The sequence below is a fragment of the Gordonia phthalatica genome, assembly GCF_001305675.1.
Taxonomy (GTDB): Bacteria; Actinomycetota; Actinomycetes; order Mycobacteriales; family Mycobacteriaceae; genus Gordonia; species Gordonia phthalatica.
Map to the genome: position 1 here is coordinate 1,087,971 of NZ_CP011853.1, position 113,269 is coordinate 1,201,239.

Genomic DNA, 113,269 nt, shown 5'->3' on the forward strand with positions numbered 1-113,269 from the left:
AAAGCGTAGGCGCGGAGCTGCTGGGCGGGATCGTCGGAACTGGCGGCGCCCTCGCGGACCACGGCCAGGATCGCCTCGTGGCCGAACTTGGAGATCCGGTAGAGGAGCTCCTCCTTCGACTTGTAGTGCACGTAGACCGCGGCCGAGCTCATGCCCGCGGCGGTCGCGATGTGGCGGGTGCTGGTGCCGTGGAAGCCGAGCTCGGAGAAGGACGCCATGGCGCCTTCGCGGAGACGCTTCTTGGTCTGCTCGGACTTGCTCGTCGGATCGACCTGCGCACTGTCGTGGGACATCGTCGACCTCCGATCCATCGTCCACCACGGTTATAAGCGATCGCTTATTTTGGAACGATAGCACGCAGATCCCGTCCCGGCTCAAATCGCGGGCGCGCTAACCTCGACGGCATGTACGTGAAGGTGTGCGGCCTGAAGACCGTCGACGCGGTGCATGCCGCCGTCGATGCGGGTGCCGATGCGATCGGCGTCGTGATGAACGAGAACAGCCCGCGCGCGGCGTCCGCGGACGTCGCGAAGACGGTGGTCGACGCGGCGCGCCAGGCCGGCGGCGACCGGCTCGACATCGTGCTCGTCGTCAACGACAAGCCCGCTGCCGAGGCGGCGTCCCTGGCCGCGGACCTGGGCTTCACGGTGCTGCAGCTGCACGGCCGCCGATATGCGGCGGAGGATTTCGCGGCGGCGTCGAAGGTGTTCGGGACGCTGTGGCGCGCAACGTCGTTGGCGCACGACCCGCCGCTCGACGTGGGCGCCTACGGGGAACGGCGACTGCTGCTAGACGCCCCCAAACCGGGCTCGGGGGAGCGGTGGGATCTGTCGGGCCTGGCAGACCTCGGCCTGTCGGGCGAATGGCTCCTCGCGGGCGGCCTCAATCCAGACAACGTCGCCGACGCCATCGCGCAGGCGCGACCCTGGGGCGTCGACGTCTCCAGTGGCGTCGAGTCGGCGCCGGGCGTGAAGGATCTGGACGCGATCGCCCGGTTCATAGCGGCGGCCAAGGAGGCCTGACAGACGGCGACCGCCCCGGACCGTGGGGTCCGGGGCGGTCGCGTCAGTAGGAGGCTACGAGGAGAACTCCACCGAGGCCGTCTTGTCGTTCATCACGACGACCGGGGTGACGGTCGGGTAGCCGGCGGCCTCGACCTTCGCGAGGTCGACGTTGATGAGCGGCTGACCGGCGGTGACCTCATCCTTCGCCTTGACGAGGGGCTCGAAGCCGTCGCCCTTCATCTTCACGGTGTCCAGTCCGACGTGGATCAGCACCTGGGTGCCGTCCGCCAACTGCAGGCCCACGGCGTGCCCGGTCGGGAACACGGTGACGACGGTGGCGTCGGCGGGCGCGACCACCTGGCCGTCGGTCGGGACGATCGCCATGCCCGGACCCATCATGCCGCTGGCGAAGGTCTTGTCCGGAACCTCGGAGAGCGCGATCGCGTAGCCCTGCAGCGGGCGCTGTAGCGTGACGACCTTGCCTGCGGGCTTGGTCAGGACGGCGGTGCCGCCGCCCTGCGCGTCGGACTGCTCCTCGGCGGCGTGGACCGCGGCGTCGGCCTCGTCGACCGCTTCCACGGCGGCCTCGACCGTGCTCGGATCCACCTCGCCGGACATGATCTTCTCCATCGCGTCCTTGATGAACTGGACGTTGAGTCCGTAGATCACCTGGACCGAGTGCCCGCCGGGCTTCATGGTGCCGGCGGCGCCCGCGCGCTTGAGGGCCTGCTCGTCGACCTTGGTGGTGTCGCCGATCTCCATGCGGAGGCGGGTGGCGCAGTTGTCGAGTTCGAGGATGTTCTGCTTGCCGCCCAGCGCGTCGATGAACTTCGACGCGGTGCCGATGAAGCCTGCGGACGCGCCGCCCTCGCTACCGTCACCGGTGTCGTCGAAGTCGTCGTCCTCGCGGCCGGGAGTCTTGAGCTGGAACTTCAGGATGACCCAGCGGAACACGAAGAAGTAGACGAAGAACCAGCCGATGCCTATCACGATGATGATCCACGGGTTCTCGGCCATCGGGTTCTGCCAGTTGAGCACGAGGTCGACGAAGCCGCCGGAGAAGCCGAAGCCCATGCGGACCGGCAGCAACTGGGCGATAGCCATCGAGATGCCCATGAACACCGCGTGGATCACGAACAGGAACGGGGCCAGGAACATGAACGCGAACTCGAGCGGTTCGGTGACGCCGACGAAGAACGACGAGACCGCGCCCGAGAGCAGGATGCCGTAGGCGATCTTCTTGCGGGTGGTCTTGGCGGTCACGTACATCGCGAGCGCCGCGCCCGGGAGGCCGAACATCATGATCGGGAAGAAGCCGGTCATGTACTGGCCGGTGACGCCGAACTCGCCCGTGCCGGACAGGAAGTTGTTGAGGTCGTTGATGCCTGCGACGTCGAACCAGAACACCGAGTTCAGGGCGTGGTGCAGACCGAACGGGATCAGCAGTCGGTTGAAGAAGCCGTAGAGGCCGGTGCCGACGGCGCCGAGGTCGACGATGTGCTCGCCGAACCAGACCAGGCCGCTGTAGACCAGGGGCCAGATGAACAGCAGAATCAGCGCGACGATCAGCGAGACGCCTGCGGTGACGATGGCGACCGAACGGCGGCCCGAGAAGAACGACAGCGCGTCCGGCAGCTTCACGTCCTTGAAGCGGTTGTAGCAGGCGGCGCCGATGATGCCGCACAGGATGCCGATGAAGGCGTTCTGGAAGTTGCCGGGCGTGAACGCGGCGTTGACGTCGGGCGTCTGGATCAGGAAGGTGCCGCCGTGCTCCACGACGGTCGCGCCGTTGGTGGCGACGTCGCCGTCTTTGATCGGTGCGGAGGTGAAACCGCGGCTCAGGAGGGTCATCACCGATGCGGGCGCCAGCAGGCTGGTGATGACCAGCCAGGACACGAGGCCGGCGAGGGCCGACGTGCCGTCGGACTTGCGCGCCATGCCGATCGAGACGCCGACGGCGAACAGGAGGGCGAGGTTGGCCAGGATCGCCAGGCCGGCGGTTTGGAGGAAGGAGGTAACGACGTTGGCTTGGCCGTCGTTGATGCCGATGATCCAGTTGGCGATACCAACGAGGATTGCGGCGACAGGCAGAACTGCCACCGGCAACATGATCGATTTGCCGAGGTTCTGCAGGAATTTCATCATCTGGGTGGTTCCCAATCGGTCGTGCAACTGTGCGAACTTCAGGGTGGTGTTCGGATGGCACTTTATACCGGGTGACTCCGGTCACGAGGGTGATCGCGAGCAATGGCGGGGCTGCTACGTTAGGTTCGACTCAGTTTAGCTAGGGTTACCTAACTCAACCGAATGGAGAGTGATGCTCATGTCGACCGCCGCCGTCGAGATCGTGGACCAGCAACCGTATTCCGTCCATCGTGCTCGGGTGGGGGCCGTGCAGCGGCTGTCGCCGAGTTTCGCGCGGATCACGTTCGTCGGTGACGCTCTCGCCGGCTTCGGGAATCCGGGCGCCACCTTCGATCAGCGGGTGAAGATCATCTTCCCGCCCGTGTCCGGGGTGCTGCCGCCGGTTGTCGGCGGCGCCGACTGGTACCGGTCGTGGCTGGCGGTGCCGGAGGAGGAGCGAGGGGCGATGCGCACCTACTCGATCCGCGATATCCGGATCGACGACGACGGTGCCACCGCGGTCGATGTCGACTTCGTCCTCCACCTGGTGCCCGGCCAGACCGGGCCCGCATCCACCTGGGCGTCCGAGACCACCCCGGGGGATGAGGTGCTGATCGTCGGGCCGCGGAGGGGACGGCTCGACGGCGGCGGCATCGAGTACCTGCCCGGCGGTGCGGGTCAGGTCCTCTTGGCGGGCGACGAGACGGCGGCCCCGGCGATCGCCCGCATCCTCGCCGACGCCCCGGACGACCTGTGTGGCGCCGCGTACATCGAGGTCCCCGAAGCGGCCGACGCGCAACCGATCGACGCGCCGGACGGGGTCGCGGTGCACTGGCTGCCGCGCGACGGCGTCGCGCCGGGCGAGAAGCTGCATCCGGCTGTTCTCGGGCACCTGGGCGAGGCCCCCGGTGACGTCGAGCCCGTGGCCGAACCCCGGACGGGCGAGGAGCTCCTCTGGGAGACACCGCGCTTCTCGCGGCTCGGCGAGCAGCTCGACTCGGCGGGAGCTCCCGTCGACGAGCGCTACTTTTGGATCGCCGGCGAGAGCCGTGTGGTCACCGGACTCCGTCGACGGCTGGTGAAGGACCTCGGCATCCCGCGCGCGCAGGTCGCGTTCATGGGGTACTGGCGCGAGGGCGTCGCGATGAAGGGCTGACGGTCAGACGAGGGCGTCGAGGTCCAGGGCTGCGGTGAACGGCGTCGTCACCTCGACGGTCCCGGTGTGCCAGTCGCCCACGTACCGGCCGTCCGAGAGGGTGAGGAGTTCGATCCTCGGGTGGTCGTCGAGGTCGACGATCCAGTAGTGCGGGATGCCTGCGTCGGCGTACTCGCCGCGCTTGCGGACCAGGACGACGTGGCGGGTGCCGGGGGAGACGATCTCGATCACGAGGACGACGTCGTCGGCGGTGAGCGCGACGAGGTCCTCGCGATCCCGAGCCACCACGATGGCGGGGTTGCGGACCGTCGGGCGATCGGTCGCGGTCAACACCACTTCCGGTTCAGCCGCAACGACGAACTCGGTCGGAGCCTGCGCGATCAACTCCGCCGCGAGTCTCGTGAGAAGCCTCTGGTGCAGAAAACGCGGTCTCGGCGACACGATCAGGACCCCCTCCTGAAGCTCTGACCGCTGTGACGTGTCCTCCCCCAAGGCACGCCACTGCTCCAACGACATCGGTTGAGGATGTGTCGGAGCCCAGGTCATGGACCCGACTGTAATCGCCGTGTCCGGTTCTGCCCAGCGCGTTGTCCACAGGTCTGCGGGAGCGACTGGAACATTCACGGCTTCGGATCGGTTGGAACGAACATGGCTGACGACACTGGTGAATTCCGAATCGAACACGACACGATGGGTGAGGTGCGGGTCCCCGCGGCCGCACTCTGGCGAGCGCAGACGCAACGCGCCGTCGAGAACTTCCCGATCAGTTTCCGGCCCCTCGAACGCACCCAGATCCGCGCGCTCGGCCTCCTGAAGGCCGCGACCGCCCAGGTGAATCGCGATCTCGGTCTGCTCGACGCGACCAAGGCCGACGCCATCATCGCGGCCGCGCAGGAGATCGCTGACGGTCTGCACGACGACCAGTTCCCGATCGACGTCTTCCAGACGGGGTCGGGCACGTCGTCGAACATGAACGCCAACGAGGTCATCGCCTCCATCGCCGCGCGGAACGGCGTGGACGTGCACCCGAACGACGACGTCAACATGTCGCAGAGCTCCAACGACACCTTCCCGACGGCCACCCACGTCGCCGCGGCAGAAGCCGTTGAGCGACAGCTGATTCCGGCGCTCGAGCACTTGCAGGAGACCCTGGCCGAGAAGTCGACGCAGTGGCGCACCGTCGTGAAGTCGGGCCGTACCCACCTGATGGACGCGGTGCCGATCACCCTGGGCCAGGAGTTCAGCGGCTACGCCCGCCAGGTGGAGGCCGGCGTCGAGCGACTCCGGTCCTCCCTTCCCCGCGTCGGCGAGGTCCCGATCGGCGGCACTGCGGTCGGCACCGGGCTCAACGCTCCCGAACGTTTCGGCACCCTGGTCGTCGCCGAGCTGATCAAGCTCACGGGTGTCGACGACCTCTCGCTGGCTCGTGACAACTTCGAGGCGCAGGCTGCGCGCGACGGCCTCGTCGAACTGTCCGGCCAGTTGAAGACGATCGCGGTCTCGCTGACGAAGATCGCCAACGACGTCCGCTGGATGGGCTCGGGTCCGCTCACCGGCCTCGGCGAGATCTCCCTTCCCGACCTGCAGCCCGGCAGTTCGATCATGCCCGGCAAGGTGAATCCCGTTCTGCCGGAGGCTGTCGCGCAGGTCGCGGCCCAGGTGATCGGCAACGACGCGGCCGTCACGTGGGGCGGCGGTGGCGGCGCCTTCGAGATCAACGTCAACATCCCGATGATGGCGCGCAACGTGCTGGAGTCGGTGACCCTGCTCGCGAATGTCTCGCGACTCTTCGCCGACCGCTGCATCAGCGGCCTGGTGGCGCACGAAGAGCGCCTGCGCACCCTGGCGGAGTCGTCGCCGTCGATCGTCACCCCGCTGAACTCGGCCATCGGCTACGAGGAGGCGGCCGCCGTCGCGAAGGAGGCGCTGAAGGAGGGCAAGACCATCCGTCAGACCGTCATCGACCGCGGTCTCATCGGCGACAAGCTCTCAATGGAGGAACTGGACCGTCGCCTCGACGTCCTCAAGATGGCGAACATCGACCGAGAGCGCTGAGTCCGCGATCGGACGAAAAATCTCGGCCCCCGAATCCATCTGTGAGGTGGATTCGGGGGCCGAGATCTTTTGTTCAGGCGAGGCCGTGCCGGTCTAGCGCTCCTTGGAGCGGACGCGGATGCCGCTCAGGGGGATGCTGACGCTGCCGCTGGGGTCGGTGAAGAAGTCGTTGCCCTTGTCGTCGACGACGATGAAGGCGGGGAAGTTCTCGACCTCGATCTTCCACACGGCTTCCATGCCGAGCTCCGGGTACTCCAGGACCTCCTGGCTCTTGATGCAGTCGAGGGCCAGACGGGCGGCGGGGCCGCCGATGGAACCGAGGTAGAAGCCGCCGTGCGCGTTGCACGCCTCCGCGACGACCTTGGAGCGGTTGCCCTTGGCGAGCATCACCATGGAGCCGCCCGCGGCCTGGAACTGCTCGACGTACGAGTCCATGCGACCGGCCGTGGTGGGGCCGAAGGAACCCGACGCCATGCCCTCGGGGGTCTTGGCGGGTCCGGCGTAGTACACCGGGTGGTTCTTCAGGTACTCGGGCATCGGCTCGCCGGCGTCGAGGCGCTCCTTGATCTTGGCGTGCGCGATGTCGCGGGCGACGACCAGCGGGCCGGTCAGCGACAGGCGGGTCTTCACCGGGTGCTTCGACAACTCGGCGAGGATCTCCTCCATCGGCTGGTTGAGGTCGATCTCCACGACCTCGCCGCCCGCGATGTCCTGGGCGGTGCCGGTGTCGGGCATGTACTGCGCCGGATCGGTCTCGAGCTGCTCCAGGAAGACGCCGTCGGCGGTGATCTTGCCGAGCGCCTGGCGGTCGGCCGAGCACGACACGGCGATCGCGACGGGCAGCGACGCGCCGTGGCGGGGGAGTCGGACCGCGCGCACGTCGTGGCAGAAGTACTTGCCGCCGAACTGGGCGCCGATGCCGAACGACTGCGTCAGCTTGAAGATCTCCTCTTCGAGCTCCGGGTCGCGGAAGGCGTGGCCGGTCATGTCGCCCTCGGTGGGCAGCGAGTCCAGGTAGTGGGCCGACGCGTACTTCGCGGTCTTGAGCGCGAACTCGGCCGACGTGCCGCCGATGACCACGGCCAGGTGGTACGGCGGGCAGGCCGCGGTGCCGAGCGACCGGATCTTCTCGTCCAGGTAGGTCAGCAGGCGCTTGGGGTTCAGGATGGCCTTCGTCTCCTGGAACAGGAACGACTTGTTGGCGCTGCCGCCGCCCTTGGCCATGAACAGGAACTTGTACTCGGGACCCTTGGGGCCCTGCTCGGTCGCGTAGATCTCGACCTGGGCGGGCAGGTTGGTTCCGGTGTTGCGCTCCTCGTACATGGTGATCGGCGCGTTCTGCGAGTACCGCAGGTTGAGATTGGTGTAGGCGTCGTACACGCCCTTCGAGATCCACTCGCCGTCCTCGACGCCGGTCAGCACGCCCTCGGACTTCTTGCCCATGACGATGGCGGTGCCGGTGTCCTGGCACATCGGCAGGACACCACCGGCGGAGATGTTGACGTTCTTGAGGAGGTCCAGGGCGACGAAGCGGTCGTTGCCGGAGGCCTCGGGATCGTCGATGATCTTGCGCAGCTGCTTCAAGTGCGCGGGCCGCAGGTAGTGGCTGATGTCGTGCATCGCCTCCGCGGTCAACTTCTGGATCACCTCGGGATCGACCTTCAGGAAGGTCTGTCCGTCGACCTCGAAAGTCGAGACGCCCTCCTTGGTGATCAGTCGGTACGGGGTCTCGTCTTCACCGATCGGCAGGAGGTCGGAGTAGAGGAATTCGGGGGCTGAAGCTGATTCACTCACGGCTCTGATGGTAACTCTCCTGCTGAGCGCGCTTGCCCACCGCCGGGATTACCGGTCGGTAGGCAAGCGCAGGTCGGCGTGCGATCGGGTCAGCTGCCGATGCCGATGGCGGTCAGCAGGACGGTCACCAGAGTGGCGACGGCGAAGAGGCCGTGCGCGCCGACGACGGCGATCGGGAACGACTTCTCCGGCGGGTCGACGGCGTCGTTCGAGAGGCTCGGCAGCCAGCGGGCCACCATGCCGAAGCCGGTCAGCGCCAGCAGCACCAGCAGGACCAGCGAGACCCAGGCGAGGGCGTCGACGTCGGAGACCAGGTAGACGATCCAGAGGACCAGGCCGACGGCGGCGACGAGGAAGTGTGCGAAGACGACGGGTGCGGGGAGCCGGGAGGTGGTGCCTGCTTTCGCGCCGCCGCCCGCCAGCCACTTGGCGAGGAGGACGAAACCGCCTCCGGCGGTGATCACCCAGAGGATCAGGGCTGCGATGTTCATAGTGTTCTGCTCCAAACGTTGAGGTGTGGGCTGTGACTTGAAATCACCGGACGAAACCGGTTGCTTGTTCGGCCTCGGCGACGACGCGGACGCCGTAGCGGTAGGCGAGTTTGCCGCCGAGCGAACCGGCGATCGTCAGGACGACGAGGCAGACGACGCTGAGTGCGATTGGGCCGTAGGCGACGGCGTCGTCGAGCGATCCGACCGCGCGCCACCAGAAGGCGAACCCGAAGCCGATGGTCACGGCGAGCATCAAGCTCATGTGCCAGATCCCCGTGCGGAAGGCCTCGGTGCCGGTCGGGATGACGAGCAGGTCGAGGAAGCCGACGGTGGCGGCGGCGAGGGCGCCGAGGACTCCGATGCCGATGAGCCAGAGCGCGCCGCGGTTCAGGAAGGCCGGGTCGTCGACGACGTGCGAGGCGATGTCGAAGACCAGGCTCGTGACCCACGCGCCGATCGGAATCGTCACGAGAATCGGGTGGAACGGATGTCCATACGGACCTGCCATCGCTGCGCTGGCCGGGTGTTTTGCCTGCTCGTGGAGCTCATCCATCGTAGTCACCTCTAAAATTCATAGTCGTTGCTATTAGAACTGACATTACGCCCACAGATGTTGGTTTTACAATGGGGTCATGGCTCTCTTCTCGCGGTTCCGTCGGTCCCTGCCCGACCGGGACGACGTGGCGGCCGTGTCGGCACTCGACGAACCGACCCGGCGTCGGATCTACGACTTCGTCTGCCCCAAGCGCGACGCGCTCAGTCGCGACGAGGTGAGCGCCGCGCTCGGGATCCCGAGGCAGACAGCGGCCTTCCATCTGGAGAAGCTGGCGGATGCCGGCCTGCTCGACGTCGAGTACGCACGACGCAGCGGACGGACCGGTCCAGGTGCCGGGCGGCCGTCGAAGCTGTATCGGCGCAGTCGGCGAGAGGTGAGCGTGCAACTCCCGGGACGGTCGTACGACGTCGCGGGCGCGCTTCTGGCTCAAGCGGTGGAGGACGCGGATCGGACGGGGGAGTCGCCGCGTGCGTGTCTGGCGCGCAGTGCCGCCGACCTCGGTCGCGATCTCGGGCTGCCCGAGGGGGCGACCGACGAGGAACTCATGACGCTGCTCGCCGAAGCCGGCTACGAACCGCGCATCGAGGGCGACGACATCGTCCTGGTGAACTGCCCGTTCCATGCGCTCGCCAAGGAACACACCGGACTGGTGTGCGGAATGAACCTGGATCTGGTGTCGGGCGCACTCGGCAGTGCGGCTGGGCGGGCTCGGCTCGAACCGCACGACGGGTACTGCTGCGTGCGGATCAAGCGTGCGGTGACGCCGGCCTGAGTGGGCCTGCGCGACCCAGCCCGCGGCGATCTCGATGCGCGGGCTCGCTGCGCTCGCGCGCTTACTCGATCAGCAAGGGGCGGCTCGCTCGATCGGCAAGGGGTGGTGCGGGCTACGTCGCGGCGGGGATTCGCGAATGGACAGCCTCGGCGAGGAAGGCGAGCTCGGGTTGCTCCTCGGCCTCGGTGAGCGCCTCCTCGAGGATGCGGTCGTGCGTGGGGCGCGCCTCGTCGAGCAGCTTGATGCCTGCCGGGGTGAGTTCGGTGTAGATCCCGCGTCGATCGTCGGCGCAGAGGATGCGCGTCAGCAGGACGCGATCCTCCAAGCGGGTCACCAAGCGTGTGGTGGCGCTGCTGGAGAGGGCGGCCGCGCGGGCCAACTGCTGCATCCGCATGTGCCAGCCGTCCTGTCTGCTGAGGGCGTCCAGCACTGTGAACTCGACGACCGACAGTCCGTGTTCGGACTGCAGTGCCTTCTCGAGCTTGGTCTCGATCAGCGAGTGGAGTGCGACGAGTGTGCGCCACCCGCGTGCCCGGATCTCGACGGCGTCGTCGGCAATTCCCATGTCAAAGCCCTTTCTGATGCTGATTCACTGTAGCACCTTGCGAAGGTAACCGGCGTGTGCAACTATTTAAACCGTTGCGTACGCAATTACTGCACACGCTGGTGATTGCAAACGCGGTTTCACATCACGAACACACAGTCTTGAGGAGTAGTCATGCCAGTCGCGCTCTACGCGCTCGCCCTCGGCGGCTTCGGCATCGGTCTCACCGAGTTCGGCATCATGGGCCTCCTGCCCGAGGTGGCCGCCGACTTCGGTGTCACCGAATCGGTCGCCGGGTACCTGATCTCGGGGTACGCGCTCTCGGTGGCGATCGGCGCCATCATCTTCACTGCGGTCCTCGGCCGCGTCGACCGGAAGAAGGCCCTGCTCGGCCTCCTGGTCCTGTTCATCATCGGCAACATGGTGTCGGCGATCGCAGGCACCTACGAGTTGATGCTCGCCGGTCGCATCGTCGCGGCCCTGTGCCACGGCGCCTTCTTCGGCATCGGATCAGTGGTCGCCGCCGACCTCGTCAGCGAGAACCGTCGCGCCGCCGCCATCTCGATCATGTTCGCCGGCCTCACCGTCTCCAACGTGCTCGGTGTCCCGCTCGGCACCTTCCTGGGGCAGGCCGCGGGCTGGCGCGCCACCTTCTGGGCCATCACCGTCATCGGCGTCGCCGCACTGATCGGCATCGGTGTTCTCGTCAAGCCCACCGCGGCACCGGAACGCACAGGCAGTGCCCTCGACGAGTTCATCATCTTCCGCAGCCGCCAGGTGTGGCTGTCCATGATCGTCACCGTCCTCGGCTACGGCGGCATGTTCGGCGCGTTCAGCTACATCGCCTTCACCCTCACCGGTGTCAGCGGCTTCAGCTCGTCGGCCGTCCCGTGGCTGCTGGTCCTGTTCGGCGTCGGACTCTTCGCGGGCAACCTGCTCGACGGTCGCGCCGCGGACAAGAACCCTCCGCGCACCCTGATCGTCCTGTTCATCGCCCTCACCGTGGTCCTCGGGATCTTCGCGGCGACCGCGACCTCGCAGATCGCCACCGTCATCGCGCTGGTGCTCATGGGCGCCCTCGGTTTCGCGACCGTCCCCGGACTGCAGATGCGCATCATGAACTTTGCGACCGACGCGCCCCCCTCGCCTCCGGCACCAACATCGCCGCGTTCAACGTCGGCAACGCCTTCGGCGCGTGGGTCGCAGGCCTCACCATCGCGGCGGGTCTCGGCTACACCTCGCCGCTGTGGGTCGGCGCCCTCATCACCGCGGGCGGCCTGCTGGTCTTCCTCGCCGCGACCAGGATGTCCGACGGAGAGTACGCCGCATCTGGTACGCCGGAAGCGGAGTCCGCTCAGCGTGCGCCCGCAGGCGTCGCCTGACACCGTAGAACCGGAACCGCACGCTCAGAACAACACGACTTCAGCACAACAAGACTCTTAGGAGAAGTATGTCCGCCATTCCGAACATCACCCTCAACAACGGCGTCGTGATGCCGCAGGTCGGGTTCGGTGTCTTCCAGGTACCGGACGACGGCGCGCAGGCCGCCGTCGAGACCGCACTGGAGAAGGGCTACCGCAGCATCGACACCGCGATGATCTACGGCAACGAGGCCGGCGTCGGCCGCGCCATCGCAGCATCCGGCATCGCCCGCGACGAGCTGTTCATCACCACCAAGCTGTGGCTGGCCGACCTCGGTGCGGGCAAGGCGGAGGCCGCCCTCGACGCGAGCCTCGAACGCCTCGGCCTCGATCAGGTGGACCTGTACCTGATCCACTGGCCGGCACCCGCCACCGACGACTACCTCGACAGCTGGCAGCAGCTCTCGGCGCTCGGCGATGCGAAGACCCGGGCGATCGGCGTCTCGAACTTCCTGCCCGAGCACCTCGACCGCGTCGCGGCACTGGGCGGCGCCATCCCGGCCGTCAACCAGATCGAGCTGCACCCGACGCTGCAGAACAGGGAGACCGTGGAGGCCAACCGCCGTCTCGGCATCGCGACCGAGGCGTGGAGCCCCCTCGCGCAGGGTGCGGCGCTGACAGCTCCGGCAGTCGTCGAGGCCGCCGAGCGCCACGAGGTGAGCCCGGCACAGGTGGTCCTGCGGTGGCACGTGCAGAACGGCACCATCGTGATCCCGAAGTCGGTGACGCCGTCGCGCATCGCGTCGAACCTCGACCTGTTCGGCTTCGACCTCACCGAGTCCGAGATGGACGCGATCAACGCGCTCGAGGCCGACGGTCGTACCGGCCCGCACCCGGCACAGTTCAACGGCTGATCAATTCAACGGTTGAGGAATCGGCTCCTTGTCGGGGGCGTGAACGTGAACGGCGATGTGGTCGGCGGGGAACTCCCGCCGACCACCGTCGACGTCCAGGAACTTCGCGGCGGCTTCGTAACCGCGTTCGATGAGCTCGTCGGCGTGAGAGAAGTCCATCGGGCCGATGGTCAGCGGGCACGGCGGAGGCAGCACGATCAGGTCGGCGGCGTCGGTGTACTCGCGGATGTCGCGCAGCAGTCGTTTGTGTATGAGCAGCGTCATCGTGTGCAACAGAATCGCCGGCACGTCTTTCGGCGGATCGGCGAGTGCGCACGGATAGCCGCACGGCAGCACGTAGATGGTGTCCGCGCCGCCCTCCACGGCATTCGAGATGGCGGTGTTGTCGGCGATCCCGCCGTCGATCAGGAGTCGCCCGTTCCAGTCGATCGGCGGAATCAAGCCCGGGATCGCGGCGCTGGCGACGATCGCGTCGGACGCCGGTCCCTCGTGGATGTCGACCTCGTTGCCGGTCACCAGATCGGTCGCGACCACCGTCAGCGGGATCCGGGTGTCCTCGATGCGATCCGGGTGTCCTCGATGCGATCGAAGCTCAGGTACTTCTCGGTGAGATGACGGATGCCCTGGTCGCTGAACAGTGCGGACTTGCGGCCGAGGAGCGCCAGCGCGATCTGCTTGGGACTCGGTCGGAACAGCTGCCAGGTGTGCAGGCCGCGCCAGATGGTGTCCAGATCGTCGACGACGTCGAGCCGGAGACCGCGGTCGGCGATGAACGCGGCGTTCAACGCGCCGACCGATGTGCCGACCAGGAAGTCCGGCTCCACCTCGATCTCGGCGAGCGCCCGTAGCATCCCGACCTGCATGGCACCCAGGTTCGCGCCACCGGAGAGAACGAGTGCTGTGGTCATGGCGAACACCTCCCTCGACTCCACGATAGGACGATCCGCGGACGTCGGGGCGCGTTAGCGGTCAGGCGCGAGCGGGCAGCCCCACGTCGACGCGGTGGTGCTCGAGGTCGTGGACGGCGTAGATGCCGAGCGTCTCGACGGTGAACGGAGATCCGTTGCTGCGCATGCCCTGCCGCGCCCAGTCGTCGTCGCCAACCACCCGATACAGCTCGGCGAAGCCCTTCGCGGCGGCCTCCAACTGGTCGGCCACGGTCTCCGGGTCCTGCGCGTTGTATCCGGCCTCGGCCTCGGCCGAGTTCTGATCCCAGTCGGCGAAGTTCACCGGCTGCGTCTGCAGCATCATCTCCAGCCGCTCGGTCATCACCGCGTTCACATCGCGCACATGGCACGCATACTCCAACGGCGACCACGTGTCGGCATTCGGGCGGTGGGTCACGTCCGGGCGCGCGAGGACCTCGCGCCAGCCGTCGACCGTCGCGAGGATCCGCTCGCAGATCTCGGCACGTCGGAACTCGGCGGGGTCGAAACCGCATTCGCTGCAGCGCAGCGCGATCACCCAGGTCCAGTCCTTGGTGTCCGGCTTGATGGTCATGTCATCAGCGTAAGTCGAGTTCGGCGGACGGGTGGCGACGGCGCGCGAAAGTACGGTCGAACGGCTGAGTACACGCGATATGCGGTCGGGGAGGTGCGATTTCGTGTCGATGCCGACACCCGGATCGGCAGTGTGACGCACGGATCCGCGCGTCGCCCGCGGATTGCCGTCGCGTTCGGCCGATGGTCACTCGATGCTCGCCTCGATGTCATATGACGCCGGTAGAACCGGGGCGTGACAACCACGATCGAGCGCGTCGAGGCACCCGACGACGATCCGCTTCCCGCTCCTGCGGTGCCGACTGCTCCGGCCCGCGACTCGAAGTGGAGGCGGGTGCCGCGGCCGGCGCGCTACGTGGTGGTGATCGCGGCAGCGTGGGTGCTGGCCGAGCTCGCCGCCCGCGTCGGGGTCCCGGCGCCGTCGTTGCTGGCGGCCCTGGTTCTCGGCGTCACGGTGCGGATGATCGGTGTGCGCGGCGTCGCGGTGCCGGGCGACATGAGCCGCTGGACGCAGGCGTTCATCGGCGTCATGCTCGGCGGCTACCTGAACGTGGAGGCGATCCGAGCCGTCGGACCTGCGCTGCTGCCGTTCGTCGCGGTGTCGGTCCTGACCATCGCGCTGTCGCTGGTCCTCGCGTGGGCGCTGAGCCGGTGGTCGCCGGGCATCGACAGGTCGACGGCCGTCCTCGGGCTGATGGCCGGCGGCTCGTCCGCGGTGGTCACCATGTGCGACGACTTCGGCGCCCGCAAAGACGTCGTCGGGTTCATGCAGTACTCGCGCGTCCTGATTGTCAGCGCCAGTGCGCCGTTCGTGATGATTGCGCTCGCCGGCGACACCGGCTCGGCGGGCACGGTGCCGGAGAGTCTGCTGCAACTGGTGGGGCGCGGCGACCAGGTGGCCGGTCTGTCGACGGCCATCGTCCTCGCTGCGGCAGGCATGTGGCTCGGCAAGCGGTTGGGGATGCCCGGCGGTGGATTGATCGGGCCGATGGTGGTGGCGGCGATCATCGGCGGCACCCAGCTCAGCCGGGGTTTCGCACCGCAGGGGGTGTTCAAGGAACTCCTGCTGGTGGTCGTGGGGTTGGAGGTGGGGCTGATGTTCAACCGGCAGATCTGGCGGCGACTGGCCCGCGCGCTCCCGGCCATCACCGCGTCGATCGTCGGCATGTGCGTCGCCGTCGCACTGCTGGCTCTCGGCGTGGCGCAGATGACCGGGGTGGCACTGTCCGACGCGTACCTCGCGACCACGCCGGGCGGCATCAACGCGGTGGTGGCGAGCGCGTCGAGTTCCGCCGACTCCGACATGGCGTTGATCGCGACGGTGCAGAGTCTGCGGCTGATCATCATGGTCCTGGCCCTGCCGCTGGTGGTGGCGGGCATCGAGCGTCTGGCGCGACGGCGTGCGCGGTGCGGTCGACACCGCCGTCGCGCCCCGATCAGATCGAGTTCAGGATCCGGGCGCGCAGCGAGTCGTACTCGCCGCGGGTGATCTGCCCGTAGCCGAGCAGGTCGTCGAGGTCCGACAGGCGCCGCGACACGGTCTCCCGCTTGGTCTCGGAGGCGTCGTGATCGGCCGCGAACGCGTCGACGATCGCCTGGATCTCGGTGCGCGCCTCGGGGTCGTCGCGGACGTCGAGGGCGCCGCCCAGCGCGATGCCGTGCCTGCGGAGGACGTCGACGATGCGCAGGAGCTCGTCGGCGCGGCCGGTCAAGTCGTAGGTCTTGTTCCGCGACTCGGACACGAATCGAGCAGGCCTCCGGCCGGTGTACAGCGCGGTGGCCTTCCAATCGGTCGCGACGACGCGGTCGTCGCCGACGAACACGCCCAGCAGCCCCTTGTCGAGCGCGGCGGCCGCGGAGACGGGCACGGTTGTCGTGAACCGGGTGGTGAAACGGTCCACGCGCGGGCCCTCGACATCGAGGTCCAGGACCATCACGCGGCGGCCGTCGACCTCGGTGCCCGTCTCCCGCGCGTCGACGATGCGGCCGATTGCGGGAACGCCGTGCGCGTCGAGGGCGGCGCGGAGTCGGCCGTTCCTGGTCACCGACAACACCATCGCCGCGACGACGGCCACCAGGATCGCGACGATCACCGCACCGGACCAGAGCAGCCACGCGGGCGCCTCGTCGACGACGACGTAGAGGATCAGGAAGACCGGCCCGACGATGCCGGTGAGCAGGAGGACCGGGAGGGTCTTCGCGAAGGTCTTCCAGAAGGTCGTGCCGCGCATGGGACCACGGTACGGAGCGCGCCGCAGCGGCGCGGCGGCCGGGTGGGACGGCGTGACGGACCGCGTGGTCGAGTTCCGCGACGTAACCTCGAAGCGTGAGCACACGCGCGGGAATCGTCGTCACCGGAACCGAAGTCCTCAGCGGTCGGATCTCCGATCAGAACGGTCCGTGGGTGTCGGCCCGACTGCTGGAACTCGGCGTCGACGTCGCCCACATCACCGTCTGCGGCGACCGTCCCGACGACCTGACAGCGCAGCTGCAGTTCCTGACCGACCAGCGCGTGGACTTGATCGTCACCACCGGCGGTCTCGGTCCCACCGCCGACGACCTCACCGTCGAGGCGGTCGCCGAGTTCACGGGCCGCGAGCTGCGCACCGACCCGGACATGCGGCAGACCATCGAGTCGGTGATCCGGAACTGGCGCAAGTACAGCGATCCGCTGCCCGCGTCCATCGTCGCCGCGATCGACAAGCAGGCGCTGATCCCCGTCGGTGCCGAGGCGATCCCGCCGACCGGTACGGCACCCGGAGTCGCCGTCGACGCCACCGACGGCATTCCGGCGATCCTCGTCCTCCCCGGCCCGCCGCACGAGGTGCAGGCGATGTGGCCCAGCGCGGTGGCCACGCCCGCGGTCGCAGCGGCCATCGCCGGCCGAGGCGCCTACGACCAGCACACGGTCCGCGCCTACGGGCTGTCGGAGCCCGACCTCGCGGTGACCCTCCGCGACCTGGAACAGACGGTCGACGGCTTCGACGCGCTCGAGATCACGACCTGCATGAGCGGCGGCGAACTCGAGATCGTCTCCCGGTTCGAGGTGGGTGCCGCCGCGACCTACCGAGAGGTGGAGGCCCAGCTGCTGTCGCGGCACGGCGACCGCGTCTACTCCACCGACGGCTCGACGATCGACGCCGTCCTCGCCGGACTCTTCGACGGCCGCACCATCGGGACCGCCGAGTCGTGCACCGGCGGGATGGTGGCCGCTGCGCTCACCGACCGGCCGGGGTCGTCGGCGTACATGCTCGGCGGCGTGGTGTCGTACGCGAACGAGGTGAAGTCGGGAGTTCTCGGCGTTCCCGCGGAACTGATCGACGAGCTCGGCGCCGTCAGCGAGCCGGTCGCGGCGAAGATGGCCGAGGGCGCGCGCCGCGTCCTCGGGTCCGACATCGCGGTCTCGACCACCGGCATCGCCGGCCCCGGCGGCGAACGCCCCGGCAAGCCGGTCGGCACCGTCTGCTTCGGCCTGGCGATCGACGGCCGCGACACCGTCACCGTGACCCGGGTCTTCCCCGGGAACCGTGCGACGGTCCGCACCCTGGCGACCTCCGCCGCGCTGCACCTGGTGGAGCGGGCGCTGCGGGACTGATCGGCTTTTCGCCGGTCAGTGCGCGATGTCGAGCACCAGTCGCGTGGGAGAGGTCAACGTACTGACACGGACCGCGGGCTTGTCGGCGTCGACCCCGATGAACAGTCGTTGCTGCCCTTCGAAGACGCCGAACCAGTTCACCTGCGTCACCTGCCCGGCGCCCGGGACCGGCTTCGGTCCCGTGAACTCGGGGATGCCGGTGTCACCGGGATACCGGACGCCGTTGATGACCAGCTGGATCACGCTGCGGCCGGGCACCGACACCGGATCGCCGCTGCCGTCCTGTCGGGGGTCGTCGGTGAAGCGGAGGTCGTAGCCGGGCGTGCCCGTCCCGCCGAACTCGACGACCACGCGGTCGTAGCCGGAGTGGGCGCCGACTCGGATGTCGGTCACGGTCAGCGCGGCACCGACGGCCGGCGCGCTGAGCGGTAGTCGTGCGGTGGGGACGGCCTCGGCGGTCGGTGTCGGCGACGTGTTCTGCGTGGTCGGTGTCGGCGAGCCCTGCTCGTCGGTGACCGTGACGGTGGTGACGGGCGTGGTGCGTGTCGGCGGCGACGAGGGCTCGGCGTCGCCGCAGGCGGTGAGTGCCAGCGTCGCGACCGCAGCGCAGCCGGCAAGGGCGAGACGGTGTCGGACGTCGGTGTTCATGGCTTAGTAGTACGCGACGTTCGCCCGATTCGGCCAGGGTGCCCGCTGTATTGTGACTGTTCTGTGGCTCCGTCGGTGAGGCGCCGCGGATGAGGGAGGGACGATCCGATGGTGCCCCCAGTCGGATTCGAACCGACACTTTGCGAATTTTAAGTTCGCTGCCTCTGCCATTTGGGCTATGGGGGCGCGTGACAAGCATGCCAGGTGCGGCGGCGTCAACGATCTCGCGGTGTCACCAAGGGGAGGAAGACGTCGTCGACGATCGCTTCGAGCGTCTCGTCGGGCACGGCATGGAGGGACATCATCACCTCGTGGCGATACAGGTTGTACGGGACCGCGCGCACGAGGGGAGTGAGGCGCTCGGGGTCGGCCTCGCCGCGCTCGACGGCGCGTTCCAGGATGTCCTCGATCGCCAGGCGGTGCCTCCCGAGAAGGAATTCGCGGACGTCACGCGGGCTGAGGCCGGTCTCCTCGTAGTACCCGCCGAGGCTGGCGCTCATCAGGACCAGGAAGTCCGAGCGCTGTGCGTTGGACCGACGCAGCGCGGTCAGCAGGTCGTCGCGGAGGTTTCCGGTGTCCGGGGCGGTGGTGTCCTGTCCGGCACCGTGGTGTTCGACCGCCGCCTTCAGAAGGTCGGCGCGCGTCGGCCAGCGTCGGTACAGCACGGGTCGGCTGGTCTCGGCGCGGTCGGCGACGGCCTCGAACGTGAAGCCCGAGTATCCGCGCTGTGACAGTTGTTCCCACGCTGCGTCGAGGATGGCGGCCTCGAGTTCCGCGCCGCGTCGCCTGGTCGCCCGTTCACCTTTAGAGTCCACTTGCGTATCTTATCGCACGGCTCTATCTTGGACTTCGTAATTAGATACATCAACGCATCTAAGGGGTTGTGATGGCGAAGGACCCGAGCGTGGCGATCCCACCCGAGGCGAAGCGGGTGGCGGTTGCGGTCATCGTCGGCTTGATCGCCCCGATCCTCGACACGACGATCGTCACGATCGCGTTCGACAGGCTGACGACCGCGCTCGATGCGACCGTCGACCAAGTGCAGTGGGTGGCGACGGGATACCTGCTCGCCCTGGCGGTCGGCGTCCCGCTGGCGGGGTGGGCGGCCACCCGGTTCGGCTCGCGGCGCGCGTGGCGGACGGGACTGTCACTGTTCCTGATCGGATCGGTGCTGTGCGCCCTCTCGTGGAACGTGGGAGCGCTCATCGCATTCCGCGTCGTCCAGGGCTTCGGCGCTGGACTGCTGTTCCCACTGATGACGTCGGTCCTCGTGCAGGCCAGCGGCGGTCGTGCGCTGGGGCAACTGGTCGCGATGGTGAGCCTGCCGACGGCGCTCGGCCCGATCCTGGGGCCGGTGATCGGCGGCGTGATCCTGCACTGGCTGGACTGGCAGTGGATGTTCGTCGTCAACGTGCCGGTGTGCATCATCGCGCTGGTGCTGGCCGGTCGGGTCCCGGACGACCGCGCCGAAGTCGGCGGCGCTCGGACCCGACTGGACCTCGTCGGACTCGCGCTCCTGGCGCCGGGACTGGTCGGCATCCTGCTCGGTCTGTCGAACTCGCACAACGGGATCGTCCGCACCGACGTGCTGGTGCCGCTGCTCGCGGGCCTGGCGTTGCTCGCGGTGTTCAGCGTGCGGTCGATCGGTCGGCCGCGGACCACGCTCGTCGATGTCCGCGTCCTCGCGCAGCGACCGGTCGCGGCGTCGTCGGTCACGCTGTTCTTCTACAGCATCGCCTCGTTCGGAGCGATGCTCGTGCTGCCGCTGTACCTCCAGCAGGAACGCGGGGAGACCGTTCTCGCGGCGGCGCTCGTCCTGATCCCGCAGGGTGTCGGCGCGTTGCTCTCTCGGTCGATCGCGGGAGTGCTCACCGACCGCTTCGGCGCTCGGTGGGTGGGCGTCGTGGGCTTCGGCATCGTGGCCGTCGCGACCGTGCCCTTCGCGGTCTCCGACCCACAGACGAACCTGGTCTGGCTGATGGTGGTGCTGTTCGTCCGCGGGCTCGGACTCGGCACCCTGATCAGCCCGCTGATGGCGTCGGGGTTCTACGGAACCTCGGCCGACGACCGCAACGACATCAGCGTCGTCACCAGGACGTTCCAGCAGGTCGGCGGCTCGTTCGGCACGGCCGTCATCGCCGTCGTCCTGACGGCTGCGACGACGGTCACCATCGGCTTCCGCGATGCCTTCTGGTGGTCGACGGGACTCGCCTTCGCAGGCGCCGCGGTTGCGCTGCTCCTGCCGACGCGGCCGTCGGCCCCCGTCGTTCGGCTGAACGACGCGACCGTAACCGGGAGCATTCCGCCTGACGAATCACCAGTGTCACAGCAGCACTGAGGAGGAGCAATGCGCAGTCGGATCGCCATCGGAACTCTCGTCACGGCCGGAGCCCTGGTCGGGCTCGTGACCGGATGCTCGCCGAACGACGCCGGTCCGGCGACGTCGAGCGCCGTCGAATCCGTGGTTCACCCACCGGCGACGGCCACGCCCAGCACCGTGACGCAGCCCGCCCCGACCGAGCAGACGACCGCCGCGACTCCGGCCCCGCAGGCGGAGACCACCGACCAGCAAGTGCCGACGGTGGAGCCGACGACGCCCGCCGCGACGACACCCGCTGCGGTCCCGTGCGACTCCGCGTCGGCCGGTGCCTTCGCGACCATCGCCGCCGAGTCGTCGGTCGGCTCCCGGCTGGTGAAGCCCGTCGTCTTCGACCGACTGCAGTGTGCGGGCACGTCGGCGGTCGGCCACACCGCACCGGACGGAGTGCACCAGCCGACCGGTGTGCTGTTCCGGTATTCGCCGGGATCTGCCGGTGGCCAGTGGATCGCCGTCGAGGTCGGTAGCGCCATAGACTGCGGACGGTTCGGCGCCGCACCCGAGGACGCGGCGAAGCTCGAGGGCTGCCTCTGATCGCAGACTTCGGGAACAGTCCCGACAGCGGAGACGTTGCACCTCTCAGCACAACTATCACTGGAGGCTTTCCCATGCAGGTCGAGATCTGGACCGACGTCAACTGCCCGTTCTGTTACCTGGGCAAGAAGCGGTTCACCGATGCCCTGGAGCAGTTCGACCACGCCGACCAGGTGGACGTCGTCCACCGTTCCTTCGAGCTCGACCCCACCGTTCCCGCGGGTACCTCGGGCAATGTGATCGACCACCTCGCGCGCAAGTACGGCCGCAGCCCGGAGGAGGCCGAAGCCGGTGAACGTCAGCTCGGCGCAGCAGCCAACGAGGCAGGCCTGGAGTACGTGGTGACCGGCCGCGACGTCGGCAACTCCTTCGACATGCACCGCCTCCTGCACTGGGCCCTCGAACTCGGCAAGCAGGAGCAGTTGCTCGACGCGCTGTACCTGGCCAACTTCGCCGACGCGACGCCGCTGTTCGGCAGCACCGACCGACTGGTGGAGGTGGCGGTCGGCGCGGGCTTCGACGAGGCCGAGGTCCGCGAGGTCCTCGACGACCCGATCCGCTACGCCGAGGCCGTCCGCCAGGACGAGCGTCAGGCGCAGGAGTTCGGCGTCAACGGCGTCCCGTTCTACGTCTTCGACCGCAAGTACGCGGTGTCCGGAGCGCAGCCGACCGAGCTGTTCGCGCAGGTCCTGGACAAGGCGTGGGGCGAGGCTCAGCCGCAGCCGATCGTCGTCGCCGACGGTGAGGCGTGCGGACCCGATGGATGCGCCGTCCCGCAGCAGTGACCTCGCGGCTGTGACCGCATGAGAAAGTGATGGATCTGAGCCCTCCGGGGGCTCAGATCCATCAGTTTTTTGAAGGATTCAGTTCCGCAGGGTCGACCGCGCCAGCAGAACGGCCGGGACGGCGCCGATCAGCAGCAGCGCCAGGCCGTAGGGGCTCGCGGTGGTGAAGTCCAGGACCTCGCCCTCGGTGGTCGCCCACAGTGCGGTGGCGAGCGTGTGCTCGCCGGTCGGCCGCATCAGCAGGGTGGTGGTCAGTTCCTTGCCCGCATCGAGCCCGACGAGGAGTGCGCCGGTGCCGATCGCAGGCAGCGACAGCGGCAGCGTGATCCGGGAGAAGGTCTGCACCGGGCCTTTGCCGAGCGCCCGCGACATCTCGTCGAGCTGCACCGACGCCTGCGCGATCCCGACCTGCTGCGAACCCACCGCGAGCGGCAGGAACATCACCACGTAGCCGATCACCAGCAGCGACGGCGTCTGGTACAGCGGGTACAGCCAGTGCACCGAGATGTACACCAGCGACAGCGCCATGATGACGCCCGGCAGCGCGTGCGCGACCCAGGTGGACCGTTCGACGAGCGACGACACGGTGCCGGGATGCCGGACCGCGAGGAGGGCGACCGGCAGTGCGCACACGGTCGCGATGACGGCGGCCGCCGCCGACCACTGAGCGGTGTTGGCGAGCGACTGCCACAGCTCGGGCCAGTCGATGTCATCGCCGCCGCCGGTGAGGTGATCGAGGATGCCGGACGCGGTGATCCACAGCGGGACGGCGAGCGCGGCGACGACGATCGCGGCGCAGAGTGCCAGCCACAGAGGCGTGGAGGCGCCGAGCCGCCACTTCATCGGCGGCCGCGGTGTACCGACGCCGGTGCGGACCGGCGTGCGACGGCCGCGGAGCAGGCGGTCGACGCCCAACAGCAGCAGAGCGCCGAGCGCGAGGACGACGGCGAGGGCGCGCGCCGACTCCGGCATGCCCAAGACGGTGGTGCGCTGCACGATCGCGGTCGTCAGGGTCTCGTAGTTCAGCATCTGCACGGCGCCGAACTCGGCCAGCAGGTGCAGGCTGATGATGAGCAGACCGGTCGCGATCGCGGGCCGCAGCTGGGGGAGGGTGACGCGGGCGAACGCGCGCAGCGGACCGTGGCCGAGCGCTCGGGCGGCCTCCTCCTGCGCCGGGTCCAGGCGGCGCAGCGCGGTCAGGGTCGGCAGGAAGATGTACGGGAACAGCGTCAAGGTCAGGATCGCGGTGGAACCGCCCAACCCGAAGATCAGATCCGATTCGGGGAAGTAGCGATAGCTGAACGCCACCCACGCGTACGACCCGACGAAGGTCGGGACGCCCAGCGGGAGCGTAAGCAGCACGGTCCACAGGCGTGGCAGCGGAAGGGTGGTCCGGGCGATCAGCACGGCCGCGCCGAGACCCAGGATCACCGAACCGATGCCGACGGCGACGACCAGCTTCACCGTGTTGACGATCAGCGGCATCGTGCTCGGAACGGCCAGCTCGTCGCGCAGCAGCGAGAAGCTGAAACCGGCGCGCAGCAGCAGGTAGGCCGCGGGAGCCAGTGAGGCGAGCGCGATGAGAACGCCGGGGATGACGAGCGTCAACGGCAGTCGTCGCTGCGGCTTGGCGCGACGCGACGGGGCGGGCAGGGCCGCGTCGAGCGCCGACGGCTCCGGCTCGAGCGCCGCGAGGACGCTCGAGCCGGAGTCGGTGGTGGTGTCGGTCATCGATCTAGACGATGCCCGCCTGCTTCAGCAGATCGTTGGCGGCGTCGACGTTGTCGAGCGATGCCTGATCGAACTTCGGGAAGGTCAGCGAGTCGAGAGCCGGGAGACCGTACGCGCTGGTGACGCCGGCGACCATCGGGATCTGCGGGGTCTCCGAGGCGACGACCTTCTGACCGCCGTCAGCGGCAGCCATCCACTTGACGAACTCGGCGGCCTTCTCCTGGTTCTTGCTGGACTTCAGCGTGGCCACACCGGACGCCAGCATCAGAGCGCCGGCGTCGTCGTTGTTCAGGTAGTGCACGCGCGAGGTCAGCTTGTCCTCGCCGCCCTTCTCCTTGGCCAGGATGTACCAGTAGTAGTGGTTCGACAGGCCGAACTCGTGCTGGCCGGCCTCGACGCTGTCACGGACCTTGCCGTTCTTCTGCTCGTTGACACCGTTGGCCTTGATGCCCTTGAGCCACTCGAGGGTCTTGTCCTTGCCGATCGTGTTGATCAGGTAGGCGGTGGTGGATTTGAACGCACCCGACGGCGCGTAGGCGAAGCGGCCCTTCCACTCGGGCTTGGTGAGGTCCAGGATCGACGACGGCAGCTTGTCCTCGGCGATCTTCGTCGGGTTGAAGAACATCACACGGGCACGCGCCGCGACGGGCAGCCAGTTGCCGGTCGACGGCACGAAGCGCTGGTCGGGGAGGGCGAGAACATCCTTGGCGACCGGCGACAGCAGACCCTGCTTGTCGAGCGAGGCCATGGGACCGGGCTCCTCGGTGAGGATCAGGTCGGCCTTGGAGCGGTCGCCCTCTTCGACGATCTGCCCGACCATCTCCGAGTCCTTGCCTGCGCGGACCTCGACCTTGGTGCCGGTGGCCGATTCGAAGCTGGACGCGAGGGCCTTCGCGAAGTCCTCGTGCTGGCCGGAGTACAGCGTCAGGGTGTCACCGGACGACGCGTCATCGGACGAACCGCAGCCTGCGGCCAGGCTGACCACGGCGACGGCCGCGGTCGCGGCGGTGAGAAGTCGAACGGTGCGACTCCGCTTCCACTGGAACGACATGTGTTCTCGATTCTGTGGGGAGAGGGGACAGCCGCGGTTCCGTGTGGCTGTCCTCACATCATCGCGACGATGTAAGGATAGCGTTGCCTCGCCACAGGGGCGACGAAGGGTGCATTTCCGTTGAAATCACAGGCGTCACGCCAGGGCGACGGCCCGCACGCAGACCGACGCGTCGACCTCGGGGAGGTCGCGGCCGGCGATCCGCAGGCGCAACGGCGTGCCATCGTCCAGGCGTAGTTGAACCAGCCCGTCGTGCCCGAAGAAGCGGGTGACGGCCACGGTGGCGTGGGTGCCGGAATCGGAGAGTTCGATCTGTTCCGGCCGGAGGACCAGGGTGGACCCGTGGACCGACTCGGACGGGACGCGCAGGGTGCCGAGCGGGCAGTCGACGGTGCTCGTCCCGTCGACGTCGGAGATCACGGTGCACGGGACCTCGACCGATTCGCCGAGGAAGGCTGCGGCCGCCGGATCGGCCGGGTGGGCGTACACCTCCTGCGGGGTCCCGGCCTGGACCACGCGGCCGTCGCGCATCAGGGCGACGTGGTCGGCCAGCGACAGGGCCTCGTTCTGGTCATGCGTCACCAGGACCGCGGTGGTGGCGATGCCGCGCAACAGGTCGCGGACCTCCTCGCGCAGGTCCACGCGCAGTGCGGCGTCGAGGGCGGAGAAGGGCTCGTCGAGCAGGATCACTGCGGGCGCGGGCGCGAGGGCGCGAGCCAGGGCGATGCGCTGCTGCTGGCCGCCGGACAGCTGAGCCGGGCGACGGTCGCCGTAGCCGGGCAGGCCCACCAACTCCAACATCTCGTCGACGCGCTCGGCGCGAGCACGGCGCTCGGCCGGGCGCATCGCAGTCAACGGTGTGCTCGGCAGACCGTAGGCGATGTTCGCAGCGACGCTCAGGTGCGGGAACAGGGCTCCCTCCTGCGCGACGATCCCGACGCTGCGCTTCTCCGGCTTCACGAAGACGCCGGGGCCGGCCACCGTGCGGCCGTCGAGGATCACCCGACCGGAGTCGGGGCGGTCGAAGCCCGCCAGGATCCGCAGGAGGGTGGTCTTGCCGCAACCGGACGCGCCGAGAATCGCGGTGAGGCCGCCGTCGACGACGTCGAGGTCGACGCCGCGCAGGGCGTGCACCGGCTCCGGACGGGACGGGAACGTCCGGGTGACGCCGTGGATCTGGAACATGAGGTCAGGCTACTCACGCGTGGAATGTCGGGGACGGGCGATGTCCCGATCGCCGGGCCGCATCACTCCGCTGCGGGTGCGACGTCCGTGTACTCGGCGAAGCCGTACTGGTCGTGCGGGCCGATGACGGAGAACTCGAACAGCCCGCGTCCGGTGACGACGGACCCGTCGACGTCGGTCAGTTCAAAGGCCGCCAGGTAGTCGGCGGGGCAGAACAGCTTCATCGTCGCGTCGAGTTCGGAGACCTTGTGGCGCAGGGCCTCCACCTTCTCGTCGCCCTGCCACATGCCGTGCCGCCAGTCCTGCTCCAGGCCGTAGCCGGTGCCGAAGCCGATGAAGTTCGCGAGCTGCGGATCGCACTCGACGGAGACCGTGTCGCCGTTCGGCTTCACGAACCGCAGCGTCGCCGACGCGGGCTCGCGTCCGCCGGGGACGAACCGGACGTCGTGCTCCACGCGCCCCAGCCATTCGGGCTCCCGGTCGGGGTCGTTCCAGATGCGGCGGGCGTCGCCCATGATCCGTTCGCCGGTCCGCAGCTCCTGCACCAGCACGCTGACGGCGTAGTCGTCGAACCGCATCACCGAGTAGATCCAGAAGAAGCTGGTCGCGTCGGTGTTCGCGGCGCGACGGCCGGGCGGCTCCGCCTCGCCGACGGGACGCACACCCCACGACCGGTCGCGGTTGCCGCGCCACGTCTCCGGGTCCACGTCGAAGTCCTGGCCGTCGACGGTCAGCGAGCCGGTCCAGCGGCCGGTCTGGACGAAGCGCATGGTGTCGAACGTGACGCGCTCGAGTTGCCGCTGGAAGTGTCGCGGTTCCAGGGCGGCGGGGCCGTCGGCGTCGAAGACGAGGTCGAACGAGAGGTCGCCGTGACCGGGCTCCAGCTGGACGTGGAGCCGCTGCAGACCCTCGACGACCTCGACGAGGAACGGGCCCACCCGGAGCTCGTTGCGGTTGGCGCCGAGCGCCTTGGAGCCGCGGACGACGATGTGCTCGTCGCCGTGCCGCACCACGGCGAAGCAGTCGGTGACCCCGAGGTTGGGGTAGACGCCGAGGCCGATGATCAGCCATGGATCGTCGGGGTTCCCGTGGTGGCAGTTGAAGTAGTAGCGGTCGTAGAAGTTGCGGTCCGACGTCCCGACGTGCCGGATCACCTCGGCGACCTGGTGGATCGGGTAGTCGTCCATCTCCGAGAGCGTCATTTGATCTGTCCCCAGTAGGTGCCGGCGAGCATGGCCTCGAGCGTGGCGCGGTGCAGGATCATCTCGTCGGGATCGGCGGGCTCCTGCGCGTGCCCGAAGTGGATGGCGCGGCACTGGATGCGGAACATGATCACCGCGTGGATCAGGGCCGCGTAGGTGGTGTAGAAGTCGAGGTCGGTGGGCCGGTGGCCGGTCTGCTTCAGGTACTCGGCGGCCACGTCCTCGCGCCGCAGGAAGTCGGGCAGGCCCTCCATGCCCGCGAGCTCGGCGAGGTCCTGGAAGAAGCGGTGCAGGAAGATGGTCCACGCCAGGTCGAGTTCGCGTGGACCGACGGCGGCCATCTCCCAGTCCAGCACGGCGACCGGCGTGAAGTCGCGGTACATGATGTTGCCGATCCGGGCGTCGCCCCAGGTGAAGACGTTCTCCGGCGTCTCGGGGAGGTGCTCCTCGATCCAGGCGAAGCCGCGCTCGATCAGGCCGGAACCCGCGCGATCGCGGGAGGCCCAGTCGTAGAACTCGCGCAGGCGGCGCACGTGAGCGCGCAGGGGTGTGTCGTCGCCGGTGGGCTGCGCGACGAAGACGTCAGGCACGGGCACCGCGTGGACGCGGGCCAGGACGCTGATCGTCTCGCGCATCAGGCGGGTCCGATCCTCGCGGGAGGCGTCGGCGACCCAGGAACCGAAGGTGTACGGCATCACGTCGGGCGGGACCTCGCCGTCGATCCGGTCCATCACGAAGAACGGGGCGCCGAGGGCGTCGTCGCCGGGCTCCGACCACCACAGTCGGGGGAGCGGGATGTCGGAGTGCGCGCGGACGTGCTCGATGACGCGGAACTGGCCGTCGAGGTCGTAGTGGGGGAACACCGGATCGCTGTCGGCCTGCGGCGCCACGCGGACCACCAGCCTGCGGTCCTCGCCGTCCCACGACGCCTCGGCGAGCAGGGTCTCGCTCGACATGCCGTTGGACTCGGGGATCGTGACCGCGGTGACGCGCGCGTCGTCGCCCGCCTTCGTCTTGAGCCACGCATCGAGTCGAGCGCGGAGCTGCTCGGGGTCGCGTCGGGATTCGCTGGGCCGGGCCACCTGGGCGTTGGTCTCGTCGTCGATTGCCGCCATGTGTGTATTGAAACACGTTCCATTTCGGGCGAGGTGTGAATCACGATCCGCGTCTCAGGACTGTCGTTCCGTGGGATATCGCTGATAACTTAACGGCGGTAAGTAAGGCTCTGACGGAGGAGACCGACTGATGATCACTCGATTGACCGAGCGCGTCGTCGCCGCGCCCAAACTGGTGCTGACGCTGGTCGTCGTACTGCTGGCGCTGTGCGGGGCGTTCGGCCTCGGCGCCGCCGACAAGATGCTCGCCGGCGGGTTCGACGACCCGCACGCGGAATCGTCGCAGGCCCGCGACACCCTCGACCAGCAGTTCCACCGCGGAGGCGCCAACATCGTCATCAAGATCGACGGCGCACCCGGCACCGACATGTCCACCGACCCGAAGGCCGCCGCCCTCGGCAAGAAACTGGTCGGCGAACTCGAGGACACCGGTTACATCGAGAAGCCGATCCTCAACCTGTGGGCCGATCCCGGTCTCGCCGGGGAGCTGCTCAGCAAGGACAAGACGTCGACGCTGATCGTCGCCGGAGTCGCGGGCGGTGACGAACTGGCTCCCGGTCGCGCCCAGGACCTCTCCGAGCGGCTCTCGGGCACCACGGACGGGTTCGACGTGTCCGTCGGCGGCCAGGCGCTGATGTTCAGCCAGGTCAACGAGCAGACCTCGAAGGACCTCATGGTTGCCGAGGCCATCGCCATTCCGATCAGCTTCCTGCTGCTGATCGTCGTGTTCGGCGGTGTGGTGGCCGCGGCCCTGCCGATCATCGTCGGCGTCGCCGCCATCCTCGGCACGCTCGCATTCCTTCGACTGGTCGCCGGGGTCGCCGACGTCTCGATCTTCGCGCTCAACTTGACCACCGCCATGGGGTTGGCCCTCGCGATCGACTACACGCTGCTCATCGTCACCCGCTACCGAGAAGAAGTGGACCGCGGACTCGACCGCCGCGCGGCCATCATCCGCACCATGGACACGGCCGGCCGCACCGTCCTGTTCTCCGGAGTCACCGTCGGCCTCTCGCTCGCGGCCCTCGCGATCTTCCCGATGTACTTCCTGCGGTCGTTCGCCTACGCGGGTGTCGGCGTCGTGGTGGTCGCCGTCGCCGCGGCCCTGATCATCACCCCGGCACTGCTGATGCTGCTCGGCGACCGCGTCGACGCCCTCAACGTCCGCGCCTGGATCCGACATCGCCTCGGCCGACCGGAGCCGGAGGTCAAGCCCGTCGAGCAGACCGGCTGGTATCGCGTCTCAATGGCGGTCCTGAAGCGGGCGGTCCCGGTCGCGATCATCGTCCCCGCCATCCTGCTGATCCTCGGCGTCCCGTTCCTCGGCATCAAGTTCGGCTTCCCCGACACCCGCGTGCTGCCCGCCACCGCCACGTCGCATTCCGTGCAGGCCGAGATCGACGCCGAGTTCGCGCAGAACTCCGGCGGCACCGCCACCGCGATCGTCGAAGGCCAGGTGTCCGACGACGCGCTCGCCGCGTACGCCGCGTCACTGTCGAAGGTCGACGGCGTCGGTGCCGTCACCACCCCGGTCGGCATCTTCGTCAAGGGGCAGCCCGTCGCCCCGGGTGATCCCGCCGACCGCTCCGGCGACCTCGCGGTGGTGACCGTTTCGAGCACGCAGGACCCGGTCAGTGACGCGGGCCAGGACCAAATCGTCGCCCTGCGCGACGTCCCGACGCCCGCAGGCACCCAGGTCCGCTTCACCGGCATGGCCGCGATGAACAAGGATGTCGTCAGCTCGCTGTTCACCTACCTGCCGTGGGTGCTGGTGGTGATCGCGGTCCTCACCTACATCCTGCTGTTCCTGTTCAGCGGCAGCGTGCTGCTCCCGCTCAAGGCACTGGTCCTCAACGTCCTGTCGCTCTCGGCCACGTTCGGCGCCATGGTGTGGATCTTCCAGGACGGGCACCTCGACGCCCTCGGCACCACACCCACCGGCTACCTGGTGGCGACCATGCCGGTCCTGATGTTCTGCATCGCGTTCGGCCTGTCGATGGACTACGAGGTCTTCCTCCTCGGCCGCATCCGCGAGGAGTGGCTGAAGTCCGACCGCACCCGCGCCGCCAACGACCACGCCGTCGCCGTCGGCCTCGCCCGCACCGGCCGTGTCGTCACTGCGGCCGCCCTGCTGATGAGCATCGTCTTCGCGGGCATCGCCGCGTCGGAGGTGTCGTTCATGCGCATGTTCGGCGTCGGACTCGCCATCGCTGTCCTCATGGACGCGTCATTCATCCGAATGCTTCTGGTCCCCGCCTTCATGCGACTGCTGGGAGTGGGAAACTGGTGGGCGCCGGGCCCGCTGCGGAGACTGCACGACCGGTTCGGATTCAAAGAGGAGTGATCAGCGGTCATGAGTGAGGACGTCGCTGTGCGGGGGACCGCACGACCGCGCTCCCCGCGGGGATCGGGGGAGCAGCTAGCCGAGGAGATCATCTCCGCGACCACCGATCTGCTGATCGAGGCCGGCACCGAGGAGAAGGTCTCGATCCGGGCCGTCGCCCGCCGGGTCGGTGTCACATCGCCGTCGATCTACCTGCACTTCGAGGACAAGGAAGCCCTGCTCGACGCCGTCTGCGCCCGCTTCTTCGAGCAGTTCGACGAGGTGATGATGCACGCCGCCGACGGGATCGACGACCTCTTCGAGCGCGCCCTGGCACAGGGGATGGCGTACGTGCGCTTCGCGATCGACAGTGCGGTGATGTACCGGATCACCTTCGCCCGCATCACCCCGCCCGGCAAGCCGACGCTGACCGACGAGGTGCTGCTGTCGTCGGCGTTCGTCCACTTCTCCGACACCGTCGAAGCGCTGATGGCAGAGGGATCGATCCCGCGGGGCGACGTCGTGCAGACGGTCCTGCAGCTCTGGTCGACCGCCCACGGGCTCGCATCGCTGATGATCGCGAAGCCGGGACTGCCGTGGGGAGACGACCTCGAACTCGCCGAGTCGACGATGCGCGCGGTCTGTCGTGGACTCGGGAACCAATAGTTTCGCGCCAATTGGGTACTGTGGGAACCGAATGGCGTGCACCAGCGTTATCTACGTGAGTAAGCCAAGTCGACTTATCCACATCTTTGCTTAAGGAGCAGTGGTGCGAGAGAGTACCAACCCGATCATGCGTGGCGTGGTCCGTGACAACAAGAAGGCCAACGGCGGTTACGCCTCCTTCAGTCAGGGCTTCGCGGGCGCCGGACAGGCGTCGATGGCTGCCGGACAGCAGCAGTACACCGACCAGTACACCCAGGGATACACACCGCAGGTCGGTACCCGCCCCCTGACGATCGACGACGTCGTCACCAAGACGGCGATGACGCTCGGCGTCCTGATCGTCGTCGCGGCCGGCGCGTACTTCGCGATCAGCCAGAACGAGGCGCTGGCGATGCCGCTGTGGCTCGTCGGCATGATCGGCGGTCTGGTGCTGGTCCTGGTCGCGACCTTCGGACGCAAGCAGGACAACCCCGCGATCGTCCTGGCCTACGCCGCCTTCGAAGGCCTCTTCGTCGGTGCGATCTCGTATGTCTTCGGCAACTGGGTCATCACCGGTGACACCTCCGCCGGATCGCTGATCGGCCAGGCCGTGCTCGGCACGTTCGGCGTGTTCATCGGCATGCTCGTGGTCTACAAGGTCGGCGCCATCCGCGTCACCCCGCGCTTCACGCGCATGCTGATGGCAGGCCTCGTCGGCGTGCTGGTCCTGATGATGGGCAACTTGGTCCTCGGCCTGTTCGGCATCGAGACCGGGCTTCGCAGCGGCGGCCCCATCGCGATCATCTTCTCGCTGGTCTGCATCGGTCTCGCGGCGTTCTCGTTCCTGCTCGACTTCGACCAGGCCGACCAGCTCATCCGCGCCGGCGCTCCGTCGAAGGCAGCATGGGGCGTCGCCCTGGGGCTGACGGTCACCCTGGTGTGGCTGTACATCGAGATCCTGCGTCTGCTGAGCTACTTCAACAGCGACTAGATCTCGACGATCTGAACCGACGAAGCCCGGTGGCGCCTCTTGCGCCGCCGGGCTTCGTGCTGTGTGCTGGAGAGGTACTGCCTGTACGGGTCGGGTCGAAGGGAGTCGTCCGATGAGTACTCGTCCGATGAGTACAAGGTGGAGGCGGATCGGGGCGAGCCTGGCCGCAGTCGGAGCCGGGTTGCTGACGGCGGCTCCCGGTGTGGCCGCAGCAGCGCCCGTCCAGCCGTTTCAGATCCAGCCCGCGCCATTCGGCAATCCCAACGGGAGCTTCGACGTGCCGCCGATCCGCTGCGGCTTCGACACCGGAGGGAAGACCGGGCAGGTGACGGTCACCGGCTCGCGGCGAGACCGGTGGGGCTGCCCGCCGTTCGCGACGGTGCAGTGGGTCAATCTGCAGACCGGTGCCACCGGCGCAGCACGCCTCGGTCCGGGGCTCAACGGTGTTCCGCCGGCCGCGACCCTGCGGACCGGGCGCGGTCAGGTGGCCCTCGTCCTGACCACGAGCGGCATCGTGACGCCCGGGTTCGCGACGGTCGTGGTTCGCTGACCGAAGCGTTTCGGTCGTCGCCGATCAGTTTCGGCGTCGGCGACGGTCTACCTCTCTGACGGCACCCGACTGCGGGCGCCGCAGACGAGAGGAGAACGCCCGTGTCCATGACACTGTTCGTCGGTGTGCCGACGACCGGGAAAACGGGTTGCACGACGGGCGGCGGGTGCTGTTCTGTGGAACGGTTCGACTTCCAACCGAGTGACGGGCTCCGATGACCACCGCAACCACCGCGCCGCACGACGACCGCCTGTCGAAGCAGGACCTGGCGATCATCGCGACGCTCATCGTCGCGACCTTCGTCGTCATCCTGAACGAGACGGTGATGAGCGTCGCCCTCCCGGTGCTGCAGCGCGACCTCGGCGCCGACCCCACCCAGGGGCAGTGGCTGACCACCATCTTCATGCTGACGATGGCGGTCGTGATCCCGGTGACCGGCTTCCTGATCCAGCGCTTCGGGACCCGCACCATGTACCTGGCGGCGATGTCGCTGTTCGTGCTCGGCACACTGACGGCGTTGTTGGCACCGGGTTTCGCGGTGCTGCTCGTCGCCCGAGTGGTGCAGGCGCTCGGCACCGCGATCATGCTGCCGCTGCTGATGACCACCGTGATGACCCTGGTTCCGGAGAACCGTCGCGGCGCGATGATGGGCAACATCTCCGTCGTCATCGCCGTCGCTCCGGCGCTCGGTCCGACGCTGTCGGGCCTCATCCTGGACCACTGGCACTGGCGGGCGATCTTCGGCGTCGTCCTCCCGATCGCCGTCGCCGCGCTCGTGATCGGCGCGCTCTTCGTGCAGCCGGTCGGCGATCGCACGTCCGAGCAGATCGACTACGTGTCGCTGCCGATGGCGGTCCTCGGTTTCGGCGGGTTCGTCTACGGGCTGGTCGCGATCGGTGAGGCCGCGAGCGGGTCCGCGGGGATGCCCGTCTGGATACCGTTCGTGATCGGCGGTATCGGCCTGGCGGGCTTCGTGCTGCGTCAGCTCCGACTGCAACGCGTCGATCGTGCGCTGCTGGATCTGCGGGTGTTCGCGTCGTCGACGTTCACGCTCGCCATCGTGCTGATGGTCGCGGCGATGGCGACGATGATGGGTACCTTCATCGTCGTCCCGTACTTCGCTCAAGAGGTGTTGGCGCTCAGTCCGTCGGCCACCGGCCTGCTGATGCTGCCGGGCGGTCTGCTGATGGGCCTCGCGTCGCCGCTGATCGGCCGGATCTACGACGCCCGCGGTGCCCGGATCCTGGTGATCCCCGGAACGATTCTGATCGCGAGTGGCGTCTGGATACTGACCCTGGTGAATTCCGGGACCTCGGCGTGGCTGCTGGCCGCGGCCCAGACCGTGCTGTGCATCGGCCTCGCCGCCACGTTCACCCCGCTGATGACCGTCAGCCTCAGCTCGCTGACGCCGCGGCTGTACGCGCACGGCTCGGCGGTGCTCGGCACGCTGCAGCAGGTGGCGGGTGCGGCGGGCACCGCACTGTTCATCACGATCATGACGGTGGTCGCGACGTCCGACCAGGAGGCGGGCGTCGTTGCCCACGAGGCCGTGACCAACGGGGTGCGGACGGTGTTCCTGTGCGCCGGAGTCCTCGGCCTGGTGCTGATCGGTCTCGGTCTGCTGGTGCGGACACCGGAGACGGTCGACGAGCCGGAGGAAGCCGACGGGGCCGAGCCCGAGCCGGTCGGGGCCGTCGACTAGCGGCTTCCCCGCACCACTTCCGGTTCCCGCACTCGGTCGCGACCGAGTGCGGGAACCACAACCGGTGCGGCCGGACGGGAATTGGTGCGACGACCAAGGCGGGCCCGGATCGCAGATCCGGGCCCGCCTCGCGGTCGTGCTGGTGTGAGCTAGAGGCGCTCGAGCACCATCGCCATGCCCTGGCCGCCACCGACACACATGGTCTCGATGCCGAACTGGCCGTCGTAGGTGTTCAGGTTGTTCAGCAGGGTGGTGGTGATGCGGGCACCGGTCATGCCGAACGGGTGGCCCAGCGCGATGGCGCCGCCCGAGACGTTCAGCTTGTCGTGGTCGATGCCGAGCTCGGCAGCCGAACCCAGAACCTGAACGGCGAAGGCCTCGTTGATCTCGAACAGGTCGATGTCGGAGATCGACATGCCCGCGACGCGCAGCACCTTGCGGACCGCCTCGATCGGGCCGAGGCCCATGATCTCGGGGGACAGGCCGGTGGCCGCGGTCGCGACGATGCGGGCGAGCGGCTTGAGGCCGAGGGCCTTGGCCTTGGTGTCGCTCATGATGACGAGGGCGGCGGCGCCGTCGTTCAGCGGGCAGGCGTTACCAGCGGTGATGGTGCCGTCGGGACGGAAGACCGGCTTCAGCTGCGAGATCTTCTCGTAGGTGGTGCCTGCGCGGGGGCCGTCGTCGGTGGACACCTGGGTGCCGTCGGCGAGGGTGATCGGGTCGATCTCGCGGGCGAAGAAGCCCTCGTTGATGGCCTTCTCGGCGCGGTTCTGGCTCAGGACGCCCCAGCGGTCCTGGTCCTCACGGGAGATGCCGGTCAGCGAAACGACGTTCTCAGCGGTCTGACCCATCGGGATGTAGACGTCGGGGATCAGGCCGTCCTCGCGGGGATCGTGCCACGCGACGCCGCCCTCAGCGGTCTTCGCGGTGCGCGCCTGTGCGTCGTCGAACAGCGGGTTCTTGGAGTTGGGGAGGCCGTCGGCGGCACCGGCGTAGCCGAAGCTCGAGACGCTCTCGACGCCGCCGGAGATGAAGACGTCGCCCTCACCGGACTTGATGGCGTGCATCGCCATGCGGGTGGTCTGCAGCGACGACGAGCAGTAGCGGTTCACAGAGACGCCGGGGACGTGATCGAGGCCCAGCTGCACGGCGACCGAGCGGGCGATGTTGTAGCCGCCCGCGCCGCCCGGCTGGCCGATGCCGAGGTGGATGTCCTCGATGTCGGCGGCGTCGAGCTCGGGGACCTTCGCGAGGGCGGTGGCGATCATCTGACGCGCGAGCTCGTCGGGACGGACGTCCTTGAGCGAGCCCTTTCCGGCGCGGCCGATCGGGGAACGGGCAGTGGAGACAATGACAGCTTCTGGCATGTGTGCCAGATTACGCTACGGGCGATTTAAACTGCCTCTTCGTCCCACTCATCGGCCCGATCCGGCATGAAGTCGACGGGGATGGGAACATGGACGGCATGCGTATCGCCAATCATGTCGTGGACCTGGTCGGAAACACTCCACTGGTCAAGCTGAACAAGGTCGTGAAGCCGGGATCGGGCTTGGTTGCGGCCAAGGTCGAGTACATGAACCCGGGCGGCAGCTCCAAGGACCGCATCGCCACCCGCATGATCGATGCGGCCGAGGCGTCCGGTGAGCTCAAGCCCGGCGGAACCATCGTCGAGCCGACCTCCGGAAACACCGGTGTCGGTCTGGCGCTGGTGGCCCAGCAGCGCGGCTACAAGTGCATCTTCGTGTGCCCGGACAAGGTGGCCGAGGACAAGCGGAACGTGCTGCGCGCCTACGGCGCCGAGGTCGTGGTGTGCCCGACCGCCGTCCCGCCGGAGCACCCCGACAGCTACTACAACGTCTCCGACCGCCTGACCCGCGACATCGAGGGCGCGTGGAAGCCGAACCAGTACGAGAACCCGAACGGCCCGCTCAGCCACTACGAGACCACCGGTCCGGAGATCTGGCGCGACACCGACGGCAAGGTGACGCACTTCGTCGCCGGCGTCGGCACCGGCGGCACCATCACCGGCACCGGCCGGTACCTGAAGGAGATCTCCGAGGGCAAGGTCAAGGTGGTCGGCGTCGACCCCGAGGGCTCGGTGTACTCCGGTGGCTCCGGTCGCCCGTACCTCGTCGAGGGCGTCGGCGAGGACTTCTGGCCGGGCGCCTACGACCCGACCGTCCCGGACGAGATCATCGCCGTCTCCGACGCCGACTCCTTCGAGATGACGCGTCGTCTGGCCCGCGAGGAAGGGCTGCTGGTCGGCGGCTCGTGCGGCATGGCTGTGGTCGCCGGGCTGAAGGTCGCCGAGCGTGAGGGCCCCGACGCGGTGGTCGTCGTGCTGCTGCCCGACGGCGGTCGCGGCTACCTGTCGAAGATCTTCAACGACGACTGGATGAGCAGTTACGGCTTCCTGCGCACCCCGCTCGACGGTGTCGAGCGCAGCGAGAGCCGCGTCGGCGACGTCCTCCGCGGCAAGGACGGCGCGCTGCCCGACCTGGTCCACACGCACCCGCAGGAGACCCTGCGCGACGCGATCGAGATCCTCCGCGAGTTCGGCGTCTCGCAGATGCCGGTGGTCGGCGCCGAGCCGCCCATCACCGCGGGCGAGGTCGCGGGTGCCGTCTCCGAGCGCGACTTGCTCAGCGCCGTCTTCGAGGGACGCGCCAACCTGGCCGACCCGGTGTCGGCGCACATGGGGGAGGCCTTCCCTCTCATCGGTGCCGGCGAGCCGGTCTCCTCGGCGATGGAAGCTTTGAGCACCTCGGATGCATTGATGGTGGTGGAGGACGGCAAGCCGGTCGGCGTCATCACCCGCCACGACCTGCTCGCCTTCGCAAGCACGCACCCCATCGTTCACCAGCAGCAGGAGGAGAAGTAGTGTCCGACCAGGGCTTTTCGACCAAGGCGATTCACGCGGGCTGGGATCCCGACGGTCGCACCGGCGCGGTCAACGTGCCGATCTACGCCAGCTCGACGTTCGCTCAGGACGGCGTCGGCGGCATGCGCGACGGCTTCGAGTACTCTCGCACCGGCAACCCGACCCGTCGTGTCCTGGAGGCCAACCTGGCGTCCATCGAGGAGGGCACGTACGGTCGTGCATTCGCCTCCGGCATGGCGGCGACCGATGCGCTGCTGCGCGCCACCATGCGCCCCGGCGACCACATCGTCTTCCCGAACGACGCCTACGGCGGCACCTTCCGCCTCATCGACAAGGTCTTCACCCAGTGGGGTCTGACCTACTCGGCGGCGCCCGTCGTCGACGTCGACGCGATCCGCGAGGCCATCACGCCGCAGACCAAGCTGGTGTGGATCGAGTCGCCGACCAACCCGCTGCTGAACGTCGGCGACATCGCCGCCATCGCCGAGGTGGCGCACGCCGCCGGTGCCAAGCTGGTCGTCGACAACACCTTCGCCAGCCCCTACCTGCAGCAGCCGCTGACTCACGGGGCCGACGTCGTCGTGCATTCGACCACCAAGTACCTGGGCGGCCACTCCGACGTCGTAGGCGGTGCCGTCATCACCAACGATGAGCAGCTCGACGCCGACATCGCGTTCCTGCAGAACGGTGCGGGCGCTGTCCCGGGCCCGTTCGACGCCTACCTCACCCTGCGCGGCATCAAGACCCTCGCCGTCCGCATGGAGCGTCACTGCGACAACGCCGAGGCCCTCGTCGAGTTCTTCAGCTCGCACCCGAAGGTCGAGAAGGTCCTGTACCCGGGCCTGGAGGATCATCCCGGTCACGCCGCCGCTGCCAAGCAGATGCGTCGTTTCGGCGGCATGATCTCCGTGCAGCTCGCCGGTGGCCGTGAGGCCGCGCTCGACTTCTGCGCGCGCACCAAGATCTTCACCCTCGCCGAGTCGCTCGGCGGCATCGAGTCGCTGATCGAGCACCCGGGCGCCATGACCCACGCCTCGACCGCAGGCTCCCTGCTGGAGGTCCCAGACAACCTGGTCCGCCTGTCGGTCGGCATCGAGGACGCCGCCGACCTCCTGGAGGACGTGCGCCAGGCGCTCGCGTAGGCGATTCCGCTTCAGCAGTGTTCCCCGTGACGGTGTGTCCGTCGCGGGGAACGCTGGTGTTTGGGGGTCTGTCCGGCGACCTCGTCGAACTTGCTCAGCGTTGGCGCTTTTCGTCGGACTGGGTGCGACGAAAAGCGCCGAAGTTCGTCACATGGTGCCCTGCCTGAGCTCAAGCGTCCGGCTGAGCTCGCGGAGGACGTTGTCGGGCTCGAATTCCAGGCGCTTCCACGTGAAGATCAGTGGCAGCCAGCCCATTCCGGTCAGCATGTTGGTGGTCTCCTGGTCGCGTTCCCAGCGGTCGTGGTCGTGGTGGAACGCCCAGCCGTGGAGCGAGACGGCGATGCGTTCCTCGGGCCAGACGAAGTCGAGTCGGCGGTTTTCGAGCCACACCTGCTGCTGCCAGCCGCGGATCCGGTGCTTGCGGAGGAAGCGGACGAACTTGCGTTCCAGCTCGGACTCCGACAGTCCCTCTGCTGCGGTGAGGAGTCGGCGCGCGTTCCGCATGCCGTGCGACCCGGAGTTGCGATCCAGCGCAGCGCGCAGCTCCCTCAGCGATACTCGCTTCGTCTGCAGTGCGCGGTCCATGATGGCGATGCCGTCGTCGAGGTCTGCGGCGGCAGCGAGCACTGTGAGGGGCAGGGCGGTGGTTCGGATCCCGCGGACGGTCGTCAGGTCTTCGCTGGGGAACGAGCGCCGTCGTATCTCCGTCAGGATCGAGCACGCACAGGTACCGTGCACCGACCGAGGGACCGACATCGTGACGGTCGACGGCGCCTCGTCAATCAAGCCGTGCAGCCACGCGGCGGAGGACCGGTCGACTGTCGCTCCTTGATGGGCGAGAGAGGCGATCCGGACGGCGGCCATGTCGGTGAGATGGTGCTCGGCGCTGAGGAAGACGGACCGGGCGTGCGACCTCCACAACCCGACATCGGTCTTGTGATGCACCTGATCGCGCGTCATGCCGAGGTTGAGAGCCTGCGTCGTCTCGATGACGCCGTCGTGGTCAGCCAGGAATTCCGCCGTGCGGATTGCGATGTGTTGTTCTTCTCCCACAAGGATTGGACGCGCGCGGAGCGTCGCCGGTTCCATTCCACGCATTCCGGGCGTGTCGTGGCCGCGGAAGGTCGACGCTCCCAGCGGCTGTGTGCAGAGCATTGGACGCTCGGTTCCACCGTTCAGATGCTTCAAGAAGCGAGGTTGAGACTGGGTCGCCGATCGCACCTACAGTCGTTTGACGGTGACGCTGTACCGAGGCGCCACTCCGACGAGTGAGGTCGTCCGACGATGAGCACTGCTCCGCAGTCCGCACACTCCGACTATCCGCAGTTTGAGGAAATGGGTCCTGATCCTCGCGTTCCAGTCTCGTCGAGCCGTCGGATCATCGGGTACGTATTGGTCGCCTGTGCAGTGCTGATTCCGGCGATTGCCGTGGTGTCTGAGGGCTCGGATTTGTACGGTACGACGTTCTGGATCAGTGCGGCCACGCTGCCGCCTGCCCTCGTGCTCATCGCGTGCCTCACTGTCGCTCACCGGTGGACGCGCGGAATCGCTGGGGTGGCGCTCTGTGTCGTCGCCAGTGTTCTCGCGTACACGCCGGTACCCGAACAGATCGCCCCATGGAACGGGGTAGTGGGATGGCTAGTGGTGGTTGTCGGCATTGCGCCGCTGGTCGGTGTCGGATGGGCGATCGCCCGCGGTCGATCAGTTCTGCCGGCGGTGGGGAGCGGAGTCGGCGTTGCCGTCGGAACCCTCGCGATCGTTGCAGCGACCGCTTCCGGTGCGGTTCCGGCGGCACCGGTGTGGCTTCTCGGGCTGGTGCTCGGTGGACCGGTCGCCACCGCATGGCTCGCGGCATTGGCATCGCCTCGACCGTCAGCGGAGTGAAGCCCCGGACGAGCCGATCATCGCTGAGTGAAATACCTGACGGTGTCGTTCTTGACGGTCCCGAACGCACCACTGGAGATCGGGCCCGACAGGAACGACGGCAGTCCGACACCCCCGAGCTCCATCGCGAACTTCCAGACCAGGCGGGAGCCGCTGTCGGTCGGAGAGACCTCGGTGTACTCACCGAACTTCTTCAGCCCCGGAATGCTGGCGCGAACACCGTGGAAGGCGTGCTTGTAGGTGGAGGTCGAGGAGTCCTCGTCCCACAGGAAGAAGCGTTCGTCCATCGTGATGAAGCCGGGCGCCAGGGCCACCGACCGCGTCGTCCCGACCGCGTACGGCTCCGGTGACGTGTACCGCACCGACTTCAATGCGCGGCACCAGTCGAGGGTGTTCTGCCGGGTGAACTCCGCCCACGCCTTCTCCGGTGTGACCGGGATGTTCACGTCGATCACGTAGGTCATCGGTGCGCTGTCGAAGTAGGACTCGTCGAACGGTTCGAGATCGAATGCCATGGGTCCGGAGTGTAGCGGCGTACCGGGTCAGGTCTCGGCGACGTACGTCAATTCCGTGTCGGTCACGATCAGCATGCCGTCGCCGACGCGATATAGCGTCGCAGTGTTGTTGTCGGCACCGTAGGTCAGCGACCAGGCCTGCTCGCCGGTGTGGAGATCGAGGGCCGCGAGTGTTCCAGAGCTGCCGCTGAACAGTCTGGTGCCATCGGTGAGCCAGGTGTTCTGACCGATGATCTGCACGCTGTCACCGCCCCACAGCTTGGTGCCGTCGGAGAGTGAGAAGCCTGCGGTCGAATACCCCTCGGTCGGAGTTGATCCGGATACGACGACGGTGTCGCCGATGAGTTGAGCGGAGGCGGACAGTCCGTAGTCATCGAGGGGGTTGACGGCGCCCCACACCGGAGTTCCATCGGGAAAGGATCGCAGGGTTCCCTCGCCGAAGTACGGGGCGGGCGAGACCGCGGTGTCTGCGATACCGAGCTTCGGGGAACTCGATGCTGTCGGAGCGTGCCGGCGGAGCAGCTTGCCGGACACGTCGTACACGAAGACCTCGGATGAGTTGGTCGAAGAGCAACGCGTTCCGACGATTCCGACGCCCGGCTGATAGGTGGTGTACGAGAGGCCGCCGTCGACGAGCGGCTCGCCGTCGATTGTGCGGACGTAGAAGTCGAGCATGCCGTTGCCGGTGGCGATCACACTGCGGTCGGCGGTGAAGTAGGTGCTGTCGCCCGATCCCGGGCAGCCTGTCTCGACCCTCTGATAAGACCGTGTCCAGTTCGCAGTCAGACTCTCGGCAGTGCCGCTGGAGATGATGAGCGATGTGGAGCGATCGATCCCGGACGAACCGACCGTCACGATGTTGCCGTCGACGACGCCGATGGCGCTCACGAACAGGGACGGAGTGATCCGGGATTCGACCGTACCTGTCGTCATGTCGTGAAAAACGATGTCGGTTCGCGCACCCTAGTCGGTGCTGCTGCCGGTTCGATCGAGGCACGCCAGCCGCCCGTCGACGAGCTGATCCGCACACGCCTTCGCGTCGCCGATCGTGGACCATTCCCTTTCGCCCGTCGACGCGTTCAGCGCGATCAGTTCGGGAGCCGAGCCTGACAAGTCGCGGACTGTGAGAACGATCCGGTCGCCGAACTGCAGCACAGCGGGCCGTCGGGAGTAGAGCTCTCCGGAGCCGAAGGTGCCGTTGCTGAGGGTGGTCGCCTTCTCGACGGGGAGTTGCCACTGGATCGTGGGCGCCTCGGAGAATTCGACGGCCGTCTGCGCGTCCGCCAACGGCGTCGCCGAACCGCTGTCCTCGTCACGGTTCAGAAGAGCCACTACACCGACGACGAGGACGACGACCAAGACTGCGGACACGGCGGCGAGCCCGATCAGCAGAGGCTTGCGTGCCACCGTCTTCGTCGGTGGCGGGGTCGGGTTCTGGCGCAGTGGCGGGTAGGTCGACGGGGGCTGGAGCGATGGATAGGCCGGGTACGACGGCGCCGACGAGCCGTCAGATTGTCGGGGCACTCCGTAGCCTGGCGGTGTCGTGAAGTGGGGGACCGGTCCGGCGTTCCGATCGTCGTTCCCTGAAGTCATCGCGCTCTGCCTCCCCTGCAGCTTGCACCCGTCGATGGCGGCGATGGATCGACCGCGCAAGCGCACCGTACGACGTCGAGTGCCCGCCGTCGATCGCCCATACGGCTGATTTGTTCCCTCGCGATGACCCGTCTGGAAAAGAATTTTCAGATTAGATGGAACCGATCGGCGCTCTGCTGCGTCTAATTACTGAGAGCTCTGTCGGAGACTGTGCGGCCGCCCCGCTTCTGCGCCCGCCGAGACACCCAGGAGGATGTCTGTGGAAGACCTCGTCTACCAGCGAGAACTGTGGTCGAGACGCGCGGCGGTCGCGCGGGAGTGTGGGGAGGAGTTGGGGGAGTTGGCGCGGAGCCTCGCTCGCGTCGTCGAATGGAACTACTTCGGGCGCGATTGCGTCGAGGGCCAATCCGTCTACGACGGACTAGCTGCGCTGATCGATTCTGGAGTCGGCACGTTAGAGCGGGTCGCGTCCGATGCGGTCGCGCTCGCAGCGGCGGCTACAGGGGCTATCAGAGAATTGGAATCGGCGGACGGCGTTGGCGGGACGCTAATCGGTGGACAATAATGCAGCGTTCTCGGCGTGGCCTTGGATTCGCAGCACTGGTGCTGTGTGCAATTACTGGTTGCTCGAATCCGACTGAAACTCGTAATTCGGTGCCGAGCTCATCGGCGAAGCCGACACTAAGGCAGGTCGACGACGCAGGCGTCCGCCTTCCGTTCGATACAAAGTTTCCGGACCGTTGGAATCAGGCAAATAACGGGACCAGATATGAGCCATGCACTGCCTTGCTTCCGACGGAATTGGCCCGGCTGGGCGTCGACGCTACATCCGTTCGTGATGCCGCCGGAACGAATGCCCAGACGCTACGGGGGTGCGAGTGGGCATATCGTGGCACAGAGGTGCCCGCCCGCTGGTTCGTCAGTCAGTTCGTCGGTAATTCTGTCGGCCTCGAAGAAGACAAGCGCAAAAAATCTTCGGAAACGTATGTCTGGCTTCCTGATGTCCGGATATCTGGGCGCACCGCTGGCGTTCACTACACCGCAAGCGGGCGGTACTGCGTCACCTATGTGCAGTCGGGCCGAGCCGCTGTGAACACGATGGTCAGCGTCTCGGGCCGAACCCCACCCCCACCCTCCAAAATCTGCGACCGAGCCCTGGCGTTCACCCGCGCGACCATCGGGAAGATGCCTCTCTGACAAGAGATTTGGCTGTGTCGCCGCAGGTCAATCGCTACGCACACAGCTGTGTGCGGACATTCTGGTGTGCGGTCGACACATTAGTTGTGTGCCGACGTCTGACCATGGATCCCTCGAGTGGGATACCTACGCGTTCGCGTTCGGTCATCGGCTGGTGACGCTGCGGAAAGCACGCGGATTGTCGCAAGAACAGGTCGCGGAACGGTCGGGACTGCATCGGAATGCGGTGTCGAATCTGGAGCGCGCGGTCAGCAACAGCAAGTCGGGGTTGGCGAATCCGGAACTGTCGACCGTCTATCGGTTGGCGCGGGCGTTGGACGTGCCGCCGGTCTATCTGATTCCTGGAGCGAACACTCGGATTCTCGATCGGGCGGCCGAGCAGGAGAGCAACCAGTCGCTGTCGGATCTGGAGCGGCAGCTCCGCGGCCTCATCAGCGGGGAGCTTCCGGATTCTGTGTCTGGTGCCGGTCTGCGCGAGCCCGACTGGATCATCGAACGGGGCTGAGTCCCCGATTCCGGGCGTCTGCTGCAGATGCGTCTCCCCGCGACATAGTCCGCGTCTCCCAGCGACAGCTGCGTCGTCCGGGACGACGCAGCTGTCGGTGGGAGACGCAGATGGTCGAAATCCCTGCAACTGCGTCTGTCGGCGACATCCGCGTAATTCGCCGGTATCCGCGTAACTCGGCGGGAGACGCAACTGTCGGCGGGCGACGCGGACGTCGATCGGGGGAGCGAACGGGCTCCTCTGGGCATGCGAAAGGGCCGGTCCGCGTTGCGGACCGGCCCTTTCAGCAGCTTTACGGCTGGTACGGCTCGGCGCTGACCAGCGTCACGCTGGCCTGGGCGCCGCTCGGCACCGTGTAGGTGCGCGTCTCGCCGACCTTCGCATCGATGAGTGCGGCACCGAGCGGGGAGCTCGGCGAATAGATCTCGATGTCGCCGGAACCCTCTTCACGCGTCGCGATCAGGAAGGTCTCCTTGTCGGACTCGTCGCCGTCGTAGTACACGGTGACGACCGAACCGGGGAGGGCGACGCCGGACTGCGTCGGAGCCTCTCCGACGTGCGCCTTGTTCAGCAGATCCTGCAGCTGGCGAATACGCGCTTCCTGCTGGCCCTGCTCCTCACGCGCTGCGTGGTAGCCGCCGTTCTCCTTGAGGTCGCCTTCTTCGCGACGCTCATTGATCTCGGCGGCAATGACCGGACGATTCGCGATGAGCGCATCGAGCTCACTCTTCAAGCGATCGTGCGACTCCTGCGTCAACCAAGTCACGCCTGCATCGGTCATTGTGGTCTCCTTTGCTGTCCGCTAGTGGACTGCTCTAAATGCAGCAACACGGCCCCTTGCGGAGCCGTGCACCGTCTAGCGTACCAGCGCCTGTGGCCTACCGCACATTTGAGGTGACCTGCGTAACATTATCCAGCGCTTCGCGATACGACGGCTCGGCGCGTTTCAGGTAGCGGACCACGGCGTAGGTGACCGGCATGATGAGCACTTCCACCAGCGTCTTCCAGGCGAAACCGATGACGACGTAGTTGATGAAGTCCGACCACGTGCTGATGCCGATGGCCGTGGCGGCGATGGAGCAGAACACCAGCGTGTCGAAGAACTCGCCGACCACCGTCGAACCGATGAGACGCGCCCACAGATGCTGCTCGCCGGCGCGTTCCTTCATCTTCACCAGGACGAACGAGTTCAGCAACTCGCCGACCACATACCCGGCCAGACCCGCGGCCACGATCCGGGGAACGGTGCCCAGGACCGCTTCGAACCCGGCCTGGCCGTCGTAGAAGTCGGCGGCCGGAAGCTCGATCGCCACCCAGAAGCACAGGGACGCAAGCACAATGACGCCGAAGCCGGACGCGATGGTGCGACGCATCGCGCGGAAGCCGTAGACCTCGCTGATCACGTCGCCGATCACATAGCTGAGCGGAAAAAGGAAGAAGGCGCCGTCGGTGACGAGGCCGTTCACGTGCAGGGGGCCGAGGTCGAGCTGCAACCAGTCGAACAGCACGACGGCCTTGGTCGCGGCGATGTTGCTGATCAACATCACGCCGACGAACACAGCCGTCAGCACCGGGTAGTACGGGCTCGAGAGGCGTGCGAAGACCGCCTTGCCGGACCGGGTCACGCGTTCGGCTTGAGGTAGGAGGGAACGTCGGTGCCGCAGCCGAACAGCTCACCGATCACGGCCGGCTTCGACGTCGACACCTCGGTGCGCGCGCCGACCTGAGTCTGGGAACCCGGCGGGATCAAGATCTCCCGGCGCCCGACCTCCGAGCCGTCCTTGGCGCGGGCGCGGACGATGCACACGACGGCGTCGTCCGGGTTGGTGCGGTTGACGGTGTACTGCACGGCGACGCGATCGGGGGAGAGGAGCTCGTAAGCGGTGGCCTGCCCTGAGATGTCGGGGTCGCCGAACCGCTGGTAGCCGATGTACGCGATTCCGACGCCCGCGGCGATCACCGCGACCGCCAGCACGTAGAACCAGCGACGCTTGGCACTCGGCGACCTGTCTGTGGGGTACGTCGCTCGGGGGCCGCTGCGCGGAGTCTGCTGGTCATGGCCCCCGTCTGATGTGCTCACGTGTCAATACCTACCATGTTCAGTAGGACCGAGCGAAGGTGAGGAAGCGTGACCGAACGCGCGAACGGGCTGCGACTCATGGCAGTCCATGCCCATCCCGACGACGAGTCGAGCAAAGCGGCGGCCACCCTGGCGAAATACGCCGCCGAAGGCGCGGACGTGATGGTTGTCACGCTGACCGGCGGAGAGCGCGGCGACATCCTGAATCCGGCCATGGATCGGCCCGGCATTCTCGAGAATCTGCCCGAGGTGCGACGCGACGAGATGGCTGCAGCAGCCAAGGCGCTGGGCGTCGATCAGCACTGGCTCGGCTTCGTCGACTCGGGACTGCCCGAAGGGGACCCGCTGCCGCCGCTGCCCGAGGGGTGCTTCGCCCTCGTCCCGCTCGAGGAGGCCGACGAGCGTTTGACGAAGGTGATCCGCGACTTCCGGCCGCACGTGATCATCACGTACGACGAGAACGGCGGCTACCCGCATCCCGACCACATCAAATGCCACGAGGTCTCGATGGCGGCGTGGGAGTCGGCGGGCGACGCCTCGAAGTACCCGGACGCCGGTGAACCGTGGACTCCGCTGAAGCTGTACTACACCCACGGTTTCATCCGCGACCGCATCCTGGCGTTCGCCGAGGAGTTCGACAAGAACGGGCAGGAGAACCCGTTCACCGAATGGCTGAACAAGTGGAAGCGCAACCAGGGCGACATGATGGCCCGCGTCACCACCCAGGTGGAATGCGCCGAGTACTTCCCGAAGCGAGACGAAGCTCTCCGCGCCCACGCCACCCAGATCGACCCCAACGGCTTCTTCTTCGCCGTCCCCATGGAGTGGCAGCAGCGACTGTGGCCGACGGAAGAATTCGAATTGGCGCACACTCGGGTGCAGACCGATCTCCCCGAGAACGACCTCTTCACCGGAATTGAGCAAGCATGAACGCCCTGTCCCTCTCGACCGAAGCCGTGATGTTCCTGGCCGAAGAACCCGCGAAAGGCCCCGAGTTCGGTAAGGCCTCACCGGTCGGTCTGCTGATCATCCTGCTGCTGCTGGTCGCGGTGTTTCTGCTGATCCGCTCGATGAACAAGCAGCTCAAGAAGCTCCCGGAGAGCTTCGACACGGAGAACCCCGGCCCCGACCAGGCATTCGACGAGGGTACGGACCGGGTCGACGGCGGCCCGTCGTCGACGGAAGCGAACGCCGACCACGGCGCAGGCGACGGAGGACGACACCATGGGGATCCCACCGAACGCGGATAGCCGCAACCGGCTCGACGAATCGTCGAGCCCCTACCTCCGTCAGCACGCGGCCAACCCCGTTCACTGGCACGAGTGGAACGACGACGCCTTCGACGAGGCCCGTCGCCGCGACGTCCCCGTCCTGCTCTCCGTCGGGTACGCGGCGTGCCACTGGTGCCACGTCATGGCGCACGAGACCTTCGAGAACGACGAGCTCGCGGCGCAGATGAACCGCGACTTCGTGTGCATCAAGGTGGACCGCGAAGAACGCCCCGACATCGACGCCATCTACATGGCGGCGACCGTCGCGATGACCGGTCAGGGCGGCTGGCCCATGACCTGCTCCCTCACCCCCGACGGTGACCCGTTCTACTGCGGGACGTACTACCCGCCCCATCCCCGGAACGGCATGCCCGGCTTCACCGACGTCATGGACGCGATCACCCGCACCTGGGACGAGCGCCGCGACGAGGTCCTCGTCGCGGGCACCAAGATCGCCGAGCACCTGCGCGCCAACTCCGCATCGCTCCCGGCCGGGCCCGTCCCGGACCAGCAGTTGCTGGCCGATGCGGTGAAGTCGATCCTGGGCGACGAGGACCGACGGTCGTCGGGCTTCGGCGGCGCCCCCAAATTCCCGCCGACCGCGCTGCTCGAATCACTGCTCCGCGCCGACGAACTGGCAGGCCATACGGCGGCCGCCGAGGCCGCGACCCGTACCGCGCACGCCATGGCGCGCGGCGGCATCTACGACCAACTCGCCGGCGGCTTCGCGCGGTACTCGGTCGATGCCGACTGGGTGGTCCCGCACTTCGAGAAGATGCTCTACGACAACGCGCTGCTCCTGCGCGGCTACGCGCACTTGGCCCGCCGCGGCGATCGGCTGTCGTTGCGGATCGCCGACGAGATCGTCGCCTTCCTCAACGAACAGCTGTGGACGGGAACGGGATTCGCGTCGTCGCTCGATGCTGACACCGAGGGCGTCGAAGGACTCACCTACGTGTGGCGGCCAACTGAACTCGCCGACGCCCTCGGCGACGACGACGGCGCGTGGGCCGCCGAGCTGTTCACCGTCACCGATGCCGGCACCTTCGAGCAGGGCGCCTCGACGCTGCAGCTGCTGCGCGATCCCGCCGACGCGGAACGCTTCGCGTCGGTCCGCGCACGACTGCGCGCCGCCCGCGACACCCGGCCCCAGCCCGAGCGCGACGACAAGGTCGTCACCGCCTGGAACGCCATGGCGATCACCGCGCTCGCCGAGGGCGGTGCGGCGCTCGGCCGCGCAGAGTGGGTGGAGCGGGCCGCCGAGTGCGCCCGCGGCCTGCTGTCGCTGCACCTCGTCGACGGCGACCTGCATCGCTCGTCGCTCGATGGTCGCGTCGCAGTCCCGCTCGGCGGACTCGACGACTACGCGGCCCTCGCCACCGCGCTCCTGACCCTGCACCAGGTGACCGGTGAGATCGGCTGGCGCACCGCGGCACTGACGATCGTCGACCGGATGATCGACGTCTTCGCCGACCCCGAAGCGGAGGGCGCCTGGTACGACGCCCACGACGAGGACCTGCTCCTCCGCCCGCGCGACCCCGTCGACGGCGCCACGCCGTCCGGGGCGTCACTCGCGGCGGAAGCACTGCTGCTGGCGTCGACCCTGACCCCGGATCTGGAGGCCGCGGCGCGGTACGAGGAACTGCTCGACGCATCCCTCGGACGATCCGGCCTGATCCTCGCGAAGGCGCCGCGCTCGGCCGGGCACTGGCTGTCGACGGCGTTCGCCCGCACCGCCGGACCGATCCAGGTCGCCGTCGCGCAGACTGCGGACAGCGACGGTGAGATGGCCGCCGCCATCCGCCGCGGCGCACCGGGCGGAGTGGTTGTCGTTGCGGGGGAGAAGGACTCGCTTCCACTCCTCGAGGACCGCGGTCCCGTCGGCGACTCCGATGCCGCCTACGTCTGCCACGGAAAGGTCTGCGACCTGCCGGTGGTGGAGGCGGCCGTCGCGCTCCTGCGGATCAGCTGAGCGTTCGACGGTTGGTGAGCGGTCTGGAACCTGTGCTAGCCTCGGTCCCGTGATGCAGGCAGCACGCTATTGGCGTTTCTTTATCAAGGCTCCGGGTGGGGCCGAGATGAAGCGATAACGCGCGCACACATCAACCTTCCCGGAGCCGAGCAGTGGTCGTACGACCGCTGCTCGAGTCGTTTCCGGGAATGTTTCTCACGCCGCAGGCGTCCTTCCGGAAGCGGACAAGCTCCGAGCTCGCGGAAAACACCTGAAAGGCATTCCCTTGACTACCACCACCGGCCCCGTCACGACCGACACGGCGCAGGACGCGTCGACTTCTGACCGTCGGGTCACCGCGTTCTCGCCGATCCCGTCGCCGGAGGCGCTCCGCAGCGAACTGCCGCTGACAGCCCGCCGCGCCGCCATGGTGCAGCGCGACCGCGAAGAGATCGCCGCCATCCTCGCAGGCCAGGACGATCGGATGATCGTGGTCGTGGGGCCCTGCTCGGTCCACGACCCCGTCGCCGCCCTCGACTACGCGCGTCGCCTGGCGCCGCTCGCCAAGGAGTACGCGGATTCGCTGAAGATCGTGATGCGCGTGTACTTCGAGAAGCCGCGCACCACCATCGGGTGGAAGGGCCTCATCAACGACCCCGACATGGACGGCACCTTCGACGTGGAGCGCGGTCTGCGCACCGCCCGCGCGTTGCTGCTGGACGTGATCGACCTCGGCCTGCCGGTCGGCTGCGAGTTCCTGGAGCCGACGAGCCCGCAGTACATCGCGGACACCGTCGCCTGGGGTGCCATCGGCGCCCGGACCACGGAGTCGCAGGTCCACCGCCAGTTGGTGTCCGGCCTGTCGATGCCGGTCGGCTTCAAGAACGGCACCGACGGCAACGTCCAGGTCGCGATCGACGGCGTCAAAGCCGCAGCGTCCGAGCACGTCTTCTTCGGGGTCGACGACTTCGGCCGCGGCTCGGTGGTCCACACCTCCGGCAACGACGACTGCCACATCATCCTGCGCGGCGGCACCGCCGGCCCCAACTACGACGCGCAGTCCGTGGCCGACGCCGCCGAAAAGCTCGCGAAGGCCGGGCTGTCGCCGAAGGTGATGGTGGACTGCTCGCATGCCAACTCTGGCAAGGACCACGAGCGTCAGGCCGAGGTGGCCGTCGAGGTCGCCGAGGCCTTCGCGGCCAAGCGACGCGACGGCGACGGCCCGGTGCTGTCCGGCGTGATGCTCGAGAGCTTCCTGGTCCCCGGTGCGCAGTCCCTCGGCGGCGACCTGGTCTACGGCCAGTCCGTCACCGACAAGTGCATGGGTTGGGAGGCGTCCGCCGCGGTGCTGGACGCCCTCGCGCGCGCCGCTCGCTGACCCTCACCGCCGGACCTCGTGGCCGGCGCAGACAAACTGTGACATTGAGCCGATCAGAGCGGCTCAATGTCACAGTTTGTCTTGGCGGCTCAGCTCGCCGGTCGAGACCTCACCGATCCGGCGACCGTGTCGACCACCAGGAACACCAGCAGCGGCCACCCGAGCAGCGGGATGAACCAGCCGACGGCCGCGGCACCGACGAGGATCGCGGCGGACAGCGGCACCGGAAGGTCGCGCAGGGCGCCCCTCGCCGGAGCCGACCCGACGCGGGCCGTCCGCGCCCGACGCTGCCACCACGACCGGTAACCGAGCACGATCGCGATCGAGAGCGCGACCATCACCGCCAGCAGGAGCAGCTGATTCAGCAGGCCGAACATCAGCCCCATGTGCAGCTCCACGCCCCAGGCCGACAGCTTCGCTGCGAGCGGCCAGTCGGCGAACCGGTTCAGATCCACTACCGCATCGCGTGACGGGTCGACGGCGATGGAGCTCGTCGACGCCCGCCACGGAACGCGACGCTGCGCCACGGTGAAGGCGGTGGCATCGTCGGACGGGGGAATCACCTCGACGGCGCCGTCGACCCCGTTGGCGCGGGCGATGCCGAGGGCTCCGTCGATACCAGCGACGGCGTCGACGGTCGGTCCGGATCCGGTTGCGGGCATCGTGTGCCCGGCATGATCGCCGCCCGCGGTTGCAGGTGCCCCGGTCAGCGACGCGTCGACCGTGGGTGTGGTCCAACTGAGCGCGGATCGCAGGTCGCCCACGTGCTCGCCGGCGTAGGTGGACCAGGTGAGGCCGGTCGCCGAGATGAACAGCAGGACCACCGCGATCCAGACGCCGATCACCCCGTGCCGGTTGACGGTCCGCGCACGACCACGAGTGCCGCCGACGCCGCGCAACAGCGACCCCGACCCGGTGGCGCGCCGACGCTTCCGGATCTGCATCACCCAGAGGGCCACACCGCCGAGGGCCACCAGCCACAGCCACGACGCGGCCAACTCGGAGTAGAGGCGACCGGGCTCGCCGAGATGGAGGTCGCGATGCAGGCGGTCGAGCCAGGTCCGCACCGGCAGGGCGCCTGCGGATCCGTAGCTCGGCAGCTCGCCGAGCGATCGCAGCGTCGACGGGTCGATGAAGACGGCGAGGCGCGTCGACTCGCCGAGGGACGGATCGTCGAACAGGACGCGGGTGGTGTCGCCCGGATCGGTGGCCGGCCAGACGGCATTCAGCGTCAGGTCGGGGCGGGCGGCCTGCGCGGCGCGGACCTGTTCGGCCACCGACTTCGCGGGGCCAGACGAGTCGGTGTGGAGTTGGGCTCGATAGATCACCTGCTCGGCGGACGGCGCGACGGCGTACAGCGCGCCGGTGACGGCGGCGACGAGGAGGAAGGGGGCGATCAGCACGCCGGCGTAGAAGTGCAGGCGTCGGACGAGGCGGTTCAGCGTCGCGCCGATCGGTGCGGATGCCGGTGGGGCGGGAGCATGCGGGGTCGTCGAAGAGACGGGTGTGGACACGGAGGTGCCTTTCGATCAGACAGCAGTGATCGCGCGCCGTCGCGGCGCGCGATGAGAAGAGCGGACTACTGGACCGACGGCGGACCGCGGCGCCCGACGGCACCGAGGAAGATCAGGGCGGCAGGGACTGCGGCAGGAGTGGCAGGCACCGGCACGACCGCCACGCGGGGCAGCGGCCGGAAACAGCTGGGGAGGGCGTGCTGCGCGAGGCCGGCGGCGGCATGCAGAAGGAGTTCGGCACCGACCAGCAGGAGCAGTGCGGCGACAGTGCCGACGGCGTGCATGGCTGCCATCGGCGCGGTCAGCATGTCGCCGTGATGCCCGGATGTGATCACCAGCAGCACGTGGACCAGCAGTTGTCCGCCGACCAGCGCGGGCAGCACGCGCAGGGCGGGCGCGGCGGCGACACCGAGACCGAGGGCGACGGCCGCGGCGATCACCAGCATCAGGCTCGACGTGTCGGGCAGCATGCCCGCCGCTGCCGCGTGGGCGCCGATACCGGTCAGGGCCGACACTGCGCCGACGGTCGCTCCGCGCAGGCGCGTGAGGGTCGTCGGCGCGGTCATCCGATGAGCGTAGCAGGGCGGGGTCAGCTGAGAACGACGAGCCACACGGCGATGTAGTGCAGCAGTGCGGCGATCGCCGTGCAGGCGTGGAACACCTCGTGGTGGCCGAAGACACCGGGCCAGGGGTCGGGCCAGCGCAGCGCGAACAGCACGCCGCCGAGGCTGTAGAACACGCCGCCGGTCGCGAGCAGGACGATCACCGCGACGCCCGTGTTGTGGATCAGCATCGGCGCGACGGCGATGATCACCCACCCCAGGACGATGTAGAGCACCACTCCCAGCCAGCGCGGTGATCCCGGCCAGATCACCTTGAGTGCGACACCCAGGACGGCTCCGACCCACACGATGCCGAGCACCCACCAGCGGGTCGGCGAGTCCAGACCCATCACGCAGAAGGGTGTGTAACTGCCGGCGATGAACAGGAAGATCATTGAGTGATCGGCCCGTTTCATCGCTATCCGAGCGCGCGGCGTCTTCCAGTTGATGCGGTGGTACACGGTGCTGACGCCGAACAGTGCACAGATGGTGACCACGTAGATCACCACGGCGACGACGGAGACGGCGCTTCGCTGCATCGCAGTGCCGACGATCAGCACGATGCCGACCGCGGCCGCGATGAAGGTCGTGTACTTGTGGATCACGCCGCGCAGCGTCGGCTTGGTCTCGGGACCGGTCACGTCATTGACGATAGTGGGCGCCGGGGCAGGGAGGGAGGTCTGCTGCATGAACCTACGGTACCGTAAGTTCCGCACCGGTAACTTGTCGGCGGAGTAAGATCACGGCTGTGAAATTGCTCCCGGACCGGCTGCGCGGCGGCATGCTGCGCGTGTACGAACACCGCCTGGTGCAGCTGATGGACGGCAGCCGCATTCCGCGGCACGTCGCCATCATCTGCGACGGCAACCGGAGATGGGCCCGCGAGGCGGGATTCGAAGACGTCAGCCACGGCCATCGCGTCGGCGCCAGGCGGATCGCCGACATGCTCGGCTGGTGCTCCGAACTGGGCATCGAGGCGGTGACCATCTACCTGCTCTCCACCGAGAACCTCTCGCGCGAATCCGAGGAACTCGACGCGCTGATGGAGATCGTGCCCGACATCGTCGACGAGATCTGCGACGTCGACGCCGACTGGCGGGTGCGGATCGTCGGCAACCTCGACCAATTGCCGTCCGCCGTCGCGAATCGCCTGCGCGAGGCGTCGAGCCGCACCGAGGGCGCCCACGACATGGCCGTCAACGTCGCCGTCGGATACGGCGGGCGGCAGGAGATCGTCGACGCCGTGCAGAAGCTGCTCGGCGAGGCCATCGACAGGGGCGCCACCCGCGAGGAGATGCTCGACGCGGTCTCGGTCGACGGCATCGACTCGCACCTCTACACCAGCGGCACCCCCGACCCGGACCTGGTGATCCGCACGTCGGGTGAGCAGCGGCTGAGCGGCTTCCTCCTGTGGCAGTCGGCGTACTCGGAGATCTGGTTCACTGATGCCTACTGGCCGGAGTTCCGCCGCGTCGACTTCCTCCGCGCACTGCGCGACTTCGCGGCGCGGAATCGCCGGTTCGGCAAGTGAGCTGACCGAGAACAACCACAGATCGCACGAACGGACAAGGAGTGCAGGACATGCGGGTCACGGTGGTCGGAGCCAGCGGCGAGTTCGGTGCCGTCCTCAGCGACATCCTCGAGCGACGCGGCGCGGAGGTGGTCCGGGCACACCGAGTGACCGGCGTCGACGCGGTCACCGGCAAGGGGCTGCAGGAGGCCTGCGCGGGCGCCGACGTGGTGGTCGACGCGACCGGGACCACGGTCCGCAGTCCGCGCGAGTCCGAGGAGTTCTTCTCCGCGGTCGCCCGCAACATCTCGATCGCGGCGGAGGAGGCGCAGGCCGCCGTCGTCTACCTGACGATCTACGGGGCGTCGAATCCCGTCGTCAACAAGAAGATGGGCCACTACAAGGGCAAGGCGGCGCAGGAGGCGACGTACACCGAGATGCTGGGCGACGGCGCGACCGCGTTCCGCTCCACCCAGTGGTACTCGCTGGCCGAGACCTTCCTGACGATGCTCAGCAAAGGACCGATCGGCGCCGCGCCGCGCATGCAGAGCAAACCCGCCGACGTCGTCGACGTCGCCGAGGCGATGGCCGACGTGGTCCTCGACCCGAGCCGGCCGTCGGACATCACCGTCGCCGGCCCGGAGGTGATGGATCTGGCCGACGCCGCGAAGGCCATCGCCGCCAAACGCGGTGCGCCGAAGAAGGTGATCGGCATCAACTACGGGGGCCCCGGTGTGCGCTCGGGTGGACTGGTTCCGCCGCAGCCGGATGTCACGACCTCGACGACCTTCGAGCAGTGGCTGGCCGCGCACTGATGGCGGCCGCGACTCCGGCCATCGCCGCGCTCGAAGCGGCGGGCCTCCCGTTCCAGATGCACAAGTACAAGCACGACCGCCGCCGCGACGACTACGGCGACGAGGCCGTCGCCATCACGATGAAGACGCTCGGCGTGGAGGCCGCGCAGATCTTCAAGACGCTCGTCGTCGACCTCGGCGGCACCCTCGGCGTCGCGGTGATCCCGGTGCCGAACAAGCTGTCGCTGAAGGCCGTCGCGAAAGCACTGGGCGCGTCGAAGGCGGAGATGGCGCAGGCCGCGAAGGTCACCCGCTCCACCGGTTACGTGCTGGGCGGGGTGTCCCCGCTCGGACAGAAGACGCCGCTTCCGACCGTGGTGGACTCGTCTGCGCTGCAGTGGGATTCGATCCTGTGCAGCGGTGGTCGCCGCGGGCTGGAGATCCAGCTGGCACCGGCCGACCTGGTGACGGCGACCGACGCGGTGGTCGCCGAGGTGACGGCCTAGAGCTTCCGCAGCCGCACGCGGTTGATCGCGTGATTGCCGTCCTTGCGGAGCACCAGTGTGGCGCGCGGGCGGGTCGGCAGGATGTTCTCGATCAGGTTGGGACGGTTGATCGACGTCCAGATGTCGCGGGCCGCGATCGTCGCCTGCGCGTCGGTCAGCGACGAGTAGTAGTGGAAGTGCGATTCCGGGTCGGCGAACGAGCCGGTGCGCATCTGCAGGAACCGCGAGATGTACCACTTCTCGATGTCGGAGGTCTTGGCGTCGACGTACACCGAGAAGTCGAACAGATCCGAGACCGTCAGCGTGGGACCGGTCTGCAGCACGTTGAGGCCCTCGACGATCAGGATGTCGGGCTGCTGCACGGTGTGGACCACGTCGGGGACGATGTCGTAGGTGACGTGGTCGTAGACCGGGGCGGTGACCAGGGGATTGCCGGACTTCACCTCGGTGACGAAGCGCAGGAGCGCGCGGCGGTCGTAGGACTCGGGAAAGCCCTTGCGGTGCATGATGCCTCGACGCTCCAGCTCCGCGGTCGGCAGCAGGAAACCGTCGGTGGTGATGAGGTCCACCTTCGGGTGCGTCTCCCAGCGGGACAGTAGCGTCGCGAGGACGCGCGCGGTGGTCGACTTGCCGACGGCCACCGACCCGGCGATGCCGATCACGAAGGGCACCTGGCGGTTTCGCTGGCGCTGGCCGAGGAACGTCGACGTGGCAGCGAAGAGTCGCTGCCTGGCCTCCACCTGCAGGTGGATGAGGCGAGACAGCGGCAGGTAGACCTCGGCGACCTCGTTGAGGTCGATCTGCTCACCCAGGCCGACGAGCTTCTCGAGCTCGGACTCGTTCAGCACCATCGGCATCGACTGTCGCAGTGCACGCCACTGCGTTCGGTCGAGTTCGAGGTACAGCCCGGGATCGCGGTCGTGCGAAAGACGCGCCATGGACCGATAGGTTACTAGCCCGCGTTACGCGAATCTGATCACCGGTAGCTTTGGTCACATGAATGCTGCCGCGGATCCCGTCGTCGAGTACCTGCGCCTGGGCTTGGCGTTCGATCGGATCGAGGAGGGGTTCGTCGACGCGTACACCGGTGATCCGGCGTTGCGGGTGGAGTCGGAGAACGCGCCGGCACCCGATCCCGCCGAGTTGGTACGCCGGGCCCGGGCCCTGCACGACGAGCTCCCCGCCGGGCTGCCCGCCGACCGTGCCGAGTTCGTCGGCTCGCACCTGCGGGCGCTGGAGTGCTCGGCCCGCAAGTTCGCGGGGGAGGAGGTCGGCTTCGTCGACGAGGTGCACGCCTACTTCGACGTGCGGATCGAGCCCGGCGACGAGGACGTCTACCGACAGGCGCACGCGCGGATGGCCGACGCGCTCGGCGTTCCCGGCGCCACCGGCGACCAGTTGCGCGACGCCTACACCGCGTACCGGCGGGCCGACGAGATCCCCGCGAACCTCGTCTCCCAGCTGATCCACGAGTTCTCCGGCAGCCTCCGCGAGACCGTCCGCCGCGAGTTCCCGCTGCCCGACGGCGAGGTCGTCGACTTCGAGGTCGTCAGCGACAAGCCGTGGTCGGGCTTCAACTACTACCTGGGTGACTACCGCTCCAAGGTCGCCGTCAACACAGATCTGCCGCAGTACATGTCGTCGCTGCCCGGGCTGATCGCCCACGAGGCCTACCCGGGTCACCACACCGAGCACTGCCGCAAAGAGCAGCGTCTGGTCGGGACCGGCCAGTCGGAGCACACCATCTTCCTCGTCAACACCCCGCAGTGCCTGATGGCCGAGGGCCTCGCCGATCATGCGCTCGCCGCCGCGATGGGCACGTCGTGGCAGGAGTGGGCGGCCGAGATCTACGCCGACTTCGGGCTCCGCTTCGACGCCGAGCGCGCGCGGGCGGTCTCTACCGCGGCGGCCGGACTGATCCGGGTCCGACAGGACGCCGCGCTGGCCCTGCACGACCGCCACGAGAGCGTCGACGACGTCGCGCTGTTCCTGCAGCGTTGGCTGCTGGTGGCGCCCGACCGTGCGCGGCAGATGCTCCGCTTCCTCACTTCGCCGCTGTGGCGCGCCTACATCTCCACCTACGTCGAGGGATACGCCCTGCTGGAACAGTGGCTCGACGAGGCGGGACCCGCCGGACCGGCGCGGCTGGCACGCTTCGGTCGGCTGCTCGACGAGCCCCTCACCCCGGGCGTGCTACGCAGGGAACTCTCCGCATAGAATCGGAGCCCATGAGCCTGTTTTCCCAGTCCCTTGCCGACCTGGATCCCGACGTCGCCGCCGCCATGAATGGAGAGCTGTCGCGTCAGCGCGACACGCTCGAGATGATCGCCTCGGAGAACTTCGTTCCCCGTGCCGTCCTGCAGGCGCAGGGCAGCGTGCTCACCAACAAGTACGCCGAGGGCTACCCCGGTCGCCGCTACTACGGCGGCTGCGAGCACGTCGACGTCATCGAGGACATCGCGCGGGCACGCGCCAAGGAACTGTTCGGCGCCGAGTTCGCCAACGTGCAGTCGCACGCCGGCGCACAGGCCAACGCCGCAGTCCTGCAGGCCCTCATGGAGCCCGGTGAGACCCTCCTCGGCCTCGACCTCGCCCACGGCGGTCACCTGACCCACGGCATGCGACTCAACTTCTCGGGCAAGCTCTACGAGAACGCCTTCTACGGCGTCAGCAAGGAAGACTTCCGGATCGACATGGACGAGGTGCGCAAGATCGCCCTCGACACCAAGCCGAAGGTGATCGTCGCCGGCTGGTCGGCCTACCCGCGCACCCTCGACTTCGCGGCGTTCCGCGAGATCGCCGACGAGGTCGGCGCGCACCTCTGGGTCGACATGGCGCACTTCGCCGGCCTCGTCGCCGCCGGTCTGCACCCCAGCCCCGTGCCGCACGCCGACGTCGTCTCGACCACCGTCCACAAGACCCTCGGCGGCCCGCGTTCCGGCATGATCCTCGCCAAGAAGGAGTGGGCCAAGAAGCTGAACTCGGCCGTCTTCCCGGGTCAGCAGGGCGGACCGCTCATGCACGTCGTCGCCGCCAAGGCCGTTGCGCTGAAGATCGCCGCGAGCGAGGAGTTCGCCGAGCGTCAGCGCCGCACCCTGTCGGGCGCCAAGATCCTCGCCGAGCGGCTGACCGGTGACGACGTCGCCAAGGCCGGCGTCTCGGTCCTCACCGGCGGCACCGACGTTCACCTGGTACTCGTCGACCTGCGGAACTCCGCGCTCGACGGCCAGCAGGCCGAGGACCTCCTCCACGAGGTCGGCATCACGGTGAACCGCAACGCCGTCCCGTTCGACCCGCGCCCGCCGATGGTCACCTCGGGCCTGCGCATCGGCACCCCGGCGCTCGCGACCCGCGGCTTCGGCGACGCCGAGTTCACCGAGGTCGCCGACATCATCGGCACCGCCCTCGCAGCAGGCAAGTCCGCCGACGTCTCCGCGCTGCGCGCCCGCGTCAGCAAGCTCGCGCTCGACATCCCGCTGTACGACGGCCTCGAAGGCTGGGGAATGATGGGCTCGTAATCCTCCGCTCGCTTCTCGAGCGAGCGAAGCGAGTCGAAACCTCGCATAGGCGGCCCTCATCGGTTAACGGTGCGGGCCGCCTGTCGTTTAGGGTGGGTTCCGTGGCCGTACTGAGCAATGAAGACCTGATCAATGCGCTGGAGAAGGCGCTTCCCGAAATCGCGGAAGAGCACGCCGAAGGCGCGATCGCGTGGACCCCGTCGGACCTGGTGCCGTGGGACCTCGGTCGCAACTTCGCCTTCCTCGGCGGCGAGGACTACGTCCCGGAGGATTCGACGCTGTCGGACACCGCGGCCGCCGGTCTCCTCGCGCTGCTGCTGACCAAGGACAACCTGCCGTCGTTCCACCGCGTGCTGGCCATGCACTTCCCGGCGTTCTCCGACTGGCGTCAGCTGGTCGGCGTGTGGACCGCCGAAGACAACCGCCACTCCATCGTGCTGCGCGACTACCTGGTCGTGACCCGCGCCGTCGACCCGGCCGACGCCGAGACCCGCCGCCGCATCCACATCGTCGCCGGCTGGCGGCAGAGCCCCGAGGCCGTCGAGGACCTCGGCCCGATGGACGTCCTCGCGCTCCTGGCCGTGCACGAGAACCAGAGCGTCGTCTTTGCCGACAAGCTGATCGCCCATGCCGAGGACGACGTCCTCAAGCAGATCGTCTCCAAGATCCGGACCGACGACGCCGTCCAGGCCGCCACCTTCCAAGCATTCCTCATGGCCGGCATGGTCGCCGACCAGGAGGCGACCATCGTCGCCGTCGACAAGGCGCTGGCCGGCATCGAGCACATCGGTTCCGACGTCGCGGACTTCGACTCGTACCGCGAGTTCATCTCCGACTTCGAGGACGCGTCCACCGACGCCGCGATCGCCGCGAAGCTGGCCGACGAGCTGAAGCTCGAGAGCGTTCAGGAACTCAGCGACGAGGCCGAGGCCGCGCGTCAGCGGATCCTGGCGCTCGCCGCCGGCAAGGCCTGATCAGTCCCAGTAGCACTCCGGCCGTGCGACGACCCGCACACGGGCGTCGAGCGGCCGGAGTTCTGTCGTCTGTGCTCGCTGGGGCCGACGGTGCTGGTGAGGTGTGAGGCCATGGGTGAGGCGGGGGAGCGGTCGGGGCGACCTCGTGGCCACCTGATGTTCGTCGGTATGTCGCATGTTGGTCCCCGTCGCTTGGTGTGATCCCGCGTACGTTGACGACAACGGGCCGCGGGGAAGCGGTTCGTTCGGGAGGTTCGATTCGTGAACGACGCAGGAGTCGCGAGAGAGCCGGCCCCGGCTCTCGCCGAGGTCCGCTGACCGCCTCACGGCGGGCAGGGGGAGGCACGAGCCGACCGGCTGCTCAAGACAACATGGTTCCGTGCGGGGCCCGCATGGACGCCTAGGAGTCCGACGTGACCGCACGCACCCCCGCTGTTCGCACCTATGTCCTCGACACCTCCGTTCTGCTGTCCGACCCGTGGGCGGTGACCCGCTTCGCCGAGCACCACGTGGTGCTCCCACTGGTCGTCATCTCGGAGCTCGAGGGCAAACGGCACCACAGCGAGCTCGGCTGGTTCGCCCGCCAAGCGCTACGCCTGCTCGACGATCTGCGCGTGAAGCACGAGCGCCTCGACATCGCCATCCCGATCGGCGACGACGGCGGCACCGTGCAGGTGGAGCTCAACCACACCGATCCCGCCGTGCTGCCCGCCGGCTTCCGCAACGAGACCAACGACTCCCGCATCCTCGCGTGCGCGCTGAACCTGCGTGCCGAGGGCAAGGACGTCACCCTGGTCTCGAAGGACACTCCGCTGCGCGTCAAGGCGGGCGCCGTCGGCCTGGCCGCCGACGAGTACCACGCGCAGGACGTCGTCGTCTCCGGCTGGACCGGCATGGACGAGGTGGACGTCGCCGACACCGCGATCGATGCGCTCTTCGCCGACGGCCTCATCGATCTCGACGAGGCCCGCGACCTGCCCTGCCACACCGGGCTCCGACTCCTCGGCAACGGGCAGAGTGCTCTCGGCCGGGTCACCGACACCAAGCAGGTGCAGCTGGTCCGCGGCGACCGCGAGGCGTTCGGCCTGCGTGGCCGGTCCGCCGAGCAGCGCGTCGCCCTCGACCTGCTGCTCGACGAGTCGGTCGGCATCGTCTCCCTCGGCGGCAAGGCGGGCACCGGCAAGTCGGCGCTCGCGCTGTGCGCCGGACTCGAAGCAGTTCTGGAGCGGCGCACGCACCGCAAGGTGGTCGTGTTCCGGCCGCTGTACGCGGTCGGCGGTCAGCAGCTCGGCTACCTGCCCGGCAGCGAGGCCGAGAAGATGGGGCCGTGGGCGCAGGCGGTCTTCGACACCCTGGAGGGCCTCGTCTCCACCGAGGTCATCGACGAGGTCCTCGACCGCGGCATGCTCGAGGTGCTTCCGCTGACGCACATCCGCGGGCGATCGTTGCACGACTCGTTCGTCATCGTCGACGAGGCACAGTCGCTGGAGCGGAACGTGCTGCTCACCGTGCTCTCCCGCCTCGGTGCGGGCTCCCGCGTGGTGTTGACGCACGACGTCGCGCAGCGTGACAACCTGCGCGTCGGCCGCCACGACGGCGTCGCCGCGGTGATCGAGAAGCTGAAGGGCCACCCGCTGTTCGCGCACATCACGCTGTCGCGCAGCGAGCGGTCGCCGATCGCCGCCCTCGTCACCGAGATGCTGGAGGAGTTCGCGCCCGGCGCGGGCGTGTAGTCCGAGCTACCGACATCTGCGTCCCCGTGGCGCCCTCTCAAGGGCGATTTGCCCTCGGCAAGGGCTCACGGGGACGCAGATGTTTCTAGCCCTCGGAGTCGACGGCGTGCCGGAGGATCGACACCGCGAAATCGGCGTCGTCGTGCCAGGGGCGCAGATCCCAGGTCGCCAAGCGCAGCTCCAGAACCAGATCAGTCTCGGCGAGCGCGGCATCGAAGTCGGCCAGGGCGAGCTTCGCGACGTGGAAGCCGACCACCACTCTGCCGTCGGGCTTCAGGTGCTCACCGAGTCGGCGCAGCACCTCCGATTCGGTGTCCGGTGCGACGAATGCGAGCACATTGCCCGCGCAGACGATCGCGTCGAAACGGGTGCGGGTGCCGTCGGTCTCGCGGATGTCGAGTTTGGCGAGGTCGCCGAGCAGCCACTCCGGGCCGGGATGGTCGGCCTCGGCGGCGGCGATCAGGACGGGATCGACGTCGACTCCCGTGACGTGGTGCCCGACCGAATGCAGGTATCCGCCCACGCGGCCGGGCCCGCACCCGGCGTCGAGCAGTCGCGAGCCGCGGCCGACCATCGCGTCGATCATCCGCGCCTCGCCGGCCAGATCGGCGCCGTCGGCCGCCATCTCGCGAAAGCGCTGGACATACCACTCGCTGTGGCCGGGTGCGGTGTCGGTGATCCACCGGGGAGCAGGCGTCATGGCCTCCACCGTAGCCCGACCGTGCATGCGTCGGGGACGTCGGAATCGACCTGTTCCGGCTGCTCACGGATCAGTTGCAGAAAGGTGACGATGGTCTCCGCGGGTGGCATCGGTCCGGTTCGAACTGGCACACTGAGGTGGTGCTGAAGTTACTGATGAGGCGAATGTTAGAACTGGGGTTTGCGTTTGCAGCGCTCCTCGGAGCACTTGTCGTGGGGGTTGGACAAGCGGCAGCGGTCCCGCAGACTGCACCGTCGACCGGGTCTGACAGCATCACCGCGCTACTCGACAACCTGCTCAAGGGGCTGACTCAGCCGGGTGCACCCGCCGTGCCCGGTGCCGCGGAGACCTCGCAGATGATCGTCGCGACCGCACCGGTCGCGACATCGCAGACCGCGATGCTGACCGCGTTCGAGAAGGACGCGACCGGAACGTGGAAGCCGGTCGAGGGCATCGGACCGACCAAGGCGATGCTCGGTGAGAAGGGCATGGGCAAGGCGCAGGACAACGTGTCCCGCACCCCGGAGGGCACCTTCCCGCTCAACATCGCGTTCGGGCGTCAGGACAAGCCTGAAGGCACCAAGATGGAGTACTTCAAGACCACTCCGCGTGACTGGTGGGACTCGAACGAGAAGTCGCCGACCTACAACACGCACGTCCAGTCCGACACCAGCCCGGGTGGCGACAGTGAGAATCTGTACAACATCGGTCCGGTGTACGACTACGCGGTCAACATCAACCACAACCCGACTCGCACGCCGGGCGACGCATCTGCGATCTTCCTGCACGTGACCGACGGCAAGCCCACCCAGGGCTGCGTGGCGATCGCGCGCGAGGAGATGGTGAAGATCCTGCAGTGGCTGGATCCCGCCAAGAACCCGAAGATGACCATCGGCGTCAACATCGATGCGCCGAAGGACGTTCCGAACGCTCAGGCGGACAAGCTTCCGGGCGCGGACGTGATCGGCGGCGTCGTGGGCAACCTCGCCAACCTGATCCCGACCCTGCTGGCGGGCTCAGCGTCCTGAGATAGTCACAAGCCACATCGGTGAACCCGGGGCCGTACGCGAAAAGCGTGCGGCCCCGGTGCTGTCGTTTGGGCGGGGGCTACGCCTTCGGTCGGATCTGTTCGAAGCCCGATGCGTGGGCGGCGGCGAAGCCGTCGATCGGTTCGGTGGACCACTCCACCTGCCGGCGTGCCTGCGTCTCGACGGGGGTCTCCGGATCCAGGACCTCCAGGTACACCTTGTGGCAGGTCAGCGATTCGACGGCCTTCTCGGTGTACCCGGTGACGTCCACGGCGTGCGTGGGGTTCGGTCCGTTCCAGTAGACGGTCGAGCGAGCGTTCGGCAGTTCGTCGTGCGCGTCGATGACGGCAGCCGCGAACTCGATGTGATCACGCTGGTTCGGCGGCTTGCCCTCGCCCCAGCCCGGTCCGCCGTACGTGCAGAGGATGACGTCGGGGTCGACCCGCTCGACCACCTCGGTGATCTTCGCGCGCAGTTCCGGCGAGTTGAAGACCTCGCTGTCGGGGAAGCCCCAGAACTCCACCTCGGTCACGCCGACGACGGCGGCCGACGCGATCTGCTCGCCCTCGCGCAGCGGGCCTGCCTCGGCGGCGTCCATGCCCTGGATGCCGACCTCGCCACTGGTCGCGAGGCCGTAGACCACGCGCTTGCCCTCGGCCGTCCACCGTGCCACCGCGGCGGCCATGCCGTACTCGGGATCATCGGGGTGGGCGACGAGGACGAGGGCCGTCGACCAGTCGGACGGAAACGTTGCTGGTGTCATGGTGGCCACGGTACCGCGAGTGACGGCGTCTACGGCACGATGACGAGCTTGCCGCGCACATGCCCCGACTGGCTCTGCCGGAAGGCCTCCGCGACCTGATCCAGGCCGAACGTGCCCGCGACGTCGACGGTCAGCTTGCCGTCGTCGGCGAGCTGTGCAAGGCGGGCGGTCTCGGTGCCGTCGGGGCGAACCCAGACGTACTGACCACCGTGCTCGACGACGGAACCGTCGGCGATGGACGAATGCGGACCGTCGGCCCGCAGGACCGCGAGGGTGGTGGCGAGCTGATCGCCGACGAAGTCGGCCACCGCGTCGACCGGTCCGTCTGCGGCAGCCCGGATCCGGTCGACGAGGCCGTCGCCGTACTTGATCGGCTCAGCGCCGAGGCTCCGCAGGTAGTCGTGGTTCTTCGGCGATGCGGTACCGAGGACCCGGGCCCCGCGTGCGACGGCGATCTGCACGCCGAAGCTGCCGACGCCGCCCGCGGCGCCGTGGATGAGGAGGGTGCGACCGGCGAGGTCGCCGAGGACGTCGATGGCGCGGAGTGCGGTTCCGCCGGCGAGGGGGAGGCCCGCGGCCTGCTCCCACGACAGCGATGCGGGCTTGTGCGCGACGGCGCGCACCGGCACGACCGCCCGTTCGGCGAACGTGCCCTCGCCGACGGTGTCCTTCCGCGCGTACGCGAGGACCTCGTCGCCGACCTGGAACTCGGGGGTGTCGAAGCCGGTCGCGATCACGACACCGGCCACGTCCCATCCCGGCACCACCGGGAACTGTGTCGGCATGATCGCGTCGAGGCCGCCGGCCATCAGCTTCCAATCGACGGGGTTCACGCCCGCGGCCTTCACCTCGATCAGCACCGACGCGGGCGCGAGCTTCGGGTCCGGGAGGTCCCGGACGGTCACGGCATCGAGATCAGTGGTGAAGTGGTCGTAGACGGCGGCGCGCATGGCGGGGGCCTTTCGGGATCATCGGCGAAGAAGTTACGAAAGTAAGTATACGGCGCATGCAACTAATCGCGCAGCAGTGGTCGCGCCCGGCTCACCGTTCGACGATGGCGCGCTCGGCCGTCGTCGACACGAGGCGGAGACCGACGGTCCGGCCGGAACCGCGCGCGACCACCGTCCCGCCGTCGGCGGACTGTCGGATCATCGGGCCGCGGCCGGACGGTGGAGGCGCGCCGGCATCGCGCAGGCGGAGCAGTGTGGTGCCGCGCGGTGCGGTGAGAGTGCAGGCTTCCGTGTCGTCGACGATCACCTGGATCGGATGCTGCGGATGGCCGACCGTCACCGATCCGGTGCCGACCGATGCGGCGAGCCGTCGCCACTGCTGCGGGTGATCCGTCGCGACCGCGACCGCGAAGCCGAGCGCGGCGAGGCGTGCGACGACCTGCCGATGCAGCACGCCGTCGCCCATCACGTCGCAGTGTGGAATGTCGCGGCCCGCCATTCGCAGGGTGACGGGCCGGTCGGACGCGTCCGCGCCGACGATCTGGCCGTCACCGGCGAGGGGGACGGCGATCGCGTCGCTCGCGGCGAGGTGGAAGGAGGGGCTGATGTCGTCGGTGCTCCGGCGGCGGCGCGGTGTCGGCACGTCGATCGGAAGGCCTGCGGCGGCGATTGCACGGCGGTCGGCGGTGACGAGTTCCAGGCCGAGTTCCCCGCTCCGGTCGACGGCACGACCGCCGTTGTCGCGCACCGAGACGCGCACCGACGGTCCCGGCGTGACGCTCACAGTGACGGTGGTCGAGACGGCGTTCACGGCGACCGGGGTGGCGAGCAGTGCGGTCGCGGCCTCCGGGCGGGCGTCGCGCAGGACATAGGAGACCAGCGGTGACCCGTTGTGCTCCACGCCGATCGGTGCCTCGGCGGCGGACCAGACCGGTATCCCCTCGGTGAATCGTGCGGTGAGCTCGGCGATCTCGGCGGCCGCCAGCGGATGGGCGACGACGCCGTCGTCGGCCAGGCGGGCGCACAGCCGACGCAGGACCCAGAGCGCGGTCCGCAGGGCTCCGGTGCCGGCGTCGCCCCGCGACCGGACTGCGTCGGGCCAGTCCGCCGGACGGATCCGCACCACGAGGTGCACGCTGCGGTGCGCGGCGATCCGCTGCCCGCCGAGCAGGCCGCGGTACGCCCGGGCCGCCGGACCGTTGCCCCAGCAGGCCATCGTGTGCGTGACGACGTCGACCGACGACGGTGCCGCATCACGGGCGCCGAGTGCGGCGACCGCCGCGGCCATCAGGCGGGCATCGCCCGGCTGGGCGGCACCGACGACGAGCGGCGCGGGCGTCGTCGGACCGACGCCGATGACTCCCACGAGCGTGTCGCCGCACCGCCGGAGGCCGACGCGAACGCCGTCGTCGGGGACGTCGAACGGTGCCGTCGGCTCGGGTGCGACGGCGCGCCGGAACAACAGGCGTGTCTGCAATGCTGCGTTCCCCCTGAAAAACTATTTTGCCGGAATCGTCGTGATGCGAGGCTATCGTGCGGATAGGGTTCGTGCGGGGAATTCGATCGGGGGAGTGAATGTCACGACGCATCACCACGCGTGCGCAGGTCAGCGGGTACCGCTTCGGGTTGGCGCGCGCCGAGCATGCCCTCGTCCGCCGCGACGTCCGCATGATGCACGATCCGATGCGCGCGCAGATGCGCGCGCTGATCGCGGGCGCGATCCTCGCGGTCGTGATCGTGGCCGGCGCGGGGATCTACGGTTTCATTCGGCCGCAGCCGGGCGTGAAGGACGCGCAGATCGTCACCGCGGACAGCGGTGCGGTGTACGTGCTGCTCGACGGCGTGATGCACCCGGCCGCGAACATCGCCTCCGCGCGACTGATCCTCGGGCAGGCTGCCCCGGTCCGGAAGGTCAGCGACACCGCACTCGCCGATTATCCGCGCGGCGCGCAGGTGGGGATCGTCGGCGGTCCGACGACACTCGCGGCGGCAGCGGACGCCGACGTCTCGACGTGGACCGTGTGCGACTCGGCCGGCGTCAGTGCCGTGATCGTGGGGCGCGTCGACTCGGGGTCGCCCGCGGACGCTGCGCTGGTAGAGCACGACGACGTCGCCTGGCTCGTCTACCGAGCGCCCGGCCCGGACGGTGCGATGACACCCGTGCGTGCCCGCGTCGACGGCAGTCGGGTGGAGTTGCTGCGAGCGCTCGGCCTGGAATCGGTGACGCCACGGCCCGTTGGCTCCGGATTCCTCGACTCGTTCCCCGCACGACCCGACCTGCGCGTGCCCGACGTTCCCGGCCGCGGGTCGCCCGGCGTCCTCGGCAGGCCGGTGGGATCGGTGGTGGCCACCGCCGGAGTCGACGAGACCCTCAGCTTTCACCTCATCCTGTCCGACGGCGTCCAACACCTGTCGGTGGCCGCGGCCGAGACCATGCGGCTGTCGGACCCGGACGCGGAGGGCGCGGTGCCGCGGATCGCACCCGCGGACCTCGCCGCCGTCCCGGTCCGCGAGACCGTGCCGCTGACCCACTTCCCGACCGCGGTGCCCGCACTGTCCGACGTGGAGCCGCCGGTCCTGTGCCACCGCTGGAGTCGCGATCGCGACGCCTCGCTCGCTTCCGCGCAGGTGATGGCGGCGCGACGACTGCCGATCCCGAACGAAGCGCGGCCGGTCACGTTGGCGACCGCCGACGGCCCCGGGCCCGCGCTCGACCTGGTCTATCTGCAACCCGGGTCCGGCGAGCACGTCCTGCTGACCGGTGTCGAACCGGATTCGCGCCGCGCATCGACGCCCTTCTACATCAGCGACGTCGGCGTCCGCTATCGACTGGCGGGTGCGGAGACGGCGTCGATCCTCGGGCTCGACGACCCGCTGCGGGCACCCTGGCCGATGGTGTCACTGCTGCCATCCGGGCCGGAACTGAGCCGGGAGGCCGCAGCCGTGACCCGCGACGGCACGAGCTGAGCGGGCCTCAGTACCCGGCGACCAGTCGCCGGACCATCGCCTCCCAGTCGTCGGCGATCTCCGCGCGTGTCATGCCGATCACGTCGATGAGGTGACGGACGGTCTGCGCCATGATCGGCGCCTGAACGGCCTGCGCGACCACTTCGACGCGACCGTGGAAGCCGAGTTCGCCCAGCAGCATCCGCACGTGCTGGGTCGACATCGCCCACACCGGGTGCGACAGATGATCGGGGTGGTCGGCGCCGGCCTCGAGCAGGATGTCGAGGTGATCGACGGTCATCTTCAGTCGCGCGCGACCGTAGGCGATCAGACGTTCCAGCGGGGGAGCGCCGGGGCCCAACGGCTCGGGGCCGGAGAGGAAGCCCTGCTGCAGGTCGGATTCGGAATGGTCGAGGAGGGCGAGCATCAGGCCGGTGCGGTTGCCGAATCGGCGGAAGACGGTGCCCTTGCCGACACCGGCCGCACGGGCCACGGCCTCCATGGTGACGGCGGCGGCGCCCTGACTGTCGATCAACGACTGCGCTGCCGCCAGGAGCAGGCGCCGATTGCGCGCGGCGTCGGCCCGCTCCGGGATGGGAGCGGGGGCGTTCGCCACGTGCAGTTCGAGGGGCCCGGGGCCGTCGGAGGGCATGCCTCGACCTTAGTTCATGTCTCCGATGTCGCACTTTGTCCGCGTGTCGGGCAGCTCCCGGGGCGCTCGCGGGCGACTGTGTCGGGGCTCACCGTGAAACGCGGAATCATGGCGGACCCCGGTCCGTTTAATGAGGGTAACGCGGTGACGACCCCACGGGACGCGGCACCGAAAGACATCACGACCGAACAGACCTCACAAGGGAGCACTCCATGTCGAACAGCAACCTCACCATCGCAGTCCTCGTCGGCAGCCTGCGCTCCGGCTCGCACAACCGCGCGCTCGCCGAACTGGCCGTCGCCAACGCGCCCGAGGGCGTCGAGTTGACCATCGTCGACGGGCTGGCCGAACTGCCCTTCTACAACGAGGACCTCGACGTCGAAGGATCGGTGCCCGCGAACGTCGCCGCGCTGCGCGAAAGCCTGGCCGGCGTCGACGCCTTCTTGTTCGTCACCCCCGAGTACAACGGCACCATCCCGGCCGTCCTGAAGAACGCGATCGACTGGCTGTCGCGTCCGTACGGCGCAGGCGCGCTCGCAGGCAAGCCCGCCGGCGTCATCGGCGCGGCGCTCGGCCGCTACGCGGGCACCTGGTCGCGTCAGGACACCCGCAAGTCGATCGGCGTCGCGGGCGCCAAGGTCGTCGAGAACGTCGAGATCGGCATCGGCACCGGCAACCTGGGCGACGAGGGCGTCGCCACCGACGCGATCGTCGAGAGCGTCGTCGCAGCGGTCCGCACCCTCGTCGACGAGGTGGCCGTCGCCGTCTGATCGGACGAATCTGCACGTGTGGCCGCGACCTTCGGATCGCGGCCACACGTGTTTGTCGGGAGTTCGTCCACATCTAGTGTTGACCACCTTGTGGAGGACCTTGTGGACGTGCTGTGGACGCGTGTGAACGACACGCCCAACACGCCGAGACACGCCGGAACGACCTGTGGACAAGCGACCCGCGACCTGCGACTTTCATGAATGTTATTCACAAGTTCTTGTGGTCTGGAAAAAGGTCAGACACTAGGTGTAGTGTTTGGGGAGTCCGGGGGGCAGACGGCAACCGAGAGAGTTACAAGGATGTCGTTCGCTGCGAAAGCAGTATCCGGTCAGAGAAGTGCGGCGACCAGATCGCGGCAGTGAATTCGTCTCAAGGGAGCTCAATCGATGGCCATCACCGTTTACACCAAGCCCGCATGCGTCCAGTGCAACATGACCTACAAGGCGCTCGACAAGGCCGGACTGGAGTACGAGGTCGTCGACATCAGCCAGGACGACGAGGCGCGCGACTACGTGATGGCGCTCGGCTACCTGCAGGCGCCGGTCGTCGTCGTCGGTGACGATCACTGGTCGGGCTTCCGTCCCGAGCGCATCAAGTCTCTCGCTGCTTCTGCAGCCTGACCGGGCGCGCCGATGGCCGCTGACACCGACACCCAGGATCTGATCGCGGAACGGTCGCCCGCAGGCGACGACGGCCCGCTGATCGTCTACTTCTCGTCGGTCTCGGAGTACACCCACCGCTTCGTTCGGAAGCTGGGTCTCCGCTCGGTCCGGATCCCGCTCATCGATCGCACCGGTTCGTTCCGAGTGAACGAACCCTACGTCCTGATCACCCCCACCTACGGCGGCGGGAAGATCAGCGACATGGGCAAGGCCGCCGCTCACGCGGGCGGCGGATACGTGCCCAAGCAAGTCATCAAGTTCCTCAATATCGAGCACAACCGGTCACTGATCCGGGGGGTGATCGCCGGTGGCAACACGAACTTCGGAGCGGAGTTCGCGATGGCCGGCGACATCATCTCGCACAAGTGCCAGGTGCCCTACCTGTTCCGTTTCGAACTGATGGGCACCGCCGACGACGTCGAGAGGGTGCGCGCAGGTCTGGCGAATTTCGTTCAGAGTTCTGCGTTCACCGGTCGAGCAGCCTGACGGCAGCCCGGCCACAACCGCAATCGAAGCCCTTCGATCGCTTCATTCACACCACGTTTTACCCAGGGAGAAGCAGTGTCGCCCACCGCAGTTTCTGTCAACGAGTCCGAGATCTCGGCCAGCATGTCGGGGGTGCACGCCGGCCCCGCGGGACATGAGCCCGGCGACCTCGACTTCCACGCGCTCAACGCGATGCTGAACCTGTACGACGCGGACGGCAAGATCCAGTTCGACAAGGACAAGGAAGCTGCTCGTCAGTACTTCCTGCAGCACGTCAACCAGAACACCGTCTTCTTCCACGACCTGGACGAGAAGCTCGAGTACCTCATCAAGGAGAACTACTACGAGCCCGAGGTGCTGGAGCCCTACGACCGCGAGTTCGTGAAGCTCCTGTTCAGCCACGCCTACGGCAAGAAGTTCCGCTTCCCGACGTTCCTGGGCGCGTTCAAGTACTACACGAGCTACACGCTCAAGACGTTCGACGGCAAGCGCTACCTGGAGCGCTTCGAGGACCGCGTGTGCATGGTGGCGCTGACCCTCGCCGCGGGCGACACGGCGCTGGCCCGCCACCTGGTCGACGAGATCATCGAGGGCCGCTTCCAGCCGGCGACCCCCACCTTCCTGAACTCGGGCAAGAAGCAGCGCGGCGAGCCGGTCTCGTGCTTCCTTCTGCGCATCGAGGACAACATGGAGTCGATCGGTCGCTCCATCAACTCGGCCCTGCAGCTCTCCAAGCGCGGCGGCGGCGTCGCCCTGCTCCTGTCGAACGTCCGTGAGCACGGAGCTCCGATCAAGCGCATCGAGAACCAGAGCTCGGGCGTCATCCCGATCATGAAGCTCCTCGAGGACTCGTTCAGCTACGCCAACCAGCTCGGTGCCCGTCAGGGCGCGGGTGCGGTCTACCTGCACGCGCACCACCCGGACATCTACCGCTTCCTCGACACCAAGCGCGAGAATGCGGACGAGAAGATCCGCATCAAGACCCTGTCGCTCGGCGTCGTGATCCCGGACATCACGTTCAAGCTCGCCAAGAACAACGACGACATGTACCTGTTCAGCCCGTACGACGTCGAGCGCGTCTACGGCGTGCCGTTCGCGGACATCAACGTCACCGACAAGTACGACGAGATGGTCGGCGACAAGCGGATCCGCAAGACCAAGATCAAGGCGCGCGAGTTCTTCCAGACCCTCGCCGAGCTGCAGTTCGAGTCGGGTTACCCGTACATCATGTTCGAGGACACGGTGAACCGCGCCAACCCGATCGAGGGCAAGGTGACCCACTCGAACCTGTGCTCGGAGATCCTGCAGGTCTCGACGCCGTCGGAGTTCAACGAGGACCTGAGCTACTCGAAGATCGGCCGCGACATCTCGTGCAACCTCGGCTCGATGAACATCGCCAAGACGATGGACTCGCCGGACTTCGGCCTGAGCATCTCCACCGCCATCCGCGGTCTCACCGCCGTCGCCGATCAGACGTCGATCGACTCGGTGCCGTCGATCAAGCGCGCCAACGACGAGGGTCACGCCATCGGCCTCGGCCAGATGAACCTCCACGGCTACCTGGCCCGCGAGCGGATCTTCTACGGCAGCGAAGAGGGCATCGACTTCACGAACATGTACTTCTACACGGTGGTCTACCACGCAATCAGCGCGTCGAACACCATCGCGAAGGAGCGGGGAGTCGCCTTCAAGGGCTTCGAGAAGAGCAAGTACGCCTCGGGCGAGTACTTCGACAAGTACACCGACCAGGTGTGGGAGCCGGCCACCGAGAAGGTGCGCACCATCTTCGCCGACGCCGGCATCGCCATCCCGACGCAGGACGACTGGCGTGCGCTCAAGGCCGAGGTGCAGAAGCACGGCATCTACAACCAGAACCTGCAGGCCGTCCCGCCGACCGGCTCGATCAGCTACATCAACCACTCGACGAGCTCGATTCACCCGGTCGCGTCGAAGATCGAGATCCGTAAGGAAGGCAAGATCGGTCGCGTCTACTACCCGGCGCCCTACCTGACCAATGACAACCTGGAGTACTTCCAGGATGCGTACGAGATCGGTTACGAGAAGGTCATCGACACCTACGCCGCGGCGACGCAGCACGTCGACCAGGGCTTGAGCCTGACGCTGTTCTTCAAGGACACCGCCTCGACGCGCGACGTCAACAAAGCGCAGATCTACGCATGGCGCAAGGGCATCAAGACGCTTTACTACATCCGCCTGCGTCAGATGGCTCTCGAGGGGACTGAGGTTGAGGGTTGTGTCAGCTGTATGTTATGAGTGTGACTCCAAGTAACACTTAAATCTGGGCGGCCCCGCCCCTCCTGTCGGGAGGGTGCGGGGCCGTTCGGCTCGCCGCCGTTTTCTGTTCCCACATGAGGCGTTGATTCCCGCTCATTGTCGGACAATGAGCGGGAATCAACGCCTCATGTGTGGTTCGAGACCTGCAGCGGGAGCGCGGCTATCCGGCGGTCCAGCCGCCGTCCATGACGTAGGAGCAGCCGGTCATCATCGCGGCGGCGTCGGAGGCCAAGAAGGCGGCGAGCTCGGCGACCTCCGTCGGTTCGATCATCCGCTTGATCGCCGGGCGCTTGAGGAAGACCTTCTCGGTCACCTCGTCCTCGGAGATGCCGTGGGTGCGGGCCTGCTCGGCCACCTGCTTCGCAACGAGGGCGGTCTTCACGTAGCCGGGGTTGATGCAGTTGCTGGTGACGCCGTGCTCGGCACCCTCCAGTGCAGTGACCTTCGAGAGGCCTTCGACGGCGTGCTTGGAGGCCACGTACGCCGACTTGAACTTCGACGCGCGCAGGCCGTGAACCGACGAGATGTGGATGATCCGGCCGAACCCGCGCTCGTACATGCCGGTCAGTGCGGCGCGGGTCAGCAGGAACGGCGCCTCGATCATCAACGTGGTGATCTGCCGGAACTTGGCGGGACTGAACTCCTCGATCGGGCTGACGTGCTGGATGCCCGCGTTGTCGACCAGGATGTCGATGTCGAGGGTCAGTTCGGCCAGGGCGTCGGTGTCGGTGAGGTCAACCTGCCACGGAGTGCCGCCGATGCGCTCGGCGACAGCGGAGGCCGCGTCGCCGTTGATGTCGGCGACGGTGACGGCCGCGCCAGCTTGGGCGAAGCGTTCGGCGACGGCTTCGCCGATCCCGGATCCGGCCCCGGTCACGAGGACGCGTCGTCCTGCCATCGAGGTGTCGGTGGGCTGAATGCTGTCGGTCATGGGCCTCTTCGATCTGTGCTGGTGCGGGGTGCGCCGACGGGGGACACGTCGACGCAGAAATGATTCTCGGTAAGCGCTGAAGCACACGCAATGACCAGAATCGGCGATACGATCTGCGTTTATGCACATCGGTGAGGTGGACCCCAGTGACCTGGTCACCTTGTTGACAGTCGCGCGAACCGGACGGTTCACGGTGGCCGCCGATCTTCTCGAGATCAGCCACACGACGGTGTCCCGGCGCATCGCAGCGTTGGAACGTGCGCTCGGCGGACGTGTACTGATTCGCGATGCGGGCGGCTGGTCGCTGACCGACCTCGGCCGGACGGCGGTCGGCGCCGCCGAGGAGATCGAGGCGACCCTCGCACACCTGCGCACCGACGCCGACGACGCGCTCCGCGGCACGGTCCGCATCGCGGCGACGGAGGGCTTCAGTGCTCGGGTGGTGATCCCGGTGGCAGCGGAACTCGAGCGGAGGAACCCGCAGCTGTCGGTGGACCTGATGGTCGTGACGCGGGCGGTGCCGTCGGCCTACTCCGGCATCGACATCGAGATCGTGGTGGAACGGCCGACGAGTCACGACGTCGAGGCGAGTGTTCTCGGCACCTACCGGCTGGGGCTGTACGGGTCGTCGTCGTATCTGGCGGAGAGCGGCACGCCGGCGGGGCGCGACGACCTGATCGGCCGCCCGCTCATCTACTTCATCGGATCGATGCTCACCATCGACGCGCTCGACGTCGCCAAGTCAGGCCTGCCCCCGATGACCGACCGGTTCCGGTCGACGAGTGTCCAGGTGCAGGTGGACGCCACCCGAGCCGGCATCGGCATCGGCCTGCTCCCGTGCTTCCTGGCCGACGAGCACGACGACCTGACCCGGGTGCTTGCCGACGAGGTGGACGTGGAGATGTCGTACTGGATGGCGATCCGGCCCGAGGCCGCACGACGACGCGAGGTGGCGGCCGTCGCCGACGCGCTGCGCGACCGGATCCGCGCCATCGGTCCGGAATTGTCCGGATACCAAGTCCGATGAGTGATTCCCGCTGACCTCGCGCGGTCGCCTACGACAACTGCCACGCCAATGCTGCGGCGACGGCGCCTGCACCGTTCGCGGCCCAGTGCAGCGCGAGGCAGGGGAGCAGGCTCCCGGTCTTGACGCGCAGCCAGCCGAAGACGACACCGGAGATACCGGTGAACAGCACCGCGCCCACGATGCCGAGGATCGTCCCGACGGCGCCCGAGCCGACCGCGTCGCTGAAACCCTCGTTGCTCGCAGTGAGGCCGAGCGACGACACCACGTGCCAGAGTCCGAACAGGACCGCTTGAATCGCTACGGCGACCCAGGTGCGGTGTCGGCGGAGGAGCGCACCGAGGATGATGCCGCGGAACAGCAATTCCTCGGGGATGACCGTCTGCAGCGGGATCAGCACGAACGCCGAGAACAGCGCCCAGGGGAGAGTGCGGTAGGCGTCGTTGTGGAACAGGTCGCGCAACGGCGGGATGGCGAGCGCGAGTGCGATGGCGGCCACCACCACGACGATGATCGTCGCGGCCCAGCGCATTCCGCGCGCATAGGTGTCGGGTCCGAGGCCGAAGTCGGTGGGCTTGAGGCCGGCGCCGAAGGCGAGGAGGGTGGCGACAGCTGCGGTGATCGTCACGATCCATCGCGACCAGGTGAAGTGGGTGAAGTGCATCGTCGCTTCGGCCGCGAACATCACCGCGATCAGGCCGATCAGCGTGTAGTAGTTCCGGACCCGCGACTGGACCAGACGAGCGCCGTCGAACGACGGTCCGGAACGTTGACGCATGGCGCTCCTTCGGCGTCGACTGTGCGAGGCGAGTCTATCGGGGCTCGGTGCGGTCGACAGGTCAGTGCTGCGGTCCGCCCGACTCGGCCGTGGTGACGCCGAAATGGAAGCCCACGATCGCGATGGCGAGGCCGATGAGCGGCCAATAGAACACCAGTCGACCCTTGGCCGCACAGACGACGGTGCCGACCATCGTCGTCACCAAAGCCAGCAGCGCCCCGCCCCACACGATGAACATGCCGTCGCCGACGCGATCCTCATCGCAGACGGTCGGACCGAAGCAGCTGTCGGTGATCATCACGAAGAAGAAGCTGTAGAACACCGCCATGCCGGCGGCGGCGATGAGTGCGATCCAGCCGAGGACGGCACCGACGATGTCGAGGATCGTCACGGTGCGACTGCGTCTCGGTCGGCGTAGTGGTTCGGGGATCGTCTGAGGGGCGGGCGCGGCGGACGGAAGGGGCGACCAGACACTCGTCGGATCCGGCGGTTCGGTCACGCATCCTCCTGATGATCTGTCGGCGTGACCGGTCGGACCCACCTCGCGTCTGCTCATCGCGACTCTAGGCTGTCGGCCGCACGACACGCCGAGGCAGACACGCCGGAGTCGTTCAGACACACGATGTAGTGCTTTCGGGGTGTCGCGGGCCCAAGCGGTAGGGTTGGAGACGTTCGCTCTGTTCCATTTTTCTGCACACGTGGGGTGTCATGTCTGAGTTCTCGCACAGTCCTGCCGACGGCGCGCCGGTCAAGTTGGTCAACCGGGTCTCGGCCATCAACTGGAACCGCATCCAGGACGATAAGGATGCCGAGGTCTGGGATCGCCTGACCGGCAACTTCTGGCTGCCCGAGAAGGTGCCGGTGTCCAACGACATCCAGTCGTGGGGAACCCTCACCGAGTACGAGAAGGTCCTCACGATGCGGGTCTTCACCGGACTCACCCTCCTCGACACCATCCAGGGCACCGTCGGCGCCATCTCGCTGATCCCGGATGCGATCACCCCGCACGAGGAAGCGGTGTACACCAACATCGCGTTCATGGAGTCGGTCCACGCCAAGAGCTACAGCCAGATCTTCTCGACGCTGTGCTCCAGCAAGGAGATCGACGAGGCCTTCCGCTGGTCGGAGGAGAACGAGTACCTGCAGCGCAAGGCGCACATCATCATGGACTACTACCGTGGTGACGACCCGCTCAAGCGCAAGGTCGCGTCGACGATCCTCGAATCGTTCCTCTTCTACTCCGGCTTCTACCTGCCGATGTACTGGAGCTCGCGCGCCAAGCTCACCAACACCGCCGACATGATCCGCCTCATCATCCGCGACGAGGCCGTCCACGGGTACTACATCGGATACAAGTACCAGCGCGGCCTCGAGGTCGAGACCCCCGAGCGTCGCCAGGAGCTCAAGGACTACACCTTCGAGCTGCTGTACGAGCTCTACGACAACGAGGCCGACTACACCGAAGCCCTCTACGACGAGGTCGGCCTCACCGAGGACGTCAAGAAGTTCCTCCGCTACAACGCCAACAAGGCCCTCATGAACCTGGGCTACGAAGCGCTGTTCCCGAAGGACGAGACCGACGTCAACCCGGCCATCCTCTCCGCGCTCTCCCCGAACGCTGACGAGAACCACGACTTCTTCTCCGGGTCGGGCAGCTCGTATGTCATCGGTAAGGCGGTCAACACCGAAGATGACGACTGGGATTTCTGATCCTTTCGTAGACGGTTGTTGATCGTCGCCCGGTTACGGGTGGCGTCGGTGTGATTCCGCCGCCTCCGCAGTCCTCGCTCCTCGCCCTTGGGGCTCGTCGCTGCGGAGAGGTCGGCGGTCGGAATCACACCGACGCCACCCGTGACCTGTTTCTGCGGTCCTCGCAGTTCGCTCTCCCGTTAGGTTTGTCGAATGAACGTCACTGTCAGGCAGACGCTCACCGTCCGGGCCGTCCTCACCTTCATCGTCGGGCCGGCGATTTTCGTCGCGCTCGGGATCGTGATGATCCTCGGCAGTCAGGGGGATGTCTCGGGGCTGCTGCTCGGCATCGTGTGCATCGTGTTCTTCGGCGGTGGCGCGGCGTTCGCGCTGTGGCGGAACTTCGGCTCCGGCCGCGACCTGCTGGAGGTCGACGACGACGGGATCCGGGGCCTCGGCCGGGTCGGCGTCGGCCGATGGAGTCTGCCGTGGTCGAAGGTCGACGCTGTCTACGCGGTCACCCAGCGGACGGGGCACGTCACCGTGCAGCACCTCGCCGTCGGTGTCACCGGCACTGCTGAGCATTCCGGAACAGGCAGACTCGCGAGGATGACCAGCGGCCTCGTCGACGTCCCCGTCAACGCCGCAGACCACATGCTGTCGTGGAATCCCGGCATCAAACCGTCGATCGACGAGGTCCTGGCGGCGGTCGCAGCGCGCGGTGTCCCGGTGTTCGACAAGCTCTGAGTGCCTGCGATCCGATGGTCACTGACGTCGTCGGATCGCGGCGAGGACAGCTTCGAGCGCCTCCTGATGCGAGGCGCCTGCCGCGGTCACGGCATCGAGATACGACGATGCAGCTTCCGCCAGCGCCGACGGGGTCTCGGTCGGCATCTCATCGGGAACCTTGGCGACACGGGTGCCGCCGCCTCTCCGGGAGACGATCAGGCCCGTCTCATCGAGCAGCCTGTATGCGTGGCCCGCGGTGTTGACGGCGACGCCGAGGTCGCGAGCCAACTGCCGCAGCGGCGGCAACTTGGCGCCGACCGGTAGAGCGCCGCTCGCGATGTGAGCGACGATCTGCCGGCGGATCTGCTCGAACGCCGGGGTCGGATCGGTGTCGTCGACGCGAATCCGGGGGAGCGGGGCGGTCATGCGGAGACTGCGGAGACGACGGCGCGGGGAATCTTGACCGGCGGGTTGGCGCACGTGACGAACGCGACGATGATCAGCACCATCGCGACGCCCTGGAGGAATTGCGACAGCCCCAGCACGTGGGCGGACTCCACCCACTCCCAGCCCCGGCGGGCGGGCGCGTCCGCATCCCGGTAGCCCCACCCGACATTCGAGAACGCTCCCAGCGCGAAGAACCACGTCATGGACGCACCGCCGACGAACAGGGCGACCGCGCGGGTGGCGACGCCGCTGCGGGTCCAGTTGTCGCTGGGACCGGTCTCGTCGAGGTCGCCGCGCGAGATCGCGAGGCGGACCGTGACGATCGTCAACACGGCCGTGGCCGCCAAGATCGCGAGCGCGAGCCAGTAGGAACCGGGTTGACGCTGGAACGCGAAGTCGGCGGACGCATCGTCGATCACCAGGGCGCCCGCCGTCGTCGTGAGTGCGGCGGCCGCCACGATCGCGGCCACGACGAGCAGCGGTGTCGCCACCAGCGTCGTCACCGAACGCGCGGCGAGGGTGGCGACCGGAACCGAGAATCGACGGATCACTCTCTCGGCGGCGATCAGGGCCAGGAGCGGGACGACGACGAGGCCGACCGTGCCGATGGCTCCGAACACCGTGCGTGCGGCGGCCCAGGCGTCTGCGGACTCGCCGCCGTTCAACCGGGCCGTTTCGATGAAGCCGGCCCCGAGGGACACCGCGTAGGCGACGAGCGGAATCGTGAAGCCGATCCGGAGGAACTTCCGGACGATGGAGCGGTACCGCGCGAAGGCAGTGGACTTCGGCGCCTCGGGCGGCCGGATCGCCGTGAACGCGACGCGGCCGACGACGGCGACCGCCGCGACGATCCCCACGACGATGAGAATGTGGATGTAACTGATGTGTCCCATGAGACCCCCGACCGCACTTGTCTTTGTTGATTGAGACAAGAATGCCGTGCGACGACTCTTGTGTCAATCAGTTACGACAAATGCGGTCGGGGTCGGTCGAGGGGGCGCCTCGGACCGAAGGCGGTCAGGCGACGACGAGTGACTCCCACGGCGGCGTGCCGACGCCGGTCATCCGGACGGTGCCCCACTGCGTCACCTCGGCGAGCTTGGCCTTGACGGCTTCGCCGCCGGGGAGCGCGACGGTCGCGGACGACTTCCCGTCGGCCTTCAGCTCGGCCGCGCGGTCGCTGTAGAGCATGCCGACCCAGTGGAAGCGTCCGTCGTTGGCGTCGACGGCTCCGCGGGCGCGGATCCGAGCGGTGAGCTCTTCGTCCGCCACCTGCACCACCACCTCGCCGTCGAAGGCCTCGACGTCGATCGATTCGTCGGTGGTCCAGTCGTAGTCGACGGCGTCGAACTTGTTGGTGCGACGGGAGAGCTTGCGCGCCAGTCGGTGCCAGGGCAGATGCAGGCCGAGGACCGGCAGATCGGAGTTGGTCTGCACGGTGCGCCGGACGCGGACGCCGTGCGCGCCGGCGAGGTGCGCCTCGGTGAGGGCGGCGACCACGTAGTCGACGGACTCGTCGCTGCAGAAGAAGTGGTCCGGCACGTCCGCCGAGGCGACGCCGAGGTGATTCGGCGTCGGTGCCGGCTCGTCGGTCACGATCAGGTCGGCGAGTGCGGTGTCGTCGACCACCTGGAACGGCAGCGGCGACTCGGCCAGGCGCTTGCGAATCTTCGTGATGGCCGGTGTCGTCCCGACCAGGGCGATCGTCGTCACTTCAGGAACCCCGCGCGTCGCCACATGAAGGAGCCGAACGGGCCCATCAGGTCGTTCTTGATCAGGAACGTGGACAGCGACTCGAAGGACATGATCTGCGAGGCGTTGAAGTTCGGGTTCTTGCGGGCGATCTTGGCGATCTGCTTCGGGTTGTCGAAGCCCGCGCGCCGGTACATCTCGGGCGTGGTGAACAGACGCTGGAACAGCGGGGCGGCCAGGCCGTGGACGTTGGCCGAGACGAGGGTCTCGAACCGGGAGCGGATCGGGCCGCGGCGCACGATGGCATCGCGCGCGAAGCCGATGTGGCGGGACTCCTCGGTGACGTGGATCTGCATCACGCGTGCCACCATCGGCTGAAGCTCGGGGTCGTTCTTGATCTCGCGCTGCAGGGCGTCGAAGAGCTCTTCGCCGACGAGGGTGATGACCCACATCTGGGTGCCGCGCATGATGGGCGGCAGCACGTGCATCACGGCGCGCTGCCAGCCGCGCATCATGTACGCACGACCGCCGACGCGCTCGATGGTCTTGCCGAACATGGTCATGTGACGGCACTCGTCACCCATCTCGGTGAGCGAGTAGTGCGTCGTCGCGGCCGCCGGATCCTTCGTCATGAGGCGGTTCAGCAGCGCGCGGTTGAGCAGGTTCTCGAACCAGATGCCGACGGAGAGGATGTTGGTCATCTCCTGGCGGGAGAGCTCGATCCGCTGCTCCTCGGTCATCGACTCCCAGACGTCGGTGCCGTACAGGCTGATCACACGCGGCGGCAGGAAGTACTTGCCCTCCACCAGTGGGGCGTCGAAGTCGACGTCGACGATGGGGTCGTACGAGCGGCTCGTCGATCCCTTGAGGAGGCGGTTCGCGATCTTGAGTTGGCCGTCGCGGACGGCCTGCGCGTCGTCTGTCGTAGTCATGTTCGGAGTACCTCCGGTCGGGGCCGTTGATCCGGGTGCGGATGCGGCGTACCTGTTAATTCCAGTGACACAAATTACTATACCAACAACTAATGTCACATTCACCAGTGGCGCAACGGTCGACGGCGCGTCGCCGCCGTCAGCGGCGGCGCATGAGGATGTCGTAGAAGGTCGCCAGATCGTCGAACGCCTCGGCGATCTCGGTCGTTGGAATCCCGGTGGCGCGCAGGGCTTGTCGGAGGACGGCCGGGTCGAGCTCGGTGAGCGCGTCGACGACGGGGAACGACGGTGTCGGCGGCGGCAGCAGGTGATCGCCGAACGGATCGTCGACGGTCAGGGGATCGGACTCGACAGCAGTGGGCCCGGGCTCATCGTCCTGCGCGACGGCCAGGAGCTCGGGCAGATCGGTCCCCATCACGGTCAGCAGAGTGGCGGGGCGGCGGTCGATCTCGGCGGCCACCTCGAAGGCCGTCGCCAGCACGTGCGTGCAGCGCGGTGCGTCGTCCGGGCACGTGCAATCGGAGACGACGTCGGCGGGCTCGGTCGGCGCGATCAGATTCCCGAGAGCGGGCGGCTGCTCGCCGCGCGCCAACTCCAGCAGGGTGTCGGCGTCACCGGTGCGACGCAGCAGGTCGATCACCGTCGCGGGATCCACGGTCCGCATCTCCAAGCGCACCTCGAACGGATCGAGCTGACTCCCGCGGACCGACGCGGTGACGAAGCCGTGGGCGATCTGCAGGCCGTCGACGTGCCGATCCCGGAAGTACCGGCGGGCCCCGGTGATCCGTCGGTGGTCGGCGCCCGCCTCCACCACACCGACGAAGGCGCGCGACCAACCGGTGATGCCGTACGCGCGGACGGCGGTCTTGGTTCGACGGAGCCGGGCGGGGCTCATTCGCTCACCGCCTCGTCGCGCAGTGCGAGGAGATCCATCAGGGTGTCGTCGTCGAGCTCGGTCAGCCACGACTCGCCGGTGCTGATCGTCAGCTTCGACAGCTCGCGTTTGGCGGTGATCATCTCGTCGATCCGCTCCTCCAGGGTTCCGACGCAGACGAACTTCCGGACCTGCACGTTCCGCTGCTGCCCGATGCGGTAGGCGCGGTCGGTGGCCTGATCCTCGACGGCGGGATTCCACCACCGGTCGGCATGGATGACGTGGTTGGCCGCCACCAGGTTCAATCCGGTGCCACCCGCCTTCAATGTCGCCAGCAGCACCGGCGGTCCGTCGGGCGCGGTGAACCGGGTGACCATCGCATCGCGCTGCTCCCGGGAGCTTCCGCCGTGCAGCACCGGGACCTCGGCACCCAGCACCGGCGCGAGCCACTCCGACAGCAGCTCCGCGAACGCCGCGAACTGGGTGAACACCAGGGCGCGCTCACCCTCGGCGATCACCGTCGTCAGGATGTCGACGAGCAGCTCCACCTTGCCGGAGCGGTGCCGACCGCGGCGCATCATCGCCGAGCCGTCGTCCAGGTAGTGCGCGGGGTGATTGCAGATCTGCTTGAGGCGGGTGAGTGCCGCGAGCACGGTGCGTCGTCGCGGTCCGCCGTGCGTGGTGTCGGCGAGCGCCTCGTTCAGTTCGTTGAGGACCGCCTGGTAGAGCCCGGCCTGCTCGCTCGACAGATTGGTCCGGACCAGCAGCTCGGTCTTCTCCGGAAGATCGGGGGCGATGGCCGGATCGGTCTTCTCCCGACGCAGGATGAACGGTCGCGTGACGGCCGACAGCCGGGCGACGGCCCGTGGATCGCGGTCGCGTTCGATCGGTTCGGCGAAGCGCGCGCGGAAGGCGGATGCGGTGCCCAGCATTCCGGGGTTCACGAGGTCGATCACCGCGCGCAGGTCTTCGAGACGATTCTCGACGGGGGTGCCGGTCAGGGCGATCCGCTGCCGGGCGGGGACGGCGCGCAGAGCCTTCGCCGCCGCGGTCCGGACGTTCTTCACGTGCTGGGCCTCGTCGACCACCAGCTCGCCCCACCGGAGCGGCGCGAGTGCGACCCGATCACGCGAGAGCGTCGCGAAGGTCGTGAGGACCACGTCCGGCCGGTCGTCGACGATCCGTTCGGTGGACCGACCGGTTCCGTGGTGGACGAGGACCGTCAGGTGCGGGGCGAAGGTCGCGAGTTCGCGGCTCCAGTTGCCGATCACCGACATGGGGCACACCACGAGGGCGGGCGGCAGGTGGTCGCCGCGCTCCCGGTTCGCCGTCAGAAGGGCGATGACCTGCACGGTCTTCCCGAGTCCCATGTCGTCAGCCAGCACACCGCCCGCGCCGATGCCGCCGAGCGCCGACAGCCACTCCAGGCCGCGCTGTTGATACGGGCGCAGCTCGGCGCGCAACGAGACCGGCGCGGGGAGGGTGGGTGGCACCAGCACTCCGCCGCGGGCGATGTCGTCCAACCAGCCGAGGCCGCTCACCTCCGCGACCGGAACCGGAAGTGCGTCGTCCGGGTCGGTGATCAACGCCAGCAGTTCGGCCATCGTCGGTCGGTCGCCGTCGGACTTCACCGCGCGCTGGGCCGCGATGAAGGCGGCCGCACGATGCAGGGCCGCCCCCTCGGCGCGCAGCCACTTGCCGCGCAGACGGACCAGTGCGCCGCTCTGCTGAGCCAACTCGTCGATGTCGGACTGGGTCAGCTCGCCGGCACCCGCCACGTCGCCGAGGGCCAAACGCCACTCGAAGTCGGAGATCTCGTCGAGTCCGACGAACCCGGGACGCGCACCGCCTCCCGGTGTCTGCTCCGACCGGATCGAGAGGGTCGGCGTCACCGCAGCGATCGACGACGGAAGCAGCACGGTGATGCCCGCGGCCTGCAGGTCGGCCACACCGTCGCCCAGCAGTTGGTCGACAACGTCGGTCGTCAACAGGAAGTCGAGGCTGTGCGGGTCGGCCTCTGAACGGCTTAACTCGCCGAAGGCCACTGTCGCGCGCGCCACCTCGGTGGTGACGGTGTCGAGCTCGTGCGGGTCCAGGCGGTGGGGGACCACCGGTGCCAACTCGCCGGTCGGTGTCTGCCTGCACACCTCCAGCCGCCACCGCACCTGATCGGGCGGGACGGCAGGTGCGTCGGGGTCGGGATCGTCGTCGGGCACGTGCAACCGCAGCACGACAGCCGCGGAGCCGGGCCCCGCCGTGCCGACCCAGTCCTGCCAGGCCTGAGCGCTCCGCGGTCCGACCTCGGCGGACAGCAGACCGGGTGAACGACCGGCGAGACCGGCGATCAGCGGTATGGGCGACGAGCCCCGGCCGGCCTCGAGGCGGCGCCGGCACTCGTGGTCGAGCGCCTCGGCCACGAAGTCGGTCACGGCGGCCGGATCCGAGGAGAAGGCGGGCGGGGCCGACGCCTGGGCGACTGCCAACCAACTGCGCCACGCGGGAGTCGGGACAGGGATCCACCGGACCTCGTACTCGCCCCCGACGAGGCAGGTGCTCGGCGCGACGGCCCCGGACGTGATGTAGGCGCGTACGCCGGACAGCAGATAGCGGTAGAAGCCGACGTCGCCGCCCACGCGCAGATGATCGCAGCGGTCCAGCAGTTCGACAGCGCTCGCCATCCCGATGCCGGCGGCCGGCTGGAACCGTCGCGACCCGTCGGTGGTAGGCAGATCGACGGTGTGCCGCAACTTCCGTCGCCCGATCAGATCGGTCAACGAGTCCGGGACGTCGATGACGTCGTCGAACACATCGCCGGGCTCGGCCGGGGTGTCCGGCCACACGGCCAGGCCCAGCCCCGGAATCCACCGGACGCGGAGCGGCGCCCGGCGGTCGGAGTCGATGCTCGCCGTCATGGAGACAGTTCTATCGCGAGGCTGTGACAGTCCTCAGGCGTGGGATGCTCACCCCGCCGAGCTGCTGTTGAGCGAATCCTTCAGATCGTTGAGGACCAACCAGGCCGCTGCGAGGCCGGAACCGGAGTACCAGACGTCGTCGTCGACGTTGAGGACGCGTTTCCAGGTGGGGGCACCCATGTCGAGCCAGCGGTCGCTCATCAGCACGTCGGTGCCGCGAGCGGTCCCCTTCTCGCCCTGGAAACTGACGTAGATGAGGTCGGCGTCCGCGTCCTTATAGTTGTCGTCGTTCGCCACGACGGCCTTCGGCGTGCGCTGCGCAGCGGGTCGGGCCACACCGACCTGCGTCATCACCTGGGCGCCGAACGAGGACGTCCCCTCGATCAACTGGGCGTCGGGGGTGAATCGGACCAGCGAGACCTGCGTGTGCCCGGCGTCCATGACGCGACCGACGCGCTGAGCCTCGGCATCGAACTCGGCGAGCCGCGTCTGCGCCGCCGCGGTGCGGTCGACGGCGGCGGCCACTGCGCGGAAGGAGTCCTGCCAGCCGGTGGTCGGATCGACGACCGCGGTGCGGGCCGCGCCGAGAGCGCCGCCGTCGCGCAGAGCGGTCAGACGACGCTCGGTGGCGGGGGAGGAGAGGACCAACTCGGGAGCGGCCTTCTTCACCGCGGCCGCGTCGGGCGTGTCGCCGAGCGTCGGGACGGCGCCCAACTGCGGGCCGAGATAGGCGGGCACCGATCCGGCCGGTGCGACGACGGCCTTCACCTGAGCGCCCAGACCGAGCGCGCAGAGGGCGTCGAGCAGTGCGGGGTCGGTGACGACGATGCGCTTGACGTCGCTCTTGCCAGCATCGGGAGCGGTGGGGGCCAGGCAGGTCTTGGCGAAGTCGCGGCCCGCGTTCACGATGTTGACCTCGGCGATTCGGGTCACCGTCGTACTGATGACCGAACCGTCGGGGGTGCGAAGAACGCCGTCATCGCTCGCGCAGGCGCTGAGTCCGACGGTCAGTGCGGCGGTCGCCGCGAGGGCGCCGGTGCGGCGCAGCACAGCGCCGGAAGGCTTGAAGAACACCCGCCCACGCTAGCATCGACCGGCGTCGGCGAAATCTCGCCGCGGAATGGGGCTACCTGCAGCGATCAGACAGCGCTATCTTGTAATTACGACAGATCGTAGGACCCGGTCGGAACAGTGTGGCGGTCTGGTTTACGATCAGTACGTAGCGCAAGCGCCATAGGTGATCTAGGGCAGCGAGTTTGGGCCGTGAGGCCCGGTGCCCACCAGCGGCGCCGAGGAGGAGGAATCTGTGACCGCGGTAGACCAACCGACGACCAGAGTGGAGGCTGAGCGGCCGTATCCGGCTCGCGTCCAGCCCAAGGGGTCGTTCTTCTACAAGCTCATCACGACGACCGATCACAAATTGATCGGTCAGATGTACATCGCCACGTGTATCGCCTTCTTCATGATCGGCGGACTCATGGCGCTGCTCATGCGTGCCGAGCTGACCATGCCGGGACTGCAGTTCTTGTCGAACGAGCAGTTCAACCAGCTGTTCACCATGCACGGCACGGTGATGCTGCTGATGTACGCGACTCCGATCGTGATCGGTTTCGCCAACTTCGTCCTGCCCCTGCAGATCGGTTCGCCCGACGTCGCCTTCCCGCGACTGAACGCCATGGGCTACTGGCTCTTCCTGTTCGGCAACCTGGTCGCGCTGGGTGGCTTCCTCACCCCGGGTGGCGCTGCCGACTTCGGCTGGACCGCCTACACCCCGCTGACTGACGCGGTTCACGCGCCGGGCATGGGCGCCGACCTGTGGATCATGGGTCTGGGCGTCGCCGGCCTCGGCACCATCCTCGGCGCAGTCAACATGATCACCACCGTCGTGTGCCTCCGCGCACCGGGCATGACCATGTTCCGCATGCCGATCTTCACCTGGAACATCCTGGTGACCAGCATCCTGATCCTGCTGATCTTCCCGCTGCTGACCGCAGCGCTGCTGGGCCTGGAGGTGGACCGCCAGTTCGGTGCTCACCTGTACGACCCCGCCAACGGCGGCGTCATCCTCTGGCAGCACCTGTTCTGGTTCTTCGGTCACCCCGAGGTCTACGTCATCGCCATCCCGTTCTTCGGCATCGTGTCCGAGGTCTTCCCGGTCTTCTCGCGGAAGCCCACCTTCGGTTACTCGGGCCTGGTCTACGCGACCCTCGCGATCGCCGCTCTGTCCGTGGCCGTCTGGGCGCACCACATGTACGTCACCGGTTCCATCCTGCTGCCGTTCTTCTCGTTCATGACGTTCCTGATCGCAGTGCCGACGGGCGTGAAGTTCTTCAACTGGATCGGCACCATGTGGAAGGGCCGAATAACTTTCGAGACCCCGATGCTGTTCGCCATCGGCTTCATCGTGACCTTCCTCTTCGGTGGTCTGACCGGTGTTCTGCTCGCCAGCCCGCCGCTCGACTTCCACGTCTCGGACACCTACTTCGTCGTGGCTCACTTCCACTACGTCCTGTTCGGCACCATCGTGTTCGCCACCTTCTCGGGCATCTACTTCTGGTTCCCGAAGATGACCGGACGCATGCTCGACGAGACCCTCGGCAAGTGGCACTTCTGGCTGACCTTCATCGGTTTCCACACCACCTTCCTGGTCCAGCACTGGCTCGGTAACGAGGGCATGCCGCGTCGCTACGCCGACTACCTCCCGTCGGACGGCTTCACGGAGCTGAACGTGGTCTCCACGATCGGCGCCTTCACGCTGGGTCTGTCGCTCCTGCCGTTCACCTGGAACGTGTTCAAGAGCTACCGCTACGGCGAGGTCGTCACGGTCGACGACCCGTGGGGCTTCGGCAACGCACTCGAGTGGGCCACCAGCTGCCCGCCGCCGCGCCACAACTTCACGGAGCTGCCGCGCATCCGTTCCGAGCGTCCGGCGTTCGAGTTGCACTACCCGCACATGGTGGAGCGCATGCGTTCCGAAGCCCATGTCGGATGGGGCAGCGACAAGCACGACCCCGCGAACGTTTAATCGTTCCAACGAAGCCAGGCCCGCCCGAGTTCTCCTCGGGCGGGCCTGGTTTCGTGTTCCGTGAGGCGAGTCGGGCGAAATGAACAATCGGTCTGGTAGTGAGTACAAGTGAGAATTGTTTGACATCACCGCTTCGCGCGACCAATCATGAGATTCTCGGCTGTGAACACGACGAGGCTGGCAGCAGCCACTGACCAGGCGATTCGGACAGGAGCAAGGCTGATGTGGTCGTTTCGACACGGAGATGAGCGCACGCGTCGACGCGGTCGATCCGTGGTTCCGTCGGCGGGGAGTTCGGGGCACGGCGCCGGTGTCTGAGTGCGTCGCCCGCGTCCCCGAGCCCGCGGTCGGAGGGTCTGCCCGGAGGAGCGGCATCACTCTCACGACGGTGCGTGAAGCGCCTTCGAACAGCTTGTCGTGGGAGTTCGACAGCGCCGACCACACGATCTTGGTGTGGCGGCGAGGAACGGCCAAGCACAAGGAGACGTATTCGGCCAATCGCTGTCATCGTCTCGATCTTCGGCAGAGCAGCGTGTGGGTGATCCCGGCGGAGTCGCACTCGTTCGCATCGGCACGCGACACGTCCGCTGTCGAGTTCCACCAGTTGTCCTTGGATCCGAGCCTCGTCGGTTCCGGCGAGTTGCGGTCGGTGATCTCCCAGCGGGATCCCGTCCTGCACGGGCTGCTCGACCGGATCGCGAGCACATCCGGGCGCAGCGACACGGTCGCCGGCCTGCTTCGTGATTCGCTCTTCGACGCGACGCGTCTGCACGTCCTCGACGCCTATGGAGTTCGTCGTGAACCTCGCCGGATCGGACGGCGTTCGTTCGATCGGGGCACGCGGCAGAAGCTGACCGAGTTCCTGCACGACGGGTTGGACCGCGAGATCACCCTCGAAGCGATGGCCGAGATCTCCGGCATGTCGGTGAGAAGTTTCCGCCAGTCGTTCTCCGCAGAATACGGAACGACACCGCATCAGTATCTGCTCGATGTGCGGATTGGCAGGGCGAAAGATCTGCTGACCACGACGGCGCTTTCGGTCGCTGAGATCGGTGCCCTCGTCGGTTTCGGTCGGCCGAGTCATTTCGCAGCGACGTTCAAGAGTCGCGTTGGTGTTTCTCCGACGCAGTTCCGCGTCCAGCAGGGCTGATCGCGATCCGCCGACGACCTTCTGGAAAATGCCGCTGCTTTCGTAATCGTCTCGTCGCAGTGACGATTCTCAATCGCTGAGACATACCATCTGCACCGCAGACGAATTCGTCTCTATTCATCTGACAGTGGAGAGGGAGTGGGATGATGTCGACGCGACTGGACAGGAGTCCCACGTCGGGACCCGGTCGAGAGACGGTCGACATCGGTCTCGATGATCGCGCACGACGTCACCCCTTGGATCTGCGGCGGCTCGAGCAGTTCGTCACCGTCGTCGAGGTCGGGTCGCTGACCGATGCCGCGACGGAACTCGGAGTCACGCAGCAGGCATTGTCGGCTGCGATCCGGACGCTCGAGAAGCAACTGTGCGTGACGCTGTTCGTTCGTACACGCGGCATGCAGCCGTCTGCTGCCGGCATTCGGCTGTACGAGGCCGCGCAGGCTCTGCTCGCGGGCGCGAGCAGAACGGTGAGAGACGTGCAGGCGGCGGCGCGAGGACATGCGGCCGCGTTGTCCATCGGGTACACCCCGGCGATGAAGGCGATCCACGCTTACGACCTGGTCGCCGAGCTCGTTCCCCGCGACGTGCCGCTCGAACTGATCCGCGTGGAGTCGACTGCGATCCGGGAGCAGATGGCGGCCGGCGACGTCGACATCGCCTTCTGTCACGACGCCCTCCCTCCGGAGGGCCTGGCAGGCAAGCTCGTCGGGGTCCTGCCGATCAACGTCGCACTCCGCACCGAAGACGCGGCTCGCATCGGTCGGGACCGCGTGGGATTGTCCGACCTCGCAGGTCTGACGATGATCCGCTGCCGATCCGACGGCGAGTCGGTGGATCCGGGGCGCGTGCTGGCGAGATGCCGGGAGTTGGGATTCGATCCCGACGTCGAGAACATTCGCTGCCTCGGGTTGGAAGCCGTTTCGATGCCGTTGGCGACGACGCAGGGCTTCGCCTTCGTCTCGGACGAGGTCGGAGTCTACTTCCGCGGTCGCGTCACTGTGGTCGGCCTACGGGACGAGATCGTCCTGCCGGTTCAAGCGGTCTGGCTTCGGGAGTCCGTGCAGGGCCTGGCCGTCGACGTGATCACGTCGCTGCGATCGGCCGTCGCTACACCGTCATCAGATCTGAGATGAGATAGTCGGACGACCGCCAAGCCAGGGCGACGGCACCGATGACCGCGCCGAGTGTGGCACGTATTCCTCCGGAGAATCGGCGGGCCTCCGCGACCCCCGCAGACAGCAGGTAATGAGCCCGGACGGCCAGTGCGACGGCGGCCACCGCGAGCAGGATCCAGAAGAACGGAAGAATCGTGCTCAGGATTGCGGTCCCCACCGACCAGTTCGCGAGTTGATCGGGACGCAACGGGTCCAATCTGTCGGTCGGGATCTGCGAATCGTCAAGCACGGTGGGAGTGATCCTTCATTGTTTCGACGCTCATCGCGATCACTGTCGGCGATGGACTCTGCTGATTCAGGATATTTTTCTTTCTCGCGGTAATCCAACAATGAGGAATTGTCGCAGTACGCATTTCGAAAGACGTGTCGGTCTTTTCGATGGTCCGCTCACCCGGGGACCCGGAAAGCGGTTCTCGGCTCGGGTCGGCGTGTGGAATCGACGCCGGCCCGGGCATCTGCGATCCGGTTGCAGACGCGGCGACGGTCGTCGACCTGACGTCCGGATCCGGGCGGCGGCGAACCCGGTGCGGCGGACGTTCCCTTCAGGCTCCATAATTCAAGGGTGGAGAAACGCACCATTCTGATCACTGTCAGCGGCTCGGACCGGCCCGGCGTCACGTCGTCGCTGATGGGCGCGCTCGCCGCAGCGGGAGTCGACCTTCTCGATGTCGAGCAGGTCGTCATTCACAATCACCTGACGCTCGGTGTGCTGGTCTCGACCACCGGCTCGGCCGCCGCCGTCCTCGATGCCGTCGACATGCCGATGCGGGCGCGCGGCATGTCCGTCGAGCTCGTCGTCGATGCGGTCGGCAACGGACGCACCGTCTCGTCGCACGCCATCGTCATCCTCGGCTCGCCGATCTCCGCGGAGTCGTTCCAGGCGGTCGCCGCAGAGGTGGCGGGCTGCGGCGGGAACATTGACACCATCCGCGGAGTGGCCGACTATCCGCTGACCGGTCTGGAACTGATGGTGACCGTCGACGACACCGCGACCGCCGACACCGCGCTGCGCGCGGGACTGGTCACCGTGGCATCACGGTTCCCGATCGACATCGCGGTCGACCGCGGCGGACTCGGTCGACGCGCCAAGCGCGCCATCGTCTTCGATGTGGACTCCACCCTCATCCAGGGCGAGGTCATCGAGATGCTCGCAGCGAAGGCCGGTCGCGAGGCCGAGGTGGCGGCGGTGACGGAAGCCGCGATGCGCGGCGAACTCGACTTCGCCGAATCCCTGCATCAGCGCGTCGAGGCGCTCGCGGGCCTGGACGTGTCCGTGATCGACCGCGTCGCAGAGTCCATCGAACTGACGCCCGGCGCGCGCACCACGATCAGGACGCTCAACCGCCTCGGCTACCACTGCGGCCTGGTCTCGGGTGGCTTCGTCCAGGTGATCGAGCCGCTCGCCCGCGAGCTCGACATCAAGTTCGTCCGCGCCAACACTCTCGAGATCGTCGACGGCAAGCTGACCGGCAGGGTGATCGGTGAGGTCGTCGATCGCCCCGGCAAGGCGCGATCGCTGCGGTCGTTCGCCGAGCACGTCGGCGTCCCGATGGAGCACACCGTGGCCGTGGGCGACGGCGCCAACGACATCGACATGCTGTCCGCGGCAGGCATGGGCATCGCGTTCAACGCGAAGCCCGCGCTGCGCGAGGTCGCCGACACCACACTCGACCACCCCTTCCTGGATGCGGTCCTGTTCATGCTCGGCGTGACCCGGGACGAGATCGAGGCCGCTGACATCGAGGATGGCAGCCTGCGGCGCGTTCCGTTGGACTCCTGACCGTGTTCGACGACGTCTATCGTCGTCTCGTCGGCTATGTCGGCGGTGGCGAGGATCCTGCGGATCGTGACGATGTGCTGGCCATGCAGATGGTGGTGCGCATCGAGAAGGCCGCGCCGCCGGAGCGGCGGGCGCTGCTGATCGCCGCCGCGCAGGCGGCTGTGCTGGTCTGTCTGGATCCGCGGGCGGAGAGCGGGGGACCGTGGGCCGCCGGGCTCGATGCGTGGTGCGACGCCCGAATTCGCAAGATCGCGCGACGCGCGCGCGGCAAGCAGTGGAACGACGTCCAGGGCCTGTGGGGCGTCACCGCAGAGGTCGACGGAGCGCAGGCGCGTGCATTCGTCCCCGGTCGTGTCGGGGACGTCGATCACCGAGTCACCAGACTTCAGATCGGTGGCACGGACGTCGACGGCGTGCTTCCCACCGATTCCCCTGTGGGCGATCGCGATGGATTGTGCCTGTGGCTCAACCCGGACCTCGAGATGTCGGTGGGTAAGACGGCCGCACAGGTCGGGCACGCGTCGATGCTGGGCGTCGGGCTGTTCTCGCTCGCCTCGGCGCGGGCGTGGTACGAGTCGGGTTGCTCGGTGGACGTTCGACGCGCCGATTCCGAACGGTGGGCACGGCTCGTCGGCGAGGCGGACGCGGGGACGGCCGCCGCCGTCCGGGATGCCGGCTTCACCGAGATCGCTCCGGGGTCGATGACCGTGATCGCCGAACGCACCCGCGTCTGACGGTCGGACCACTCGTCGACCAGTCGCACCACTTGTGTCTCCCGCACTCAGTCGCGACCGAGTGCCGGAGACACAACTGGTGCGACCCAGCGCGACACCATCAAGATTCATGTCAACCCTATAGAAGAATTTGGGCCATCGCATTAGTGACGCCCTGCTTTCGGAGTAACTCTGTGTTTGTGGAGTTTCGCGATTCATTGGTTATAGTCGCGGTAAAGCGTAGCTAAAGGTTGCGATCAAGGCTGTTCAACAAATGGTTTTTGTTGAATCACAAATTGATGAGGAGTCAGGTGGCTGGATCAATGGCCTCGGATGCGGTGAAAGGGCTGGTCGATCTTCGCCGGCTTCAACAATTCGTCGCGGTGGTCGAGGCGGGGTCCCTGACCGACGCGGCCGCAGAACTTCACCAGAGTCAACAAGCGCTGTCGGTGGCGATCAAGAGTCTGGAGGAACAGGTCGGTGCGCGGCTGTTCGAACGCACCCGAGGGATGCGGCCGTCGGCGGCGGGTCTGCGGTTGTACGAGTCGGCCACCGTGCTGCTGGCCGGCGCCGAACGGATCGTGCCGGATGTCCGCCGATCGATGTCCGGCGACGAGGAAGTCGTTCGGGTCGGGTACACGCCGTCGATCACGTCGGTCGAGGTCTTCGATCTGGTCACCGGAGCGCTGCCGGACCGGTCGTCGGTTCATGTGAAGCGAATGTTCCCCGACGAGATGACCGCGGCGCTGTACAGCGGGGAGATCGACCTCGCGTTCCGGCGTGACCTGGCGAAACCCGAGGGGCTGACCGGTGGAGTGGTGGCCTTCGACCGCATGAATGTCGCGGTGGTCGCGGGCTCGGCGGTTGCGCAGTCCCAGCCGGTGTCGATGGCGGATCTGGTCGACCTGTCGATGATCCTGTGGGCGCCCGAGTCGGTGTCGCGCTACTCGTCGTACCTGGTCGACCACTTCCGGCATGCCGGATATGAGCCCGACACCGTGATCTGCCGGTTCCAGGGATTCGCGGCCGAATCGGCGCCGCTCGCCGTACCGGACGGATTCGCGATGGTGACCGCTGAGCCGGGCGTCTACTACGGCGGGCGGATCGTCGTCGTCGCGCTCCGGGAGGAGATCAAGTGCCCCATCGTGGCTCTGGCGTTGCCGACGACGACGGGTGCGGCCCGCGAAGTACTGGCAGCGCTCGGCGATGATGCGCGCCGTCGCCGTTTGCGTGCCGACCACTGCGTCGACCATGGCATGCATTGACTGTTGAATTCTGTCCAGACCGTCAATCGAATAACGAATACCGACACGCGGACAATCGTCGATTGTTCGGTCTCAAAAGGCCGTTGTTTGATGTTCTCCGAAGACCCGGGTTTGATATGACTCATTAAAGGGCGTGCCAAGGCGTGATAGATGCTCAGATCGATGCCGACGTCCCTGACTATTCGAATCATCAGCACGAGTGAGGAGTTTCAATGCGCTGTCATCGGAGAGGTGGGTGGATCGCGGGCGTGAGTGCGGCGCTCGCTGTGGTTCTGGCTACGTCCGCGTGCGCGACCGACGATGCGACCACCACCGAATCGGTCACGCCGTCCGAGACGGCGACGCTGGACGTCGCGGCGCTCAAGGCGCAACTGCCGGATCGGGTCCTCACCTCGGGGACGCTCACGGTTGCGACCAATGCTCCGTTCGCGCCGATGGAGTTCCGTCGCGGCAAGGACCTGGTCGGCTTCGACGTCGACCTCGTGAACGCGATCGGAGAGGCACTCGGCATCAAGGTCGACATCAAGCAGGTCGACTTCCCCAAGCTGGTGCCCGAGGTCTCGGCGGGCACCTACGACATGGGCATGCGCGGTCTGTTCGACACCAAGGAGCGTGAGAAGCAGGTCGACATGGTCACCTACTTCCGCGCCGGTACGCAGTGGGCGCGCCGCGTCGGCACCGATGCGGATCCGTACAACGCCTGCGGCAAGAAGGTGGGGGCCGAGGTCGCGACCACTCAGCTGACGATGGAGCTCCCCGCGAAGAGTCAGGCCTGCGAGGTCGTCGGCGAGAAGAAGATCGACATCGTCACCTATCCCTCGGAGACCGCGGCGATGGAGGGTCTCATGCGCGGCGAGGTGGACGCGGTGTCGGCCGACTCACCCGTGACGCTGTACGCGTCGCAGCAGTCCAAGGGCAAGCTCGAACCCACCGGGCACGCCTTCGACACGCTTCCCTACAGCTTCCCGGTCGCCAAGGGCTCATCGCTCGGCCCGGTGCTCCAGAAGGTCGTCGAACACTTCATCAACAGCGGGAAGTTGGCCTCCATCGCCAAGAAGTGGGGCCTCGAACGCGGCGTCGTCAAGAAATCGTCCATCAATGCAGCAATCAACTAGGAAAGGCATGTCCATGCGTAAGGCAGTGACTGCCGCCGTCGCGACGTCGTTGCTCCTCGCACTCGGCGCGTGCACGAATGACTCGGACTCCGGCGCCGCGCCCACCGACTCGGCGGCCGTGGCCGCCGACCCGGGTAAGGCTGCAGGGGATTTCGCCAAGGTGACCGCGTCGACCAACGTCGATGCGAAGCGTTACCTCTACCCGACGACGACCGGCGACCGAGACGACGACCAGAACTGGGCGGACCTCTTCCTGCCGCCCGGCGCGCACGATGCGGGAGAGATCCCGCTGGTCGTCTTGATCCATGGCGGCGCGTGGAAGTCGGAGATCGGCGCGGACGTGTTCGTCACCTTCGCGCGGCGCCTGGCGGAGCGCGGCCTCGCGGTCTACAACGTCGAATACCGTCGAGTCGGCGCGGGCGGCGGTTGGCCGACGACCTTCGCCGACGTCGCAGCAGCCCTCGACTTCATCCCCAACGTCAAGAAGGCAGTGCCGTCGCTCAACATCGACGACGTGGTCGTGGCGGGGCACTCGGCGGGAGGCCAGCTCTCGATGTGGGCGGGCACGCGTCACAAGCTGAAGAACGACGACGTCGGCTCGAAGCCGAAGTTCCAGCCGAAGCGAGTGATCTCGCTGTCCGGCCCGATCGACATGCGGACCGCTGTTCGGATGGGCGACAAGAACATCGTTGAAGCGCTCTCCGGCACCCCCGATGAGGTCCCCGAACGCTACGCCGAGGTGGACCCGATTCAGAACATCGATCCGTCGATCCCGGTGATCGCGATGAACGGGGACAAGGACCACATCGTGCCTGCGGTGCTGAGCCAGAACTACGTGCGGGAGGCGAAGGCCAAAGGTGCGAAGGCCGACATGGTCCTTATGCGCGGCATCAACCACGTGCAGATCGTGGACCCGGGCAATCCGCAATTCGTGACGGTGCTGGAGACGATCAGTCGCTCCGCACACGACGCGGCTCAGGACTGACCGGCCGGACAGACAACCGAACAGATCGACGGGGGCGTCGGGTCGCATCCGCAAGCGGTTGCGGCGCGACGCCCGTCGCTGTCATCCCATCACCCTTTCCCTCTCCGGTGAGCGTGCGTCGCCCGCATCGGAGCGACTTTCAAACTTTGGAGAACTGTGCGTCGTCATGCTTCCTGGAACCGGGGACACTCGAATTCGCCTCCGCGAGGCAGGCGGTTCATCCGCCTCGGAGCGCTTCTGCTGGCACTGATTGCCGCACTGCCGTTCGTCGCGGGATGCGGGCGGAACTCCTCGGCGGCCGCGGAGGTCGAGCAGACGGCGAGTGCCGTCGCGAGTTCGACGGTCGCGCCGCCGCCGATCGTTCGCAAGAAGTCGAACGTGCCGATGACGAAACTGATGCCGGGGGAGAAACCGCCGCAGTTCATCCTGTTCTCCTTCGACGGCGTGGGCGTGAGCAAGAACTGGGACGAGTTCCTCAAGGCCGCCGACGAGACCGACTCACGGTTCACCGCATTGATGACCGGACTGTACTTCCTCACCGACAAGGCGAAGCGTCGCTATCGCGGCCCCGGTCATCTGCCGGGTGAATCCGCATTGGCCTTCGGCGGGACGAAAGCTGAAGTGAAGGAGGAGATCTCCTACCTGAACCGCACCTGGTACGACGGCCACGAGATGGGCACCCACTACGTCGGACACTTCTGCGCCGGAACCAAGTATCCGGGCAAGAGCTGGTCGAGCAAGGACTGGTCGCACGAACTCGACCAGTTCTTCTCCCTCATGAACAACTGGCGGCGCAACACCGGAATCACCGACGGCCCCGACCTCGCGTTCGGACCCGACGTAGTCAAGGGCGGGCGGACGCAGTGCCTGGAAGGCAGCCCCGCGACCCTCTTCCCGGCGCTGCGCAAACACGGGATGACGTGGGATTCGTCGATGCCCGCGGACAAGCCGGGCATCTTCTGGCCGTCGAAGTCGCGAGTCAACGGAATCTGGGAGTTCCCGATCCCGTACGTCTACTCGCCGGCGCTGAAGGCCAATCAAACGGCGCTCGACTACAACTTCTGGTTCACGTTCAACGGTGCGAAGAACGCCCCGAAGAGTGCTCCGAAGATCCGTCGGATCGTCGAGCAGACCTACGAGTACATGTACAAGCGTGCGTTCGAGGGCAACCGTGCGCCCATCGTGATCGCGAATCACTTCAACGAGTGGAGCGGGAACGCCTTCAATCCGGCGACCTACGACTTCATGCGTGCGGTGTGCGGCAAGCCGGAGACCATCTGTGCGACGTACCAAGACGTCATCGCCTGGATGGAGCTGCAAGATCCGCAGGTGCTCGCAGACCTTCAGAAACTGGCTCCGGTCGCGACCGGACCTAACAAGTAGCTGCCACCGGGCCGCTATCCGACAATCCGAAATGGAGAATCAAATGTCAGCCATGAACAATCCTGCGCCGACCCAGCAGAAGAGCACGACCGCGCTGGTCGCGCTGATCCTGTCGATCGTCTCGTTCGTCGTGTTCCCGTTCATCCTGTCGATCGCGGGGCTGGTCGTCGGCTACCGCGCGAAGAAGGAGATCGCGGCCTCGGGTGGACGCCTCTCGGGCGGGGAGCAGGCCAAGTGGGCGGTGATCCTCGGGTGGATCTCGTTGATCTGGGGAATCATCGCCATCATCTACCTGGCCACCACCTTGTGACGGGCGACCACCGGAGGCCTCGCTGAGAGGCCGAGCTTCGAGGGGTTCATCTGATCGCCGCAGGACTGCTGTTCCCGCGGCGATCAGTTGTCTTCAGGGCACTTCTTCAGTGCACTGCGGGCGGTATTCCGTCGGCTCACTTGATGCCGAGCTGCGCGGCCAGCCACGGGAGCTCCTGCTGGAGTCCGGTGCGCCAGACCGCGAAGGTGTGTCCTCCGGGAATGATCTTCATCTCCACGCGCATACCGGACGCTCGCGCGGCCGCGTAGACCCGTTCCAGGCCGGGCCGGTAGTCCCGATCATCGGCGCCGACGACGAAGACGCCTGTGACGTTCGGGAACTTCTGCCTGGCCATGATGTCCATGGGATTGACCTTCCGAAAGGCCTCCACGCTGCCGCCGAACAGGGTGTCCACGGTCCGCTGCCGTCCCCCGAGGGTGGGTTCGAGCTGCCCCGACATGTTGAGGAACACGCGGTACGAGTTCGGGTGATTCGTGACCAGCTGCAGCGAACACGTGCCGCCGTAGCTGAGGCCGCCCACCGCCCAGTGTGCGCGGTCCGTGGCGACGGTGAGTTCACGCGCGGCCCAGTTCTGCAGGTCCGTGGTGAGGTAGGTCGAGACGTTTCCCTCCGGGGAGTCGACACACGCCGGGTTGTCCCACTCGGTGCCCGTGCCGTCGGCGACCACCACGACCGGGGCCACGCCGCCGTGGTCTTTCGCGAACGCGTCCATGATCGACGGCATCCGGACGCTGCGGATCCAGTCGCTCGGCGAACCGGGTTGGCCGGCCAGCAGCACCAGGACGGGAAGTCGAGGTCTCGGGTTGGCGGAGTACGCGGGCGGGAAGTAGACGATCGCCGGGCGGGCCTGGAATCCGGAGGCGGTCGCCGGGATCGGCATCGACGCGACGCGGCCGCTCGACGGAAGGGAGGTGGTCGGATGCCATTCGGAGAGATCGACGATCTTCACCCCGTCGGGACCGAACTCGCCTTGCGTGGCTTCGTCGACGTCGCCGGTGTCGAACAGCGACTCGACAGTGGGGTAGGCGTCGAATTCACGATTGACTCCGTTCGCCGACGCGGCCACGACGGCGATGGTCGCGCACACGGTCACCACGCGCGCGCCGGCCGTCGACGACGCGAGCAGACGAGGCACCAGCAGCACGACCGCGAAGACTCCGAGCGCTATCCAGGCGCGCGTCGCACGGGGGATCGGTTCGGGGAGGATCGAGAGTCCGACGAGGACGCTGTTCGTCGACAGGTAGGTGACCGCCGCGCACCCGGCGGCGGCGGCGATCGCGATCGCATACCTGCGTCGGAACACGGCGACGAGCCAGACCGTCGCGGCGAGGGCGATGACGACGATGGCGACGGGCACCCACCCGGACGTGATGGGAATACCGGCATCCGCGAGATCCTGAAACCGAGAAATCACAATGGGCTCTCACAATCCGTCCCGCACAAATAGAAGAATCGCTGGAGAATAGATATTCTCCAGCGATTCTCAGTGGAGGACATACGAATCGAACGTATCGAAGGCACCCCATCCGGCGCATCCCCCTCGTGCCGAGTGGGCTGCCAATGACTTTACGGAGTGAATTCGTGAAATGCAATCCGAGTGACTGCATCCAATGAAATTTGTACGCGATTCACAATGGTTTGTTTTTGTTAGTCGTAGCAATTCACGACGATCACGTGCCGAGAGTGCTCGACGCCCTCGACATCTGACGCTGACGTTCCATCGCGGTGTCGAAGTCGGCGCGCCATCCGGCCAAGAGATCGACGCCGAGTCGATTGGCCTCCTCGGCGGCGAGCTCGACGGGGAATCCGAACCGCTCGTACAGCGTGAAGAGGTCGGCGCCGCTCAAGGGGCGCGATTCCTTTCCGAGCCGACGCAATTCGCGGAGGCCCTTCCCCAGGGTGCGCCGGAACTGACGCTCCTCTTTGGCCAACACCCCGAGGATCTCGGTCCGCGCGGCGTCGAGGGTCGGATACGCGGCCGCGTACGCGTCGATCGCGGCGTCGGCGACCGACTCGAGCGTGCCGTCGAAGCACTCGATGGCGTGCGCGAAGCGGATCGCACGTCGCAGGAGGCGGCGGAGCACGTACCCGTGTTCCTTGCCGGAGGGGCGCACCCCGTCGGCGATGAGGAAGACCGCGCCCCGAACATGGTCGGCGATCACTCGCATCGCCTCGGTGTCGTCGTCGTAGGCGCGCCCGCTGAGCTCCTCGATCCTGGACACGATGGGTGCCAGGGTTCCGACGCGATAGACGTCCGGACTGTCGATCGCGGCGGCGGCGATGCGTTCGAGTCCGCCACCGAAGTCGACATTCCGGCGCGGGAGCGGGCTCAGTCCGTTCTCGGTGCGCTGAAACTGCATGAAGACGGAGTTGCCGATCTCCAGGTACTGGCCGCCGTCGGAATTGGGATGGGGATGCTCGCCGTAGGACTTGTCGTGCTCTACCTGCGGGAAGTAATAGAAGATCTCCGTGTCTGGCCCTCCCGGGTCGCCGACCGGCATGGTCTCCGGACCGCCGCCGCGCGACCACCAGTTCTTGTCCCGGTAGCCGCAGATCCGGGCCCCTCCGCTGCCCTCGGCGTTCCCGCGCTCCTCGGTGACGAGGTCGATGCGGTCGGTGCTGACGCCGGCGGCGGAGAACAACTCGTGCCACACCTGCGCGCTCTCGTCGTCCGGCGAGATCTCGAGCGACTGGTCTCCGGAGTAGACGCTGACGTACATCCGAGCGGGGTCGAGGCCGACCTTGTTCACGAGGAAGTCCCACGCGAACCGGATCTGCTCGTCCTTGAAGTAGCCGCCGAGGCTCCAGTTGCCCAGCATCTCGAAGAATGTGGTGTGTCGGTTGTCGCCGACTTCTTCGATGTCCTGCGACCTCAGGCACGGCTGGACGTCGACCAGTCGGTCGCCCGCCGGATGGTCGGCGCCGAGCAGGTAGGGGAGGAGCGGTTGCATGCCGCTGCCGGTGAAGAGGGTCGTCGCATCGTCGTTGAGGACGAGCGGTGCGCGATCGATGATCTGGTGCCCGTGTTCGGTGAAGTGGTCGAGATAGAGCTGCCTGATCTGATTGATGTCCATTCGAATTGCTCCTGGAATCGAGGTTTTCGATACGGCCTGCCGCGGTGGGATACAAATAGAATTTGCAGTCGATCTCACGGTGATTGTATTTGCCATTCTGTGGAGGCCGCGTCGCAATACTATCGGTGATCTATTGAATGGCAATGATTTACGATCACCTCATGACAACGAGTGCTGAGGGTGGTGTGGTCGACGACGCGGCCACCGTGACGAGAACTCCGAGTCGGTTCTCGATTCTGTCGGGACGGCTCATGGCAAGAGCTCGATCGGTATTCGTTCGCGCACCATTGTCAATCGTGCTCGCCCTGGTTTTCGTCATCATCGGTGTGGTCACCGGAACGGCGTGGAATTCACTGGCCGGATCGGACCTCCTCGACCGGGTCGGATACGGCGTCGCGGCATTCAGCGAGCACCAGTACTGGGTGATCGTCTCGGGAGCCTTCTTCGGTCTGACCCCGTGGCAGTTCGTGAGCATCGTGGTGATGCTGCTGACGATCGCGGCGTGGGCGGAGTCTCGACTCGGCACGCTGCGCACGGCATGGGTCATGGTGGTGGGCCAGGTGGTGGGGCTCGGTGCCACGCTGCTCTTCGCGTGGCTGCTGAGCAGCGATGTGCTGCCCGGCATTCACTGGGAGTGGCCGACGCACATCGCTGCGACCCGAGATGTTGGCATGACGACGGCGATCGTCGGTCTCGCCGCAGCTGCCTCGGCGACCCTGACCTCGCCGTGGCGACTGCGATTCCGCCTCATCCTGGCCGTCTACGTGTCGGTCTCGCTGATGTTCGATGGAACGTTGGCCGACGTATCGCACCTGGTGTCGTTCCTGTTGATGCTCGGGATCGGCGAGGTGTTCTTCAGCGCGGGCGAACACGGCTTCGCCCCGCGGACCAGGCGGGAGGTCCGACTTCTCGGCTACGCCGGCATGATCGCGATCGGCATCGCTGACATCGTCATGTGGTTCCTCCCCGGCGAGGGGCCGTTCAGTCCCACCGATTCGGACGGCGATGCGACGTGGGTGCGGTGGGTGGAACTGGGAGTGATCGCGTTGATCGCCTGGCAGCTCCGACTGGGCAAGCGCTGGGCGTGGATCGTCTCCCTGGTTCTCGGTGCGTTCAACATCATCGGCCTGGTGGTCGTGGTGCTGCTGGTCGCGCTGACCGACTTCCAGTCCGGTGGCGGCATCCTGTTGGGCACCACTCTCCTGTGGGTGGTCTTGACCTGGGTGTTGGTGGCCGGTCGGTTCGCGTTCCGCGTTCCCGCTCGAGTCTCGGCCGGTGGGACCGACGACGTGGACCGTGCAAAGTCTCTGCTGGAGAACTTCGGCGGCGGCACGATGTCGTGGATGACGACGTGGGAGGGAAACCGCTACCACTTCCTCGACGCCGCGGCGGCCTCGGGCAGTGCGGGTTACGTGGCCTTTCAACGGCACGCCGGCGTGATGATCGCGCTGACCGACCCGGTGTGCGCACCCGAGGACACCGATCGTGCGGTGCGCGAGTTCGTGGACTTCGCAGAACACAGCGGGCTGACGCCCTGCTGGTTCTCCGTCGGCGAAGAGGCCGCCGCCGCGAGTCGTCGGGCGGGCTGGCGTGCGGTGAAGATCGCCGAGGACTCGATCGTCGACCTCGAGGGTCTGGCCTTCAAGGGCAAGTCCTGGCAGGGCGTGCGGACCGCGCTGAACCGTGCTCGCAAGGAGGGGATCGAGCATCGCCTGGTCCGGTTGGCAGACGAATCGTTGGACATTCTGGCGCAGGTGTCCGGGATCTCCGACGAATGGGTCGGTGGAAAGGGTCTTCCGGAGATGGGATTCACCCTCGGCGGCGTCGACGAGGCGCTGGCGGAGGAGGTGCTGGTGTCACTCGCGGTCAACTCCGAGGGCGACGTCCTCGGTGTGCTGTCGTGGCTGCCCGTGTTCGGGCCGGGCGGTCGGCACCGCGGCTGGACGCTGGACGTCATGCGCCGCGCCGGTGACGAGTTCGGTCCGGTGATCGAGTTCCTCCTGGGCTCGGCGATGCTCGAGTTCCAGTCGAGGGGAGCCGATTTCGTCTCGCTGTCCGGGGCTCCGCTGGCGGGGAACGACGATCCGTCGACGGTCGGCACCACCGAGCGGGCTCTGGATCTTCTCGGCGCGGCGATGGAACCCTTCTACGGGTTCCGGTCCCTGCACGCGTTCAAGAAGAAGTTCAAGCCTCGCTACGAGCCGGTGTATCTGGCCTACCGCGATGAGGGCGACCTGCCGCGGATCGGTATCGCGATCAGCCGTGCCTATCTGCCGGATGCGACCCCCGCGCAGCTGGGGCGAATGGTGATGAGCGCGCGGGGATGACAGCCAGTGCTCGGCCGGTTCGGGCGCTCGGCGGATCGGACCGGGTCACCGCACTCGTCGTGATCGCAACCGTTACGATCGTGGTGGTCCGGACCTACCTGGCCCTCACCGGTTATCCCCAGATCGGCGGACACTCCAACCTGCACATCGCGCACGCGCTGTTCGGTGGTGGGCTGATGATCCTGGCGCTGGTGCTCGGCTGTCTGTTCGTCGGTTCACGGGCGCGGTGGATCGAGATCGTGGTCGGCGGTGTCGGCATCGGCCTGTTCCTCGATGAGGTCGGCAAGTTCGTCACCAAGACCAACGACTACTTCTATCACCCGGCCGCCGAGATCATGTACCTCACGATCCTGATCGTGGTGATCGGCGGCAACCTGGTCCAAGCGGTTCACCGGACCACGGTGAGGGAGCGGCTCGTGGACGTCGGCATCGGGGCCGCCGAGGGCATGGCGTTCGGACTCACTCGTGAACGACTGAGGAACCTGTCCGCGTCGCTCGACGCGATCGAGGCCGCCGGTGTGGATCCGATCGAGGTGGCAGCGCTGCGGTCCGCACTCAGCAGATGCGACGTCCACGACGGTCGTGCCGCAGCATTGGGGCGCCGGGTGCGATCGATGCTGCCGCGCTGGGTGGTGAGTCGGCGGCTCGCCGCGGCGGCGGGGTGGTTGATGGCGATCACGGCTCTGCAGGTCGCGCTCAGTTCTCTGGGCGGCTTCGGGATTCGTCCGTCTCAACTGTTGTTCGAGGCGGGCGGCGGCGACACCGTGGAGGTGATGTCCGATCGGGTCTACATCGTTCTCGGATCCGTGACCTTCGTGTGTTCGGTGGTGGCACTGGTGCGATGGCGCCGTGGCGGCACGCCTCAGGTCCGAGTGCAGGCCTTGCGTCTGCTGCACGCGACGGCGATCGCGTTCACGGTGGTCGGCGGTGTCGTGGACTTCGCCGAATTCGGTGGTTTCGCGCTGGTCTCGATCGTCGTCGGCGTGACCACGATCCTGCTCCTGCGCGCTCAGATCGCAATCGAATCCACAGTGGTCGAGGCCGATGTCACGCAATGACCGCGTCGAATAGTCAACCGCTATTTGTGTATTCATCCATCACTTTGGTTATTCGGAGAGATATGAGATTCAGGTGCCCTGTCAACTAGGATCACTGCGACGCCATTCGGCTGTCATCAGGAAAAGAAAAAGGAGCTTCATATCGTGAAGAAGATGAGGCGCACCGCAATTCTTGCGGGTCTGTTCTCAGCGGTTCTGGTCGTCGGCGCCTGCGGGACCGACGATACGTCGAAGCCGGCCACATCGTCGGCCACCACGACCCATTCGACGACGAAGACGACCTCGTCGCCGACATCATCGGCAGAGAAGACCACGCCGAGCAAGCCCGTTGAGACCGAACCGGTGGCGACTCACCCGGCCGCGACTCACCCGGCTGCGACGACCAAGCCCAAGCCCAAGCCGCAGCCTGAGCAGGACGACGATCCGGGCGGGCATCCGTGTACTGATCAGTCGGGTGCTCCCGGTCATCTGATTCCGGACGGCACCTCGGGGTGGGTCTGCGAGATCACCGGAGACGCACCGCGGGTCGACAAGCAGCGCCATGTCAACCACGACGACGATCCGGGCGGGCATCCGTGTACTGATCAGTCGGGTGCTCCCGGTCATCTGATTCCGGACGGCACCTCGGGGTGGGTCTGCGAGATCACCGGAGACGCTCCCCGCAACTGACAGTGTGACTCCTTCTTCGGCTCGCCGTCCTATCCGGGGCGGCGAGCCGAGGCGTCATTCTGTCGAATTTCGACCGATGCGGTTGTGAAATCAATTCCGGCGTCGACCTCCCGCAGAGAATTAGTCGCCGGTCGCTCCGCAGATCGACGTGAATTCGATCTCCGTCGGTCATGAACAAAAGAATGGGGTCAGTGTCGTGTCTTCGGTACTCCTGGCGGCCGGTGTCGTCATTCTTCTCTGGTCGCTGACGGCTGAACGCCTCGACCGATGGCGACTGGTGCCCGCGTTGCTCATCGCAGTCGGCGGTGTGCTGACATCCGTCATCTTTCACGTCGACCTCGCTGCGCCCCTGTATTCGCCGATCACCGAACGCGCCGTCGAAATGGTGCTCGCGCTCCTGCTGTTCGTCGATGCGACGGAGGTTCGAGGTGGTCTGCTGGGACACGACGGTCCAGGAGTTCTCCGGTTGACCGTGATCGCGCTGCCGTTGTCGGTGATCGCCGCGACCGTCGTCGGCGCATTCCTGCTACCGACGACGAGCCTGGCCGTGCTCTTGATGATCGCCTGCGCGGTGATGCCCACGGACCTGTCGCCGATGCGTCCGCTGTTCGCCAACGATCGGGTGCCGGAGAAGGTGCGGCACCTCCTCAACGTCGAGAGCGGATACAACGACGGAGTCGTCGCCCCGGTGTTCGTTCTCGCCCTCCTGATGGTCGAGGGCCAGAAGACGAACGACAGCTTCGCAGAGACACTCGCCGCCGCGATCACCTCCGCCGCGGTGTCGGTCGCAGTCGGTGCGGCGGCCGGATTCGTGATCGCCACCGCTGCGGGCCACTGCCTCTCCCGCGGACTGACGTCGGCGCGCGCACTCGGAATCGCCGTCGTCCTCGCCGCGCTCCTGACGTACGGGATCGCGTCGGAGCTGGAGGGCAACGGCTTCGTCGCAGCGTTCGTCTGCGGCATCGTCTACCGGCTCGCAGGCGAGGGGCAACGCGATCCGGTGGAGCTGGAGTTCGCGGAAGACGTCGCCCTGCTGTGCAACCTGCTGGTCTGGTTCGCGTTCGGCCTCGTGCTGGACTACGTGTTCACCGCCGAGGTGATGTGGTCGTGGATGACCGTGTTCGCGATCCTCGCGGTGACGGTGCTGCGGTTCGTCCCGGTCTGGTTGTCCCTCGTCAGAAGTCGATACACCCGGCGCGAACGGATCCTGATCGCCGGATTGGGGCCGCGCGGCACGGCGTCGATCGTGTTCGGCCTGCTGGCCTGGACGAAGCTCGCGGGCGATGACGTCGACGACGCGTCGCTGGTCCTCATCGTCGTCGCGTTGACGGTCACGGTGAGCCTCATCGGGTATTCCGTCGTCGCGCCGGCTCTCGCAGCGAGACCGAGGAGCAAGCCGTGATCTCCGACCTGTGGCGGCGCGGAGGCCTGCGCACCCGGACGGTGATGGTGATCGCGCTCGCCGTCGCACTCTATTCGCTCCTCACCGTCGTGGCGGTCGGCATCGACGCCGGTGCGGCAGTGGCCGCAGTCGCCGTCGTCGGGGGCGCGATCACCGCGGTCCTGCTGTGGCTGGTCGCACGTCTCGCGCTGCCCGGCGGCACGGTAAGCGGCTCCGAGGCCCGGTTCGCGGTCGTGTGGGGCGGTCTGGTCGCCACCTGCCTGGCATCGCTGCTCAACGATGTCGGCCCGGGATTCCTGATCGCCCCTTTCGTCGAGGAACTCCTCAAGATCACCGGAGTGGTGATCGTGCTGAGAATTCTCGGGACCGCGACGCCTGCCCGCGGTTTCGTCCTCGGCTTCCTCGTCGGCGGTGCCTTCGAGGTGTACGAGAACGTCCTCTACATCGCCATGCCGGAGACGCCGTACGAGGGCGGGGCGATGCCCCTGCTCACCGCGGTGGCGGTCCGGGTGTTCGTCGGATTCGGATTGCACGCGGTGACGACGGCGCTGGTGGGTGCGGCGGTCGGATACACGGTGACAGCACGGGGCCGTCTGGTCGGTGGTCCGTCCGCGGCGGCTCTCGGCGCGGCGATCGTCATCCATCTGGCATGGGACGTCGGCCCCGAGACAGGGGTCGCCGGACTGGTGCTCATGGCCGCGGACTACGCGGTGATCGTCACCGTCTTCGTGCTGACGCGGCGGCGGACCCTCGCGCTGACGGCGGGGTCCCCACCGGGTCCTCTCACGGGCTGAAACCTCACGGGTCAGGCCGGCGGCGCCAGCTTCTCCACGGTCCCGTGCCACACCTCGCGGTCGCTCGCGAGCGGCGCCAGGATCAATTCGTCGGCACCCGTCTGCAGCGCGAAGTCGTCGAGCTGGGCGAGCACCTGCTCTCCGGTGCCGACGGCGGCGCAGCGGAGCATCTCGTTCACGTGCATGCCCTGCGGACCGTCGAGCTGCGCTTCGGCCTCGGCGGTGGTCATGTTCCGGCCGCGGTTGAACAGGAACTTGATGCGCCGGATCTTGGCATCTCGCAGCTGCTGGTGTGCGCGGTCGGCGTCGTCGTCGGCGATCACAGTCGCGGCGACCATCAGGTGGGGCTCGGTCTGACCGCCGTCGGGCAGCTCCGCGGGGCGGAAGTCCCGCCGGTACAGCGAGATCGCCTGCTCCAGCGCCGCCGGCGCGAAGTGCGAGGCGAACGCGTACGGCAGGCCGAGGGCGGCGGCCAGCTGGGCCCCGAACAGCGACGACCCGAGGATGTAGAGCGGCACCCGGGTGCCGGCACCCGGCACGGCGCGGACGCCGTGCACGGTCGCGCCTGCGAAGTACTTCTGCAGTTCGACGACATCGCCCGGGAAGTGCTCCGATGCAGCGGGAGTGCGGCGCAGTGCGGTGAACGTGGCCGGATCGCCGCCCGGGGCGCGGCCCAGCCCGAGGTCGATGCGGTTCGGATACAACTCGGCGAGGGTGCCGTACTGTTCGGCGATCGCCAGCGGGGAATGATTGGGCAGCATCACGCCGCCCGATCCGAGCCGGATGCGCGAGGTGTGCGCCGCCATGTGCGCCACCAGGACGGCCGGTGCGGCCGACCCGATCATCGACATGTTGTGGTGCTCGGCATACCAGATTCGCTGGTAGCCGGTGGTGTCGGCGAATCTCGCCATCTCGCGGGAGTGGTTCAACGCCTCGGCGACGGTCTCACCGCTGCCGATCTGGGCCAGGTCGAGGAGAGAGAACGGGACGCGTGGCGTCGCACGGTTCGCAGCGCTTTCGGGCACGACGGAATCGGGGGAAGGAGAATCGGTCACCCCTAGTGCAGCGGTCCTCGACACGTTTGTATTCCATGGCCCGGAATCCCACTCGTATCCGGCACGATGGAGGGGTGACCGAACTGATTGCTGACCCCGACCTCCTCATCGACTTCCGCGACGTCTCGCTGATCCGCGACGGCAAGACCCTTGTGGGCCCGGTGGACTGGAAAGTGGAGCTCGACGAGCGCTGGGTCATCATCGGTCCCAACGGTGCGGGGAAGACATCGCTGCTGCGGATGGCGGCGGCGATCGACTTCCCGAGCCGTGGCGACGCCTTCGTCGTCGGCGAGCAACTCGGGCGCGTGGACGTCCGCGAGCTCTCCACGAGGATCGGCATCGTCAGCTCCGCCATGTCCGCGCGTGTCCCGAGCGACGAGCGCGTCTCCGATCTGGTGATCTCCGCCGGCTACTCGGTCCTCGGCCGCTGGCGCGAGGAGTACGACGACATGGACCGTGCGCAGGCGTCGAACATTCTCGAATCGATGGGTGCCGAGCACCTCGCCGACCGCACCTACGGCACCCTGTCGGAGGGCGAGCGCAAACGCGTTCTGATCGCCCGCGGTCTGATGACCGACCCTGAGCTCCTGCTGCTCGACGAGCCCGCCGCAGGACTGGACCTCGGCGGTCGCGAGGAGCTCGTCAACCGGTTGAGTGTGCTGGCCGCCGACCCCGACGCGCCGGCGATCGTGCTGATCACCCACCACGTGGAGGAGATCCCGCCGGGCTTCACCAACATCCTGATCCTGTCCGAGGGCGGTGTCGTCGCGCAGGGCCCCCTCGAGGAGGCGCTCACCGCCGAGAACCTCATGACCGCGTTCCGGCAGAACATCGTGCTGACCGAGGACGACGGCCGGTACTTCGCGCGGCGGGCCCGTGCTGCGGGCGGGCATCGTCGCGCGGAGTGACGCGGGAGAAGCTTGAACCCGGGGAGTACCGCTTCCTTCGGGCTTTCACGCCGGGCTACCTGGCAGTCAACAGTCTGCTCGTCGCGCTCGGCGTCAGCCTGGCCGTGGCCGCCCTGATCTTCCAGTTCGCCGCCGGGTCGGCGGGGCGATGGAGCTGGGAGTCATTGCTCGTGATCGCATTGGCGCTCCTGATGTGCGCCTTCATCGCGGTGGTCCTCGCGCGGGGTGCCGGAGCCGACCGACGCCTGACGGACACGCCCGAGCCGACCGGCGACGATCCGTCATTGATCGAGGTGAGGCCGAAGGTCGGCGGAACGCTGGTGCTGCACTTCGCGTGGTCGCTCTGCGCAGGGGCGTTCGCTGTTCATGTCCTGCGCCGGACCGACCTCTGGCGCGTCGAGGTGGATCCGCAACTGCTGCAGGTGCGTCGTGGCCTGGAGTTCGCAGGTGCCGCGCCGTCGACGTTCGAGGTTGACGAGGGTGAGCAGTTCGCGAGGATCTGCTCCGGGCTGACTGCACTCAGCTGGAGCTCGTGGATCGCGGCGCTCGGCATGATGGTGGCCGCCTGGCTGTGGACCAATCGGCGCCGCAGCTTCGTCTGGTTCTCGGCACACGGCATCGGGTACCTACCGAGTCGGGTGGGCGATCGGGGATATCGGGACTGGGCGGACATCGCGTCGATCGAGCACGCGGAACTGATGGAGGGACGCGCGTTCTGGACTACGGGTCACGAGTTCATCATCGTCACGACGGCGGGTGAGAAGACCGTGGTCCGCATGATGTGCGGCCTGTCGGTGCCGCGGGCCGCGATGGCGGCGGTCCTGGACGACGCGGCGCCGCACGTGGAGCGGATCGACATCGATCCCGATGACAACCCGTGGGGAGACGTCGTCCCCCAGCGCAAGCGGTCGTGAGTTCCGGGCAGATGAAATCCTCGGATGTGCAAGTATTGAGCGGTACCGACCGAGCGCATGCTCGGTCGCCTGCGAGAACGCGATCGGAAGAGAGTTCAGATGTTCACAGACGGCAAGTCGGCGCCGGTTCCGCTGCGTGACGCGTCCACCGTGGTCCTGGTCCGCGACTCGGACCGAGGCATCGAGATCTTCCTGCAGCGTCGCGTCAAGCAGATGGCGTTCGCCGGCGGGATGACGGTGTTCCCCGGCGGCGGCGTCGACGCCCGCGACCGGGACGCCGAGATCGCGTGGGTGGGACCCGAGGTCGGCTGGTGGGCTGAGCGGTTCGGCGCCGATGTCGAGACCGCTCGCGCTCTGGTGTGCGCGGCCGTCCGGGAGACCTTCGAGGAGTGCGGCGTCCTGCTCGCCGGAGCGTCCGCCGACATCGTGCACCCGAACCCCGCCGAGCTGACGGGGGAGCGCGAGCGCCTGGTGAACAAAGACCTGTCGTTCGCGCAGTTCCTGAACGATAACGACCTGGTTCTGCGCACCGACCTGCTGGCGCCGCTGTCGCACTGGATCACGCCGAAGAACGAGGTCCGACGCTACGACACCCGCTTCTTCCTCGCCGAGCTCCCCGCCGGGCAGACCGCGGACGGTGAGACCTCCGAGGCGTCCGAGACGCTGTGGCTGACCGCCGACGCGGCGCTCGACGCCTGGAACAGCGGCAATCACTTCCTGCTGCCTCCGACCTGGTCGCAGCTGCGGGCGATCGCCGAGTACGCGACCGTCGCCGACCTGATGGCCGCCGATCATGAGATCACTCCGATCGAGCCGTCGATCGCCGATCAGTCCGGACTGGGCGGGTTGCGGTTCGCCGATTCCGACGCCTACCTCGCCTCCCTCGGCGACGGCCGCATGGAGCAGTTGAAGAACACGAACTCGTAGGGGCGGCGTTCGAGCGAGTCGCACCACCTCCGTCTCTCGCACTCGGTCGCGACTGAGTGCGGGAAACACAAGTGGTGCCACTGGTCGACAGATGGTGCGGGGCCAGCGACGCGTACCAACCCCGCTCTAACCGTCAATCCCTCTCGTCGCGCTCCGCCCACTCCAGCAGCGTGTCGAGGCGGAAGACTCGGTCGTCGATGCCCGCATGGAGGTCGCCGAGATCGGCGTACCGCGCGGGCATGGTGGCGACGGTGAAGTCGTCGGGTTCGGCACTGTCGATCTCATCCCACCGCAGCGGAGCGGACACCGTCGCGCGGGCATTGGCGCGGATCGAATACGCGGCCGCCATCGTGTGATCGCGGGCGTTCTGGTTGAAGTCGATGAAGACGGCGGCCGGGTCGCGGTCCTTGCGCCACCACGTCACGGTCGCGTCGTCGGGCAGGCGGCGCACCACTTCCGTGCCGAAGGCGAGCGCTGCGCGGCGGACGTCGGCGAACTCCCACTCCGGTTCGATCCGCACATAGATGTGGAGACCGTGCCCGCCGGAGGTCTTGGGGTATCCGACGATCCCCAGCTCGTCGAGGATCTCGTGCACCACGTGGGCCACTCGACGGACGCGCGCGAAGTCGGCGTCGGGCATCGGATCCAGATCGATGCGCCATTCGTCGGGCCGCTCCACGTGCGCGCGGCGCGAGTTCCACGGGTGGAACTCGACGGTCGCCATCTGCACCGCCCACAGGACCGCTGCGGGTTCGGTGACACAGAGTTCCTGCACCGTGCGGGAGTAGCGGGGAAAGAAGATGTCGACGGTCTCGATCCACGCCGGAGCGCCGGCGGGCAGCTTCTTCTGGTGCACCTTCTTCTCCGCGGTGCCGTTCGGGAACCGATGCAGCATGCACGGGCGCTCCCGTAGAGCGCGCGTGATGCCGTCGGAGACGGCCAGGTAGTAGTTCGCGACGTCGAGCTTGGTCAGCCCGGCATCGTCGAAGTAGAGCCGGTCGGGACTGCTGATCCGCACATCGCGCAGGGCCCCGTCGGGACCGGGAATGTGCAGTACGACGGCGTCGTCACCCATGTCGCAACCCTACTTGTCGACAGGAGGACGCATGCGTCACTTGCGTGCTGCCCGGTTGGGTTCACGACCTGACTTACCGGTAGCCTGCCCTCATGGCTGAGTTTGTCACGTTGGAGACGTCGGAGGAACACCCGGGCGTCGGAACCATTCTGCTCAATCGCCCCCCGATGAATGCGTTGAACCGCCAGGTTCAGACCGAGCTCGCGGCGGCCGCCGAAGAGGCGAGCATGCGCGACGACATCAAGGCCGTCGTCGTCTACGGCGGACCCAAGGTTCTCGCGGCGGGCGCCGACATCAAAGAGATGATCGACATGTCGCACGCCGACATGCAGAAGATCGCGAGCCGCCTGCAGCGCGCCATCGGCATCATCTCCGAGATCCCGAAGCCGACCGTCGCCGCCATCACCGGCTACGCCCTCGGCGGCGGACTGGAAGTGGCGCTGGGTGCGGATCGTCGAATCGCAGGCGACAACGCCAAGCTCGGCGTCCCCGAGGTGCTGCTCGGCGTCATCCCCGGCGGCGGCGGCACGCAGCGACTGGCCCGGCTGATCGGCCCGTCGCGCGCCAAGGACATGGTCTTCACCGGTCGCTTCGTCGGCGCCGAGGAGGCCCTGCAGATCGGGCTCGTCGA

Annotated in this window: 107 protein-coding genes, 1 tRNA gene and 2 pseudogenes (2 of these 110 only partly in view); 60 read left to right on the forward strand and 50 right to left on the reverse strand. The window is 67.5% G+C overall.

The features are described from left to right. Positions 1 to 293: the beginning of a TetR/AcrR family transcriptional regulator gene (locus ACH46_RS05050; RefSeq protein ID WP_062391963.1), read on the reverse strand. The gene continues 319 nt to the left of window position 1, outside the view; the window shows 293 of its 612 coding nt (coding positions 1-293); the start codon lies at positions 291 to 293; its stop codon lies off the left edge, out of view. 111 nt (positions 294 to 404) lie between these two features. Between ACH46_RS05050 and ACH46_RS05055 the strand changes: the two genes are divergently transcribed. Next, positions 405 to 1,022, forward strand: coding sequence for a phosphoribosylanthranilate isomerase (locus tag ACH46_RS05055; RefSeq protein WP_062391964.1), 618 nt, complete (start codon positions 405 to 407; stop codon positions 1,020 to 1,022). A 54-nt stretch (positions 1,023 to 1,076) separates the two neighbouring features. Here ACH46_RS05055 and ACH46_RS05060 read toward each other — a convergent pair whose 3' ends face one another. Then, positions 1,077 to 3,113, reverse strand: a complete 2,037-nt coding sequence (locus ACH46_RS05060) for a PTS sugar transporter subunit IIABC (RefSeq protein ID WP_236995123.1) — start codon at positions 3,111 to 3,113, stop codon at positions 1,077 to 1,079. 214 nt (positions 3,114 to 3,327) lie between these two features. On the opposite strand from ACH46_RS05060, the gene ACH46_RS05065 reads away from it, so the two are divergent. Beyond that, a complete protein-coding gene (locus ACH46_RS05065; protein ID WP_062394986.1) occupies positions 3,328 to 4,284 on the forward strand; it encodes a siderophore-interacting protein in 957 nt (318 codons plus the stop codon). Between the two features lie 3 nt (positions 4,285 to 4,287). Here the strand turns inward: ACH46_RS05065 and ACH46_RS05070 are convergent, their stop codons facing one another. Further along, the gene (locus tag ACH46_RS05070; RefSeq protein ID WP_226995770.1) at positions 4,288 to 4,800 is read right to left on the reverse strand and encodes a Uma2 family endonuclease; all 513 of its coding nucleotides are present in this window, start codon (positions 4,798 to 4,800) and stop codon (positions 4,288 to 4,290) included. A 132-nt stretch (positions 4,801 to 4,932) separates the two neighbouring features. Here ACH46_RS05070 and ACH46_RS05075 point away from each other — a divergent pair, with 132 nt between their 5' ends. Next, on the forward strand, positions 4,933 to 6,339 hold the full coding sequence (locus ACH46_RS05075) for a class II fumarate hydratase (RefSeq protein WP_062391966.1): 1,407 nt from the start codon (positions 4,933 to 4,935) through the stop codon (positions 6,337 to 6,339). A gap of 93 nt (positions 6,340 to 6,432) precedes the next feature. Here the strand turns inward: ACH46_RS05075 and ACH46_RS05080 are convergent, their stop codons facing one another. The 3 genes from ACH46_RS05080 to ACH46_RS05090 form a co-directional block, all read right to left on the reverse strand. Next, positions 6,433 to 8,133, reverse strand: a complete 1,701-nt coding sequence (locus ACH46_RS05080; protein WP_062391967.1) for a fumarate hydratase — start codon at positions 8,131 to 8,133, stop codon at positions 6,433 to 6,435. 89 nt (positions 8,134 to 8,222) lie between these two features. Continuing rightward, positions 8,223 to 8,624, reverse strand: a complete 402-nt coding sequence (locus tag ACH46_RS05085) for a hypothetical protein (RefSeq protein WP_062391968.1) — start codon at positions 8,622 to 8,624, stop codon at positions 8,223 to 8,225. A 43-nt stretch (positions 8,625 to 8,667) separates the two neighbouring features. Then, positions 8,668 to 9,177 carry a DUF2231 domain-containing protein gene (locus ACH46_RS05090; protein WP_062391969.1) on the reverse strand — a complete coding sequence of 170 codons (510 nt, stop codon included), beginning with the start codon at positions 9,175 to 9,177 and terminating at the stop codon, positions 8,668 to 8,670. 79 nt (positions 9,178 to 9,256) lie between these two features. Here ACH46_RS05090 and ACH46_RS05095 point away from each other — a divergent pair, with 79 nt between their 5' ends. After that, positions 9,257 to 9,952, forward strand: coding sequence for a helix-turn-helix transcriptional regulator (locus tag ACH46_RS05095; protein ID WP_120298696.1), 696 nt, complete (start codon positions 9,257 to 9,259; stop codon positions 9,950 to 9,952). 112 nt (positions 9,953 to 10,064) lie between these two features. Here ACH46_RS05095 and ACH46_RS05100 read toward each other — a convergent pair whose 3' ends face one another. Next, entirely contained in the window at positions 10,065 to 10,517 is a 453-nt protein-coding gene (locus tag ACH46_RS05100; protein WP_062391970.1) for a MarR family winged helix-turn-helix transcriptional regulator, read from the reverse strand. Positions 10,518 to 10,670: 153 nt separating this feature from the next. Here ACH46_RS05100 and ACH46_RS05105 point away from each other — a divergent pair. Together ACH46_RS05105 and ACH46_RS05110 are read left to right on the forward strand one after the other, a co-directional pair. Beyond that, a pseudogene (locus ACH46_RS05105) lies at positions 10,671 to 11,878 on the forward strand (MFS transporter). Positions 11,879 to 11,946: 68 nt separating this feature from the next. After that, positions 11,947 to 12,771, forward strand: a complete 825-nt coding sequence (locus tag ACH46_RS05110) for an aldo/keto reductase (protein WP_062391971.1) — start codon at positions 11,947 to 11,949, stop codon at positions 12,769 to 12,771. Here the strand turns inward: ACH46_RS05110 and ACH46_RS21560 are convergent. After that, positions 12,772 to 13,679, reverse strand: a pseudogene (locus ACH46_RS21560) (patatin-like phospholipase family protein). 61 nt (positions 13,680 to 13,740) lie between these two features. Then, complete coding sequence (locus ACH46_RS05120; protein WP_062391972.1) at positions 13,741 to 14,271, reverse strand: DinB family protein; 531 nt, start codon at positions 14,269 to 14,271, stop codon at positions 13,741 to 13,743. A gap of 234 nt (positions 14,272 to 14,505) precedes the next feature. On the opposite strand from ACH46_RS05120, the gene ACH46_RS05125 reads away from it, so the two are divergent. After that, positions 14,506 to 15,759 (forward strand): AbrB family transcriptional regulator, encoded by a 1,254-nt coding sequence (locus ACH46_RS05125; protein ID WP_082399404.1) that lies wholly within the window; start codon positions 14,506 to 14,508, stop codon positions 15,757 to 15,759. Here ACH46_RS05125 and ACH46_RS05130 read toward each other — a convergent pair. Then, positions 15,707 to 16,501, reverse strand: a complete 795-nt coding sequence (locus tag ACH46_RS05130; protein WP_062391973.1) for a hypothetical protein — start codon at positions 16,499 to 16,501, stop codon at positions 15,707 to 15,709. The genes ACH46_RS05125 and ACH46_RS05130 overlap by 53 nt on opposite strands. 95 nt (positions 16,502 to 16,596) lie before the next feature. Between ACH46_RS05130 and ACH46_RS05135 the strand changes: the two genes are divergently transcribed. Further along, on the forward strand, positions 16,597 to 17,865 hold the full coding sequence (locus tag ACH46_RS05135) for a competence/damage-inducible protein A (RefSeq protein ID WP_062391974.1): 1,269 nt from the start codon (positions 16,597 to 16,599) through the stop codon (positions 17,863 to 17,865). Between the two features lie 15 nt (positions 17,866 to 17,880). Here ACH46_RS05135 and ACH46_RS05140 read toward each other — a convergent pair whose 3' ends face one another. From ACH46_RS05140 to ACH46_RS05150, 3 genes are all read right to left on the reverse strand, one after another. Continuing rightward, positions 17,881 to 18,513: an AMIN-like domain-containing (lipo)protein gene (locus ACH46_RS05140; protein ID WP_062391975.1), complete on the reverse strand. Its 633-nt coding sequence runs from the start codon at positions 18,511 to 18,513 to the stop codon at positions 17,881 to 17,883. Between the two features lie 109 nt (positions 18,514 to 18,622). Beyond that, positions 18,623 to 18,699 (reverse strand) — tRNA-Leu (locus ACH46_RS05145). Between the two features lie 29 nt (positions 18,700 to 18,728). Beyond that, a complete protein-coding gene (locus ACH46_RS05150) occupies positions 18,729 to 19,328 on the reverse strand; it encodes a TetR/AcrR family transcriptional regulator (protein WP_062391976.1) in 600 nt (199 codons plus the stop codon). Positions 19,329 to 19,399: 71 nt separating this feature from the next. On the opposite strand from ACH46_RS05150, the gene ACH46_RS05155 reads away from it, so the two are divergent. The 3 genes from ACH46_RS05155 (at position 19,400) to ACH46_RS05165 (ending at position 22,209) form a co-directional block, all read left to right on the forward strand. Beyond that, the gene (locus ACH46_RS05155; protein WP_082399405.1) at positions 19,400 to 20,851 is read left to right on the forward strand and encodes an MDR family MFS transporter; all 1,452 of its coding nucleotides are present in this window, start codon (positions 19,400 to 19,402) and stop codon (positions 20,849 to 20,851) included. 9 nt (positions 20,852 to 20,860) lie between these two features. Further along, the gene (locus ACH46_RS21235; protein WP_062391977.1) at positions 20,861 to 21,424 is read left to right on the forward strand and encodes a hypothetical protein; all 564 of its coding nucleotides are present in this window, start codon (positions 20,861 to 20,863) and stop codon (positions 21,422 to 21,424) included. 74 nt (positions 21,425 to 21,498) lie between these two features. Then, the gene (locus ACH46_RS05165) at positions 21,499 to 22,209 is read left to right on the forward strand and encodes a DsbA family oxidoreductase (RefSeq protein ID WP_062391978.1); all 711 of its coding nucleotides are present in this window, start codon (positions 21,499 to 21,501) and stop codon (positions 22,207 to 22,209) included. 78 nt (positions 22,210 to 22,287) lie between these two features. On the opposite strand, the gene ACH46_RS05170 is transcribed toward ACH46_RS05165, so the two are convergent. The 5 genes from ACH46_RS05170 to ACH46_RS05190 all read right to left on the reverse strand — a co-directional run bounded on the left by ACH46_RS05170 (position 22,288) and on the right by ACH46_RS05190 (position 28,493). Continuing rightward, positions 22,288 to 23,940 (reverse strand): ABC transporter permease, encoded by a 1,653-nt coding sequence (locus ACH46_RS05170; protein ID WP_062391979.1) that lies wholly within the window; start codon positions 23,938 to 23,940, stop codon positions 22,288 to 22,290. A 4-nt stretch (positions 23,941 to 23,944) separates the two neighbouring features. Further along, positions 23,945 to 24,991 (reverse strand): extracellular solute-binding protein, encoded by a 1,047-nt coding sequence (locus ACH46_RS05175; RefSeq protein WP_062391980.1) that lies wholly within the window; start codon positions 24,989 to 24,991, stop codon positions 23,945 to 23,947. 135 nt (positions 24,992 to 25,126) lie between these two features. Beyond that, complete coding sequence (locus ACH46_RS05180; RefSeq protein ID WP_062391981.1) at positions 25,127 to 26,176, reverse strand: ABC transporter ATP-binding protein; 1,050 nt, start codon at positions 26,174 to 26,176, stop codon at positions 25,127 to 25,129. Between the two features lie 62 nt (positions 26,177 to 26,238). Next, complete coding sequence (locus ACH46_RS05185; RefSeq protein ID WP_062391982.1) at positions 26,239 to 27,378, reverse strand: Rv3169 family protein; 1,140 nt, start codon at positions 27,376 to 27,378, stop codon at positions 26,239 to 26,241. Continuing rightward, entirely contained in the window at positions 27,375 to 28,493 is a 1,119-nt protein-coding gene (locus ACH46_RS05190; protein ID WP_062391983.1) for a phosphotransferase family protein, read from the reverse strand. The genes ACH46_RS05185 and ACH46_RS05190 overlap by 4 nt, the downstream gene beginning before the upstream one ends. A 130-nt stretch (positions 28,494 to 28,623) precedes the next feature. Here ACH46_RS05190 and ACH46_RS05195 point away from each other — a divergent pair, with 130 nt between their 5' ends. The 5 genes from ACH46_RS05195 (at position 28,624) to ACH46_RS05215 (ending at position 34,704) form a co-directional block, all read left to right on the forward strand. Then, positions 28,624 to 30,837 carry an MMPL family transporter gene (locus tag ACH46_RS05195; RefSeq protein ID WP_062391984.1) on the forward strand — a complete coding sequence of 738 codons (2,214 nt, stop codon included), beginning with the start codon at positions 28,624 to 28,626 and terminating at the stop codon, positions 30,835 to 30,837. A 9-nt stretch (positions 30,838 to 30,846) separates the two neighbouring features. After that, positions 30,847 to 31,482 carry a TetR/AcrR family transcriptional regulator gene (locus ACH46_RS05200; protein WP_062391985.1) on the forward strand — a complete coding sequence of 212 codons (636 nt, stop codon included), beginning with the start codon at positions 30,847 to 30,849 and terminating at the stop codon, positions 31,480 to 31,482. Positions 31,483 to 31,585: 103 nt separating this feature from the next. After that, positions 31,586 to 32,452 carry a Bax inhibitor-1/YccA family protein gene (locus ACH46_RS05205; protein ID WP_062394989.1) on the forward strand — a complete coding sequence of 289 codons (867 nt, stop codon included), beginning with the start codon at positions 31,586 to 31,588 and terminating at the stop codon, positions 32,450 to 32,452. A 127-nt stretch (positions 32,453 to 32,579) separates the two neighbouring features. Continuing rightward, positions 32,580 to 33,002 carry a hypothetical protein gene (locus tag ACH46_RS05210; RefSeq protein ID WP_062391986.1) on the forward strand — a complete coding sequence of 141 codons (423 nt, stop codon included), beginning with the start codon at positions 32,580 to 32,582 and terminating at the stop codon, positions 33,000 to 33,002. A gap of 214 nt (positions 33,003 to 33,216) precedes the next feature. Next, positions 33,217 to 34,704 (forward strand): MDR family MFS transporter, encoded by a 1,488-nt coding sequence (locus ACH46_RS05215; protein ID WP_062391987.1) that lies wholly within the window; start codon positions 33,217 to 33,219, stop codon positions 34,702 to 34,704. Between the two features lie 149 nt (positions 34,705 to 34,853). Here the strand turns inward: ACH46_RS05215 and ACH46_RS05220 are convergent, their stop codons facing one another. Next, positions 34,854 to 36,071, reverse strand: coding sequence for an acetyl-CoA C-acetyltransferase (locus ACH46_RS05220; protein WP_062391988.1), 1,218 nt, complete (start codon positions 36,069 to 36,071; stop codon positions 34,854 to 34,856). A gap of 98 nt (positions 36,072 to 36,169) precedes the next feature. Here ACH46_RS05220 and ACH46_RS05225 point away from each other — a divergent pair, with 98 nt between their 5' ends. Together ACH46_RS05225 and ACH46_RS05230 are read left to right on the forward strand one after the other, a co-directional pair. Beyond that, complete coding sequence (locus tag ACH46_RS05225; protein WP_062394991.1) at positions 36,170 to 37,585, forward strand: cystathionine beta-synthase; 1,416 nt, start codon at positions 36,170 to 36,172, stop codon at positions 37,583 to 37,585. Further along, entirely contained in the window at positions 37,585 to 38,727 is a 1,143-nt protein-coding gene (locus ACH46_RS05230) for a cystathionine gamma-synthase (RefSeq protein WP_062391989.1), read from the forward strand. Before ACH46_RS05225 ends, ACH46_RS05230 begins: the two co-directional genes overlap by 1 nt. A 147-nt stretch (positions 38,728 to 38,874) precedes the next feature. Here the strand turns inward: ACH46_RS05230 and ACH46_RS05235 are convergent, their stop codons facing one another. Further along, positions 38,875 to 39,780 carry a DUF559 domain-containing protein gene (locus ACH46_RS05235; RefSeq protein ID WP_062391990.1) on the reverse strand — a complete coding sequence of 302 codons (906 nt, stop codon included), beginning with the start codon at positions 39,778 to 39,780 and terminating at the stop codon, positions 38,875 to 38,877. Between the two features lie 231 nt (positions 39,781 to 40,011). Between ACH46_RS05235 and ACH46_RS21240 the strand changes: the two genes are divergently transcribed. Further along, positions 40,012 to 40,611, forward strand: coding sequence for a hypothetical protein (locus ACH46_RS21240; RefSeq protein WP_157851010.1), 600 nt, complete (start codon positions 40,012 to 40,014; stop codon positions 40,609 to 40,611). Between the two features lie 17 nt (positions 40,612 to 40,628). Here the strand turns inward: ACH46_RS21240 and ACH46_RS05245 are convergent, their stop codons facing one another. Genes ACH46_RS05245 through ACH46_RS05255 form a run of 3 tightly spaced genes read right to left on the reverse strand, consistent with a single transcriptional unit; the run spans position 40,629 to position 42,533 of the window. Further along, entirely contained in the window at positions 40,629 to 41,126 is a 498-nt protein-coding gene (locus ACH46_RS05245; RefSeq protein WP_062391992.1) for an SRPBCC family protein, read from the reverse strand. Between the two features lie 27 nt (positions 41,127 to 41,153). Then, complete coding sequence (locus tag ACH46_RS05250; protein WP_062391993.1) at positions 41,154 to 42,059, reverse strand: PQQ-binding-like beta-propeller repeat protein; 906 nt, start codon at positions 42,057 to 42,059, stop codon at positions 41,154 to 41,156. 30 nt (positions 42,060 to 42,089) lie between these two features. After that, entirely contained in the window at positions 42,090 to 42,533 is a 444-nt protein-coding gene (locus tag ACH46_RS05255) for a hypothetical protein (protein ID WP_062391994.1), read from the reverse strand. Positions 42,534 to 43,283: 750 nt separating this feature from the next. Here ACH46_RS05255 and ACH46_RS21910 point away from each other — a divergent pair. Together ACH46_RS21910 and ACH46_RS05265 are read left to right on the forward strand one after the other, a co-directional pair. After that, on the forward strand, positions 43,284 to 43,916 hold the full coding sequence (locus ACH46_RS21910) for a DUF3558 family protein (protein ID WP_157851011.1): 633 nt from the start codon (positions 43,284 to 43,286) through the stop codon (positions 43,914 to 43,916). Positions 43,917 to 44,004: 88 nt separating this feature from the next. Next, positions 44,005 to 44,421: a helix-turn-helix domain-containing protein gene (locus ACH46_RS05265; protein ID WP_062391996.1), complete on the forward strand. Its 417-nt coding sequence runs from the start codon at positions 44,005 to 44,007 to the stop codon at positions 44,419 to 44,421. 292 nt (positions 44,422 to 44,713) lie between these two features. Here the strand turns inward: ACH46_RS05265 and greA are convergent, their stop codons facing one another. The 3 genes from greA to ACH46_RS05280 form a co-directional block, all read right to left on the reverse strand. Further along, on the reverse strand, positions 44,714 to 45,202 hold the full coding sequence (gene greA / locus ACH46_RS05270) for a transcription elongation factor GreA (RefSeq protein ID WP_062391997.1): 489 nt from the start codon (positions 45,200 to 45,202) through the stop codon (positions 44,714 to 44,716). 97 nt (positions 45,203 to 45,299) lie between these two features. After that, positions 45,300 to 46,046 carry a queuosine precursor transporter gene (locus ACH46_RS05275; protein WP_062391998.1) on the reverse strand — a complete coding sequence of 249 codons (747 nt, stop codon included), beginning with the start codon at positions 46,044 to 46,046 and terminating at the stop codon, positions 45,300 to 45,302. Continuing rightward, complete coding sequence (locus ACH46_RS05280; protein ID WP_062391999.1) at positions 46,043 to 46,501, reverse strand: DUF4307 domain-containing protein; 459 nt, start codon at positions 46,499 to 46,501, stop codon at positions 46,043 to 46,045. The genes ACH46_RS05275 and ACH46_RS05280 overlap by 4 nt, the downstream gene beginning before the upstream one ends. 78 nt (positions 46,502 to 46,579) lie before the next feature. Between ACH46_RS05280 and mca the strand changes: the two genes are divergently transcribed. From mca to ACH46_RS05300, 4 genes are all read left to right on the forward strand, one after another. Further along, positions 46,580 to 47,431, forward strand: coding sequence for a mycothiol conjugate amidase Mca (mca, locus tag ACH46_RS05285; RefSeq protein ID WP_062394993.1), 852 nt, complete (start codon positions 46,580 to 46,582; stop codon positions 47,429 to 47,431). Further along, positions 47,428 to 47,751 (forward strand): hypothetical protein, encoded by a 324-nt coding sequence (locus tag ACH46_RS05290; protein ID WP_062392000.1) that lies wholly within the window; start codon positions 47,428 to 47,430, stop codon positions 47,749 to 47,751. Before mca ends, ACH46_RS05290 begins: the two co-directional genes overlap by 4 nt. Continuing rightward, the gene (locus ACH46_RS05295) at positions 47,726 to 49,744 is read left to right on the forward strand and encodes a thioredoxin domain-containing protein (RefSeq protein WP_062392001.1); all 2,019 of its coding nucleotides are present in this window, start codon (positions 47,726 to 47,728) and stop codon (positions 49,742 to 49,744) included. The genes ACH46_RS05290 and ACH46_RS05295 overlap by 26 nt, the downstream gene beginning before the upstream one ends. A 265-nt stretch (positions 49,745 to 50,009) precedes the next feature. Further along, positions 50,010 to 51,101: a 3-deoxy-7-phosphoheptulonate synthase gene (locus tag ACH46_RS05300; RefSeq protein ID WP_062392002.1), complete on the forward strand. Its 1,092-nt coding sequence runs from the start codon at positions 50,010 to 50,012 to the stop codon at positions 51,099 to 51,101. An 89-nt stretch (positions 51,102 to 51,190) separates the two neighbouring features. Here ACH46_RS05300 and ACH46_RS05305 read toward each other — a convergent pair whose 3' ends face one another. The 3 genes from ACH46_RS05305 to trhA form a co-directional block, all read right to left on the reverse strand. Further along, positions 51,191 to 52,615 carry a PepSY-associated TM helix domain-containing protein gene (locus ACH46_RS05305; protein WP_062392003.1) on the reverse strand — a complete coding sequence of 475 codons (1,425 nt, stop codon included), beginning with the start codon at positions 52,613 to 52,615 and terminating at the stop codon, positions 51,191 to 51,193. Between the two features lie 65 nt (positions 52,616 to 52,680). Continuing rightward, entirely contained in the window at positions 52,681 to 53,181 is a 501-nt protein-coding gene (locus ACH46_RS05310) for a hypothetical protein (protein ID WP_062392004.1), read from the reverse strand. Positions 53,182 to 53,204: 23 nt separating this feature from the next. Next, a complete protein-coding gene (gene trhA / locus ACH46_RS05315; protein WP_082399407.1) occupies positions 53,205 to 53,906 on the reverse strand; it encodes a PAQR family membrane homeostasis protein TrhA in 702 nt (233 codons plus the stop codon). A gap of 59 nt (positions 53,907 to 53,965) precedes the next feature. Between trhA and ACH46_RS05320 the strand changes: the two genes are divergently transcribed. Genes ACH46_RS05320 through ybaK form a run of 3 tightly spaced genes read left to right on the forward strand, consistent with a single transcriptional unit; the run spans position 53,966 to position 56,027 of the window. Next, positions 53,966 to 54,748, forward strand: coding sequence for an isoprenyl transferase (locus tag ACH46_RS05320; RefSeq protein WP_062392005.1), 783 nt, complete (start codon positions 53,966 to 53,968; stop codon positions 54,746 to 54,748). 50 nt (positions 54,749 to 54,798) lie between these two features. Further along, positions 54,799 to 55,542 (forward strand): SDR family oxidoreductase, encoded by a 744-nt coding sequence (locus ACH46_RS05325; protein WP_062394999.1) that lies wholly within the window; start codon positions 54,799 to 54,801, stop codon positions 55,540 to 55,542. Then, a complete protein-coding gene (gene ybaK, locus ACH46_RS05330; RefSeq protein ID WP_082399408.1) occupies positions 55,524 to 56,027 on the forward strand; it encodes a Cys-tRNA(Pro) deacylase in 504 nt (167 codons plus the stop codon). The genes ACH46_RS05325 and ybaK overlap by 19 nt, the downstream gene beginning before the upstream one ends. Here ybaK and coaA read toward each other — a convergent pair. Then, the gene (gene coaA / locus ACH46_RS05335; protein WP_062392006.1) at positions 56,024 to 56,965 is read right to left on the reverse strand and encodes a type I pantothenate kinase; all 942 of its coding nucleotides are present in this window, start codon (positions 56,963 to 56,965) and stop codon (positions 56,024 to 56,026) included. The genes ybaK and coaA overlap by 4 nt on opposite strands. A 58-nt stretch (positions 56,966 to 57,023) precedes the next feature. On the opposite strand from coaA, the gene ACH46_RS05340 reads away from it, so the two are divergent. From ACH46_RS05340 to ACH46_RS05355, 4 genes are all read left to right on the forward strand, one after another. Then, complete coding sequence (locus tag ACH46_RS05340) at positions 57,024 to 58,244, forward strand: hypothetical protein (protein ID WP_062392007.1); 1,221 nt, start codon at positions 57,024 to 57,026, stop codon at positions 58,242 to 58,244. A gap of 11 nt (positions 58,245 to 58,255) precedes the next feature. Further along, positions 58,256 to 59,545 carry a serine hydroxymethyltransferase gene (gene glyA / locus ACH46_RS05345; RefSeq protein ID WP_062392008.1) on the forward strand — a complete coding sequence of 430 codons (1,290 nt, stop codon included), beginning with the start codon at positions 58,256 to 58,258 and terminating at the stop codon, positions 59,543 to 59,545. Between the two features lie 101 nt (positions 59,546 to 59,646). Next, positions 59,647 to 60,519, forward strand: a complete 873-nt coding sequence (locus ACH46_RS05350; RefSeq protein ID WP_062395001.1) for an acyl-ACP desaturase — start codon at positions 59,647 to 59,649, stop codon at positions 60,517 to 60,519. A gap of 413 nt (positions 60,520 to 60,932) precedes the next feature. Continuing rightward, positions 60,933 to 62,252: a PhoH family protein gene (locus ACH46_RS05355; protein WP_062392009.1), complete on the forward strand. Its 1,320-nt coding sequence runs from the start codon at positions 60,933 to 60,935 to the stop codon at positions 62,250 to 62,252. An 85-nt stretch (positions 62,253 to 62,337) separates the two neighbouring features. On the opposite strand, the gene ACH46_RS05360 is transcribed toward ACH46_RS05355, so the two are convergent. Continuing rightward, positions 62,338 to 62,952 carry a class I SAM-dependent methyltransferase gene (locus ACH46_RS05360; RefSeq protein WP_062395003.1) on the reverse strand — a complete coding sequence of 205 codons (615 nt, stop codon included), beginning with the start codon at positions 62,950 to 62,952 and terminating at the stop codon, positions 62,338 to 62,340. Between the two features lie 164 nt (positions 62,953 to 63,116). On the opposite strand from ACH46_RS05360, the gene ACH46_RS05365 reads away from it, so the two are divergent. Then, entirely contained in the window at positions 63,117 to 63,980 is an 864-nt protein-coding gene (locus ACH46_RS05365) for a L,D-transpeptidase family protein (protein WP_062392010.1), read from the forward strand. 79 nt (positions 63,981 to 64,059) lie between these two features. Here the strand turns inward: ACH46_RS05365 and ACH46_RS05370 are convergent, their stop codons facing one another. From ACH46_RS05370 to ACH46_RS05380, 3 genes are all read right to left on the reverse strand, one after another. Then, a complete protein-coding gene (locus ACH46_RS05370; RefSeq protein WP_062395005.1) occupies positions 64,060 to 64,743 on the reverse strand; it encodes a PIG-L deacetylase family protein in 684 nt (227 codons plus the stop codon). A gap of 29 nt (positions 64,744 to 64,772) precedes the next feature. Continuing rightward, positions 64,773 to 65,693, reverse strand: coding sequence for an NADP-dependent oxidoreductase (locus ACH46_RS05375; protein WP_062392011.1), 921 nt, complete (start codon positions 65,691 to 65,693; stop codon positions 64,773 to 64,775). A gap of 91 nt (positions 65,694 to 65,784) precedes the next feature. Beyond that, positions 65,785 to 67,170 (reverse strand): type VII secretion protein EccE, encoded by a 1,386-nt coding sequence (locus ACH46_RS05380; protein WP_062392012.1) that lies wholly within the window; start codon positions 67,168 to 67,170, stop codon positions 65,785 to 65,787. Between the two features lie 98 nt (positions 67,171 to 67,268). Between ACH46_RS05380 and eccB the strand changes: the two genes are divergently transcribed. Further along, positions 67,269 to 68,660: a type VII secretion protein EccB gene (gene eccB, locus ACH46_RS05385; RefSeq protein ID WP_062392013.1), complete on the forward strand. Its 1,392-nt coding sequence runs from the start codon at positions 67,269 to 67,271 to the stop codon at positions 68,658 to 68,660. Between the two features lie 7 nt (positions 68,661 to 68,667). Here the strand turns inward: eccB and ACH46_RS05390 are convergent, their stop codons facing one another. Continuing rightward, the gene (locus tag ACH46_RS05390; protein ID WP_062392014.1) at positions 68,668 to 69,291 is read right to left on the reverse strand and encodes a TetR/AcrR family transcriptional regulator; all 624 of its coding nucleotides are present in this window, start codon (positions 69,289 to 69,291) and stop codon (positions 68,668 to 68,670) included. Positions 69,292 to 69,503: 212 nt separating this feature from the next. Here ACH46_RS05390 and ACH46_RS05395 point away from each other — a divergent pair, with 212 nt between their 5' ends. The 4 genes from ACH46_RS05395 (at position 69,504) to nrdE (ending at position 73,484) form a co-directional block, all read left to right on the forward strand. After that, positions 69,504 to 70,061, forward strand: a complete 558-nt coding sequence (locus tag ACH46_RS05395) for an NAD(P)H-dependent oxidoreductase (RefSeq protein ID WP_062392015.1) — start codon at positions 69,504 to 69,506, stop codon at positions 70,059 to 70,061. Positions 70,062 to 70,448: 387 nt separating this feature from the next. Continuing rightward, entirely contained in the window at positions 70,449 to 70,682 is a 234-nt protein-coding gene (gene nrdH / locus ACH46_RS05400) for a glutaredoxin-like protein NrdH (protein WP_062392016.1), read from the forward strand. A 12-nt stretch (positions 70,683 to 70,694) separates the two neighbouring features. Next, entirely contained in the window at positions 70,695 to 71,210 is a 516-nt protein-coding gene (nrdI, locus tag ACH46_RS05405) for a class Ib ribonucleoside-diphosphate reductase assembly flavoprotein NrdI (protein WP_082399409.1), read from the forward strand. 75 nt (positions 71,211 to 71,285) lie between these two features. After that, complete coding sequence (gene nrdE / locus ACH46_RS05410) at positions 71,286 to 73,484, forward strand: class 1b ribonucleoside-diphosphate reductase subunit alpha (RefSeq protein WP_062392017.1); 2,199 nt, start codon at positions 71,286 to 71,288, stop codon at positions 73,482 to 73,484. 181 nt (positions 73,485 to 73,665) lie between these two features. Here nrdE and ACH46_RS05415 read toward each other — a convergent pair whose 3' ends face one another. Further along, positions 73,666 to 74,436, reverse strand: coding sequence for a 3-hydroxybutyrate dehydrogenase (locus ACH46_RS05415; RefSeq protein WP_062392018.1), 771 nt, complete (start codon positions 74,434 to 74,436; stop codon positions 73,666 to 73,668). A gap of 121 nt (positions 74,437 to 74,557) precedes the next feature. Here ACH46_RS05415 and ACH46_RS05420 point away from each other — a divergent pair, with 121 nt between their 5' ends. Continuing rightward, on the forward strand, positions 74,558 to 75,463 hold the full coding sequence (locus tag ACH46_RS05420; protein WP_062392019.1) for a LysR family transcriptional regulator: 906 nt from the start codon (positions 74,558 to 74,560) through the stop codon (positions 75,461 to 75,463). A 28-nt stretch (positions 75,464 to 75,491) separates the two neighbouring features. On the opposite strand, the gene ACH46_RS05425 is transcribed toward ACH46_RS05420, so the two are convergent. Continuing rightward, on the reverse strand, positions 75,492 to 76,238 hold the full coding sequence (locus tag ACH46_RS05425) for a CPBP family intramembrane glutamic endopeptidase (RefSeq protein WP_193392943.1): 747 nt from the start codon (positions 76,236 to 76,238) through the stop codon (positions 75,492 to 75,494). 61 nt (positions 76,239 to 76,299) lie between these two features. Continuing rightward, a complete protein-coding gene (locus tag ACH46_RS05430; RefSeq protein ID WP_226995773.1) occupies positions 76,300 to 76,737 on the reverse strand; it encodes a hypothetical protein in 438 nt (145 codons plus the stop codon). Between the two features lie 209 nt (positions 76,738 to 76,946). On the opposite strand from ACH46_RS05430, the gene nrdF reads away from it, so the two are divergent. Next, positions 76,947 to 77,948 carry a class 1b ribonucleoside-diphosphate reductase subunit beta gene (gene nrdF, locus ACH46_RS05435; RefSeq protein WP_062392021.1) on the forward strand — a complete coding sequence of 334 codons (1,002 nt, stop codon included), beginning with the start codon at positions 76,947 to 76,949 and terminating at the stop codon, positions 77,946 to 77,948. A gap of 192 nt (positions 77,949 to 78,140) precedes the next feature. Continuing rightward, positions 78,141 to 78,674 (forward strand): hypothetical protein, encoded by a 534-nt coding sequence (locus tag ACH46_RS05440; protein WP_062392022.1) that lies wholly within the window; start codon positions 78,141 to 78,143, stop codon positions 78,672 to 78,674. 18 nt (positions 78,675 to 78,692) lie between these two features. Here the strand turns inward: ACH46_RS05440 and ACH46_RS05445 are convergent, their stop codons facing one another. From ACH46_RS05445 to ACH46_RS05475, 7 genes are all read right to left on the reverse strand, one after another. Continuing rightward, a complete protein-coding gene (locus ACH46_RS05445; RefSeq protein ID WP_062392023.1) occupies positions 78,693 to 79,082 on the reverse strand; it encodes a GntR family transcriptional regulator in 390 nt (129 codons plus the stop codon). After that, positions 79,079 to 79,996 carry a hypothetical protein gene (locus tag ACH46_RS05450; RefSeq protein WP_062392024.1) on the reverse strand — a complete coding sequence of 306 codons (918 nt, stop codon included), beginning with the start codon at positions 79,994 to 79,996 and terminating at the stop codon, positions 79,079 to 79,081. Before ACH46_RS05450 ends, ACH46_RS05445 begins: the two co-directional genes overlap by 4 nt. A 124-nt stretch (positions 79,997 to 80,120) precedes the next feature. After that, entirely contained in the window at positions 80,121 to 80,816 is a 696-nt protein-coding gene (locus ACH46_RS05455; RefSeq protein WP_062392025.1) for a DUF4873 domain-containing protein, read from the reverse strand. After that, positions 80,813 to 81,727 (reverse strand): AurF N-oxygenase family protein, encoded by a 915-nt coding sequence (locus ACH46_RS05460; protein WP_062392026.1) that lies wholly within the window; start codon positions 81,725 to 81,727, stop codon positions 80,813 to 80,815. The genes ACH46_RS05455 and ACH46_RS05460 overlap by 4 nt, the downstream gene beginning before the upstream one ends. 139 nt (positions 81,728 to 81,866) lie before the next feature. Continuing rightward, on the reverse strand, positions 81,867 to 82,622 hold the full coding sequence (locus tag ACH46_RS05465) for an SWIM zinc finger family protein (protein WP_062392027.1): 756 nt from the start codon (positions 82,620 to 82,622) through the stop codon (positions 81,867 to 81,869). Continuing rightward, positions 82,619 to 85,513, reverse strand: coding sequence for a DEAD/DEAH box helicase (locus tag ACH46_RS05470; protein WP_062392028.1), 2,895 nt, complete (start codon positions 85,511 to 85,513; stop codon positions 82,619 to 82,621). The genes ACH46_RS05465 and ACH46_RS05470 overlap by 4 nt, the downstream gene beginning before the upstream one ends. 48 nt (positions 85,514 to 85,561) lie before the next feature. Next, complete coding sequence (locus ACH46_RS05475; protein ID WP_120298697.1) at positions 85,562 to 86,587, reverse strand: ABC transporter substrate-binding protein; 1,026 nt, start codon at positions 86,585 to 86,587, stop codon at positions 85,562 to 85,564. A gap of 232 nt (positions 86,588 to 86,819) precedes the next feature. Here ACH46_RS05475 and ctaD point away from each other — a divergent pair, with 232 nt between their 5' ends. The 3 genes from ctaD (at position 86,820) to ACH46_RS05490 (ending at position 90,821) form a co-directional block, all read left to right on the forward strand. After that, positions 86,820 to 88,538 carry an aa3-type cytochrome oxidase subunit I gene (ctaD, locus tag ACH46_RS05480; RefSeq protein ID WP_062395011.1) on the forward strand — a complete coding sequence of 573 codons (1,719 nt, stop codon included), beginning with the start codon at positions 86,820 to 86,822 and terminating at the stop codon, positions 88,536 to 88,538. A gap of 388 nt (positions 88,539 to 88,926) precedes the next feature. Beyond that, complete coding sequence (locus tag ACH46_RS05485; protein ID WP_157851012.1) at positions 88,927 to 89,688, forward strand: helix-turn-helix transcriptional regulator; 762 nt, start codon at positions 88,927 to 88,929, stop codon at positions 89,686 to 89,688. Between the two features lie 143 nt (positions 89,689 to 89,831). Next, the gene (locus ACH46_RS05490; protein ID WP_062392030.1) at positions 89,832 to 90,821 is read left to right on the forward strand and encodes a LysR family transcriptional regulator; all 990 of its coding nucleotides are present in this window, start codon (positions 89,832 to 89,834) and stop codon (positions 90,819 to 90,821) included. On the opposite strand, the gene ACH46_RS05495 is transcribed toward ACH46_RS05490, so the two are convergent. After that, complete coding sequence (locus ACH46_RS05495; protein WP_062392031.1) at positions 90,796 to 91,092, reverse strand: hypothetical protein; 297 nt, start codon at positions 91,090 to 91,092, stop codon at positions 90,796 to 90,798. The two genes, ACH46_RS05490 and ACH46_RS05495, sit on opposite strands and share 26 nt — an antisense overlap. Before the next feature lie 333 nt (positions 91,093 to 91,425). Here ACH46_RS05495 and serB point away from each other — a divergent pair, with 333 nt between their 5' ends. The 7 genes from serB (at position 91,426) to ACH46_RS05530 (ending at position 98,414) form a co-directional block, all read left to right on the forward strand. Beyond that, positions 91,426 to 92,643, forward strand: coding sequence for a phosphoserine phosphatase SerB (gene serB / locus ACH46_RS05500; RefSeq protein ID WP_062392032.1), 1,218 nt, complete (start codon positions 91,426 to 91,428; stop codon positions 92,641 to 92,643). 2 nt (positions 92,644 to 92,645) lie between these two features. Continuing rightward, positions 92,646 to 93,377 (forward strand): aminoacyl-tRNA hydrolase, encoded by a 732-nt coding sequence (locus ACH46_RS05505; RefSeq protein WP_062392033.1) that lies wholly within the window; start codon positions 92,646 to 92,648, stop codon positions 93,375 to 93,377. A gap of 290 nt (positions 93,378 to 93,667) precedes the next feature. Next, positions 93,668 to 94,621 carry a LysR family transcriptional regulator gene (locus ACH46_RS05510; protein WP_226995774.1) on the forward strand — a complete coding sequence of 318 codons (954 nt, stop codon included), beginning with the start codon at positions 93,668 to 93,670 and terminating at the stop codon, positions 94,619 to 94,621. Between the two features lie 248 nt (positions 94,622 to 94,869). After that, positions 94,870 to 95,736 carry an ABC transporter substrate-binding protein gene (locus tag ACH46_RS05515; RefSeq protein WP_226995775.1) on the forward strand — a complete coding sequence of 289 codons (867 nt, stop codon included), beginning with the start codon at positions 94,870 to 94,872 and terminating at the stop codon, positions 95,734 to 95,736. Positions 95,737 to 95,749: 13 nt separating this feature from the next. Further along, on the forward strand, positions 95,750 to 96,721 hold the full coding sequence (locus ACH46_RS05520; RefSeq protein ID WP_062395013.1) for an alpha/beta hydrolase family protein: 972 nt from the start codon (positions 95,750 to 95,752) through the stop codon (positions 96,719 to 96,721). Positions 96,722 to 97,105: 384 nt separating this feature from the next. After that, positions 97,106 to 98,104 carry a polysaccharide deacetylase family protein gene (locus ACH46_RS05525; RefSeq protein ID WP_335334166.1) on the forward strand — a complete coding sequence of 333 codons (999 nt, stop codon included), beginning with the start codon at positions 97,106 to 97,108 and terminating at the stop codon, positions 98,102 to 98,104. A gap of 52 nt (positions 98,105 to 98,156) precedes the next feature. Continuing rightward, entirely contained in the window at positions 98,157 to 98,414 is a 258-nt protein-coding gene (locus ACH46_RS05530; protein WP_062392035.1) for a DUF4190 domain-containing protein, read from the forward strand. Positions 98,415 to 98,550: 136 nt separating this feature from the next. On the opposite strand, the gene ACH46_RS05535 is transcribed toward ACH46_RS05530, so the two are convergent. Next, positions 98,551 to 99,849, reverse strand: coding sequence for an alpha/beta hydrolase (locus tag ACH46_RS05535; protein WP_226995776.1), 1,299 nt, complete (start codon positions 99,847 to 99,849; stop codon positions 98,551 to 98,553). 256 nt (positions 99,850 to 100,105) lie between these two features. Beyond that, positions 100,106 to 101,509, reverse strand: coding sequence for an alanine--tRNA ligase-related protein (locus ACH46_RS05540; RefSeq protein ID WP_062392037.1), 1,404 nt, complete (start codon positions 101,507 to 101,509; stop codon positions 100,106 to 100,108). A gap of 296 nt (positions 101,510 to 101,805) precedes the next feature. Here ACH46_RS05540 and ACH46_RS05545 point away from each other — a divergent pair, with 296 nt between their 5' ends. The 5 genes from ACH46_RS05545 (at position 101,806) to ACH46_RS05565 (ending at position 107,759) form a co-directional block, all read left to right on the forward strand. Beyond that, on the forward strand, positions 101,806 to 103,836 hold the full coding sequence (locus ACH46_RS05545) for a bifunctional lysylphosphatidylglycerol flippase/synthetase MprF (protein ID WP_226995777.1): 2,031 nt from the start codon (positions 101,806 to 101,808) through the stop codon (positions 103,834 to 103,836). After that, positions 103,833 to 104,894, forward strand: coding sequence for a hypothetical protein (locus tag ACH46_RS05550; RefSeq protein WP_062392038.1), 1,062 nt, complete (start codon positions 103,833 to 103,835; stop codon positions 104,892 to 104,894). The genes ACH46_RS05545 and ACH46_RS05550 overlap by 4 nt, the downstream gene beginning before the upstream one ends. 153 nt (positions 104,895 to 105,047) lie before the next feature. After that, positions 105,048 to 105,563, forward strand: a complete 516-nt coding sequence (locus ACH46_RS05555) for a hypothetical protein (protein ID WP_157851013.1) — start codon at positions 105,048 to 105,050, stop codon at positions 105,561 to 105,563. A 196-nt stretch (positions 105,564 to 105,759) separates the two neighbouring features. Continuing rightward, positions 105,760 to 106,965 (forward strand): cation:proton antiporter domain-containing protein, encoded by a 1,206-nt coding sequence (locus ACH46_RS05560; RefSeq protein WP_062392040.1) that lies wholly within the window; start codon positions 105,760 to 105,762, stop codon positions 106,963 to 106,965. Then, positions 106,962 to 107,759 carry a PrsW family glutamic-type intramembrane protease gene (locus tag ACH46_RS05565; protein WP_062392041.1) on the forward strand — a complete coding sequence of 266 codons (798 nt, stop codon included), beginning with the start codon at positions 106,962 to 106,964 and terminating at the stop codon, positions 107,757 to 107,759. The genes ACH46_RS05560 and ACH46_RS05565 overlap by 4 nt, the downstream gene beginning before the upstream one ends. 11 nt (positions 107,760 to 107,770) lie before the next feature. On the opposite strand, the gene ACH46_RS05570 is transcribed toward ACH46_RS05565, so the two are convergent. Then, on the reverse strand, positions 107,771 to 108,784 hold the full coding sequence (locus ACH46_RS05570) for an LLM class flavin-dependent oxidoreductase (protein WP_062392042.1): 1,014 nt from the start codon (positions 108,782 to 108,784) through the stop codon (positions 107,771 to 107,773). Between the two features lie 104 nt (positions 108,785 to 108,888). Between ACH46_RS05570 and ACH46_RS05575 the strand changes: the two genes are divergently transcribed. From ACH46_RS05575 to ACH46_RS05585, 3 genes are all read left to right on the forward strand, one after another. Beyond that, complete coding sequence (locus ACH46_RS05575; protein ID WP_062392043.1) at positions 108,889 to 109,722, forward strand: ABC transporter ATP-binding protein; 834 nt, start codon at positions 108,889 to 108,891, stop codon at positions 109,720 to 109,722. Next, positions 109,719 to 110,636 carry a hypothetical protein gene (locus tag ACH46_RS05580; RefSeq protein WP_062392044.1) on the forward strand — a complete coding sequence of 306 codons (918 nt, stop codon included), beginning with the start codon at positions 109,719 to 109,721 and terminating at the stop codon, positions 110,634 to 110,636. The genes ACH46_RS05575 and ACH46_RS05580 overlap by 4 nt, the downstream gene beginning before the upstream one ends. A gap of 99 nt (positions 110,637 to 110,735) precedes the next feature. Beyond that, positions 110,736 to 111,563: an NUDIX hydrolase gene (locus ACH46_RS05585; protein WP_062395019.1), complete on the forward strand. Its 828-nt coding sequence runs from the start codon at positions 110,736 to 110,738 to the stop codon at positions 111,561 to 111,563. A 133-nt stretch (positions 111,564 to 111,696) separates the two neighbouring features. On the opposite strand, the gene ligD is transcribed toward ACH46_RS05585, so the two are convergent. Continuing rightward, positions 111,697 to 112,638 carry a non-homologous end-joining DNA ligase gene (gene ligD, locus ACH46_RS05590; protein WP_062392045.1) on the reverse strand — a complete coding sequence of 314 codons (942 nt, stop codon included), beginning with the start codon at positions 112,636 to 112,638 and terminating at the stop codon, positions 111,697 to 111,699. Between the two features lie 92 nt (positions 112,639 to 112,730). Between ligD and ACH46_RS05595 the strand changes: the two genes are divergently transcribed. Continuing rightward, a protein-coding gene (locus ACH46_RS05595) for an enoyl-CoA hydratase/isomerase family protein (RefSeq protein WP_062392046.1) crosses the window boundary here: on the forward strand, positions 112,731 to 113,269 show its 5' portion. It continues 250 nt past the right edge of the window; only the first 539 of its 789 coding nucleotides appear in the window; its start codon is at positions 112,731 to 112,733; its stop codon lies beyond the right edge, outside the window.

What these genes read in the sequence shown, in the direction of transcription:
- ACH46_RS05055 (WP_062391964.1), top strand. Translation starts at nt 405, where the DNA reads ATGTACGTGAAGGTGTGCGGCCTGAAGACCGTCGACGCGGTGCATGCC.
- ACH46_RS05060 (WP_236995123.1), bottom strand. Translation starts at nt 3,113, where the DNA reads ATGTTGCCGGTGGCAGTTCTGCCTGTCGCCGCAATCCTCGTTGGTATC.
- ACH46_RS05065 (WP_062394986.1), top strand. Translation starts at nt 3,328, where the DNA reads ATGTCGACCGCCGCCGTCGAGATCGTGGACCAGCAACCGTATTCCGTC.
- ACH46_RS05070 (WP_226995770.1), bottom strand. Translation starts at nt 4,800, where the DNA reads ATGTCGTTGGAGCAGTGGCGTGCCTTGGGGGAGGACACGTCACAGCGG.
- ACH46_RS05075 (WP_062391966.1), top strand. Translation starts at nt 4,933, where the DNA reads ATGGCTGACGACACTGGTGAATTCCGAATCGAACACGACACGATGGGT.
- ACH46_RS05085 (WP_062391968.1), bottom strand. Translation starts at nt 8,624, where the DNA reads ATGAACATCGCAGCCCTGATCCTCTGGGTGATCACCGCCGGAGGCGGT.
- ACH46_RS05090 (WP_062391969.1), bottom strand. Translation starts at nt 9,177, where the DNA reads ATGGATGAGCTCCACGAGCAGGCAAAACACCCGGCCAGCGCAGCGATG.
- ACH46_RS05095 (WP_120298696.1), top strand. Translation starts at nt 9,257, where the DNA reads ATGGCTCTCTTCTCGCGGTTCCGTCGGTCCCTGCCCGACCGGGACGAC.
- ACH46_RS05100 (WP_062391970.1), bottom strand. Translation starts at nt 10,517, where the DNA reads ATGGGAATTGCCGACGACGCCGTCGAGATCCGGGCACGCGGGTGGCGC.
- ACH46_RS05110 (WP_062391971.1), top strand. Translation starts at nt 11,947, where the DNA reads ATGTCCGCCATTCCGAACATCACCCTCAACAACGGCGTCGTGATGCCG.
- ACH46_RS05120 (WP_062391972.1), bottom strand. Translation starts at nt 14,271, where the DNA reads ATGACCATCAAGCCGGACACCAAGGACTGGACCTGGGTGATCGCGCTG.
- ACH46_RS05130 (WP_062391973.1), bottom strand. Translation starts at nt 16,501, where the DNA reads ATGCGCGGCACGACCTTCTGGAAGACCTTCGCGAAGACCCTCCCGGTC.
- ACH46_RS05140 (WP_062391975.1), bottom strand. Translation starts at nt 18,513, where the DNA reads ATGAACACCGACGTCCGACACCGTCTCGCCCTTGCCGGCTGCGCTGCG.
- ACH46_RS05155 (WP_082399405.1), top strand. Translation starts at nt 19,400, where the DNA reads ATGGCGAAGGACCCGAGCGTGGCGATCCCACCCGAGGCGAAGCGGGTG.
- ACH46_RS21235 (WP_062391977.1), top strand. Translation starts at nt 20,861, where the DNA reads ATGCGCAGTCGGATCGCCATCGGAACTCTCGTCACGGCCGGAGCCCTG.
- ACH46_RS05165 (WP_062391978.1), top strand. Translation starts at nt 21,499, where the DNA reads ATGCAGGTCGAGATCTGGACCGACGTCAACTGCCCGTTCTGTTACCTG.
- ACH46_RS05170 (WP_062391979.1), bottom strand. Translation starts at nt 23,940, where the DNA reads ATGACCGACACCACCACCGACTCCGGCTCGAGCGTCCTCGCGGCGCTC.
- ACH46_RS05175 (WP_062391980.1), bottom strand. Translation starts at nt 24,991, where the DNA reads ATGTCGTTCCAGTGGAAGCGGAGTCGCACCGTTCGACTTCTCACCGCC.
- ACH46_RS05180 (WP_062391981.1), bottom strand. Translation starts at nt 26,176, where the DNA reads ATGTTCCAGATCCACGGCGTCACCCGGACGTTCCCGTCCCGTCCGGAG.
- ACH46_RS05185 (WP_062391982.1), bottom strand. Translation starts at nt 27,378, where the DNA reads ATGACGCTCTCGGAGATGGACGACTACCCGATCCACCAGGTCGCCGAG.
- ACH46_RS05190 (WP_062391983.1), bottom strand. Translation starts at nt 28,493, where the DNA reads ATGGCGGCAATCGACGACGAGACCAACGCCCAGGTGGCCCGGCCCAGC.
- ACH46_RS05195 (WP_062391984.1), top strand. Translation starts at nt 28,624, where the DNA reads ATGATCACTCGATTGACCGAGCGCGTCGTCGCCGCGCCCAAACTGGTG.
- ACH46_RS05200 (WP_062391985.1), top strand. Translation starts at nt 30,847, where the DNA reads ATGAGTGAGGACGTCGCTGTGCGGGGGACCGCACGACCGCGCTCCCCG.
- ACH46_RS05210 (WP_062391986.1), top strand. Translation starts at nt 32,580, where the DNA reads ATGAGTACAAGGTGGAGGCGGATCGGGGCGAGCCTGGCCGCAGTCGGA.
- ACH46_RS05215 (WP_062391987.1), top strand. Translation starts at nt 33,217, where the DNA reads ATGACCACCGCAACCACCGCGCCGCACGACGACCGCCTGTCGAAGCAG.
- ACH46_RS05220 (WP_062391988.1), bottom strand. Translation starts at nt 36,071, where the DNA reads ATGCCAGAAGCTGTCATTGTCTCCACTGCCCGTTCCCCGATCGGCCGC.
- ACH46_RS05225 (WP_062394991.1), top strand. Translation starts at nt 36,170, where the DNA reads ATGCGTATCGCCAATCATGTCGTGGACCTGGTCGGAAACACTCCACTG.
- ACH46_RS21240 (WP_157851010.1), top strand. Translation starts at nt 40,012, where the DNA reads ATGAGCACTGCTCCGCAGTCCGCACACTCCGACTATCCGCAGTTTGAG.
- ACH46_RS05245 (WP_062391992.1), bottom strand. Translation starts at nt 41,126, where the DNA reads ATGGCATTCGATCTCGAACCGTTCGACGAGTCCTACTTCGACAGCGCA.
- ACH46_RS05250 (WP_062391993.1), bottom strand. Translation starts at nt 42,059, where the DNA reads ATGACGACAGGTACGGTCGAATCCCGGATCACTCCGTCCCTGTTCGTG.
- ACH46_RS21910 (WP_157851011.1), top strand. Translation starts at nt 43,284, where the DNA reads ATGCAGCGTTCTCGGCGTGGCCTTGGATTCGCAGCACTGGTGCTGTGT.
- greA (WP_062391997.1), bottom strand. Translation starts at nt 45,202, where the DNA reads ATGACCGATGCAGGCGTGACTTGGTTGACGCAGGAGTCGCACGATCGC.
- mca (WP_062394993.1), top strand. Translation starts at nt 46,580, where the DNA reads ATGGCAGTCCATGCCCATCCCGACGACGAGTCGAGCAAAGCGGCGGCC.
- ACH46_RS05290 (WP_062392000.1), top strand. Translation starts at nt 47,428, where the DNA reads ATGAACGCCCTGTCCCTCTCGACCGAAGCCGTGATGTTCCTGGCCGAA.
- ACH46_RS05295 (WP_062392001.1), top strand. Translation starts at nt 47,726, where the DNA reads ATGGGGATCCCACCGAACGCGGATAGCCGCAACCGGCTCGACGAATCG.
- ACH46_RS05310 (WP_062392004.1), bottom strand. Translation starts at nt 53,181, where the DNA reads ATGACCGCGCCGACGACCCTCACGCGCCTGCGCGGAGCGACCGTCGGC.
- trhA (WP_082399407.1), bottom strand. Translation starts at nt 53,906, where the DNA reads ATGCAGCAGACCTCCCTCCCTGCCCCGGCGCCCACTATCGTCAATGAC.
- ACH46_RS05325 (WP_062394999.1), top strand. Translation starts at nt 54,799, where the DNA reads ATGCGGGTCACGGTGGTCGGAGCCAGCGGCGAGTTCGGTGCCGTCCTC.
- coaA (WP_062392006.1), bottom strand. Translation starts at nt 56,965, where the DNA reads ATGGCGCGTCTTTCGCACGACCGCGATCCCGGGCTGTACCTCGAACTC.
- ACH46_RS05340 (WP_062392007.1), top strand. Translation starts at nt 57,024, where the DNA reads ATGAATGCTGCCGCGGATCCCGTCGTCGAGTACCTGCGCCTGGGCTTG.
- glyA (WP_062392008.1), top strand. Translation starts at nt 58,256, where the DNA reads ATGAGCCTGTTTTCCCAGTCCCTTGCCGACCTGGATCCCGACGTCGCC.
- ACH46_RS05360 (WP_062395003.1), bottom strand. Translation starts at nt 62,952, where the DNA reads ATGACGCCTGCTCCCCGGTGGATCACCGACACCGCACCCGGCCACAGC.
- ACH46_RS05365 (WP_062392010.1), top strand. Translation starts at nt 63,117, where the DNA reads ATGTTAGAACTGGGGTTTGCGTTTGCAGCGCTCCTCGGAGCACTTGTC.
- ACH46_RS05370 (WP_062395005.1), bottom strand. Translation starts at nt 64,743, where the DNA reads ATGACACCAGCAACGTTTCCGTCCGACTGGTCGACGGCCCTCGTCCTC.
- ACH46_RS05375 (WP_062392011.1), bottom strand. Translation starts at nt 65,693, where the DNA reads ATGCGCGCCGCCGTCTACGACCACTTCACCACTGATCTCGATGCCGTG.
- eccB (WP_062392013.1), top strand. Translation starts at nt 67,269, where the DNA reads ATGTCACGACGCATCACCACGCGTGCGCAGGTCAGCGGGTACCGCTTC.
- ACH46_RS05390 (WP_062392014.1), bottom strand. Translation starts at nt 69,291, where the DNA reads ATGCCCTCCGACGGCCCCGGGCCCCTCGAACTGCACGTGGCGAACGCC.
- ACH46_RS05395 (WP_062392015.1), top strand. Translation starts at nt 69,504, where the DNA reads ATGTCGAACAGCAACCTCACCATCGCAGTCCTCGTCGGCAGCCTGCGC.
- nrdH (WP_062392016.1), top strand. Translation starts at nt 70,449, where the DNA reads ATGGCCATCACCGTTTACACCAAGCCCGCATGCGTCCAGTGCAACATG.
- nrdI (WP_082399409.1), top strand. Translation starts at nt 70,695, where the DNA reads ATGGCCGCTGACACCGACACCCAGGATCTGATCGCGGAACGGTCGCCC.
- ACH46_RS05415 (WP_062392018.1), bottom strand. Translation starts at nt 74,436, where the DNA reads ATGACCGACAGCATTCAGCCCACCGACACCTCGATGGCAGGACGACGC.
- ACH46_RS05420 (WP_062392019.1), top strand. Translation starts at nt 74,558, where the DNA reads ATGCACATCGGTGAGGTGGACCCCAGTGACCTGGTCACCTTGTTGACA.
- ACH46_RS05425 (WP_193392943.1), bottom strand. Translation starts at nt 76,238, where the DNA reads ATGCGTCAACGTTCCGGACCGTCGTTCGACGGCGCTCGTCTGGTCCAG.
- nrdF (WP_062392021.1), top strand. Translation starts at nt 76,947, where the DNA reads ATGTCTGAGTTCTCGCACAGTCCTGCCGACGGCGCGCCGGTCAAGTTG.
- ACH46_RS05440 (WP_062392022.1), top strand. Translation starts at nt 78,141, where the DNA reads ATGAACGTCACTGTCAGGCAGACGCTCACCGTCCGGGCCGTCCTCACC.
- ACH46_RS05445 (WP_062392023.1), bottom strand. Translation starts at nt 79,082, where the DNA reads ATGACCGCCCCGCTCCCCCGGATTCGCGTCGACGACACCGATCCGACC.
- ACH46_RS05450 (WP_062392024.1), bottom strand. Translation starts at nt 79,996, where the DNA reads ATGGGACACATCAGTTACATCCACATTCTCATCGTCGTGGGGATCGTC.
- ACH46_RS05460 (WP_062392026.1), bottom strand. Translation starts at nt 81,727, where the DNA reads ATGACTACGACAGACGACGCGCAGGCCGTCCGCGACGGCCAACTCAAG.
- ACH46_RS05465 (WP_062392027.1), bottom strand. Translation starts at nt 82,622, where the DNA reads ATGAGCCCCGCCCGGCTCCGTCGAACCAAGACCGCCGTCCGCGCGTAC.
- ACH46_RS05470 (WP_062392028.1), bottom strand. Translation starts at nt 85,513, where the DNA reads ATGACGGCGAGCATCGACTCCGACCGCCGGGCGCCGCTCCGCGTCCGG.
- ACH46_RS05490 (WP_062392030.1), top strand. Translation starts at nt 89,832, where the DNA reads ATGATGTCGACGCGACTGGACAGGAGTCCCACGTCGGGACCCGGTCGA.
- ACH46_RS05520 (WP_062395013.1), top strand. Translation starts at nt 95,750, where the DNA reads ATGCGTAAGGCAGTGACTGCCGCCGTCGCGACGTCGTTGCTCCTCGCA.
- ACH46_RS05525 (WP_335334166.1), top strand. Translation starts at nt 97,106, where the DNA reads ATGACGAAACTGATGCCGGGGGAGAAACCGCCGCAGTTCATCCTGTTC.
- ACH46_RS05530 (WP_062392035.1), top strand. Translation starts at nt 98,157, where the DNA reads ATGAACAATCCTGCGCCGACCCAGCAGAAGAGCACGACCGCGCTGGTC.
- ACH46_RS05540 (WP_062392037.1), bottom strand. Translation starts at nt 101,509, where the DNA reads ATGGACATCAATCAGATCAGGCAGCTCTATCTCGACCACTTCACCGAA.
- ACH46_RS05550 (WP_062392038.1), top strand. Translation starts at nt 103,833, where the DNA reads ATGACAGCCAGTGCTCGGCCGGTTCGGGCGCTCGGCGGATCGGACCGG.
- ACH46_RS05555 (WP_157851013.1), top strand. Translation starts at nt 105,048, where the DNA reads ATGAGGCGCACCGCAATTCTTGCGGGTCTGTTCTCAGCGGTTCTGGTC.
- ACH46_RS05585 (WP_062395019.1), top strand. Translation starts at nt 110,736, where the DNA reads ATGTTCACAGACGGCAAGTCGGCGCCGGTTCCGCTGCGTGACGCGTCC.
- ligD (WP_062392045.1), bottom strand. Translation starts at nt 112,638, where the DNA reads ATGGGTGACGACGCCGTCGTACTGCACATTCCCGGTCCCGACGGGGCC.